The organism is Microbacterium sp. Ru50 (genome assembly GCF_002920555.1).
GTDB lineage: Bacteria > Actinomycetota > Actinomycetes > Actinomycetales > Microbacteriaceae > Microbacterium > Microbacterium arborescens.
Window position 1 is genome coordinate 1,931,172 of the sequence record NZ_PQSV01000001.1, and the last position, 112,635, is coordinate 2,043,806.

The window sequence follows — 112,635 nt, forward strand, 5'->3', positions numbered from 1 at the left end:
CGAACTGCTTCGTCCTGCTCGCGGCGATCGCGGTGGCGCTCGCGATCTCGCGCCTCGCCCTACCGGTCTTCGACCAGCTCGGCTGGCTGCTCATAGCGATGATGGCCGTGCAGCTGCTCATCGAACCGTGGGCAGGCGTTCTCTACTCCTACCGGAAGATCGCGCTGTCGACGGCGGCCGGGCTGCCCGCCCTCGGGATCGCTTACGGGGCGGTGGCCGGCCCCGGGTTGACGCTGCTCGCCGTCACGCGTTCCGGCTCGGCGGAGGCCATCTGGTCGGTCCTACTCGCGACGCGCGTCGTCTTCGCCGTGCTTTTGGCCTGGACTCCTCGCATATCGATGCCCGCAGGTTCAGACTGGCGTCGCGGCGTCATCCGCCGCAGGCGGGATGCGACATGAGACCTCTCCGGTATTCGATCAACGTGACGCTCGACGGCTGCTGCCACCACGAGGCGGGCCTGCCGCCCGACGAGGAATCGATGGATTTCTGGACAGCGCAGATGGCCGGCGTCGACGCGCTGCTGCTCGGGCGGGTGACGTACGCGATGATGGCGGCGGCCTGGCGGCGGCCGCCTTCGGGCGAGTGGCCCGCCTGGATGGATGACGCCGAGGTCAGGTTCGCCGAGGCCATCGACGGCGCGCGGAAGTTCGTCGTGTCGTCGACTCTCGCGGACCCCGACTGGAACGCCGAGCTGATCTCGGGCGACCTCGAGACAGCCGTCCGCGCGTTGAAGGCCGAGCCGGGCACCGGGCTGTGGGTCGGCGGCGTGACCCTGCCGACCGCCCTGGCGAACCTCGGCCTCATCGACGAGTTCGAGTTCCTCGTGCATCCCGTCGTCGCGGGGCGCGGACCGACCCTGCTCGCCGGCTTGGACCGGCAGATCGAACTCGACCCCGTGGACCGCACGGCGTTCCGCTCCGGGGCCGTGGCGACGCGATATCGGCTCCGCAGCGCCTGACCCGGGCTCCCGCCGCGAACTCCGGTTACGACAGGTGTCGCCGGATGACGCGCGCCCTTGGCAGCGCCGAGGGTGAGGTCGACAGTGGGCTCATGTCTCACCGCATCCTTCTCGCCGTCGCTCTCGAGCGGGCCGGCTGGCACCCCGCCGCGTGGCGCGCCGCGGGCCTCTCGCCACGCGAGCTCACCACACCGCGTCACTGGACCGAGCAGGTACGCGTCCTCGACCGGGCGGGCGTCACCTTCGCGACCATCGAAGACGCGCTCACCCTGACCGATCGCTCCGAGAACGCCGACGCCCCCGACCCGCAGCGCCTGCACGGCCGCGTCGATGCGGTTCTGCTGGCCGCTGCGCTCGCGCCGCTCACCCACCGGATCGGCCTGATCCCGACGGTCACGACGACGCACACCGAGCCGTTCCATGTGGCCACCGGCATCCAGACGCTCGACTTCGCCAGCCGCGGCCGCGCGGGCGTCCGCCTCGTCGTCGGGGGGTCGGCAGCCGAGCGGGCGAACTTCGGGCGCCGCGACGAGATCGACCTCGAGACCGGGTTCCGCGAGGCGGGCGAGGTCGCCGACGCGATCGGACGCCTGTGGGACTCGTGGCAGGACGACGCGATCATCCGGGATGCCGCGAGCGGCCGATTCGTCGACGCCGACCGCATCCACAACATCGACTTCGCCGGTGAGTTCTTCTCGATCACCGGCGCGTCGATCGTGCCCCGCTCGCCCCAGGGCCGCCCGATCATCTCGGTGCTCGCGCACCAGACTGTGCCCTTCCGACTGGCTGCCGAGCACGCCGATGTCGTGTTCGTCACGCCCCACGACGAGGCCGCGGCCACCGGGATCCTCGCCGAGCTCGACGGCGCCGCCGCCGAGCTGCGCCGCTCTCCCGAGCGACTGCGCGTCTTCGCCGACGTGATCGTGCTGATCGAGGAGACATCGTCCGCCGCACGCGAAGCGCTCGCGCGGCTCGACGACCTCGCCGGAGCCGAGTTCCGCTCCGACGCGCGGATCATCGCCGGAACGCCGACCGAGGTCGCCGAGCACATCCGCGCCCTCGCCGAGACCGGGATCGACGGCGTGCGGCTGCGTCCCGCACGTCAGCCCGACGACGTCGTCGCGATCGCCGAGCGGCTCACCCCGCTGCTGCGCGCGACTCGCGTGCTGCAAGACGACGACGCGGGCACCCTGCGCGGCCGACTCGGCCTGCCGCGTCCCGCGAGCAGGTACGCCGCTCCCGCGCAAGACTCCGCGCCGGCACGAGAGAAGGTCGCCCTGTGAGCCGTTCACCCCGCCAGATCCACCTGGCCGCACACTTCCCCGGCGTGAACAGCACGACCGTCTGGACCGATCCCACGTCGGGCAGCCAGATCGACTTCGCGGCCTTCGAGTACTTCGCCCGCACCGCCGAGCGCGGCTTCTTCGACTACGTGTTCCTCGCCGAGGGCCTGCGGCTGCGCGAACACAAGGGCCGCGTGCACGAGCTCGACGTGCTCGGCCGCCCCAACACCCTCGCCGTCCTCGCGGCGCTCACGGCGGTCACCGACCACGTGGGTCTCGTCGGCACCCTGAGCACGACGTTCAACGAGCCGTACGAGCTCGCGCGTCAGCTCGCGACGCTCGACCACCTGTCCGGCGGCCGCGCCGGGTGGAACGCCGTGACGAGCTCCGACGCGTTCCACGGCGCGAACTTCCGCCGCGGCGGGTTCCTCGACCACGCCGACCGCTACGAGCGCGCGAAGGAGTTCGCCGCCCTGTCGAAAAAGCTCTGGGACTCATGGGACGAGGACGAGGCGCTGCCCCGCCGCATCCGCCACGCGGGTCCGCAGTTCGACGTCGACGCCCTCTTCGATGTTCCCCGCTCGCCGCAGGGGCGCCCGGTGATCGTGCAGGCCGGCGACTCCGCCGACGGGCGCGACTTCGGAGCCGAGCACGCCGAGGTGATCTTCTCGCTGCATCAGGACTTCGACGCGGCCCGCGTGTTCTACGACGACGTCAAGGGCCGCCTGGCCGCCTGGGGTCGTGACGAGGACTCGCTGAAGATCCTGCCCGCCGCGACGTTCGTCATCGGCGACACGGATGCCGAGGCGCGCGAGCGGTCGCGCGAGATCGCGCTTCAGCAGGTGCGGCCCGAGCAGGCACTGACCTACCTCGAGCAGGTCTGGGGTCGCGACCTCAGCGGCTACGACCCCGACGGCCCGCTGCCCGACGTCGAACCCGACACCGGGTCGGAGACGGCACGCGGCTGGGCCAACCGCCACAAGGCCGTGCAAGCGCGCATCGCCTCGTTGCGCGACCTGTCCGCGGCGGAGGGTCTGAGCGTGCGCGAGCTCGTCATCCGGCTGACGGCGAAGCACACGTTCGTCGGCACGCCCGAGCACATCGCGGGCGAGATCGACCGCTACGTGCAGGAGCGGGCGACCGACGGCTTCACCGTCGTCGGCCATCTGACGCCGAACGGGCTCGACGAGTTCGCCACCCGCATCGTCCCCCTCCTGCAGGAGCGCGGGTCGTACCGCGACTCGTACGGCGAGAGTGCGACGCTGCGCGACCTGCTCGGGCTGCCGGCCGCGGTTCCGGCCCCCGCATCCGTACCGGCGTGAGCGTCCACCGGCTCGTCTTCGTGGGCGCCGGCCCGCGCGCGATCATGCTCCTCGAGCGGATCATCGCGCAGTTCGGCGTCGCGGCGGGCACGGTGGACGCGCGCGCGGTCGGCGCTCCGCGCCTGCACGTCGAGCTGATCGACCCGCATCCGCCGGGCGGTGGCCGGATCTGGCGGCGAGCGCAGTCGCCGCTGCTGAAGCTCAATTCGATGGCGCGCGACGTGACGGTCTTCACCGACGACAGCTGCACGATCGACGGGCCGATCCGCCCGGGGCCCTCGCTCATCGACTGGGCCGAGCGCTGGCGCAGCGGCGAGCTGGCCGCGGCCGGCCTGGGCATCGAGATCGACGACGAGGTGGTGGCGGCCGAGGCGCGGGGGCTGCGCGGCGACAGCTTTCCCACGCGGCGCCTGCACAGCTACTACCTCGAATGGTTCTACCGACGCACGGTCACCGAGGCGCCCCCGGGCGTCACGGTGCGCTGGCGCCGCGACACGGTGGTGCAGGTGAGCGAGACGAACCGGGTCACGCTGGCGAACGGGCTCGAGCTCGACGCCGACGCGGTCGTCTACGCGGTCGGTCACAACGGACGTGAACCGGATGCCGCGACCGCCGGCCTCGTCGCCGAAGCGCGGCGCGAGCGGCTGCGGTACGTGCCGCCCGCCTTCACCGCCGACGCCGACCTGTCGGGTCTTGCTCCCGGAGAGGACGTAATCGTGCGCGGCATGGGGCTGGCTGCGGTCGACCTCGTCGTGCTGCTCACCCAGGGACGCGGCGGACAGTTCATCGACGACGGCGACGGGCTGCGGTACGTGCCGTCGGGAAGCGAGCCGCGCCTGCATCTCGGCTCGCGGCGCGGCGTGCCCTACCGCTCCAAGGTGTCGTCGACGCTGCGCGGCGATGCGCCCCAGCGCGAGGTGCTGACGCCCGAGGCCATCGATGCGCTGCTCGCGCGGCCCGGCGAGGTCGACTTCGAGGCGGACGTCTGGCCGCTCATCGCGGGCGAGCTGTTGCACGGCCACTACCGCGAGCTGTTCACCGGGCATCCCGATCGTGTCGTGGGCGACTGGCCGACCTTCCGCACGGTGCTGCAGTCCCACGCGTGGGACGACCCCGCCCTCCTCGCCGCGATCGCGGCGGCGGTCCCCGACCCCCTCGACCGTTTCGACGTCGCATCGCTGGATCGGCCGTTCGCCGACGCGACCTTCGACGACCGCGACGACGCGCACGAGCAGGTGCGCGCGCACATCGCCACCGACCTGCACCTGCGCACAACCCCGGAACGCAGCGCCGCACAGGGCGTCTTCCTCGCTGCGCTGCTGTCGTTCCTCGCGCTTGCCGAGATCCCCGCCGAGCGCTGGAACGAGCGGTCGCGCACGGACGCGTTGCCGGTGCGGTGGCACACCTTCTTCAGCTACGTCGCCAGCGGCCCGCCCCCGCATCGCCTCCGCGAGCTCCTGGCCCTCGCGGATGCGGGAGTCGTGCGGTTCCTCGGGCCGGGAGTCGACGTGCACATCGAACCGGGGCGCGGGTTCGTCGCCTCGAGCCCGCAGGTGCCGGACAGCGTCGTCGCTCGCAGTCTCGTCGACGCGTGGTTGCCGGGGCCGGGGGCCGCCGTCAGCGACAACCCGGTTCTCCGCGCACTCGCGGAACGGCAGGGCTCCGGACTGCGGGTCCTGACCGACGCGGACGGCCGGGTGCTGACGGCGGACGGGGCGCCGACGGCATCCGTGTTCGCGCTCGGCGCCTTCACGTCGCTTCCCGAGGGCGGCGCGTTCACCCGCCCGAACTCGAATGCCCTGTCGATCCGTCAGACCGACCGCACGGCCGGAGCGGTGCTCGCGGCACTGCTACCCCTGGTCCACCTCCCCTAACCCCCTATTCCGGGGGTCGAGTCGCCACATATTGCGGATGCGGGGGCGTCAGCATGCGCCTTTTCTGGCGAGTCGACGGCGTGTGGGAGGGCGGGGGCCTGGGACGCATGCCTCTCCTCCGCATCCCTTCCCCACGCGCGCCCCGCGCCGACCTGAAAGGCCCCGTCGAGTCGCCATCAACTGCGGATGCGGCGGGGCCAGGATCCGCAGTTGATGGCGAGTCGACGGCAGGGTGGGGAGACCTGGCCGGGGGTCAGGCTGAGACGGTGACCAGGACGCGCTGCCAGCCGCTCGAGCCGTCGGGGGCGATGGGGGCGCGCTCCTCGATCTGCGTGTCGCCGTTCTTGTTGACCGCGCGCACCTCGACGTAGTGGGTGCCCGCTTCGGCCTGCCACTCGAGCATCCACTGCACCCAGGTGTCGGCATTGATCGGGGTCGAGAGCGTCGCGGCCTGCCAGTCGCCGTCGTCGATGCGCACTTCGACGCGCTCGATGCCGACGGTCTGCGCCCACGCCATCCCGGCGATCGCGACGGTTCCCGCCGCCACCGGGGTACCCGTGCGCGGAGTGTCGATGCGGGAGGAGAACTTGATCGGAGCTTCGGCCGCGTATCCGCGCGGAGTCCAGTACGCCTCGTCGGCCTCGAACGTCGTGACCTTGAGCTCGGTGACCCACTTCGTCGCCGAGACGTAGCCGTACAGCCCGGGAACGACCATGCGCACCGGGAAACCGTGCTCGAGCGGAAGCGGCTCGCCGTTCATCTTCACGGCGAAGATCGCGTCGCGCGCATCGTCGGTCAGAGCTTCGAGCGGGGTGGACGCCGTGTAGCCGTCGACGCTCTTCGAGAGCACCATGTCGGCGCCGGACTGCGGGCCGGCCATGCGGAGGATGTCGCGGATCGGGACGCCCTGCCAGATCGCGTTACCCACCAGCCCGCCACCGACCTCGTTCGAGACGCAGGTGAGCGTCACGGCGTACTCGTCGAGGCCCATGCCGACGAGGTCGTCGAAGCTCAGCTCGACGCGTTGGTCGACCATGCCGTCGATGACGAGACGCCACGTGGTGGGGTCGACCGAGGGCACGGTGAGCGCCGTGTCGACGCGGTAGAAATCGGCGTTCGGGGTGATGAGCGGCGAGATGCCCTCGACCTCGAGCTCGGCGCCGTCGGGAATCGTGACGGTCGACCGCGGCTCGGGGATGCGCAGCTCGCGGCGCAGGGCGTCGACCGACGCGGACGTCGCGTTGAGCAGACGTGCGCCGACGCCGACGATGACCGCAGCGATGCCGACGCCTCCCGTCGCGACGAGGAACGAACGGCGACCGAGGCCGCGCTGCTCGGCGGCCGGTGCCGCGGGAGTGTCGGCATCAGCGGCATCCGCGGCGCCCGCCCAGCGCCGGAGGCGCGTGATGAGGAACACGAGGACGAGCACTCCGACGAGCGTCCCGACCACGGGCGGCACGAACGCGAGAGGACTGGCGCCGGTTCGGGTGATGATCGCCGCGGTCGAGATCACCCCGGCGAGGGCGATGACGATGACTCCGAAGGGCCGGACGAAGAACTGCAGGATGCCGGCGATCGCCGCGGCGATGACGACGGCGAGCGCGAGGCTGCCCAGCAGGACGATCTTGTCGGCCGAGCCGAAGGTCGCGATCGCGAACTCCTTGAGGGGTTGCGGCACGATGTCGATGACGAAGGCGCCCACCGCGAGGATCGGGCTGCTCTCGCGCGCGACGAGCAGCGCGATCAGCTCGGCGACCGCGAGGAAGGCGGCCGCGCTGACGACGCCGGCGAGTGCGCTCCAGAGGCCCCAGACCCAGCGACGGGTCTTCGCCTCGTTCGCGGATGCGGTCGATTTCGCCATCGCTGTCGCCTCTCGATCGGCAGATCACTCCTACCGTGCATAGTGTCTTCGTCGCCGAGCCCGCAACGGATGGAAATTCGGCGGTGTCGATGCCGCGAGAACGCACCGCCATCACGAGGACGCACCCTGCACCGTGCGTCTTCGCCGGGAGGGTGCGTTCTCGGCGATCGTGCCAGGGGGCTCGGGGCTACAGGGGCTTGGCGAAGCAGCGGGAGAACGCGTACTCGGTGTACGGGGCGTAGATCGGGATCGGGGTGTAGCCGAGGCGCTCGTACAGGACGACGGCGTCGTGCTGGCGGTCGCCGGTCTGCAGGATGACGCGTTCCGCGCCCCGGTCGCGGGCGATGCGTTCGAGCTCGGCGAGCAGTGCCCGGCTCGCGCCGAGACCGCGGGCCCGAGGGTGGACGTACACGCGCTTGATCTCGAGATCGCGGATGCCGTCGTGCTCGAGGTCGCGCAGCGCGCCGTGGCCGATTGCTTCGCCCGCGGCATCCGTCACGAGCACCGTCGCCACGATCGTCGCGGGATCGAGGGCGAACGCTCGTGCCGACCGAGCGGCGGCCTCGGGGTCGGTCTCGTCGAAGCGGTCGGCGTAGCGCGGGCCGACCTCGCGGTCCATCTCGGCGCGCAGGGCCTCGGCACGCGGGTCGTCGTAGTCGATGTGCTCGAACAGCCACGTCGTGGCCGAGGCGCCTGCAGGAGCGCGGGTTGCGGCGGCAGGCTCGGGCGCGAGGTCGTATCCGAACGCGAGCAGGTCGATGAAACGGCCCGGCTCGACCTCGATCCGACCCTCGCGCTCGGGCAGACGTGCGAAGCCGAGCTTGGCGTACAGGGCATGCGCCGCGGTCATCTCGGGTCCGCTGTTCATGACGACGCGGTGCGAACCGCGCTCGCGGGCCAGCTCGATCACGTGCCGCGTGAGCGCCTCGCCGACGCCCCGCCCCCGCGCCTCGGGTGCGACGGCGAGCTGACGGAAGTCGGTCTCGCCGGGCTGCGCGACCCCGGCGAGCGGGCGGTTGGGCCGAGCGACCCACACGGTCCCGAGGATCTCGGGCTCGGCAGCGGCATCCTCACTCCCGCCGGCGTCCACCGCCACCCACACATCTCCGCTCCGGACGCGCGCGGCGACGTCGCGCAACGAGGCGAGGTAGTGCTCCGAGAGTTCGCCGTAGCTGTGCTGGTAGGCGCGAGCGGTCAGCTCGCCCGCCCGAGCGAACTCCTCGGTGCGGACGAGCCGGATGGTGAGCGCTGTCGCGGTCGATGTCACGAGGTGACGCTACCTCTCACCGAGACCCGATCGCGACGCGGGCCCATTCATGACGCGGGGAGTCCGGGCGGGTTGATCTCGCTCGTCTCGACGCGCTCCGACTCGAGGCCCCAGGTCTCGAGGACCTCGTCGTACTGACCGCCCTCGATGATGGCGTTCAGTGCGATCGACACGGGCTCGATCAGGCCGTTGCCCTTCGCGGTCGCGGCGGCGATGTTGGCGGTCTGCGGCCAGCCGCCCGGCACCAGGCCGACGAGCTTCGTGTCGCCCGTCTCGCGGGCGGACCACGCCGCCGTGGCGTTGGGGCCGAAGGTGGCGTCGACGCGTCCCGACTGCAGCGCGAGCACCGCGGCTGCGTTGTCGTCGTAGTACTGCAGCTCGGCGGGAGCCTCGCCGGCGGCCTCGAGCTCCTCGTTCCAGGCGAGCAGCACCTGCTCCTGGTTCGTGCCCGAGCCGACGACGATCTTCAGACCGGAGATGTCGGCGGCCTGCTCGATCGTGTCGATGTCGCTGTCGGAGCGGACGTAGAAGCCGAGCAGGTCTTCGCGGTAGCTCGCGAAGTCGTAGAGCTCCTTGCGCTCCTCCGTGACCGTGACGTTCGAGGTGATGAGGTCGTACTTGCCCGACTGGATGCCGAGGGGCCAGTCGGCCCATGCGACGACCACGGGGTTGTACTCGAGGCCGAGCGCTTCGGCGATGAGCGATCCGATGTTGGGCTCGGTTCCGGCGGCCTCGGTCTCTCCCTCGGGGATGTAGCCGAGCGGCGGCAGGTAAGCGGAGTGGGCGACGGTCAGCTTCCCCTCTTCGACCGGCTCGAAACCGCTCGCTTCGAGGGCAGCGACGGCCTCGGCGACGGGCTCGTCGAGGTGCACCCAGTGGATGTCGTCGGTCGCGACGTTCGCCGTCGTCGGTGCGGGCGCGGCGGCCTCGGCCTCGGCAGGCCGGTTGAGGTTCACGGCGGTGACGATGCCGCCGACGATCGCCGCGACCGCGACGACGCCGAGTCCGGCGGCGATGCCCTGCTTCTTACTGATGGCCATGCTGTTGGGTCTCTCTCGAAAAGTGGGGTGCGGGTGGAGGGGTGGGATGGGATGTCAGGCGAGGACCTTCGCGAGGAACTCCTGCACGCGGGGGTGCTTCGGCGCGACGAGTACCTCGGCGGGCGGGCCCTGCTCGATGATCCGGCCGCCATCGAGGAAGACGACGCGGTCGGCGACCTCGCGGGCGAAGCCGATCTCGTGGGTGACGATGATGAGCGTCGTGCCGAGCTGTGCGAGGTCGCGGATGACGTCGAGCACCTCGCCGACGAGCTCGGGGTCGAGCGCGCTCGTCGGCTCGTCGAACAGGATCACCTTGGGCTTCAGAGCCAGCGCTCGCGCGATCGCGACGCGCTGCTGCTGCCCGCCGGAGAGCTGGCGCGGGTAGTGACCGGCCTTGTCGCCGAGTCCTACGCGGTCGAGCAGCCCGAGGGCGAGTTCGCGGGCGTCGTCCTTCGAGAGGCGCCCGAGCGCGATGGGCGCCTCGGTGACGTTCTCGAGGGCGGTCAGGTGGGGGAAGAGGTTGAAGTTCTGGAACACGATCCCGATCTGGGTGCGGCGTTCGAGCACGGCCTTCTCGCGCAGCTCGTAGAGCTTGCCGTTGCGCTGCTCGTACCCGATGAACTCGCCGTCGACCGTGACCGATCCGCGATCGACCGTCTCGAGGTGGTTGATGGTGCGCAGCAGCGTCGACTTGCCCGAGCCGCTCGCGCCGAGGATCGCGACGACCTCGCCCGGCTCGATTGTGAGGTCGATACCGCCGAGCACCTCGACCCCGGCGTAGCTCTTGTGCACATTGTGGATCTCGACGAGACCGCGGGTCATGACTCTCCTCCGGAAGTGGCGCGGCTGGTCGCGAGTGGGCGGGGTGCCGGCGCGTCGTCGCCGAGGCGGGCCCACTGCACGGCGATCCAGTGACGCGCACGCTGAACGGGCGTGGGCGGCAGAACCCGCACGGATCCCCGCGCGTAGTGACGCTCGATGTAGTACTGCAGGATGCTGAGCACCGTGGTGATGATCGTGTACCAGACCACCGCGACGAGCAGGAGCGGGATGACGCGGCTGTTGCGGTTGTAGATCACCTGCACCGCGTAGAACAGCTCGGGGATCGCGATCACGAACAGGACCGAGGTGCCCTTGACGAGCCCGATCACCTCGTTCGTGGCGTTGGGGATGATCGATCGCATGGCCTGCGGCAGCACGATGCGGCTGAGCCGCCGACGCGGCGGGATGCCGAGGGCGGCGGCCGCCTCGAGCTGGCCTTGGTCGACCGAGAGCAGGCCGCCGCGGATGATCTCGGCGGAGTAGGCCGCCTGGTGCAGGCTCAGGCCGAGCACGCCGGCCGCGAACGCGCTGATCAGCTGCACCGTCGGGAACTCGACGATCCAGAAGTCGGTTGTGAAGGGGGTGCCCAGTCCGAGCGTCGGATACAGGTAGCCGAGGTTGTACCAGACGACCAGCTGCACGACGAGGGGGACCGAGCGGAAGAACCAGATGAAGCCCCACGCCGCGGCGTTGAGCAGCGGCGACTTGGCGAGCCGAGCCAGCGCGAGCACCGTCCCGAGCAGGAATCCGATCGTCGCCGACACCGCCGTGTAGACGAGGGTGAGGCCGAGTCCCTGCAGCACCGGGTCGGAGAAGAAGTACTGCGCGAAGTAGTCCCACTCGTAGTTCTCGTTCGTCACGAGCGACCACAGGAACTGCGCGACGACGAACACGACGATCGCCGCGATCGCCCAGCGGAACCAGTGCCGTGTGCGGACGACGGGGATGTCGCCGAGGTCGACGCGCGGCGCGGTCGGCGTGGGGTCGCCGACGGCGCGCTCGACGCGCGAGACGGTGTCGGTCATGCGGATCTCCTCGGAACGGCGTGGATGCTGCGAATGCAGCGGATGCAGCGGATCGCACGACAGTAGAGCGGTGCGGGCGCCGGCGTCGCGGCATCCGCTCACACGGCGACACGCACGGAGACATGGCGTAATACGGGCGACTCGTCGGGGCGATAGCGTTCGCTCGTGATCCCGCTCGAGAACCTGCTGGCGTTCCTCCTCGCGGCCGTCGTCATCATCGTGATTCCGGGGCCGGGCGTGCTGTTCGTCATCGGCCGGTCGATCGCCCTCGGGCGTCGTGCCGGGGTGTTGAGCGTTCTCGGTAACGCGCTCGGGAACGTCCCTGCGCTGCTCGCAGTGGCGTTCGGGGTGGGCGCGATCGTCGCGTCGTCGGTCGTCGCGTTCACGGTCATCAAGCTCGCTGGGGCGGCGTATCTCGTGTGGCTCGGGGTGCAGGCGATCCGCCACCGTCGCGCGCCCGTTCGCGCGGCGTCGGATGCGCGTACCTCGCCCATTCGCCTGCTTGCTCAGGGTTTCGTCGTCGGCGTGACGAACCCGAAGACGATCGCGTTCTTCGTTGCGGCACTTCCGCAGTTCGTCGACCCGGCCGCCGGCCCGATCTGGATGCAGCTCCTCACGCTCGGCCTGATCTTCCAGGTGCTCGCCGTGGTGAGCGACAGCCTCTGGGCGCTCGCAGCAGGAACGGCACGCGCGTGGTTCGCGACCTCGCCGCGCCGCATGGCGACGCTCGCTGGCGCGGGCGGCGTGATGATGATCGGGCTCGGCGGAACCCTCGCGTTCGCGGGCGCGAAGAGCTGACGAAGTCGCGGGGCTCGCTCGTGCAGGCTGGGGCGCGCCCGTGGGCCTGCACGCACGCAGGGACATCATCCCGCATGCTGCGGGACGGTCCCGGATCGGCTGGCGCGGCTGGCGTCAGAAGGGTGCTGCTTCACCCGGCGGTGGCCCGCCGGTTGCGGCATCCGGTGGCGGATCGGCGGTGTCGATCGTGAAGCACACGGCCGGTATGGGTACGTCTTCGCGGTAGACCCGCCCGAGGGGTGAGGTCCATTCCAAGACCCCGCCGCCGACCTGCCGGACTTCCCACTTCGTGAACTGCTTCATCGAATGGTGTCGTTGGCAGAGGTGGGCGAGGTTGAAGATGTGGGTGTGCCCACCCAGGGCGTGATCGATCGTGTGGTCGAGTTCGCAGCGGATCGCGGCCCGCCGGCATCCGGGGAACCGGCAGTGCTGATCCCGCGCCATCAGGAGTTTCTTCATCGACACGGTGGGCCGGTAGGTGTCGATCTCGACCGGCGTGCGGGTGACGGGGTCGATGAAGAGTCGGTCCCACTCGGACACCTGCCCGGCGAGCTCGCGCGCCGTATCGGCATCGATCAGCGCACCCCCGACCGCTTCGGCGGGGTTCTCGTCACGCCCCATCAACGTCTCGGCGGTGACGGCGACTTGCACCCGTGCCCGGATCGCGCCGAGCCCACCAGCCCGGTCGGTCCCGTAGGTGGGGTCGACCACGGGTGCTCCGCCGAGGACGAGGTCGCCGAGGATGTCGGCGCGCAGTTGGTCCATCGTCCGCGTGTCGGCGAGCTCGTCCGCCCCGACGGCATCCGCCCCGGCACCCGCATCCGCACCCGCAGCCCGGGCGTCCTTCACGGACTGCCCCATCTGGGTGAGCCGGTCGAGCATGCCCACCGCGATCACGGTCGGGACCGTCGCGATGAGATCCGACATCCCGTCCGCCCCGTGTGAGACGCGCACGCACCGTCCTGCCGTGGCGTCGCGGTGCCGGTCGGTGAACGTGCGCTCGTGCAGCCTCTCAGCCAGGGCCCGCAGGGCCGGTTTCACCCGGGTCGCGATGTCACGCTCGCACACCGCGATCGCGGCGACCTCGAACTCGCCCCGCACCTCATCGGGCAGCCCGGTTCCCGCTTGAACGACCACGTCGACGTGGTCGCGGGTGATCCGCCGCCCCTCCCACGCCGCGAACACGGCCGGGTACTCGTCGACGACCGTCAGCGCATGATCGATGTCGGCCTGCAGGCGCCGGTCGGTCCGCCGGGCCAGGCCCGCCGCTTCGGCCGCGACCGACCGCAGCTCCATGTCCGACGCCATCCCGCGAACCCCATCACGCTGGGCCTCACGAAGCGCCGACCGCCCGAGCTCGGCCAGCGCGCGCACCGACGCGACCTCCGCGTAATGCACCAGCGCCAACGTCTCGCCGTAAGCGGCGATCGCGTGGGCGTGCGGCGAGACCTCCACCCCGTCCGAGCCACCACCCGTGTTCGCTGCCATGTTCCCATTGTGGCAGCAGGGTCAGACATTAGTATCGAACATAGCGACGAACTAAGAAGCCCGTCAGAGCGCGCCCCCTGGGGAGGAATCGCCGCTGGAGAATCGCGCAGCGAACGCCCTCGTCAGGGAACTCGCACGCCGGTGAAGTTCGTCCGCTGCCGCAGCTCGAATCCGAGCTTCTCGTACCCGGCGATCGCATTCACGTTCGACGCCGCGGCGTGCATCATCGCGCGGCCGCCCCGCTGCCGGATGTGGAAAGCGACATCCAGCACCAGCCGAGACGCCAGCCCCTGCCGCCGGTACGCCTCGTCGGTAGCGACAGCGCTGATCTCGGTCCACTCGCCCGGCTGCAGCCGCTCCCCGGCCATCGCGATCAGCCGGCCGTCACGCCGGATGCCGATGTACCGGCCGAGCAGGTAGGTGCGCGGGCGGAAGGGGCCGGGCCGATTGCGCTCGACGAGCGCGAGCATGTCGGCGACATCCGCCTCACCGAGCTCGACCGCCTCGTCGTCCGGCCTCGGGCGGAGGCGATCCGTCTCGACGAGCTGCACGCCTGCGCCGCCGAACGTACGGACCCAGCCCTCCGGCAGTTCCGGCGCAGAGGCAGCGACGCCCGCGGCATCCGCACGGTCGGGCGTGCTGATGCTGAACTCGTTGCCCGACCCCACCACGGTCGCGAGCGAGTCCCACACCGCGGGGTCGTCCCACGTGCGCACGCCCACGAAGCCGGCCACGTCGTCGGGGTACCGGCGGACGAGGTCGTCGCCGATGGCGAGGTGCGCATGCACCCCGGTCAGCGAGTGCCACGCGGCGTTATCGCGGACGTCGGAGACTCCCAGAGCAGGAGGGGTGGTGATGGTCATCGGATTCGTCCTCTCGCGCGCGCCGCGTGGTGCCTTCGTCGCGGTCGCCGAGGAACGCAACGCACGGGAGCGCAGATCCATGCCCGCGGATGCCGCACCGCGACGCTAGCCGTGACCGGACGCGACATCCCGGACCGCCGCCACATACGTTCACGAACGGCGGGCGAGCGATAGTGTGCCCTCGTGCAGAGCTCGAGGCAGGCGACGGTGTGGTCCGTTCTGCGGCTGGCGATGGCCGTCGTCATCCTGGCCGCCGTCATCACCCAGCTGACCGTGTCACTGACCCGAACCGCCGAGACCGGCGGCGACGTCGCGACAGTGTTCGCGAACTTCTTCAGCTTCTTCACGATCCTCTCGAACGTCATCGCGGCGGTGGTCCTTGCGACGGCGGGCGCCCGAGCGCTGATGCGGCCCGCCGAAGCCGCCGGCTCACTCGGGCTCTCCGCCGCGCTCACCTGCGCCACGGCGTACATGGTCATCACCGGAATCGTCTACAACGCACTCCTGCGCGGGATCACGCTCCCGCAGGGATCCGAGCCGGTGCCGTGGTCGAACGAGGTGCTGCACCTGATCGGCCCGATCTTCCTCGTGCTCGACCTGCTGATCGGCACCCGGCGCCGCGCCCTCCGCTGGCAGGTCGTCTGGGTCGTAGTCGCGTTCCCGCTGCTGTGGGTGGCCTACACGCTCGTCCGAGGCCCGCTCGTCACGAACCCCACGACGGGCGAGCCGTACTGGTACCCGTACCCGTTCCTGAATCCGAATGGCCCCGGCGGATGGGGGTCGGTCACGGCGTACGTCGTCGTCATCGCGATCGGCTTCGTCGCCGTCGGCTTCGGAGCGGTGTGGGTCACCCGCCGCCGCGGCCGCGCCGTGCCGACGAAGGCCACCAAGGCAGAGGCCGCCGCGACGGAAATCACCGCGGCAGAGTGAGGATCTCGGCCGCTCCGTCGGTGATGGCGATCGTGTGCTCGGTGTGAGCGGTGAGGCATCCGGTGGAGCTGCGGAGCGTCCACCCGTCCGCGTCGGTCACGAGGACGTTCGTGTCGGCCATGACCCACGGCTCGATCGCGATGAGGAGCCCCGGCCGCAGGATGTAGCCGCGCCCCGGCCGCCCGGTATTCGGGATGTGGAGGTCGCCGTGCATCACCGTCCCGATGCTGTGACCACCGAACTCGGTGTTGATGGAGTATCCGGCACCGGAGAGCACATTGCCGATCGCGCGCGAGATATCGCCCACCCGGTTGCCCGCGCGTGCGACCTCGATGCCCGCCGCCAGGGCGCGCTCGGTCGCGTCGATGAGGGCCGCCGCCCCCTCGGGACGTTTGCGCCCGACGATGAAGCTGATCGCGGCGTCGGCAGCGAGGCCGTCTTTGATGACCGCGAGATCGAGCGTCAGGAGGTCGCCATCGGCGAGACGGTAGTCATGCGGCATCCCGTGCAGCACCGCGTCATTGACGGCGGTGCAGATGTAGTGCCCGAAGGGTCCCCGCCCGAACGACGGCGCATAGTCGACGTAACAGGACGTCGCTCCGTTGTCGGCGATGAGCTCGCGCGTCCACTCGTCGATCTCGAGCAGGTTCGTGCCCACCTGCACCCGCGAGCGCAGGTCGCGAAGGATGCCGCCGACGATGGCTCCCGTCTCGCGGGCGCGGTCGACCTCGGGCGGTGTGAAGATCTCGATCATGATGCGCTCCTCCGGTATAAAAATACCGGTCAAACTATACCGATACGATGAGCGCATGATGGTTCGTCGCGCTCTCACCCCCGAAGCCGTCGAGCGCGGCCGGCGCCTGGGCGCCCACCTCCGGCGAGCGCGCGGCGACCGGTCGATCGCCGAGGTCGCGGCAGCCGCGGGGGTGTCTCCCGAGACGCTGCGCAAGATCGAGACGGGGCGGCTGGCGACCCCGTCGTTCGCGACCGTCGCCACCGTCGCCGCGAGCCTCGGCCTATCGCTCGACGCACTGGCCGCCGAGGCGCTGCTCGCAGACACCGCCCCTGCCACGATCTGATTGGTGACCGCCGGGCGTCCGGCCCCGCCTCGTCGAGGAGAAGCCGGACGCACGGGCGGGGTTGGCTCAGGCGCCGTCGCGCAGGTCGCGGAAGAAGGCGTCGACGTTGTTCCGGAGCGTCGCGATGCGACGATCGCGCGCCGCTGCGGCGTCGAACCCGAGGTAGGGCGGCGGGTCGAGCCGCCGGACGTTCCGCGAGCACTCGAATCCCGAGCACAGGAGCGTCCCGACGGTGTTTCCGGCACGACCGGCCTTGCCCGCCCGCTTCGCGGCGAAGAAGACGACCTCGTTGGGGAGGGTGACGTCGCAGCACCACGAGCACTGCGGACGCGTACGCGTGGCCTGGTCAGCCTGACGAAGCTGCAGGCCGACGGCCTCGCCGTCGATCTCGGCAACCACGAAACCGAGCAGCGGGGTCTTCGGGTCGCGCCATCCGTAATAGTCACGCGTCGACCAGTCGACATCGCCGAGATCGGCGGGGACGACGAGGGAGTTGCGCTCGCGGAGCGAGACGTTGATGAACGAGAAGCGGATAGCTTTGGCCGTGAGGGCGAACATGGAAGGGTCCTGTCTGAGTACGCGTTCGCGCACCACCGCCGCGTCGACGCCCGGAACGGGCAGCGAGCCGACGATCGTGAGCGGATCATCCCGGAACGACGGAGCCGTCGCCCGGGACCGGGAGAGCGCATCGCGGACGAGAGTCGACGCGACGCGCGCCGGATCAACCGGCGAGGAGGACGAAGGATGCCGCGCCTGTGCCACCGGCGCTGAGCGCGCCGGAGACCCCCTCACGCCCAGAGGGCATCGGCAGGCGGGCGGTACTCACGCGTCCAGGCTACTCCCTGCCCGCCCGGCCGTCACCGGCGATAGCATCCCCCCGTGACGACGAACGATCGGGGACGGCGCCTCGTCGAACGAGCCGGGGCCCGCCTGGAGGAGCATCATCCGTCGTTCGTGACCTCCCACCCCACGGCCCTCGGCCTGCTGTGGATGGTCGCCGTGGTCGCCCTGCTCGTCATCTGCGATCTGCTGGGCGGCCCGCACTGGCTGCGCGCGACCCTGACCCTCACCGCAGCACTGCCCCCGCTCGTGGCGACGCTCATCGTCCTGTCGCAGACACCGAGGTCGCACCTGGAGTACGAGCCGTCGATCCTGACCCACTTCTTCGCGCGGTTCCTCGCGCTCTTCAGCGCCTTCGTGTTCTGGCTGGGCTCGGTCGTGATCGGCGGAGCGATCGCCGTGCAGCTCGCCGACGAGAGCGGCACGAACATCGAGACCGCCTGGCTCGTCGCCGGCGACCTCTTCGCCCGCATCGTGCCTCCGGTGACCGTGCTGCTCTACTGCGTGCTGATCATCCGCTACGCGAGCTACCTCGTGCGTTTGCGCGGCTGGTCGGCTGTGCCCACGCGTCACCGCATCCCGGAGCATTTCCTGGCCGAGGCGCCGCGCACCCGGCAGATCGTGATCGGTCTCGCCCATCCGGGCCTCCTGCTGGCCTCGGGCCTGCTGTCGACGATCGTCGCGACCGCGCTCACGCTGCGTGCGGAGGCGCTGCTCTCCTGAGGCGGGAATACACCGCACGGACGATGCGACTCAGCCTGCGAGCGGATGCCGCGCCGCGGCGCGCTTCCTAGCGTTGCTGAAGTGAGCACCGTCATCCCTCGGTCGTCGATACTCCCCCTGTCCGCTGTCGCGGTCATCGCCGCGGCAGCGTTGCTCATCCCGTGGTGGGGCGTGAGCCTGAGTGTCCAGGTCACGCGCCGGGCGATGAACGCGGGACTCGCGCTTCCGGCGACCGCGTACCTGTCGGACGTGTTCCTGTCTCTTCTCGCCGTCGGAACGGTCGTCGCGTTGGCCGTCACGCTCCGCGGCGGCCCGCGGCGCCGCATCCTCTCGATCGCCGCAGCGGGCGGAGTGGTCATCGCCTACGCGACGAGCGAGATGGTCAAGGTGGCTCTGATGCAGGCCCGTCCGTGCACCCGCTGGACCGCGCTGACCGCGTGTGACGCGACGGGCTACTCCTTTCCCTCGAACCACTCGGTTCTGGCGATGGGCGCGGTCTGGGTCATCGCCGTCGCGGTGCACCGGGCGTGGGCGACCTGGACGGCGGTCGCAGCGGCGCTCATCGTGCTGTCGGGCCGGCTGTTCGAAGGTGCGCACTACCTGCACGATGTCGCGGCCGGGACTCTGCTCGGTCTCGCCGTGCCCGCGCTGCTGACGGCCATCGCGGTCGCCGCGACGCGAGAACCGCGGTCGGCGGGGGTCTCGCCGGCGTCGGCGCTCAGTCGATCGCCGCGCGGACCAGAGCCCGCACGCGACGCTCGACCTCGGGAGTGACCTCGACGATCGCGAACGACGTCGGCCACATCGACCCGTCGTCGAGCGTCGCCGTCTCGTCGAAGTTGAGGGTCGGGTAGCGGGTGTCGAACTTCGACTTGGGCTGGACGAAGATGACGACCTTGCCCGCCCGCGCGTATGCGGGGAACCCGTAGAACGTCTTCGGATCGAGGTCGGATGCCTCCTCCGACACGATCCGGTGGACCATGCGGGCGACCTCGCCGTCGATCCCCTCGAGCGCGTCGATCGCCTCCATGCAGGCCTCGAGCTCCTTCGCGAGCTTCGCGGCGCCCTTGAGACCTTTCGTCGAGCGGAGCTCTTCGGCCCGCTGCTTCATCGCGGCCTTCTCCTCGTCGGAGAACCCGGCCCCGCCCGCCGCGCTGTCAGCCATCGCCACCCCTTCCGCGGCCCGCGGCGCGGGCGTCACGGTCCGATCGTGCCACTCGCGCCGCGTGCGGGAAAGATCCGACATCCGGTCGTCTGCCGCGGAGACCGAACGACGTCACGAGGACTACCCGCGAGGCGGCATCCGAGACCGTAGGCTCGGACCATGCGTGCTCGCCTCGGTTCCGCCCTCCTCGTCCTGTCGGCTCTCGCTCTCGCCGGATGCTCGTCGTCGCCGGCGCCGGCCGAACCCGACACGATGCCGACGGCGGAGACCGTCCCGGAGGGCTCGTGCGCCTACGTCGAGGCAGCCGGCGGCGTGCGCGATGTGACGCCGCCTCCCGCTGAGGCCGAGGTGTCGGGGCAGGTCTCGGCCGTCCTGCAGACGTCGGCGGGCGACATTCCGATGACCCTCGACGCCGACGGCACGCCGTGCACGGTGGGAAGCTTCGTCTCACTCGCCGAGCAGGGCTACTACAACGACTCGCCGTGCCACCGCCTCACGACCTCGGGCATCTTCGTGCTCCAGTGCGGCGACCCGTCGGGCACCGGACGCGGCGGCCCCGGCTACAACTACGCCGACGAGCTCGACGGCAGCGAGACCTACCCGGCCGGAACGGTCGCTATGGCCAACGCCGGCCCGAACACCAACGGCTCGCAGTTCTTCCTCGTGTACGAGGACACCCCGCTGCCCGCGAAGTACACCGTCTTCGGCACGCTCGACGAAGCGGGCCTTGCCGTCGTGCGCGAGGTCGCCGCAGCCGGCGCCGAGGGCGGCGCCGGCGACGGCGCCCCCGCAACCCCCGTGACGATCACCGGCGTCTCACTGGGCTGAGCCGCCCGCGGCTGGGACGAGCCCGCCGAGAACGCACCCTTGCCGCGAGCACGCACCGAACGGGGTGCGTGCTCGCCCCGACGGTACGTTCTCGCGTGGGCGTAGGCGTGCGCGGCGGAATGAGCCCGCTCGGCGCGGCGTTGGGGACAGCGTGATCGCGCTCGAACAGGCTCTGGCATCCCTCGAGATCCGGCCGCGTATGGCCCATCGGGCAGACCTCGCCCCGGGCGGATCGCTGCCGCTCGGCACAGGCGACGCAACGCTGGTGTACGTGCGATCGGGCGAGATCACCGGCGATCCGGCATCCGGCACCAGCTGCACGGTCGTCGGACCCTCCGGCGACGCCGCGACCCCGACAGGCGCGCGCACGCTCCTCGCCGGTGACGCCTTCCTGAGCCTGGGATGCCGTCCGATCTCCCTGACCTCGCAGTCGGGCGCAGAGCTGACGGTCGTCCCCGCCGACGTCTCCCTCGCCGCGGTGACCCCGCTGCCGCCGTTCGTCTTCGTCGACGGCTTCGTCGAGCTCGAGCCCGCGGCCGCCGCCCTCGTCTCCCACCTCGGAACCGGCACCGCGTCAGGGCGGTCGGGAGACGCGGTCATCTGCCAGATGATGGTCAAGACCGTGCTGCTCTCGGCCATCCGCGCGTGGGCCGCGCACACCGCCGGCGCCTCCGCGTGGCCCGCGCCGGCCGTCGACCCCTTCCTCAGCCGCGCCGCGGAGGCCGTCGCCGCCGACCCCGGTCGCGACTGGACCATCGACCAGCTGGCGAGCCTCAGCGCCATGTCGCGGACGGTCTTCGCCGCACGCTTCCGGCGCGCGTACGGGCGTTCGCCCGCGAGCTACGTCACCGAGATCCGGATGCAGCACGCCAAGGACATGCTCGAGTCGGGAGCATCCGTCTCGGAGACCTCCCGCACCCTGGGCTACGGATCCGACGAAGGCTTCAGCCGGGCGTTCCGCCGCCATACCGGGATGCCGCCCTCGCTGTGGCGTGCGCGGGCGGCGGCGCCGTCGATGCACTGACGGTACCGCCGCCCGAGAGCCGCCCTCGGCGGCGGGGCGGTCGTCCGGGCGCCTCGTCAGGGGCGCGGCATCCGGTCGACCTCGTGCGTCCGCACGACCCAACCGAACAGCACCGCGCCGGCCGCGAGGAGGGTAACGGCGACGACGTCGATCGCGACGACGCCGACGAGATCGACCAGCAGCCCGCCGAGTCCGGCCGCGAGCACGATCGCGAGCTGGAACCCGACGACCGTCAGGCTTCCACCGGCCTCGAGCCGGTCCGGCATCCGGTGTCCCACCCACGTGTTGACGATGATGAGCCACGAGGCGAAGAAGAAGCCCCAGGCGAAGACCGCCAGGACGACGACGGGGATCGATCCGGGCAGCAGCACGAGAAGCGCGAGCGCCGCGGCGATGACGACCGGCGCCGTGACGGCGAGGATGCGGAACGCCCGGTCGACGAGAAGCCCGATGACGAGGTTTCCGACGAGCCCGCCCGCCCCGAACACCGCGAGCAGCAGCACGATCGTCTCGGCCCCGACATCCGGTACCCGCTCCAGCGCCAGCCGAATGTAGGTGTACGCGAGGAAGTGCCCGAGCACGACGAGCACATGGCCGATCATGCCCGCCGCGACGCCGGTGCGCCGGAGCGAGTCGACGAGCAGCCGCAGACTGGATGCCGCCGCGGCCGGCACCGTGGGCAGGGTGAGGCGCACGGCGAGCGCGACGGCAGCGGTCGCGGCTCCGACGACGGCGAACGCGATGCGCCAGTCGAGCATCTCGCTGAGAAGGACGCCGAGGGGCACGCCGGCCACGGTTGCGAGCGACACCCCGGCCGAGGTGAACATCATCGCCCGGCCGATGCGTTCCGGCCCGGCGAGCCGGGCGGCCACCGTGATCGACATCGACCAGAACGCGCTGATCGAGGCGCCGAGGAAGAAGCGGGCGATGAGGATCGCGACCAGGTGCGGTGAGAGCGCGACGACGATGCTCGAGACGGATGCCGCCGCCGCGGCCCCCACGAGCAGCGCGCGCCGATCGAGGCGCGGGAAGATGAGGCCGATCGTCGGGGCCGCGATGAGTCCGGCGAGCGCCGTGATCGTCACCGTCTGGCCCGCCTGACCGGGTGTCACCCCGAGGCCCGCGGCCATCTCGGTCAGCACGCCGTTGGGCAGGAACTCCGCGGTGACCACGAGGAACCCCATGAGCATGACGACGATGAGTCCGCTGTATCTCATGGGCGCGGCGTTCTCGTGTGCGAGGGGGATGGCTGCGGTCGAGGTCATGCTTCCGATGTTGTCGCCTCGGCCGAACGTGCGCCCGACCGAACGTCCGCGGCATCCGACCGTCTGGCCGCGGCCCGGGCACGCGGCATCCGCCGAGAACGCACCCTCTCGGCGAGAACGCACCCTGCGGGGTACGCGCTCGCGGCGACGGTGCGTGCTCGCGCGTCGGCAAGCGACGGCGACATTTGGGGTAACGAGAATTCGGCGCGGCGCGTGAACACCGGGAAACTCGGGGTGACGCCGGCGACCCGACGGCGCACACCTCCGAAAGGCCCGACCGTGATCGCGCTCGAGCACGTATCGAAGACCTACGGCGGCTTGACCGCCGTCGACGACGTCTCGCTGCAGATCCCCTCCGGGGAGATCTACGGCATCGTCGGCCAGTCCGGCGCCGGCAAGAGCACGCTCGCCCGTATGGTCAACCTCATCGAACGGCCGGATACAGGCCGAGTGGTCGTCGACGGGGTGGATCTGACCGCCCTCGACGCGAACAGCCTGCGCGCGGCACGGCGCCGCATCGGCATGGTGTTCCAGCGGTTCAACCTCCTCGGCAGCCGCTCCGTGCGCGGCAACGTCGAGCTCGCCCTCGAACTCGACGGCAGCCCCCGGACCCGGCGGCGCGACCGCGCGCAGGAGATGCTCGACCTCGTCGGCCTCGGTCACCGCGGCGACGCCGCCGTGCACGAGCTGTCGGGCGGGCAGCAGCAGCGCGTCGGCATCGCCCGCGCCCTCGCGAGCGGCCCGAGCGTGCTGCTCTCCGACGAGGCGACGAGCGCCCTCGACCCCGAGACCACGACCTCGATCCTCGACCTCTACCGGCGCATCAACGCCGAGCTCGGACTCACCGTGCTCCTCATCACGCACGAGATGGATGTCGTGAAGTCGACGTGCGACTCGGCGGCGCTCATCGAGCACGGCCGCGTCATCGAGAGCGGGCGCCTGACCGACGTCATCCGCACGCCGGGTTCGCGCCTCACGTCGCAGCTCTTCCCGCTGGGGCCGATTCCTGCGGGAGCCGATCCGAGCGCGACGGTCATCGACATCACGTTCGCGGGCGGCACAGCCGACCGTCCCGTCATCGCACGCATCGCCCGCGACCACGACGTCGACGTGTCGCTGCTCGGCGCTCTCGTCGAGCAGATCGCAGGGACGCAGGCCGGCCGCACCCGTCTCGAGGTGCCCGCGTCCGCGGCATCCGCCGTCATCGCCGACCTGCGCAGTCAGGGTCTCATCGTCGATGTCCTGCGAGGAGGGGATGCCGCGTGAACGAGCAACTGCTCAATCTGCTGCTGGTCGCCACGGGCCAGACGCTCTACATGGTGGGCGTCGCGTTGCTGGCGACGATCGTCATCGGCCTGCCGCTCGGCGTCGTGCTCGTCGGCACGGAGCAGGGGCGTTTTCTCGCGACGCCCTTCGGCTCGCGCCGCGTCGGCATCGTCATCAACCGCGTGCTCGACTTCATCGTCAACCTCGGCCGCTCGGTGCCGTTCATCATCCTGATGGTCGCGCTGATCCCCTTCACCCGGCTCATCGTCGGCACCTTCATCGGACCGACCGCGGCGATCGTGCCCCTGTCGGTCGTCGCCATCCCGTTCTTCGCCCGCATGGTCGAGATCGCGATCAAGGAAGTGGATGACGGCCTGCTCGAGGTCGCCGCATCGCTGGGAGCGAGCCGCTGGCAGCTCGTGACGAAGGTGCTGCTGCCCGAGGCCGCGCCCGCGATGCTGCTCGGCCTCTCGACGACCGTCACCTCGATCATCAACTTCTCGGCGATGGTCGGCACCGTCGCCGGCGGCGGTCTCGGCGACGTCGCGATCCGGTACGGCTACCAGCAGTACAGCTGGATCCACATCGTCAGCGTCATCGTCGTGATCTTCGCGATCGTCATGGTGCTGCAAGGCCTCGCGAGCTGGGGCGCCCGGCGCCTCGCCCGCCGCTCGCCCCGCGGCCGCACCGCCGCCCCGAGCGCACGGATGCAGCGGGCCGATGCCCGCGGCGCCGCCTGAACACCCGTCCGTCCCCGACCCGCACCCCACGCACCGCACCGCACCGCACCGCACCGCACCGCACCGTCATCCCGAGAGGAACCCTTCATGTCCCGCACGGCTCGCACCGCCCGCACCCCGCTCCTCATCGCCGCCGTCGCCTCGGCCGCGCTCCTGCTCGCCGGGTGCGCCGGCTCGCCGGCGTCCGAGTCGGGTGACGCCGACGGAGACGGCCTCGGCACGCTCAAGGTCGGCGCCCTGCAGACCCCGGCCGGCGACATCCTCAACCACATCGCCGAGAACGGCGCGGCCGAACTCGGGCTGACGATCGAGTTCGTCCCCTTCACCGACTACAACACCCCCAACACGGCGCTCGTCGACGGCTCGATCGACGCGAACCTGTTCCAGAACTCGACCTTCCTCGAGAACTTCAACACCAACACCGGGTCGGACCTCATCAGCGTCGGCGAGGCCTACCTGCCCTCGGCCGCGTTCTACTCGAGCAAGGTCGACAGCCTCGACGACCTGGACGACGGCGCGACGATCGCCATCCCGAACGACCCGACGAACGAGGGACGAGCACTGAAGCTGCTCGCGCAGGAGGGCCTGATCGAGGTCTCCGACGACGTCGCCGACCTCACCGGCATCACCGACAACCCGCGCGACTTCCGGTTCCAGGAGATCGAGAACGCGACGCTGCCGCAGGCCGTGCCCGACGTCGACGCGGCGTTCGTGACGATCAGCTTCGCGCTGCCCGCCGGCCTCACCGCCGACCAGGCGATCCTCACCGAGGGCGAGGGCAGCCCGTACTACAACGTTCTCGCGACGCGCCCCGACCTGAAGGACGACCCCCGCATCGTCGCTCTCTACGACCTGCTGACCTCCCCGGAGGTCGCCGACTTCGAGAACGAGACCTGGGGCGGCCTCGTCGTCCCCGTCACGAAGGACTGACGCCTGCTCAGTAGGATTGTCCCCATGTCGAAGGTCCTCCAGTCCCTGCCCGTCGGCGAACGCGTCGGCATCGCCTTCTCGGGGGGTCTCGACACCTCCGTCGCGGTCGCGTGGATGCGCGACAAGGGCGCCGTCCCCTTCACCTACACCGGCGACCTCGGTCAGTACGACGAGGATGACATCGCGTCGATCCCCGGTCGCGCGCTGCAGTACGGCGCCGAGGGCTCGCGCCTGATCGACTGCAAGCCGATGATGGTCGAGGAGGGCCTCGTCGCCCTGTCGTGCGGTGCCTTCCACATCCGCTCGGCCGGACGCACCTACTTCAACACCACGCCGATCGGCCGCGCCGTCACCGGAACGATGCTCGTGCGCGCCATGAAGGAGGACGGCGTCGACATCTGGGGCGACGGCTCCACCTACAAGGGCAACGACATCGAGCGGTTCTACCGCTACGGCCTGCTCGCCAACCCCGCGCTGCGCATCTACAAGCCGTGGCTCGATGCCGACTTCGTCACCGAGCTGGGCGGCCGAACCGAGATGAGCGAGTGGCTCGTCGCGCACGGCTTCCCCTACCGCGACTCGGTCGAGAAGGCCTACTCGACCGACGCCAACATCTGGGGCGCGACGCACGAGGCGAAGACCCTCGAGCACCTCGACGTCTCGCTCGAGATCGTCGAGCCGATCATGGGTGTGCGCTTCTGGGATCCGGCCGTCGAGATCGAGACCGAGGACGTCTCGGTCACGTTCGAGGCCGGCCGTCCCGTCGCCGTCAACGGCGTCGAGTACTCCGACATCGTGCAGCTCGTGATGGAGGCGAACGCGATCGGTGGCCGCCACGGCCTCGGCATGAGCGACCAGATCGAGAACCGCATCATCGAGGCCAAGAGCCGCGGCATCTACGAGGCCCCGGGCATGGCGCTGCTGTTCATCGCGTACGAGCGCCTGGTGAACGGCATCCTGAACGAAGACACCCTCGCGACCTACCACGAGCAGGGTCGCCGCCTCGGCCGCCTGATGTACGAGGGTCGTTGGCTCGAGCCGCAGTCGTTCATGCTGCGCGAGTCGATCCAGCGCTGGGTGGGCTCCGCCATCAGCGGCACCGTGACGCTGCGCCTGCGCCGCGGCGAGGACTATACGATCCTGAACACCGAGAGCCGCAACCTGTCGTACTCGCCCGAGAAGCTCTCGATGGAGCGCGTCGGCGACTCGGCCTTCGGTCCGACCGACCGCATCGGTCAGCTCACCATGCGCAATCTCGACATCGCCGACTCGCGCTCGCGGCTCGAGCACTACGCCGGCATCGGCCTCATCGGCGGCCCGACGGCCGAGCTCGTCGGCGACCTCGAGCGGGGCGGTGCGGCCGAGATCACCGGCAACGTCGAGCCGACCGACCAGGATCTCGCCGAGCGAGTGGATGCCGCGGGCGAGTCCGCGTCGTTCGACTTCGGCGCCGACTGACCCGCAGCACGCGCTGCAGCGAGGTAACTTGCACACGCATGTGCAGGTTCGTATCATCGACGGGTGACCGACACCGTCTCCCCCCGTCGTCCGCGGAAGGATGCCGCCGCGAACCGCGCCGGCCTGCTCTCCGCCGCCGCGCGCACGCTCGCGCTCGACCCGAGCGCTTCCGTCGACGCGATCGCCCGCGCCGCCGGGCTCAGCCGCCGCGCGCTCTACGGCCACTTCGACGACCGTGACGCCCTCGTGCGCGAGCTCGTGGCCTCGGGCGCGCAGCGGTTCAACGCCATCGCGACCGACCCCGCGCTGCGACTCGACACCGAGCCCGTCCCCGTCGCCCTCGCCCGGTTGACGGGCCGGCTCTGGGGCGAGGCGTCCCACGTGCAGGTCGCGGCGGCCGTCGCCCTCGACGAGCGCCACGTCGAAGACTCCGCCGCGGCCCTCGCCCCGCTCCGTCGAGCGCTGATGGCGCTCGTGCGCCGCGGTCAGGACGAGGGCACGCTCCGCACGGACGTCGCGGCGCCGACGCTCGCCCGCCTCATCGAAGAGACCGCCCGAACGGTCATCGTGCGCCTCGACGCCTCGTCGCCCGAGGCGCGTTCGCTCGTCGTCCGAGCGGTGCTGTCGATCGCGGGGCTCTCGTGGCGCGACGCCGCCGCCATCATCGACGCACACGCCGACGTGGTCGGAACGGTGTCCTGATGCGCGTCGAACTGCGCGAGGTGGCGAAGGGCCGCAAAGATCTCGCTCTGCCGCCCACGAGCCTGTCGTTCCGCACCGGCCGCGCCACCCTCGCGATCGCCGAGACCGAGCAGCGCCCGACGGTCCTCGGCCTCATCGCGAGCGGACGCATGCGGCCCGACGGCGGCACCGTTCTGCTCGACGGCGCCCGGGCGGCGCGTACCCTTCGGCACAAGACCGCACTGATCGACGCTCCCGACGTCAGCGATCCGCCACCGAACATCTCCACGGTCGGCATGGTCGGCGAGGAGCTGATGTTCGCGGGCCGGCTCGCCGACCCGATCTCCGCTCGGCGCTGGCTCGACGAGCACGACCTGCGCTCGTATTCGCGCGTTCCCATCGGCGACGTTCCCGCGACCGATCGCATCCGGATGCTGCTCGAGCTCGCGGTCCTGCGCCCGGGCGTCGAGGGCATCGTGCTCGTCTCGCCCGACCGCCACGGCGGCGATCCCCATGCCTGGTGGACGCTCGCGCGCGAATTCGCCGGACGTGGCCTCGCGGTGCTCGTCATCGCCGGCGAGGCCGCCGCGACGCTCCTCACTGAAACCGATCCCCTCGCGCCGCATCGACGCCTGGTGCCCAGCGGCATCCGGTTGCGCGGCACCCGTCCGAAGGCCTCCCGATGAAGATCCCCGCCCTGATCAGCGCCGAGCTGCGACGGCTGACGGCCACCCGGATGTCGGTGGTGGCCCTCATCGCGCTCATGCTCGTTCCCGTCCTCTATGGCGGCCTGTACCTGTGGGCCAACCAGGACCCGTACGGCAAGTTCGCCGACATCCCGGTGGCCCTGGTCGACCTCGACGCGGGTGCGCCCGCGAGCGAGGGCGACGGCACGGTCAACTACGGGTCGGAGGTCGCCGACAAGCTCGTCGAGGGCAAGGATTTCGGCTGGAAGCAGATGGATGCCGCAGAGGCGCAGGAGGCGCTGCGCACCGGCGAGGTCGACTTCTCCGTCACCCTTCCCGAGGACTTCTCGCTCGCTCTGACGAGCGCCGCCGGCGACACGCCCCGGCAGGCGACGCTGCTCCTCGCCACCAACGACGCGAACAACTACCTCGCTTCATCGATCGGCTCGCAGGCGGTCGAACGCATCCGCTCGTCCGTCGCCGAGCTCGTCGGCCGCGAGGCCGCGTCGCGTCTGCTCACCGGCATCGCCGACATCCGCGTGCAGCTGCAGAACGCCACCGACGGTGCGAACCAGCTCGTCGACGGTGCCGGTCAGGCCCTCGACGGCGCGAACCAGCTCGCCGACGGCACCGGGCGGCTCTCGAGCGGCGCCGTGCAGCTGCGCGACGGCGCGAACCAGCTCGCCGGCGGTGCGTCGCAGCTCGCCGACGGCACCCGCACCCTGGCTCAGGGCTCGTCCGATCTGGCGTCGGGCGCGGCCCAGGTCTCCGACGGCACGGCCGAGCTCGCCGGCTACGCCGACCGCGTTCGCGCGGCCGTCGATGACGCTGCGGGGCAGCTCCCGCAGGTGCGGACGGACATCGCCGCCCTGCTCGCCGACGGGGGACTCGACGAGGGGCAGATCGCGGCGGTCCTCGCGCGCCTCGATCTGATCGGCGAGCGCCTGCAGTCGGGCGCGACGCGCGTCGACGAGGCGACGGGGCAGATCGACCGTCTCGCCGCGGGGGCCGCTCAGGTCAGTTCGGGTGCCGCCCAGCTCGCGAGCGGCGCCGCACAGGCCGCCGACGGTGCGGCATCCGTGTCGTCGGGTGCCGGCCAGCTCGCGTCGGCGACGGACGAGGCCGCGACCGGCGCCGCTCAGCTCGACGAGGGCGCGCGGCAGCTGGCGTCGGGTCTCGGAACCCTCGACGGCGGGCTCGTCACCCTGCGTGACGGGCTGAGCTCGGGCGTGGCCCAGCTGCCCGATTCGACTCCCGAGCTGCGCGACCAGCAGGCGCAGACGATCGCCGACCCGGTGGCTGTCGACTCCGGCAACCTCGCGAAGGCCGGCGATTACGGCGCGGGCCTCGCGCCCTTCTTCGCCGCCCTGGCCGGATGGATCGGCATCTACGCCCTGTTCCTCATCGTCAAGCCGGTCTCGCGCCGCGCCGTGACCGCGCTGCGCTCACCCCTGCGCGTGACCCTCGCCGGCTGGCTGACACCCGCGATGCTGGGCGGGATCGGCATGATCGTCCTCTTCGGGGTGCTCTCTATCGCGCTCGGGTTCAACTTCTCGAGCCCCGTCGGCACGCTCGGGATGCTGATCACGGCGTCGTTCACGTACGCCGCGATCATCCTCGCGCTCAACGTGTGGCTGGGGTCGGTCGGTCAGTTCATCGGCCTCGTGCTGATGGTCCTCCAGCTCGTCACGGCGGGCGGAACCTTCCCCTGGCAGACCCTGCCGGCACCGCTCGCCGCCCTGCACCATGTTCTGCCGATGGGTTACGTCGTCGACGGCATGCGCCAGTGGATGTACGGGGGCGACCTCAGTCGGGTCAGTCTCGATCTCGCGGTGCTCTTCGCGTGGATGGCCGGCGCTCTCGTGCTCGCCGCGGTCGGCGTGGCCCGGATGACGCACGGTCGCACGCTGCGCGACCTGCAGCCGAGCCTCATCGGCTGATTCACTCCGGGCCAGTCCCGCTAGAATGTCGACAATCGACACGAGAGCGAGGAGTGGCGGAATGGTGGACGTGGACGCCGACGGAGCACGTGACCCGATGGCCCCCGAGCGGACCCGCGTCGACGACGTCGGCACTGCCGTGATCGATCTCGTCCGACGGCAGGACATCGACGCGGTGATGTTCGACTGCGACGGCACCCTCGTCGACTCCGAGCCCATCGGCCACCGCGTCTGGGGCGCTCTCGCCGGCGACCTGGGCGTGGTGGCAGCCCCGGGAGCCGACGCGGAGGGCCTCAGCTTCGAGCAGCGCCTCGAGGCGCTGCGGACCACGAATCCCGCGCTTCCCCCGACCGAGGTCGTCTATGCCGAGTACTGGCGGCGCCTGCGCACAGCCTTCGACGAGAGCCTGCAGCCCATCGAGGCGACCTACCGCCTCGCCCGCGAGCTCGTCCGCGCGAGCATTCCCGTCGCGATCGTCAGCAACAGCGCGCAGGAACGGCTGCAGTACACCGTCTCCGGCGCGCTGCCCCTGCTGGCGGGAGTGACGCTGGTGGGATGGACGCCACGCGACCGCCCCAAGCCTCACCCCGACCTCTACCGTCGAGCCGCGTCGCTCGTCGCGGCTCCAGCCGACCGGTGTCTCGCGATCGAAGACAGCGCCGTCGGCGCGCTGGCCGCCTCGCGCGCGGGCATGCGCACTCTCATCCTCGACACGGTCGTTCACTGACCCGCGGCGCTCACCGGCTCACGCTCGGCCGAAGCAGATCGGGCCGCGTGCCCCATCGGTCGAGGGCTTCCTGCGAGAGCCGGATGCCGAGGCCCGGCCCCTCGGGCACGGCGAGCATGCCGTCGGCGTCGAGCTCGGGAGGCGTCTCCAGCAGCCCGTCGATGTAGGCCGAGCCCGTGCGGTACTCCACGAGGTCGGTGCCGGCGACAGCGGACGCGAGATGCAGATCCGCGCTCAGCCCGACCGCCGTGTTCCACCCGTGCGGGATGAGCTGCACCCCGAACTCCTCGGCCAGCCAGGCCACACGGCGTGATTCGCTGAGCCCGCCGCTCTTCGTCGTGTCGGGCTGCACGATGTCGAAGGCCCCGGCGCGCATGCATCTCGCGAAGTCCTGGCGCCGCGTCAGCACCTCGCCGCCGGCGATGGGCACGCCGGCTCGAGCACGCAGAGCCGTGTAGCCCTCGATGTCATCGGGCGCCAACGCCTCCTCGAACCATGCGACGTCGTAGTCGGCGAGCATCGCCGAGGTGCGGATCGCCCACGCCGATCGGCCCGCCCAGAATCCATCCGACCCGCCGGCGTCGACGGCGAGCAGGGCATCCGGCCCGATCGCGTCGCGCGCCGTGGCGACGACATCCTCGTCGTATCGGCTGTCGCGGCGTCCGAAACCGCCCCACCCGATTTTGAACGCGTGGAAACCGTCGGCCGCGATCTCGTGGAGCGTGTCGCGCAGCGGGGCGGGGTCGTCGACCAGCAGCGACGCATACGGTCGTACACGCGACCGGTAGACGCCCCCGAGCAGCATCCCCACGGAAAGTCCCGCCGTCTGCCCCAGGATGTCCCACAGGGCGATGTCGATCCCGCTGATGGCGTGCGCGACCGCGCCCCCTCTTCCCATCCAGAAGGTATGGGCTGCCAGCGTCTGACTCACCCGCTCGGGCTCGCGCGGGTCTGCCCCGACGACCAGCGGTGTCAAGAGCTCGAGCGCGGCGCGGACGAGCGCCTCGCTCGAGTAGCAGCTGCCGACGCCGATGACGCCCTCGTCGGTGTGCACCGCGATCAGGGTGTGGATGACGTCGTCGGGGCCGTGCTCGTGCGTCCATCCGCCCTCCGGGGTCGCGCCGCGCAGCCCGCACGTCTTGATCTCGGTGATCTTCATCTGATCCGCCTTCCTCACCACGGGATCCGTGCTGTCGATTGTCGACAATAACCGTACCGGCCTCTTCCGGTCATTGTCGACAACGACCACCGGATTGCTACGGTGGCGGAGTGAGCTCCTCTCCGCTTCCGCCGATCCCGACCGCTTCTCGCCGCCAGCAGGTCGCCGACGTGCTGCGAGAGGCCATCACGTCCGGGGACCTCGAACCCGGACACAAGCTCACCGAGCTCGAGCTCGCGAGTCAGCTCGGGACCAGTCGTGCGCCGATCCGCGAGGCGCTCCGACAGCTGGAGCAGGAGGGGCTCGTGGTCTCCTACCCGTACCGCGGCACCGAGGTGCTCGGCGTCTCGCAGGAGGAGATCGAGAACGTCCTCGTTCCCGTCCGCCTCGCCCTCGAGCGCTTCGCCTTCGCGAAGGCGATGGAGGCGTGCACGGATGAGGATGCCGCAGGACTGGCAGCCATCATCGAGCGCATGGACGATGCGGCGTCGGCCGGCGACCTGGGTCGGCTCGCCGACGAGGACGCCCGGTTCCACGAGGCCATCGTGATCCTCTCCGGCCAGCAGCACTGCCTGCAGATCTGGCGGACGATCCAGCCCCGCGTACGCGCGTACTTCCGGCGCGATGCGTCGTTCTACAGCGACCCGCACGCCGTGGGGGCGCAGCACCGAACACTGCTCGACGCCCTGCGCGCGGGCGACCAGGACGAGGGCCGGCGCGTCATCAGCGAGCACATCCGCACGCACTTCGGCGACCCCGCGGACTCACTCCGTTCGTGATCCGCCAACGGGCCGCGCGTGCTCCGGCGGCCGCCCGACCTCGGCGACGGTGTGCCCCTCGCACTCCGCCGCCGTCACGTGCGCCCGCTCGACGCGATCCATCGCGAACCAACGTATCCCGTCGCGCAGGCGACACCATCCGATGAGGTACCAGCGGCCGCCATTCGACGCGAAAAGCACCGGCTCGACGTCGCGCGTCGTGGTGGCGCCGCTGTCGGCGGTGTAGCGGATGCGGACGACGCGCTGCTCGGCCATCGCCTGTTCGAGGGCTGATCTGACCGCACGCGAGGCGCCGGGCGCGCCGTCGACCCAGACCCGTCCGGCGAGGTCGGCCGCGTGCTTCCGGGTGCGAGGGTCGAGCACGTCCACGATCTTGCGCACGGCAGCCGATGCGAGGTCGGCGTACGGCGCGTCCGTCGCGGCCGCGACCGCGGCCATGAGCGCCACCGCCTGAGACGGCGACAGGCTGATCGGCGGGAGGGAGGATCCGGCGGCGAGCCCGTAGCCACCGCCCGGGCCGGGCCGCGACCAGATCGGCGCACCGCTGCGTTCGAGTGCATCGAGATCACGCTTGACCGTCCGAGCCGACACCTCGAACTCCTGCGCCAGACGCTCGGCCGACACACCGCGCGCCCCGCTGCGGCGCAGCGTCTCGGACAGGGCGTGCAAGCGCTCCGCGCGCTTCATCGTCGGAACCGCGTTGAATTCATGACATAGATGATGACACACTGCTGTCCAACACCCGGCGGATGCTGGTGTCATGACCGATCAGCTCACCTCTCCCCCGCTCCTCCTCGTCCCCGGCCACTGGCTGGGCGGATGGGCCTGGGACGACGTCCTGGCCCACCTCTCCCCCGCCGATGCTCGAACGAAGGCGCTCACCCTGCCGGGCCTCGACGGCGACGACCCCGCGCACGCGACGCGCACACTCGAAGACCAGGTCGACGCGATTCTCGAGACGCTGGACTCGCTCGGTGCGTCACCCGCCGACCCGGCGGTCGTCGTCGCCCACAGCGGCGCCAACGGGCCGGTGAGCATCGTCGTCGACCGGCATCCCGAACTCGTCCGGCGCATCGTATGGGTCGATTCCGGCCCGATGGCGAGCGGCTCCGCGTTCGCGCCAGGACTGCCCGAGACCGTCTCCGAACTTCCCCTGCCCCCCTTCGACGAACTCGGGCAGCAGGCGAGCCTCGCAGGGCTCGACGCCGACCACCTCGACCGCTTCCGCGACCGCGCCATGGCCGAGCCCGCGCCGGTGGTGCGCGAACCGGTGCGCCTCACGAACGATGCGCGCCATGCCGTGCCGACCACGCTGGTGTGCTGCTCGATCTCGGGCGCGCAGGTCATTCGGATGGCCGAGAGCGGTCATCCCATGTTCGCCGAGGTCACGCGGCTTCGGCACGTCGACGTCGTCGACCTGCCCACGGGCCACTGGCCGATGTGGAGCAGGCCGCGCGAGCTCGCCGACATCATCCGGGCGGAGGTCGCGCGGGGCCGCTGACGAGCGCGCGGCATCCCGATAGTCTCGGGACATCGTTCTTGGAGGGTGGTCGATCATGCGAAGCGTTCTGCGGATCTTCTCGGCCATCACGGCGGTGCTCGCTCTCGCGGTGACCGTCGGGATCGCCCACGCCGCGCCGGCGAGCGCACACGAGCAGACCCGGCGGGGCGCGGGCCCGTCGGCCGGCGCGAGCTCCGGCCCGAACCCACTCGCGCGCGGAGCCGCGCTGCCGACGTATTCGGCCGCGGCCCAAGCGGTGTCGGACGCGCGAGCTCAGGGCCGGACGGCCGAGGCCGACGCTTTCGAGGTGATCGCGAGCCGACCCACCGCGACCTGGCTCGGGGAGTGGTACAGCGACGCCGAGCTCGTACGGGTGCTCCAGGCGGAGACCGCGGCGGCGGCGGCGCAGAACAAGGTCGCGACGTTCGTCATGTACGCGATCCCCGCCCGCGACTGCTCCGCCTACTCGCAGGGCGGGCTCCCGGTCGACCGCTACGGCGCGTGGGCACGGCTCATCGCGCAGACGCTGCGCGGCACGGCATCCGCCGTCATCGTCGAGCCCGACGCCCTGGCGATGCTCGGCGACTGCGAGGGCCAGGGTCCGCGGGCGACGCTGATCGGCGACGCCGTCCGTGCCCTCACCGCGGCCGGCGTCGCCGCGTACGTCGACGCGGGAAACGCGAACTGGGTGCCGCCCGAGACGATGGCCCAGCGGTTGCGCGACGCCGGGGTGCTCGAGGGCCGGGGGTTCTCCACCAACGTGTCGAACTTCTCGCCGACGGCCGACGAGCAGCGGTACGCCGAGCGCCTGCGCGCCCTTCTGGGCGGTGCCCCGCGGTACGTCATCGACACCTCGCGCAACGGCCGCGGATGGCAGGGAACGTGGTGCAACCCGACCGGGGTGGGCCTCGGTACCCCGCCGAGCATCGGCACGGACGGCTCCGGGCTCGACGCCCTGCTCTGGGTCAAGCGTCCCGGAGAGAGCGACGGGACCTGCAACGGCGGGCCCGCCGCGGGCAGCTGGTACGAGAAAGCCGCCCTTGAGCTGGTGCGCAACCGCGCGTTCTGAGCGCCGTCGGCGACCTCAGGCGACGCCCCAGGTGACCGCGATCACCGTGACGTCGTCCTCCTGCTCGCTCTGTGCGGCACGAGCGGCGAGTTCGCTGACGACGGCGTCGATGTCGTCCCGGCCGGTGACGAAGTCGCGGTAGCGGTCGATCGAGTCCAGCGATCCGCCGAAGAGGTCGAGGACGCCGTCGCTGACGCTGATGACACTGTCACCGGGCCGCAGTGCGACCTCGTCACTGGTCCAGCCGGTGCCGACACCGATGGGGAGCTGACCCGAACGCAGGAAGAAGCTCGTGCCGTCGGCGCTCCGGACGATCGTGAGGCCATGCCCGGCATCGGCCCAGCGCAGCATCCCATCCGGGCTGATCCGCGCGTGGAAGCACGTCGTGAACTGGGTGCCGATCGTGTCGGTGGGACCCGTGTTCAGGCCGACGGCGGCGCGCCGCAGAGCCGCGGCGGGGTCGGGATCGTCGACATTGCTGCGGATGACCGTGCGGACGGCTGCGGCGATCATCCCGGGGCCGACACCCTTGCCCATGACGTCGCCGAGAGTGAAGGCTGTGCCGCCGTCGGGCGTGGCGTACCAGTCGTAGAAATCGCCGCCGACCGTCCGGGCCGGCACGCAGACCCCCGCGACGCGGAAGCGCGGCGGGAGGTCCGAGCCGTCGACCGGCTGCAACGACCGCTGCACCACGGCGGCCTGCGAAACCTCGGCCTCGGCCAGGCGCCGGTGCCATTGCGACGCCGTGAGCTTCTGCAGCGAGCGGCGCGACAGCTCGTTGACGACGGCGCCCGCTGCCGCGTAGACGAGCACAGCGATGATCAGCCGGACGAACTCGCTCACCGTGAGTACCTGGCCGGGCGCCAGCACGAGCGGCAGCAGCAGCGTGACGCAGACGCCGACGAGGGGGACGAGGATGCGCCAGCGCCCGGGCCCGGCGGCGATCCAGATCACCGGGAGCACGACGATCGCAAGGAACACGGACTGCGTGTCGCCCGTGCCGAAGCGCAGCAAGCCGATCGCGACGAAGTCGCCGATCGGGATGATCAGCTCCGCGCGCCGCAGCACCGGCCACCGCGCCATCAGAGCGCCCAGGACCAGCAGCACCACCGCGAGAGCGGCTCCCTGCCACATCCTCGTCGCGTCCGTCACGGGGAGCCAGGGCACGGCCGCACTCGCGATGGCCGCTCCGACGACGACGGTGGCGACGATCGCCTGCCGCGCGAGGTTCTCCCATGATCGGTGTCCTGTCGCCACGACCACGGGCGTCGTCTCCGCCGGGGAGACCCGGGTGTCAGGCGGGGCGTGCGTCATGCCTCCAGTCAATACGACTCCCGCCCGCTTCGGGTCGCGGAGCCATGCCTTTTGATAGCACACGCGTGCTAACATCGGCGCATTCGTCGACTCGAGAGGACTCGATCATGATTCTGGCCGCGATCATCGCCTGCGAGGTGGGGTTCTGGGTCGCGATCGTCGCCGGCCTCGTCGCCCGCTACGCCCTCAACCGCCCCCGACTCGGTGCGATGCTGCTCCTCGCAGCGCCGCTGATCGACCTGCTCCTGCTCCTGCTCGTCGCAGCGGACCTGATCGGCGGCGGGACGGCCTCCTGGCACCACGGCCTCGCCGCGCTCTACATCGGCATCTCCGTCGCGTACGGGCACCGGATGATCGCCTGGGCCGACGCGAAGGTCGCCACACATTTCCGGGGCGCGGCCCCACGCCCCGCGCTGTACGGCGCGGCGTATGCCGTCGCCTGCTGGAAGGACGTCCCGCGCACACTGCTCGCGGCGGCGATCGCTGCCTCGATCCTGGGCGGGCTCATCGTCGTCGTCGGCGACGCGGACCGCACCTCGGAGCTGCTCGGGTTCTTCCCCATTCTCGGGGTGATCGTCGGGATCGACCTGCTCTGGGCGATCAGCTACTCCCTCTGGCCCAAGCGGGCTCCCGTCGCTGCGGGATGATGTTGGCATGCCCCGCCTGATCGACCACGACCACCGCAACGACGAGATCGCTGCGGCCGCGTTCCGAGTGCTCGCCCGCGACGGGGTCGCGGCACTGTCGGTACGGCGGGTGGCGGACGAGGCGGGGATCGCGACCGCATCCCTTCGTCGCGCGTTCTCCACGCAGGATGAGCTGCGCCAATTCTGCTTGGAGCGACTGCAACAGGACGTCACGACCCGCCTGCTCGCCGTGACCGGCCAGGGCCGCGAACGCGCGATGCGCTGGATGCGTGAGCTGCTGCCGCTCGACGATTCCCGGCGTACCGAGCTGCTGGTTCAGCTCCAACTGACCCGGCTCGCACTCACCGATGACGGCTTACGAGGCCACGCCCGCGACCTGCACGACGGCGTCCATCGGGTCTGTGCCGCCGCCGTGGAGGAGCTCGCGGCCGCGGGAGAGCTCGCGTCTCACCTCGACCCGGTCCTCGAGACGGAGCGGCTGCACGCGCTCCTCGACGGGCTGGCGCTGCACCTCATCTGGACCTCGTCGATCGACACTGTCGTCAACGCCGATGAGGTGCTCGCGCGCCACCTCGACTCGCTCGCCGGGTAGCGCGTCGTCGCGCCTCAGTCGCGGGTGTCGCTCGGCGCCGGAGCGTCGGCGAACTCGTCGACGAAGAGCGAATCGCGGTCGAGGGTCTTGTTCCGGTATGCCTGCCGCCCCACCATGTGCGCCGACAGAGGAGCCGTCGCCAGCTGGATGAGCGCGACGGGGACGAGGAAGGCGACGACCGGCCACGAGTGCAGCGAGACGCCGACCGCGATGCAGATCAGGATGAAGCCGAGCACCTGCGGCTTCGTGGCGGCGTGAAGGCGGGTCGGCACGTCGCGGAAACGCAGCAAGCCGATCGCCGCCGTGAGGCACAGCAGCGCCCCGATGAGGACGAGCACGAGGGCGATGACGTCGGTGATGGTCATGATGCGTCCGTGTTGTCCTTCCGCGCGACGAAGCGCGCGATCGAGATCGAACCGAACACGCCGACCGCGGCGACGATCAGCAGCACGGGCAAGGTGCGGGTGTGATGGTTGATCGCCATCTCGGCGCCGAGCGCGCAGATGACGAGGGTCAGCAGCACGTCGGAGGCGACGGCGCGGTCGAGGATCGACGGGCCGACGATGATGCGCCACAGCGTGAGCAGCGCCGAGACGGCGAAGACGACCGAGATGACGACGATGAGCCAGGTCATGAGCGCTCCCTCCGCAGGTCCGCGAGCTGGTGCGCCTGCTCCTTCGAGCCGACTGCACGCACGATGCGCTCCTCCCAGTGCTGGATCTCGCGCCGCTGGTGCTCGAGCTGCTCCTGCGTGCGGATGCCGATGGCGTGCACGTACAGGATGCGGCGATCGCGGTCGATGTCGATGATCAGCGAGCCAGGGATGAGGGATGCCGTCACCGCGACGTGCGTCATGATCAGGTCGTCGTCGGTACGCAGCGGCACAGCGATGATCGCAGCGCCCGGCTGACGGCGCGGATCGATGACCTGCCAGGCGACCAGCAGCGATCCCTTGACGAGCGAGAGGAGGAACTCGAGGAAGAAGACGACGCCCCACCAGATGTTGACCCGACCCGACAGCTCGACCGGCGGCAGCCGGAATACACGCGTCACGAAGAGGGCCACCACGATCCCCGTCAGCGCCGCGAGCACGGTGAACTGACCCCACAGCAGCATCCACAGCGCGACCAGCCAGACGAAGAACGGCAGCTGTCGCCAGAGCGCGGTCGCGGCATTGCGCTTCGCCTCGCCCATCATCACTGCACCTCCTGCTCGAGCTGACTGATCGTGACCGGCTGCAGGAGCGATTCTCCGATGGCGGCGCACAGGTCGTACAGGGGCCCGGCGAAGACGGTCAGCGCCACGGTCACCGCGACCATTCCGGCCGTCGCGGTCGTCATGATGCGCGGGATGACGCGCTTCTCGGTCTGGACGTCGGCCCCCTCGGCATCCCCGAGGTAGGCGATGCGCGAGTCGGTCTCGCTCTCACCCTCGCCGACCTCGTCCTTCTCCCGCCAGAACGAGAGGTTCCACGCGCGCATCAGGGCGTAGAGGGTGAGGAGCGAGGTGATGATGCCCGCGACGATCAGCACGTACATCAGCGGGGTGCCCTCGTCGGCGGCCGCGTCGAAGAGCGCGTATTTGCCGATGAAGCCCGAGAAGGGCGGGAGCCCCCCGAGGTTGATCGCCGGGATGAAGTAGAGCACGGCCAGCAGCGGTGCGGCCCGCATGAGGCCCTTGACCTTCAGGATGGAGGTCGACCCCGCGCGTCGCTCCACGAGCCCCACCGCGAGGAAGAGGGTCGTCTGAACGACGATGTGGTGGACGATGTAGTAGATCGTGGCCCCGACGGCCGCCGGCGTCGCGATCGCGAGGCCGAAGATCATGTAGCCGATATGACTCACCAGCGTGAACGACAGGATGCGTTTGAGCTCGGCCTGCGCCACGGCGCCGAGCACCCCGACGATCATCGTCGCCAGCGCCACGATCAGCAGCAGCGTATTGACATCGTTGTCCTGGAAGATCTCCGTCTCGGTGCGGATGATCGCGTACACGCCGACCTTCGTCAGCAGACCCGCGAACACCGCGGTGACAGGAGCGGGGGCCGTCGGATACGAATCGGGCAGCCAGAACGACAGCGGGAAGACGGCGGCCTTGATGCTGAACGCGAGCAGCAGCAGCAGGTGCAGGACGAGCTGCGTCTCCTGGGGCAGCTCCGTCATCCGCTGCGAGAGCTGCACCATGTTGACGGTGCCGAGCGCGCCGTAGATCGCCGCGATCGCCGACAGGAACAGAATCGACGACACGAGCGAGACGACGATGTAGACGACGCCCGTGCGGATGCGCGACTCGGTCGAGCCGAGGGTGATGAGCACGTACGACGCAACGAGCAGGATCTCGAACCCGACGTACAGGTTGAACAGGTCGCCCGCGATGAAGGCGTTGAAGATGCCCGCCGAGAGGATGAGGTACGACGGGTGGAAGATCGAGACCGGCGTCTCGTCGTCACCGTCGGCGGCGCCCTGGCCGACCGAGAAGAGCAGAACCGCGAGCAGGACGACGCTCGAGACGACGACCAGCAGCGCGGCCAGCCGGTCGACGTAGAGCACGATGCCGAAGGGGATCGGCCAGCCGCCGACCGAGACCGCGATCGGCACGCCGGTGGCGTTGATGGCGTTCAGGAGCACCGCCGCGATCACGAGCGTCGCGGTGAGCGTGACGATCGAGACCCCGACCTGGATGCGGCGGCGGCGACCGAAGATGAGGGCGATCGCGGCCCCCAGCAGGGGCAGCGTCACGAGGAGGGGAACCAGGGCGCTCATCGGTCTCCTCCGGGGCGATCGGTGGGCGCGTCGTCGCGCAGCGCGTCGAAGTCGCGCGAGTGCAGCACGGTGATGGGCGAGGTCTGATCGCCGACGAAGTCGGTCGTGGCGTCGTCGTCCTCGTCGGTGATCTCCTGCTCCATCGCCTCGTCGTCTTCGGCGACACGATCACGCACGGCGAGGTCGGCCTCGTCGTCCTCGACCGTGTCGGCCTGACCGAGCTGCCAGGAACGGTAGATCAGGGCCAGCAGGAACGCCGACACCGCGAAGGTGATGACGATCGCCGTGAGCGTCAGGGCCTGCGGCAGCGGGTCGCTGAACTCCGAAGGGTCGTCGGCGGAGCCGTAGAACGGCGCGACGCCGGGCGCCCCCATGACGACGAGGAGGAACAGGTTGGCCGCGTTGCCGAGCAGCAGGAACCCGATGAGCACGCGCGTCAGGCTGCGCTCGAGCATCGCGTAGACGCCGGCGGCGAACAGGACACCCATGACGATGATGAGGATCAGCGAGACGTTCATCGGGCGAGCTCCTCTCGCTCCTTGCGCTGGCGGTCGACTTCAGCGCCCAGCGAGCGGAGCACGTCGAGGACGAGACCGATCACCACGAGATACACGCCGACGTCGAAGATCGTCGAGGTGACGAACTCGACATGGCCGAGGACCGGCAGTTCCGCTTCCCAGAACGTGCTGGTGAGAGCTGGTGCCCCGAAGAAGAGGGGGACGACCGCCGTGCCGACGGCGAGCGCCATCCCGACGCCCAGCAGCCGCCCGGCATCCGCGGGAGCCGCCGCACCGAGCTCGTACGGGCCGCCCGCGACGTAGCGCATGACGAGCGCCATGCCCGCGACGAGTCCGCCGGCGAAGCCGCCGCCCGGCAGGTTGTGGCCGGCGAACAGCAGGTAGAGCGAGACGACGATGATCGTGTGGAACAGGATGCGGACGATCACCTCGAGCATGATCGAGCGCGTCTCGGGCCGGAGCTTCTGCCCGCCCACGAGCCAGGCCTGCCGAGACGAGCCCGAGCCGGCACGCGGACGCGGGCCCTCCGCCGTCTCGACGAGCGGGCGCCGGGTGCGGAGCGCGCCGGTCGGCAGCGACGAGATCGCCCGCGAGAGCGTGTCGGAACGGTGGGTGACGAAGACGAGCGAGGCCACGCCCGTCGCCGCGAGGATGAGCACCGACAGCTCGCCCATCGTGTCCCAGCCGCGCAGGTCGACGAGGGTCACGTTGACGACGTTCTTGCCGTGGCCGATCTCGTAGGCGAGGTCGGGGAACGCGGTCGAGATCGGCTCGGCGACGCGGGCGCTGGTCGCGACGATCGCCACGAGCGCCATCGTCGCGCCGACGCCGATTCCGAGCAGCGCGCGCCCGATCGGCCAGACCGAGGCATTGTGGTCGCCCATCCGCGACGGGATGCGGCGCAGCACCAGCGCGAAGGCGATGAGCGTCACGGTCTCGACGAGGATCTGCGTCAGGGCGAGATCGGGCGCACCGGCCGAGGCGAAGAGCGCGACCATGCCGAGCCCGGTCACCGACACGAGCACGACGCCCGTGTAACGCTTCCGCGCGCGCACCGCGATGATGCCCGCGATGATCATGATCGGTGCGACGAAGACCTGCATCGGCGAGTGCCACGCGGCCAGGTCTGCCTGCCAGCCTCCGTGCGCGATGAGTGCAGTGCCCTCGGCCGCGACGAAGACGACGAAGATCGTTCCGACGTAGACCGGGAGCGACCCGCGCTGGGTCAGCGACGTCGTCCAGACCGAGGTCCGCACGATCGCACGGACCGTGCCGTTGTAGGCGTCGACCGCTGTGAAGGGAAGCCAGCGACGCTGCGTGCCGTCGCGCCGGCCGACGAACCAGAACAGCACCAGACCGGCGAGGATGCTGCCGATCGAGAGGAACAGCGCCGGCTCGAGACCGTGCCACAGAGCCAGGTGGTACTCGTAGCCGTCGGCGCCGGCCACCTCGGGCATCGTGTCGGCGTAACCCGAGAATGCGACGTCGAGCAGGGGTGCCGCGACACCGCCGACGATGGTCAGGCCGCTCAGCAGCACCGGGGCCGCGAGGAAACCGATGGGCGGGTCGGGCCACTCGGTACGGGGCAGAGTCTCGCCCGCGGCATCCTTCTTCGTGAAGAACGCCCCCCACACGAAGCGGGCGCCGTAGGCGGTGGTCAGGAGCGACCCGAGCACGATTCCGATGAGAGGCGCGAGGGCTTCGGGATCGGTGCCTCCCTCGAGCAACGACGAGAGCGCCGCCTCTTTCGCGACGAAGCCGACGGTGGGCGCGAGGCCCACCATCGAACCGATCGCGATGATCGAGAAGACCGCGAGCGTCGGCGCCTGCCGGCCCACCCCGGAGAGCTCACGGATGTCGCGAGTGGACAGCTGCCGGTCGATGACGCCGACCACGAGGAAGAGCGACGACTTGAAGAGCGCGTGACCGACGAGCAGGGCCAGACCCGCGAGAGCGGAGTTGCGCTCTCCGTAGCCCAGCACGACCGTCAGCATGCCGAGCTGGCTGACGGTGCCGAAGGCGAGGATGCGCTTGAGGTCGGATTCGCGCAGCGCCTGCAATCCGCCGAGCAGCATCGTGAAGACGCCGAGTCCGATGACCATCGGGCGCCACGGATCCTCGTGGGCGAAAGCGGGGGCGAGGCGGGCGATCAAGTAGATGCCCGCCTTCACCATCGCGGCCGCGTGCAGGTACGCGCTCACCGGCGTGGGTGCGGCCATCGCGCCCGGAAGCCAGAAGTGGAAGGGGAAGATCGCCGACTTGCTCAGGGCGCCGACGAGGGTCAGCGCGATGGCGACGTTCAGCAGCGCGCCGTCGGGGGCCGGTGACGCGACGATCGTGCTCAGGCTCGTCGTGCCGTACAGCACGACCAGCATGACGACGCCGATGAGCATCACGAGCCCGCCGAGGGTCGTGACGAGCAGAGCCTGCAGAGCCGCGCGCCGGCTCGCACCGCGGGCGTTGTAGAACCCGATCAGGAGATACGACAGGACGCTCGTGATCTCCCAGAACATCACCAGCACGACGATGTCGTCGGTCAGGACGAGGCCGTACATGGCACCGGCGAAGGCCAGCAGCACGGCGGCGAACTGCCCGACGCCGACCTTCTTGCCGTCGAAGTACCAGCGGCAGTAGATCATCACGAGCGCACCGACGCCCGTGACGATGAGCGTCATGATCCACGCGAGGGTGTCCATCCGCATCGACAGCGCGATGTCGAGCTGGGGGATCCAGGCGTATGACTCGAACGGAATGCCACCGCTCAGAACCTCAGGAGCGCGGCGGGCCGCATCGACGAACGCGGCGATGGGCAGCAGGGCTGCGACGAAGAATGCGCGGGCGCCGATCCGCTTGATCAACCACGGCAGAACCAACGGAAGAACCGCGAACGCACCGAGGAAGATCAGCAACAGGCCTCCTCTGGGCGTGGGGGGTCGTGTCATCCATCTTACCGACAGGATGACGGTCCTGCGCCCCGGGATCTAAGATTCGGCGGCGACGGGCCCCGTCGTGTTCCCGATGCGGAACGTACTGGTGAACCACTGCGAGTCGGGAGTGTCGCCGCCGAGCAGCGCAGCGACCGCCTCGCCGGCGGCGCGCCCCTTCTGCCACGCGGGCTGCACCAGAGTGGTCAGCTCGTAGGGCGCCAGGCCGTCGACGACGATGCCGTCGAAGCCGGTGATGCTCACATCGTCGGGCACCCGCAGTCCGGCTTCCTCCGCCGCGCGCAGCACGCCGACGGCGAGCAGGTCGCTCTGCGCGACGATCGCGGTCGGCCGAGGGCCGCCACCCGCGAACAGGGCGCGGCCGACCGCGGCGCCGGCGTCGATCGAGCTGTCGACGGCGGCGTAGGCCGCGGCATCCGGGAACACGTCGCGGAATCCGGCGAGCCGGTCGGCCACCACGTCGACCGAGGTGGTGCTCTCGTCGTCACGCGACAGCCAGCCCGACTCCGACCCCCACCGCACCGGCATCGTCACCGCGACGACGTTCGCGTGCCCGAGATCGCGGACGTGCTCGGCAGCCAGACGCTGCGCCTCGCGGTTGTCGAGCGCGATGCGGGGCACCCCCTCTCCCCCGTCGCCCTCGATGACGACGACCGGGATGCCGCGGGCGCGCACGCTCGCGAGGTGATCGCGCAGCAGCGCGCTGCATCCGATCAGCACGGCGGCGTCGATCGGAGCCGTCATGAGGGTCGGTTCGCCCGCGACGACGCTGCCTTCGCGCAGCAGCAGCAGGCCCGCACCGATGGGAGCGACCGCATCGGCGAGCGCATCCATCGTCGTGCGCATGACGGGGTCGCCGAAGACGCTGCCGAGTCGCCCTCCGCTGACGACGCCGATGATGCCGCTGCGTCCGCGTCGGAGCGACGCCGCGCGCGGGTCCGGCCCGAGGTATCCGAGCTCGGCTGCGGCCGCGAGGACCTTCGCCCGGGTCGCCTCGCTCACGGGCGTCTTGCCACTGAAGACGACGGATGCCGTCGACGGCGAGACCCCGGCTGCGTGTGCGACATCCGAGATGGTGGGCCGACGAGCGTTCACGCCCCGATCGTACCTGGCTGTCGTGCCACGTCGAATCGATTCGGTACGCTGACCCGGTGACCGATGTGCTCTCCCGTTCCGTCTACCTGCGCTGGCGCAACGCCGTCTTCGCGATCTTCGCCGCGAGCGGCCTGAGCATCGCCACCTGGGCGGCGCGCGTTCCCACGATCAAAGAAGACCTCGGCATCGAGAACCGCGAGATCGGACTGGCGCTGCTCGCGATGGGGATCGCCTCGATCCTCGGGCTCTCCGCGAGCTCCGTCATCATCGCCCGGCTCGGCACCCGCACCGGCATGTTCGGGGTGCTGATCACGCTGTCGATCGGCCTCGCGATCCTCGGGCTCGGCAGCGGTTTCTTCCACTCGTACGCGATGCTCATCGTCGGGCTCGCGCTGTTCGGATTCGGCAACGGATGCCTCGACGTCATGATGAACGTCGACGGTGCCGCCATCGAGACGCAGTCGGGTAAGACGATCCTGCCCCTGTTCCACGCCTTCTTCAGCTTCGGAACCGTGATCGGCGCGGGGCTCGGCGCCATCGCCGCGGGCCTGCGGATCGGCGTCGCGATCCACGCCGTCACCATCGCCGCCCTCATCGTGGTGCTTGCGATCGTCGCGATCGCGAACGTCCCCCGCCGGGCGGTCACCGACGCCGTCGCCGCCGATTCCGCGGCACCCGAAACGGCGCCCGCCGACGGTCCCGCGCCCGGCTGGCGTCAGCGCCTCGCCGTGTCGCTTTCGGCCTGGCGCGAGCCGCGGACCTACACGCTCGGCATCATCATGCTCGGCATGGCCTTCGCCGAAGGCGGTGCGAACGACTGGCTCGCGCTCGGCGTGGTCGAGCACGAGGGCGGAACCGCCGCCATCGGCGCTGCGGCCCTCACCGTCTTCAGCGTGTCGATGACCGTGGTGCGCGTCTTCGGCGGACCCCTCGTCGACCGCTTCGGCCGCGTCGCGACGCTGCGCGTGCTCGCCGTCGCCGCGACAGCCGGCATCCTGCTGTTCATCCTCGCCCCGAACCTGCCGCTCGTCTTCGTCGGCGCGGCGCTGTGGGGCATCGGGGCGTCGCTCGGCTTCCCGCTCGGGATGTCGGCCGCCGCCGACGACCCCGCCCGCGCGGCCGCGCGCGTGAGTGCCGCCGCGACGATCGGCTACGTCGCGTTCCTGTGCGGGCCGCCGATCCTCGGGTTCATCAGCGACCACATCGGCCTGCTGCCGACGCTGTTCATCCTGGTGGTGCTCGTTGCGGCATCCGGTCTCGCCTCGTCCGCCGCGAAGCCGCTGCCCGGGGCCAAGGTCGGCGCCGGGCGCCACTGACCCGTCGCGCGAGGTCCGCGCCGCTTCACCGCGCCGCGAGGTCCCAGTTTGGCGGGGTATCCCGCCGCCATTCCCCGCCCAACTGGGACCTCGGCGGAGCGGTGAAGCGGGCGGGGGCAGATGGCCTGGCGGACGCGTCGGGGTCGTGTGAGCCGAGCCGGTCCCGTCCGGTCAACAGGCTCAACCGTGCTCGCTGACGGCCCGCGGGGCTTCAACGGCAGGTGAGCCTGACGACGGGACAACCGGCAGATGCCGGCGCGGTAGCTCAGAACCGCGGCAGCGGCACCCCCATGCCGCGCAGCAGGCCGTACACCGCGTCGACGAGAGATCCGGCCGGGACCGGCGCTGCGACCGCGTCGGCTGCGGCTCCGTCGAGAACCCAGCGGATCGCGCGAGCCTGGCCGGCGCACGACGTCGGGTCTGCATCGAGAGCCTGCGCGAGGTGCTGCGTGAGGAAGTCGTCGATCGCCGCGGTCTCGGCGGCGAGCGCTTCGCGGACGGGCTCGAGCCGTTCGACGTCGCCGATCGCCCGGACGAGACCGGGGTACAGCTCGTCGGCGAGCTCGGTCTCGACGTGGGCGGCATAGGCCAGAACGGCATCCATACCCGCTGCCCGCTCAGTGATCTCGGCCAGCGCCCGTTCCGTCTCGGAGCGCCCGGCCTCGAGCACTCCGACCAGGAGGTCGAGCTTCGTCGGGAAGTAGTGGAACAGCGTGCCCGACGACACGCCCGCGCGACGGTGGATCGACGCAGTGGTGGCGGCCGCGTATCCGGATGCGGCGAACTCGGCCGCCGCGGCATCCAAGATCGCCGAACGTCGCTCTTCGAAGCGTTCTGGATCGCGTCGGCGTGGCACGGGAGCCACGATAACCCGCCGATCGTTACTAGAGTGCCCACTCTAGAGCAGCTAATCTGCTTTCGTGGAACCTGAATCGAACCCCGTCGCGGCACCGCAATCGCAGCGCCCGCGCACCCGGGCACGCGCGTGGGTCACCGCGCTCGTGGGCATCGGTCTCGCGTGGTCACCGATGTGGCTACCGGAGGTGCTTCGCGCCGTCGGAGCCGACCCGCGCCCCCCGCTCGCGGCGATCGGGCTCGCGGGACCGGCGGCCTCGATCTTCTGGAACTGGCTCGCGACGGCGCTCGTCCTCGCGTGGGTGTTCGGTGTCGAGCGGCGCGGGCTGTCGTCTCTGCGCATCGTGCGGCCGACCGGCAAAGACCTCGAGTGGGCGCTCATCCTCTTCGGTGGCGCCATGGCCTGGAGCTGGCTCGCGCAGCTCATCCGTCCGCAGAACGCACCCGACACCGGCTCCGCCACCATCGCGGCGCTCCCGATCCTGACCGTCGTCGCGATGATCCTGAGCGCCGCGATCTGCGAAGAGATCCTGTTCCGCGGCTACCCGCTCGAACGGCTCACCCAGCTCACCCGGCGACGCTGGGTCGCGGTCGCCACGACGCTTCCGTTCTTCGTCGTGCCACATCTGTTCACCTTCGGACCCGAGTGGCTGCTCTACCACGCGAGCGGAACCGTGGCGATCTACGTGCTGTACCTCTGGCGCCGCAACCTCGTCGCCTGCATGGTGCTCCACGCAGCCGTGAACGCACCCATCCTCATCCCGACCGTCGCCGCGCATATCGGCTGAACACGCGGGCGCGCGCCCGCGCCGGCACTCTGCCAGGATCATCCGCGATGACGATCTCCACACAGCCCTGGCATCTCCCGGCATCCGACACCGGCGTCCACCTCGACATGATCCCCGAGCAGGTTCTCCATGCCCTCGGGGCAGGTGACACGGCGAACCTCGACCCGATCTACGCCAACCCGTTCCTCACAGGCCCGGAATGTGACTGGCTCTGGCGGCACCGCAGCGCACAGGTCGGGAACGCGCCTGGTGACGCTGCGTGGATCACCCGGCTCATCATCGATCCCCAGCGCGACGCCGCCGTCGGCGTGGCCGGCTTCCACGGCCCGCCTGATGAGGGCGGAATGGTCGAGGTCGGCTACCGCGTAGACCCCGAGCTGCGACGCCGCGGATATGCGCGGCAGGCTCTCGAGATCTTGCTGGACGTCGCCCGCACCCACCCCGACGTGCGCACGGTGCGCGCGACGATCAGCCCTGACAACGTCCCGTCACGAGCGCTCATCGACGGTTACGGGTTCGTCGAGCGCGGCGAGCAGTGGGATGACGAGGACGGCCGGGAGATCATCTACGAGCTCTCCGTCGCCGATGCCGACACCGACGCCGATGCCGACACCGACACCGACGCCGCCCAGCGATAGCGCTTAGGCTCGACGGGTGCGTCTGGTCATCGCCCGCTGCTCCGTCCAGTACACGGGGCGCCTCAATGCTCACCTTCCGCTGGCTACTCGGCTGCTGGTGCACAAAGGCGACGGAAGTTTGCTCGTGCACTCCGACGGCGGATCGTACAAGCCGCTCAACTGGATGAGCCCGCCGTGCACCCTCACGGTCGAGACTCCCGAGGACGACCCGGATGTCGAGGAGCAGGTCGTCGAGCAGTGGCGGGTGACCCACGCGAAGTCGGGCGACACCCTCGTCGTGCGCATCTACGAGATGATCCACGACTCGTCGCACGAGCTCGGCGTCGACCCCGGTCTCATCAAGGACGGCGTCGAAGCCGACCTGCAGCGGCTGCTCGCCGAGCAGGTCGAGGTCATCGGCGAGGACCTGACGCTCGTCCGACGCGAGTTCCCGACCGCGATCGGCCCGGTCGACCTGCTGCTGCGCGATCCCGCGGGCGGCACGATCGCCGTCGAGGTCAAGCGCCGCGGCGACATCGACGGCGTCGAGCAGCTCACGCGCTACCTCGAGCTGCTCGGCCGTGACCCGCACCTCGCGCCCGTGTCGGGTGTGTTCGCCGCACAGGAGATCAAGCCGCAGGCGAAAGTGCTCGCTACGGACCGCGGCATCCGCTGTGTCACGCTCGACTACGACGCCATGAAGGGCATCGAGTCGGGCGCACCGCGCCTGTTCTGACGCGGCGCGCCCGCGACCACGAACCCGTCAGGAACCGAGCTTCGACAGCTCCTCGAACTCGTCGTCGGTCAGCTCGATCTCGGCGCCGCGGAGGTTGTCCTCCAGGTGCGCGACGCTCGAGGTGCCCGGGATCGGCAGCATGACCGGCGAGCGCTTGAGCAGCCACGCGAGGGCGATCTGGGCGGGGGATGCCTGCTTGCGCTCAGCGAGCTCGCTGAGCGGCGAGTCGGCACCGGTCAGGCCGCCGGTCGCGAGCGGGAACCACGGGATGAAGCCGATGCCCTGCTCCGTCGACCAGTCGAGCAGCTCCTCGGCATCCCGCTTCTGCAGGTTGTAGAGGTTCTGCACCGACACGATCGTGGCGATCTGCTGGGCGGCCTCCACCTGATCGACGGTGACCTCGGAGAGTCCGATGTGGCGGATCTTGCCCTCGTCCTGCAGCTTCTTCAGCTCGCCGACCTGGTCCTCGAGGGGAACCTGCGGGTCGATGCGGTGCAGCTGGAAGAGGTCGATGCGGTCGAGACCGAGGCGGCGGAGGCTCATCTCGGCCTCCTGGCGCAGGTACTCGGGGCGCCCGACCGGCGGCCACTCGTTGGGCCCAGTGCGCGTGAGGCCGGCCTTCGTCGCGATCACGACGTCGTCGCCGTAGGGGTGCAGCGCCTCCTTGAGGAGCTCCTCGGCGACGTAGGGGCCGTACGAGTCGGCGGTGTCGAAGAAGTTCACGCCGAGCTCGACGGCGCGCTTGAGCACGCGGATCGCCTCGTCGTGATCCTTCGGCGGACCCCAGACGCCGGGGCCGGTGAGCTGCATCGTGCCGTAGCCGAGGCGGTTGACCTCGAGGTCGCCGCCGATGCGGAAGGTGCCGGAAGCGTGGGCTGAGGACGTGCTGGATGTCGTCATGAGGATGTCAGCGCGCGGGAGCCGCGAGACATTCCCGCCACCCGCATAGCCACCCCGCCGAGCCTCATGAGCGAGACCCATAATGGGGCGGTGCCGAAGATCACCGCTGCGACCGTCGCAGAACACCGCGTCGCTCAACACGGAGCCCTCCTCGCCTCGGCGAAGGCGATCATCGCCGAGGCCGGCGTCGCCGCCATCACTCCGCGTTCGGTGTGCGAAAGGGCGGGCCTGTCCCGGTCGAGCTTCTACGAGTACTTCCCGTCGAAGGACGACCTCCTCGCCGCGATCGCGATGCAGGCGTTCGAGGAGTGGGGCGCGGAACTCAAGGCCGCGATGGATGCCGCCGGGCCGGGGCGTGATCGCTTGCACGCCTACGTCACCGCGACGATCCGGATGACGGCCGACGGCAAGCACACGCTCGCAACGGGGCTCCAGCAGACCGACATCTCGCCGAAGAACGTCGAGGCGATCATGGCGATGCACGACGCACTCACGGCGCCGTTGCGTCACCTCCTCGAGGAGCTCGGAATCCCGGATGCCGCAACCCGCGCGGCCCTCGTGCAGGGCGTCATCACCGCCGGCATGCAGCTCGTGGAGCACGGGGTCGACGCCGACGACGTGATCGCCAGCGTCATCGGGGTCCTCGATGGGGGCGTGCACGGCGCATGTGAACTTGTCCCTCGTAGGTGACAGTCTGTCGGCAAGACACTGCGACCGCGTGCTGGAGATGGCCGACGGCGCCCTCACGCCGTACTCCGCGTCATCGCGCACATAGGGTGGGACCTATGACCCGATCGCCGTTCTCCTGCGTGCTGTGGGACATCGACGGCACAGTCGTCGATGCGTCCGAAGGCATCCTCCGCCGCCTCACCATCACGCTCGAGCACTTCGGCCACCCCGCGCCGACGCGTGAGGAGCTCATCCACTGGATCGGTCCGCCGATGCACGAGTCGTTCCAGACGAACCTCGGGATGACGCCCGAGAAGGCGACCGAGGCGGTGTCGTTCTACCGCGTGCTCGGCAAGGCCGACGGTTACACGACCGGTGCTCGCCTCTATCCCGGCGTCGCCGACCTCATGGTCGAGCTGGATGAGGCCGGCGTGCCGCAGTCGACGGCGAGCTCGAAGCCCGAGATCCAGGTGCGGGCGCTCATGGAGCACTTCGGCCTCGCTCCGCGGCTGCGCGAGATCGTCGGGGCCACGAGTGACGAGAAGACGCTCAGCTCGAAGTCCGACATCGTGGCCGAGGCTCTCCGACGCCTGGCGGCCGACGGCATCGACGTGTCGCGACCCATTCTCATCGGAGATCGCCACCACGACGTCGAGGGCGGCGCCGCGAACGACGTGCCCGTCATCTTCGTGTCGTGGGGCTTCAGCACCCCCGACGAGGCGAACGGCGCGATCGCCGTGGCGGCCGACATCGACGAGCTGCGTACGCAGCTGCTCCCTGCCGGCTGAACGTCGGGGCACTCCCCCATTCGACGCCCGGGCTGCGTGCCAGAAATGCAGCGCCCGGGCGTCGACGGATCCCCCCGGATACGTCACGCGATGCGTGACGGGATAAGCGTACTGATCTTCGCCGCGCACCGATACCCATAAATGAGACGGATTTCATCCGCGTAGCGTGCCGGTGTGACTCACGTGGATCTCCGCCCCTTCGACGATGATGACGCGGATGCCGTCTTCGAGATGATGCGCGACCCGGATGCCGTCGCTCGGGCCGCGTTCACCGCCGACGACCCCTCCGACCGGGCAGCGTTCGACGCCTGGCTCGAGCGCCACCGCGCCGACGACCGGGTCTCGATGTTCGTCGTGACCGACGACGGCGGCTTCGCCGGCACCGCCGCGGCCTTCACGGTGGACGGCGACCGCGAGGTCACCTTCTGGATCACCCGAAACGCGCGGGGCCGCGGTGTCGCGTCCGCCGCCCTGCGCCTGCTTGTCGCCCGTGAGGCCGAGCGTCCGCTCTACGCGCGGGTCGCCGCGGACAACGCGGCATCCATCGCCGTCCTCACCAAGAACGGATTCAGCGAGATCCGGCGGCAGCGCGCCTTCGCCCCCGCCCGCGGCGAGGAGATCGACGAGCTCGTGTTCGCCCTCCCGCCCACGCTCGACGGGATCTGACCGGCGCCCTGAGAGTCAGGCCTCATCCAGAGCACTGACTGTACCGGCGTCAGCAGCCGCGAACCAGCGGCAATCCTCCTCACGGCACCTGACACCGAAAGAAGGAGTTCTCATGGGAACCGTTCACCGCTCCGCCAAGACCGGCCGATTCGTGTCGAAGGCAACCACCGCCCGCTGGCCCGATAAGACCACCACCGAGCGGGTGGGCTCCGGCACCAGCAACTCGACGACGGTGCACCGTTCGGCCTCATCTGGCCGGTTCGTGACCGAGTCGACTGCCAAGCGCAACCCGGATGGAACGATCAGCCAGCGCGTCTGATCCCCGCTCGGAGGCCCGCACGCTCAGGCGTGCGGGCCTCCGTCATGCGTGAGGTGCTGCCATGTCAGACGAGCTCGCTCACGAGCTGCTCGATACGCGCACGGATGTCGTCGCGGATGGGGCGGACAGCGTCGATGCCCTGCCCGGCGGGGTCGTCGAGCTTCCAGTCCTCATAACGCTTGCCGGGGAAGAAGGGGCACGCGTCGCCGCAGCCCATGGTGATGACGACGTCGGAGGCCTGCACGGCTTCGGTGGTGAGAACCTTCGGCTGTTCCGCGGTGATGTCGATGCCAAGTTCGGCCATCGCCTGAACAGCGATGGGGTTGATCTGGTCGGCTGGCATAGACCCGGCGGAGCGGACTTCGATGCGGTCGCCGGCGATGTCGCGGAGGAATCCGGCGGCCATCTGTGAGCGGCCGGCGTTGTGGACGCAGACGAAGAGGACGGAAGGCTTGGTGTCGGTCATGGTGGCTCCGGTCAGCGGGTGGAGGTGAGTGTGGCAAGCAGGGCGTCGACGCGTTGGGCGATGTCGTCGCGGATAGCGGCGACGCCTTCCGCGGAGGCGAGGGCGGGGTCACCGACGGTCCAGTCCTCGTAGCGGACGCCGGGGATGATGGGGCAGACATCGCCGCAGCCCATGGTGATGACGACGTCAGCTGCGCGGACTGCGTCATCGGTCAGCGGTTTCGGGAACCGCGGCTCGTCGTAGCCCACGGTCAGCTCATCGATGAGGGGCTGCACGTGGGGGTGGATCTCGGCGGCCGGGGTCGATCCGGCTGAGCGCGCCACGACGGCGCCGCCCGAGCGCTGATTCACCAGCGCCGCAGCAAGCTGGGAGCGGCCCGCGTTTGCGACGCAGACGAACAGCACTTGCGGCCGTCCATGCGCGCGGTCACGGGTGATGTCGATGAGGCGCTGGCGCGCGAACCGCTCGGTGAGAGATAGCAAATGGTTCTTCACCCGGGCGCTCTTGGCCAGGCCCGTGTAGGACTCGCGGACGATGGTTGCCACCAGGCTGCCGTTGAGCTGAGGGTAGTCCTGACTGAGCGCTTCGGCCAGGTGGGTGAGGGCGTCGTCAACATTCTCGAGGCCCGCATACTCTGCGCGGGCGGGGGCGATGGCGGCGGGCGCGAACGAGTCCAGCAGTGTTGTCACGGCCGGGCGGAGCGCCGGGTCGATTCGGTACCAGACCCACGTGCCACGTCGCTCGGAGGTGAGCACGCCGGTGTCGCGGAGAACTTTGAGGTGGTGCGACACGGTGGGCTGGGACACCTCGGCCAGTTCCGCGAGGTCACACACACACGATTCGCCGCGCGCGTCGGTCGCGATCGCGGACAGCATCCGCAACCGCAGCGGATCGGACAGCGCCTTCAGTGTTGTGGCGATCGCCGCGGCCGCGTCGTCTCCGATCGCGTGCGTTGGGGATGGGGCACAGGTGTCGTCTGTGGCGGTCGTGGGGGCGCTCATCATCGAGTCCTTTCCAGGGCGGGTTCGGGAATCGCATAGGGGTCGGCGTGGAACCATGCTCGCGCGGCCCACAGGGAGACGTAGACCAAGCCGACGAGCACAGGAACCTCGATCAGCGGTCCAACCACACCGGCGAGGGCCTGCCCAGACGTGGCACCGAAGGTGCCGATCGCGACGGCAATGGCGAGTTCAAAGTTGTTGCCCGCCGCAGTGAATGCAAGCGTCGATGAACGGGCGTAGCCCAGCCCGAGGGTCTTTCCGGTGATGAGGCCGGCGAACCACATGACGGCGAAGTACACCAGCAGCGGGACTGCGATCCGCACGACGTCGAGCGGCCGGGAGGTTACCTGTTCCCCCTGGAGGGCGAACAGCAGCACGATTGTGAACAGCAGCCCGTACAGCGCCCACGGCCCGATCGTGGGCAGGAACGAGCCCTCGTACCAGGCGCGGCCCTTGCGGCGTTCCCCGATAAGACGGGACGCGAACCCGGCGACCAGTGGCACGCCGAGGAAGATCAGCACGTTGAGTGCGATCTGCCACACGGACACGTCCAGGCCTTGGCTGTCGAGGCCGAGCCAGCCGGGGAGAACGGTGAGGTAGAACCAGCCGAGGATCGAGAAAGCGATGACCTGGAACACCGAGTTGATCGCGACGAGCAGGGCGGCCGCTTCCCGGTCGCCGCAGGCGAGGTCGTTCCAGATCACGACCATGGCGATGCAGCGGGCGAGGCCGACGATGATCAGCCCCGTCCGGTACTCGGGCAGGTCCGGCAGGAACACCCACGCCAGGGCGAACATCAACGCCGGCCCAGCGATCCAGTTCAGGGCCAGCGACGAAACGAGGAGCTTCTTATCGCCGGTGACGGCGGCGACCTTGTCGTAGCGGACCTTCGCGAGCACCGGGTACATCATGATCAGCAGCCCGAGGGCGATCGGGATCGAAATCCCGCCGAGCTCGAGATGTGACAGCAGCTCGGACAGCCCCGGGACAAACCGGCCGAGGAGAATGCCGCCGGCCATCGCCAAGCCGATCCACAGCGGCAACCAACGGTCGAGGGTCGAGAGGCGGCGAGTTGCGGGCACTGCGTTGCTCACGCGAAAGCCTCCGCCGAAGCGAGCGCGGGGATGTCGAGCGCGGCGAGGTAGTGCTGTGCGTCCTGTGCGGCCGCGCATCCAGTGCCGGCGGCCGTGATCGCCTGCCGGTAGGTGTGGTCAACGAGGTCGCCGGCCGCGAACACCCCGGTGAGCGTGGTGCGCGTGGAGGGGTGCTCGACCAGCACGTACCCATCGGCGTCCGTCGCGACCTGTCCAGCGACCAGCTCGGAACGGGGATCGTGGCCGATCGCAACGAACACGCCCGCCACAGGAAGGTCACGCTCGGCCCCGGTGATGGTGTCGCGGAGACGGACTCCCTGCACCTTCTCGTCGCCCTGCAAGGCTGCGACCTCGCTGTTCCACGCGACGTCGATCTTCGGGTCCTCGAGCACACGCTGCGCCATGATCTTCGATGCCCGGAACGAGTCCCGGCGGTGAACAACGGTCACCTTCCGCGCGAACCGCGTGAGGAACAGAGCTTCCTCCATGGCCGAGTCACCGCCACCGACCACGAGGATGTCCTGGTCCCGGAAGAAGAACCCATCGCACGTCGCACACCACGACACGCCATGACCCGACAGGCGCTCCTCGTCGGGAAGCCCCAGCTTCCGGTACGCCGACCCCATGGTGAGGATCACCGCGCGGGCGTGGAACGTGTGCCCGGCGCCGGTCTCGATGACTTTCGTGTCGGATTCGAGATCGACGCGGATCGCGTCGTCGAGGAGGATGCGGGCGCCGAAGCGTTCGGCCTGCCGGCGCATCGTGTCCATCAGCTCAGGGCCCTGGATGCCATCGACGAACCCGGGGAAGTTCTCCACCTCCGTAGTCGTCATGAGCGCACCGCCCGCGGTGACAGAACCCGCAATGACAACGGGGGCGAGCCCGGCCCGCGCCGCGTACACCGCCGCCGTGTATCCCGAGGGGCCCGACCCGACGATGACTAGCTCAACCTCTTGAATCGACATGTATCTATATTGACAGACGCCTATGTAGGGCGCAATCCTGATCATCGACACCACAACGTACCGAGGAGAGCCGCATGAAACCGACCGTCCTGTTCATCTGTCAGCACAACGCCGGCCGCTCTCAGCTCGGCGCCGCTCTCCTCGAGCACCTCGCAGGGGAGCGCTTCACCGCAGCATCCGCCGGTCTCGCCCCGGCCGAGACGGTGAACCCTGCTATCGCCGCGACCGTTGCCGAGCTGGGGATGGACATAATGGGGCGCGTGCCCCGCGCGGTAACGCCTGCTGACTTGGAGGCTGCCGACGTCGTGGTCCTCATGAAGCCCGGGTTGGCGCTGCCCAGCGCTCCGCGCGGGGAGGTTCTGGAATGGTCGTTCCCCAACCCTGAGTCCTGGGATGCCGACGCTGTCCGTCCGCTGCGCGAAGCGGTGTCCAACAAGATCCAGTCGACTCTCCTTACCCACTGAGCTGACAGCAGAGGGGGGCAGGCCGCCGGCCTGCCCCCCCTGCGTTCTCATACCGATGCCGGTGCCCGCCCGATCTGCAATGCCGGAGGCGCGCAGCACGCCCCTCCTAGCGAAGCCCCGGACGCATCGAACAGCCCTGCGCCGCCGCAAACACCAGTGTCCGGGAGGACGAGCTCGACGCGGCGGGCGGCTGCGCGGTCACCCGCGATTTCAGCTGCAACGCTGCGGACTTGCTCGTACCCGGTGAGCGCGAGGAATGTCGGCGCACGGCCGTAGGACTTCGCCCCGACGAGGTAGAAGTCAGGTTCGGGGTGAGCGAGGTCGGCGGCTCCGGTCGCGCCGACGGAACCACAGGAGTGGACGTTCGGATCGACCTCCGCGGCGATCCGGACCGGCGCCTGCAACGTCGGGTCCAGCTCCAACCGCAGCTCGGAGAGGAACGACAGGTCGGGGCGGAAGCCAGTGAGCACCACCACCCGGTCGGCCGTGAGAGTGCGACCATCCTCGGCGACTAGGACGGGACGCTCACCGTCACGGGTCACATGTTCGATCCGGAACCCTGTGACGAGGGAGACCAGGCCGGCATCGACGTGCTCTTTCGCTTCAATCCCCAGCGCGCCTCGTGCGGGCAGCTCGTCAGCGTCACCCCCACCAAAGGTGTTCCCGACGGCCGCTCGGCGCAGCGCCCAGGTCACCGTCGTCGACGGGTCCCGGCGAGCCATGCGGGCAAGGGCCAGCACGGCCGTCACGGCGGAGTGCCCCGAACCGATGACTACGGTGTGCTTGCCCGCGAAACCAGCACGGTCACGAAAGTCGGGGATGCGGTACGAGAGCAGGTCCGCGGACGCCGCCTCGCCGATGGCGGGAAGCCCGTCAGCTCCCGCCGGGTTGGGGGTCGACCAGGTGCCGGACGCGTCAATCACAGCTCGGGCTTGCATCCGATACTCCTCCCCTCGAGCAGGCGAGACGTGAAGGGTAAACGGCTGATCCCCGCGGCCAGCATCGACAAGGCGGTCCCGGCCGAGCCGCGAAACTCCCGTCACCCGAGCACCGAAGCGAACGCGATCACCCAGGACAGCAGCCAGGGGCGCGAGGTATCTCTCGATCCACTGCACCCCAGTGGGGTACCCCGTCGTCGGGGCCTGCCACCCCGAGCCGTCGAGGAGACGAGCGCCCGCCGCGTCGATCAGCTCAGGCCACTCGGAGAACAGCCGCACATGCCCCCACTCCGCGACCGCAGCCGCCGGAGAAGCGCCAGCCTCGAGCACCACAACAGGCACCCCTCGCTCGACCAAGTGCGCAGCCGCGGCAAGACCCTGGGGGCCCGCACCGATCACAGCCACCGGCAAGACGTTCTTCACAGCACCCTCATCCATTCATTGACGAACATCGATTGATCGAGCATCATCTATACATCGATGATTGTCAATGTGTCATGAGAGGATTGCATGATGACTGCACAGCTCCCGCTTCTCTCCTCGGCGGAAGGCGAAACCTGCTGCTCTGCGGTGACCGGAGCCGTGATCTCGCTCGAAGATGCTGAGCGCACCGCCCGGACATTCAAAGCGCTCGGCGACCCCACGCGCGTGCGCCTGCTGTCTCTGATCGCCGCATCCGCCGATGGGGAGGCGTGCATCTGCGATCTCACCGAGCCCGTCGGCCTCTCGCAGCCGACCGTGTCGCACCATATGAAGCAGCTCGTCGACGCCGGTCTCGTCACCCGCGAGCAGCGCGGCCGATGGGCCTACTACCGCGTCATCACCGACGCTCTCGACGCCGCATCCCGCGCCCTCCGCGCATGAGCGACATCGCCGTACGAGCCCTGACCGAGAGGGACTGGCTCGAGGTTGAAACGATCTACCGTGAAGGCATCGTCGCCGGAAACGCGACGTTCCAAAGCGAACCCCCATCCTGGGCCGACTTCCACCAAGGAAAGCTCCAGGTTGGCCGGCTCGTCGCCACCGATCCCGCCGGCTCAGTCCTCGGCTGGGTTGCCGCGTCCCACGTCTCTGGACGCGAGGTCTACCGCGGAGTGGTAGAACACTCCGTCTATGTTGCCGATCGCGCCCACGGCCGCGGCGTCGGCACGGCACTTCTCACCTCCTTCCTACGCGCAGCTGACGCCGCTGACATTTGGACGGTGCAAGCAAGCATCTTCCCCGAGAACACCGCCAGCTTGGCCCTCCACGAGCGTGCCGGCTTCCGCCGTGTCGGCTACCGCGAACGCATCGCGTACATGACCTACGGCCCCTGGTCGGGCAAATGGCGCGACACGGTACTGGTGGAGCGCCGCCACCCCTGATCTCATCTGAATTCTGCGATCACTCGTTTCCTCAGGGCGAGACATCCCGCCTACCTGGGGTTCCTCTGCGAGGCGCTCTGCTGCCAGCCCGGCGACATACTCCGATACGACAACGCCCCAGCCGGCACGTAGGCTCGGGCACCCACCGGTGCTTTGCGTCCGGTCGCCGAACGCGCGGATGGCGAGATTCGCCGGCGCTCGACGGGATCTGACGCGACAGTTCGGTGTCGGCGCGCCGGATACTGTTGCATGGATGGGAAGTACTCGGGCTGAGGCCGCATATCTACGTGCGTTGTCGGCGTTCCGTACCCCCACGCTCGATCTGCTCCACGGCCGCTATGCGCCCTTCGTGGTCGCGACGCTCTCGCTCGTCTTCTCCGTCGACCGGCCGTCGGTCGAGATCTCGGACGCGCATGCCGAGGTCGCCGAGATCCTCGACGAGCTGCGGGGGGCCGGATACGACGAGGACGACCGCGCGCTCCCGGCCGGCACAGCCCGTGAGATCTGCCGCTACTGGGTGCGGGTGGGATGGCTCGTCCCCCAGATCGACGGCGACGTCGAGGTCTACCGGCTGACGGCCCACGCGGTGGGCGCGCTGGAGATCACCGGACGCACCACCGGCGGACGCACCCGGGTCTCCAACTCGCGTGTCCGCACCCTCCTCGAAGCGGTCGAACGACTCTCCGACCACGCCGAGACCGACCCGGAGGTGCGCCTCGCGCGCCTCATCCGCGAACGCGACGCGCTCGACGCCGAGATCGCGCGCCTCCAGGTCGGTGAGTCCGAGCCGATCGATGACGAGCACCTCCTCGAAGAGGCCGAGAACGTGCTGCACCTGGCGCGTGAGCTGCCCGCCGACTTCACGCGCGTCGCGGAGTCGATCAAGGCCATGCAGCGCGATGTCGTCGCCGACCTTCGGCGCGATGTTCGGCCCACCGGAGAGGTGCTGCGCGAGTACCTGCAGCGCGGGCAGCACGTCATGCAGTCGACCCCCGAGGGCCGGGCGTTCGCCGGCGCGCTGCGGCTGATCGGCGACCCCGAGCGGATCGACAGCCTCACCGATCAGCTGCACGCCCTGGTTGCGCAGCCCTTCGCGCGCCTGATGGACGCCGAGCAGCGCGCCGAGCTCGATGCGATCGGACGACGCGTCGAGCTGGGCGTCGAAGAGGTGCTGACCGCGCAGCGCCGTGCGTCGCGGGTCATCACCGCGCAGGTGCGCACGCACGACCCCATCCGCGATCGCCACGTCGACGATCTGCTGCGCGATGTCATGGCCGGCCTCCAGGCCTGGACGCACAGCACGTCATCCGAGGCAACCGTCGAGATGATCCGCAGCCTGCCGACGGCCGACATCCGCCACCTGCGGCAGTCGACGACCGACATCCGCCCGCCGCGTGCGCCGGCACCGCTGACGGCATCCGACGAAGACCCGGAGATGCTGGATGCCGATACGCGGGCCTGGGGCGGTCCGCGCTATGCGGAGCTCGAGGCTCTCGTCGCCGGACTCGGCGAGGAGTTCGACTTGGGTGAGGCCTTCCTCGCCGCGGACGACGATGTCCGCCGCCCGGTCGACCTGGTGGGCCTTCTCGAGATCGCCCACCGCAACGGCATGCGCGAGGGCGAAGACCTTTCGGTGGTCGAGGCGCGTCGCCCCGACGGAACCACCCGGCGCTTCGCCTTCGGATCCGTGACCGCCCGCACCTCGAAGGAGTCCGACGATGACTGACACCGCCACCCTCGGCGCAGCCCAAGACGAGGCCCCGGGCGACGGCGCATTCGTCGAGCCCGCCGCGATGGAGGACGATCTCGGCGAGCTCTTCCCCGGCGATCGCGGAGTTCTCGATCCCGCGGTGCGCCGCGTGCTCGTCCACCTGCTGCAGCGGCGGTTCGTGCTCGCCGACCGCAACCGCGAGGAGTGGACAGCCCTCCTCGACAATCAGCAGCTCGTCGAATCGCGCCTCAACGACCTTTTCGTGCGGCTCGTGATCGACCACGACCGCGGGGTCGCGTACAAGCAGCAGGTGCGCTCGGACGAGCTCGATGTTCCGATCCTGCTTCGGGATGCTGCATACACGCGCTCCGAGACCCTCGTCCTCGTGCACCTGCGCACGGTGTACCAGCGGGAATCGGCGGCCGGTGAGCCGGCTGCCCGGGTCGACATCGAAGACGTCGAGCAGACCGTGATGAGCTACTTCGCGGATGCCGACGGCGACACCGCGAAGCGGCAGCGCCTCATCCGCAAAGCGATGGACCGGCTCGCCCGCGACGGCATCGTCGACGAGGAGACGACAGGCCGCTTCCGCATCAGTCCGCTCGTCGAGATCGTCCTCAGCGCCGAGAAGCTGCGGGAACTGCGCGATTGGCTACGCGACCGGTCGGGGGCGGACGACACGGGTGGCATCGCGGCCGGCGAAGACGAAGACGAAGAAGGCGACGACGAGCCTCAGGAGGAGGAGCTGTGACGATGCTCGAGACGCTGTTCGGGCTCATCCCGGCGGCATCCCGCGGCCAGCAGTGGCTCGCCGAAGACCTTCAGCTCATCAACTGGGGCGGCTACGAGGGCGCCCATCGCGTGCGCTTCTCCCCCGGTGCCACTCTTCTGTGCGGCGGCTCGGGGTCGGGCAAGTCGACGCTGATGGACGCCTACATCGCGCTCATGATGCCCCACACCACTCCCTTCAACGGCGCCTCGAACGGTGGCGTCACCGGGCGTCCTCGAGGCTCCGAGCAGCGCAACATCCTCTCCTACGGTCGCGGCAAGATCGACGAGTCGCGCACCGAGGACGGCACGAAGATGACCGTCCTCCGAGGCGACGGCGAAGACACCTGGACCGCCGTCTCGATGACGTGGATCGATCACGACGGGTCGCAGTTCACAGCGGTGCGAGCCTGGTACATCCCGGCCAGCGCGCGCGTGCTCGAAGACACCGTGCGCGTGCGGGCGACGACCGATCGGGCCTTCGACCTCCGCTCGCTCGAACCGGCCGCCGCGCAGCGGCTTTCCGATTCCGCCGTGCGCGACGCCGGTCTGGAGCCCGTCGGAACGGACCGCGAGTTCTCGGCCCGCCTGCACGCCGTCCTGGGCATCGGGGCAGCAGGGGCCGGGGCCAAGGCGATGAGCCTGCTCGCGCGCATCCAGGCGGGCCAGCAGATCACGACCGTCGACGACCTCTACAAGCGTCTCGTGCTCGAAGAGCCCGAGACGATGGAGACCGCCGACGCCGTCGTCGCGCACTTCGACGGACTCGAGAGCACGCGCATGCGCATGCTGACGGCTCGGCAGCAGGTCACCGCGCTCACGCCTATCCCGCAGCTGCGCGCCAAGATGGCCGCCGCCGCCGAGCGGGTGAACCTGATCGACGAGGTCGGCTCCTTCTCGGATACCGGGTCGCTCGCCACGCTCTGGCGAGCGGACAGACGCCTCGGGATGCTGCGCGACGTCGAGACCGAGCTGCGCGAGCGCAAGACCGCGGCCGAGGTCACGCTGCGCGAGAAGCGTGCCCTCGCAGATGGCGCCGAGGCGGAGCGCGATGGCCTGATCGACGTGCTCCGGCTCTCCGGCGGGGATCGGCTGGCCACGGCGCAGCGCGAACTGCGCGAGGTGGAGCGGCGCCTCACCGACGTCCGGCGACACCGCGAGGTGCTCGACGCCGCCCTCCGCGGTCTGGGCGTCGAGATCTCGAACCGCGACGAGTTCACAGCGTTCATCTCCCGCGCGCGGGCCGAACTCGCCGACTCCGATGCGAAAGCGCGTGCTCGCTCCGCCTTCGCTGAAGCCGCGTCGGCGGCGAAAGCCGCGCGGATCGACGTCGCAGAACTGGAGGCGGAGGCTCAGCGCGTGGCCTCTCGCCACGGCAACATCCCACCCGCTCTGCACGAGTCGCGCGAGCGGCTCGCGGAGGCCGCCGGGCTCACGACAGCCGACCTTCCCTTCGTCGGCGAGCTCGTCGAAGTGCGCACCGAGTTCGAGCCGTGGCGAGAGGCGTTCAACCTCGCGCTCGGCGGCTTCGCGACCACGGTGCTGATCGACACCGCTCACCTGGGGCGCTTCCGGGCGGCGATCGAATCGGTCCACACCCCCGTGCGGTTGCGCTTCGAGGGCGTGCACGCAGGCATGGAGCCGGTCGCCAACCTCGACCCGCAGACCCTGCCCGGGCGTCTCGACTACCAGAGCTCGCCGTTCACCGGTTGGCTGCAGGAGCGGCTCGAGACCCGTCACGGATACGTCTGCGTCGATTCCAGCGCCGAGCTGCCGAAGCATCGCATGGCGCTCACGATCACGGGTCAGGTCGCGCAGGGCAACCGCGGCGCGCACGGTGGCCACGGTCGCGAGAACGTCCTCGGGTTCTCGAACGAGCGACGCCGGCACGACGTGGCGCGTCTCATCGACGACGCTCGCCGCCGTCTCGACGACGCCCTGCGGGAGCGGAAGGTCGCCGAGACCGAGCTCGACACGGTCGACTCGCGCCTTGCTGTGTACGCCAAGATCACTGACCTGACCTGGGAAGAGGTCGACGTCGAGGCGGTCACCGCGGAACGGGATCGCTGGATCGGCGTGCAGAGCGACGTCACGGCCGCCAACCCCGAGATCGCCGATGTGCAGCGACGGATCTCCGACATCAAGGACCGGATCTCACACCTGCGCGACGAGATCGCCCGCGTGTCGATCGAGCGTGATCAGATCGAGGCGCAGTGGGCCGAGGTGATCGACGACGTCGATTCGGATCAGTCCGTGCTCGACGACGCCGAGCGGGCGGAGCGCACTCTCACCGCCGCACAGTCCGCGTTCCTCGACGAGCGATTCCATCTCGATGGGCCGACCTCGGACGCCAGCCCGTCCGAGGCGCTGAACCGCTTCTCCGCCGCCCTCGCGACGGCTGCGCAGCGCCTCGCAGAGGACCGGCGGGCGGCCGTCGATGCCCTCGACGAGAGCCGTGAGGGCCTGCGACGCATCATGGCGAGCTTCCTCGAGCGGTGGCCGAATCCGAACCTGCTGCCCGACCCCGACACCTCGATCGACGACTTCGAACGCGCCCTCCAGGCCCTCGAGACCAGTGGGCTGCATGAGCTGGAGGCGGAGTGGCGCGACAGCCTGCTCAAGCTGTCGGGCAACGACCTCACGAACCTCGACTCGACGCTCAGCCGGTCGATCCGCGAGATCCGTGATCGCATCGACCCGATCAACCGCATCATGCAGGACCTCCCGTTCTACGACGACGACCACCGCCTGCAGATCACCACGCGCGAGAACCAGTCCGAGCCTCGCCGGCGCTTCCGGCGCGAGCTGCGCGAGGTGCGCGGGCTGATCGAGAACGCCACGACGGATGATGAGCGCGAGCACGCCTACCGCCGGATGTCGCGCCTCATCGGGCACATGCGGCGGTCGGCACCCGACTTCGGCGACCTCATCGACGTCCGCAACCACGTTCGCGTGAGCGCCGAGCGGGTGGATGCCGTGACGAAGAAGCACGTCGCGCTGTACGACCACATCGGCGAGAAGTCCGGCGGCGAGTCGCAGGAGCTCATCGCGTTCATCGTCGGCGCGGCCCTGCGCTACCAGCTCGGCGACGCCAGCGCCGAGCGCCCCCGCTACGCCCCCGTCTTCATGGACGAGGCCCTCATCAAGGCCGACGCGCATTTCACCAAGCGTGCGATCGGAGCGTGGCGCGGACTCGGCTTCCAGCTCGTGATCGGCGCCCCGAACGACAAGTACAGCGCCATCGAGCCGCACGTCGACGTCGAGTACGACATCCTCAAGGACACGCGCGGTCGATCGTGGGCCAAGCCGAAGGTCGGCCTGGAGGCCCCGGCGTCCTGACGGCGCGCAGTCCCGGGCATGCGGATCAGACGACCCGTGCCTATATGCGATCGCTCTCCCCCGTCGCTCGCCGAAAGCTCGGGATGACGTCGAAGTCTGACCAGAGGGCCTTCTCTACGACTGTGAACAGTCGCTCGCCCTGCTCCAGCCACTCGCTGCGGTGCTCGTCGGAACGCCACGCTGTCGGGAATACGTATCCCACCTCGAACCGTTCCTGCCAAAGCATGAGGTCTCGGACCACGTCCTCGGGGAGGCGACGAGCGATGTCTTCCACGGCACCGCTGCTCTCCGGCCAGAGCGACAAGATACAGCCGTAGTCGGGCTCCATTTGACCGCCGGTACCCCGCCAGCTTCTCGGCGACGCGAGCGATCGAGAGCTTCCTGATCGGTCGCGAAGTCGGGCACGATGACTTCCAGCCACGTCTGCGGATCGACGATCGTCCTCTGCATGCCCATGGGGTGATGCTACGAGCCCTCGGTCGCCCTCCCCCGCATCGAGCGGGCTCATCGACATCGAGTCCGGTCAAGCCCGCCAGACCCCCACGAACGCCGAAGGCCTCCGCCGGTTTCCCGGTCGGAGGCCTTCGTCTCACTGTGTGCGCGAGGGGGGACTTGAACCCCCACGCCCTTGCGGGCACTGGCACCTGAAGCCAGCGCGTCTACCTATTCCGCCACTCGCGCGAGAACGTGTTTCCACGAACTCAACTTCCCGAGGATATCACGCCGACGGCGGCTCTTGAGCCGCGATCCGAGGCCCAATGCATGGTCCGTTCAGCCTCGCTGACTACGATGAAGCAACCATCCGCCTGCCTGAGGAGCCCAGTGGGACTACTTGACAGCTTCGAGAAGGGTCTCGAGCGTGCCGTCAACGGCGCCTTCGCCAAGACCTTCCGCAGCGGCGTCCAGCCGGTGGAGATCGCCTCGGCCCTCCGCAGCGAACTCGACAAGAAGGCCGCGGTCGTCAGCCGCGACCGCATCCTCGTTCCGAACGCCTTCACGGTGCGCCTGTCCGACAACGACGCCGAGCGCATGAACGCGATCGGACCCGCTCTCCTCGACGAGCTGCGCGGAATGGTCGAGAAGCACGCGAAGGCGCAGGGCTACTCGTTCTCGGGCGCCGTGACCGTGACGCTCCAGGCTGACCCGCAGCTGTCGACCGGCACCGTCCGCGTCGACTCCACCTCTGACGCGGGCGCCCGCGTGTCGTGGCAGGCCGTGCTCGACATCGACGGGACGCGGCATCCGATCGTCGCGGCCCGCACCGTCATCGGGCGCGGCAGCGACGCCGACATCACGATCCCGGATGCCGGAACCAGCCGGAAGCACGTCGAGATCCTCTGGGACGGCGAGCGCGCCATGGTGCGCGACCTCGGTTCCACCAACGGCACCCAGCTCAACGGCTCGCGCGTCAGCGAGGCCGCTCTGCCGTCGGACGGCGTCGTGCGGATCGGTCGCACCGACATCGTCTTCCGCGTCGTCCCGCAGGCTCAGGCTCCCGCACGTCCGCGGATGTCGGCGGCCGACGCGACCCGCATGTACGACACCCGAGGTGACGTCCGATGAGTCCGCTGACCCTCCTGCTGCTGCAGATCGGCTTCCTGGTCCTGCTGTGGTTCTTCGTCTTCGCCGTCGTGTACTCGCTGCGCGCCGACCTGTTCGGCGTCAAGGTGCGCAAGCTCCCCGAGCCGGCCGCCGCCGGTGCCGCGCCCGCGGCGAGCCCCGCGGTCACCCGTCCGCCCACGTCGTCTCCGGATGCCGCGACCGCCGCAGTCGGCGCCGTCGGCACGCCCGCGCCGGCGGGCAAGGGCGGAAAGGCGACGACCGACGCCGTGTCGCGCATCGTCATCACGAGCGGCCCCAAGGCGGGCCTCGAGCTTCCGCTCGGCTCCGAGCCGCTGACCATCGGCCGCTCGAGCGAGTCGGGTCTCGTCATCCGCGACGACTACACGTCGAGCCACCACGCGCGCCTGGTGCTGTGGGGCAACCAGTGGATGATCCAGGACCTCGATTCGACCAACGGCACGTGGCACGACGGCGAGCGCGTCGCTTCTCCGGTTCCGGTCGTCGTGGGAGCGCCGATCAAGGTCGGCGCGACGACGTTCGAACTGCGGAAGTAGCCCGCACGCATGGTTTTCCAGGGCTCCAGCGCCGCCATCTCGCATACCGGGAAGGTGCGCTCGAACAACCAGGACTCGGGCTTCTGCGGCTCGAACCTGTTCGTCGTCGCCGACGGCATGGGCGGGCACGCGGGCGGTGACGTCGCGTCGAGCCTGGCGGTGCGACGGCTCGAGAGCCTCGACCACGCGTTCTCGTCGACCACCGAGGCAGAAGCTGCTCTCCGTGAGGCTCTGGCCGACACGGCAGCCGAACTGATCAGCACCGTCAAGGTGCGCCCCGAGCTCGCCGGCATGGGCACCACCGTCAGCGCGCTCGTCATGGTCGACGAGTACGCCGTGATCGCCCACATCGGCGATTCGCGCCTCTACCTCTTCCGCGACGGGACGCTCACCCAGATCACGACGGACCACACCTTCGTGCAGCGCCTGGTCGACTCGGGTCGCATCACCCCGGAGGAGGCCCGGTATCACCCGCGCCGTTCGGTGCTGATGCGCGTGCTCGGCGACATGGACCCCGATCCCGAGATCGACACGTTCATCATGCCCACGCAGCCCGGCGACCGGTGGCTGCTGTGCTCCGACGGACTGTCGGGCGTCGTCGACGACGCGCACACCGCGAAGGCGCTCGGGCAGGGCTGGGCCCCCGGTCGCACTGCCGACAGCCTCCTCAAGCAGGCCCTCGACGGCGGAGCGCCCGACAACGTCACGATCGTCATCGTCGACGTCGGAGGTCAGCACCCGCTGTTCAGCGGACCGCCGACGGTCGTGGGGTCGGCGTCGCACCCGCTCGGCATCGAGGTGCCCGCCGCTCGCCCGCAGCGCAGCAGCTGGCTGCATCCTGCTCGGCAGGCCGCGAACGAACCGACGCACTTCGAACCGGCCGCAGAGTTCCTCGAGGAACTGATCGAGGAGGACCGCCGCCGCGCACGCCGGCGCCGGCTCACCTGGTTCGCGGGCTTCATCGTCATCCTCGCGGCGATCGGCGTCGTGCTGTTCGGCGCCTACAGCTGGACGCAGACCCGCTTCTTCGTGGGCGTCGACGAGGACACGGTCGTGATCTACCGCGGCATCCCGCCGAGCATCGGACCGATCTCGCTCTCCTCGCCCGAAGAGGACACCGGGATCGCCCTCGCCGACCTGGCTCCGTACCAGTTGGACCTGGTCAAGCAGACGATCACGGCCGACTCGCTCGCCGAGGCGCGAGCCATCGTCGAGAACCTGCGCGTGGACGGAGGATCATCGTGACCGGCACCGCCGTCTCGGCCGACACCTCGGTCATCAAGGCGCTGCGCAAACTGCGGATGCCGCAGACGCAGCGCAACCGCGAGCTCGGCTTGCTGCTCTTCGCGTTCATCATCAACGCCGCCGCGCTCGCGCTCGTGCAGCTCGGCAAGAACGACGCGATCGACTCCTCGTTCCTGATCTACTGCGCCGTGCTCGACGCGCTCGCGCTGGCGATCCACGTGGTGCTGCGCCTGCGGGCACGCGACGCCGATCCCTTCGTCGTCCCGATCGCGACGCTGCTGTCGGGCATCGGCATCGCCATGATCTACCGGATCGACCTCGAGGGCACGTCCGAAGGCTGGGACATGCTGGCCGTGCGTCAGATCGTCTGGTGCGCGATCGCCCTCGTGGCAGCGCTCATCGTGGTCATCGCCCTGCGCAACTACCGGGTGCTGTTCCGGTACACCTACGTCTTCGGGTTCGCCGGCATCGCCCTGCTGCTCCTGCCGTTCATCCCCGGCCTGGGTGTCGAGGCCGGCGCCGACGTCTGGGTGTCCATCGGCGGAATCGTCTCGTTCCAGCCGGGAGAGCTGGCGAAGATCGCCCTGGCGATCTTCTTCGCGGGTTACCTCGTGCGCACGCGCGAATCGCTCACATCGGTCGGCACCCGTTTCCTCGGCATCACGTGGCCACGCGCCCGCGAGCTCGGCCCGGTGCTGGTCATCTGGGTGATCTCGCTCGGGATCATCGTGCTCCAGCGCGACCTCGGTACCGGAACCCTGATCTTCGGCATGTTCATCGCGATGCTGTACGTCGCGACCGGCAAGACGAGCTGGGTGATGATCGGCCTGAGCCTCGTGGTTGCCGGCGGTGCGATCGCCTCGCAGGTGCTCCCCTATGTCAAGGGACGATTCCAGAACTGGCTGAACCCGTTCGACCCGGCGAACATCGACGCCGCCGGAGGCAGCTTCCAGCTCGTCAACGGCCTCTACGGTCTCGCGAAGGGCGGCTTCATCGGCACGGGACTCGGCCAGGGCCGCCCGTGGATGACGCCACTCTCGCAGAGCGACTACATCTTCCCCAGCCTCGGTGAGGAGCTGGGCCTCATCGGCCTCTTCGCCCTGCTGTGCCTCTACATGGTCTTCACGAGCCGCGGCGTGCGCATCGGCCTGGCCGGTCAGGACGACTTCGGCAAGCTGCTCGCGACCGGCCTGTCGTTCACGATCGCGCTGCAGGTTTTCATCATGGTCGGCGGTGTGACGCGCGTCATCCCCCTCACGGGCCTGACCACGCCGTTCCTGGCTGCCGGCGGCTCGTCCCTCGTGGCCAACTGGATCATCGTGGCCCTCCTCCTCCGCATCTCGGATGCGGTTCGCTCTCGACCCCGGGTGGTGATCGGATGACCAAGGAACTGCGGCGACTCAGCTTCGTGATGCTGGCGATGTTCCTCGCGCTGTTCATCTCGACCAGCTGGATCCAGGTGATCCAGGCCCAGGCGCTGAACGAGAACCCGGGCAACCGGCGAACGCTGTACGACTCGTTCGAGGTTCAGCGCGGCTCGATCATCGCGGGCGGATCGGTCGTGGCGGCATCCGTGCCGAGCGGCGACCTCTACACATGGCAGCGGCAGTACACGGATGCCGCCATGTGGGCGCCCATCACGGGATGGATCAACCCGGTCCTGGGGTCTTCGTCGGGCATTGAGCAGATCATGAACCAGTCGCTCTCGGGCACCGATGACACGCAGTTCCTCGCCCGCCTCGAGCAGATCATCTCGGGTGCACCCGCGCGCGGGTCGAACGTGCTGCTCACGATCGACCCCCAGATCCAGCAGGCCGCGTTCGACGCCCTGCAGGGGTACGAAGGCGCCGTCATCGCGAGCGACCCGTCCACCGGACGCATCCTCGCGATGGTGACGAGCCCGAGCTTCGACACCAACCTTCTCGCGTCGCACGACTCGGCCGGCGTCAACGCCGCGTACGACGAGCTCGCGGCGGACCCGCTGAAGCCGCTGTTCAACCGCGCGATCGGCGGCGACCTCAATCCGCCGGGATCGACCTTCAAGCTGGTGGTGACCTCGGCTGCACTCTCTTCGGGCAAGTACACGCCCGAGTCGACGTTCCCGAATCCCGCGACCTGGACCATTCCGGGAACGAGCAACACGCTCCACAACTTCGACCTGGGCACGTGCGGTCCGGGCGAGACCGTGACGCTCGCAACCGCGCTGCGGCTCAGCTGCAACATCCCGATGGCCGAGCTCGCCGTCGAGCTCGGAGACGACGCCATCCGCGAAGAGGCCGAGAAGTTCGGCTTCAACAGCGAGATGGAGATCCCGCTCCCGGCCGCCGCATCCGAGTACCCCCGCGGACTGAACGACGCCCGCACGGCGCTCTCCGGCTTCGGGCAGGGCGACGTCACCGCGACACCGCTGCAAATCAACCAGGTCTCGGCAGGCATCGCGAACGGCGGGATGGTGATGAAACCGCAGTTGCTCGACTCCGTCGTCGCACCCGATCTGACCGTGCAGGAGAAGTTCGAGCCGAGCGAGTTCCAACGCGCTCTCAGCACGGATGTCGCTGAGCAGATGCGCACGCTCATGGTCGCCAATGTCCGTGACGGTGCGGCGAGCGGTGCAAGAATAGACGGCGTCGATGTCGCCGGAAAAACGGGCACTGCGGAGCACGGTCCAGGCGATCCGTACACGTTGTGGTTCACCGGCTTCGCGCCGGCGGACAACCCCCAGGTGGCCGTCACAGTGATGGTCGAGAACGGGGGCGGCCAGGGGCAGGCCGGGACGAGCAGCGGGATCGCAGCCCCCATTGCGAAGAAGGTTATCGAGGCGGTGCTGAACAGATGAGACCCATGCAAGGCGTGAGCTTCGGCGGGCGTTACGAACTGGATTCGCGGATCGCGATCGGCGGTATGGGCGAGGTGTGGGAAGCCACTGACCACGTCATCGGCCGCACCGTCGCGATCAAGATCCTCAAAGACGAGTACATGGGCGACCCCGGGTTCCTCGAGCGCTTCCGCGCCGAGGCCCGCCACGCCGCACTCGTGAACCACGAGGGCATCGCGAGCGTCTTCGACTACGGCGAGGAGAACGGCAGCGCGTTCCTCGTGATGGAGCTCGTTCCCGGTGAGGCACTGTCCACGATCCTCGAGCGTGAAGGCTCGCTGTCGTCGGACAAGACGCTCGACATCGTCGCCCAGACCGCGTCGGCCCTGCAGGCCGCTCACGCGGCGGGCCTCGTGCACCGCGACATCAAGCCGGGCAACCTGCTCATCACGCCCGACGGTCGCGTGAAGATCACCGACTTCGGCATCGCGCGCATCGCCGACCAGGTGCCGCTGACTGCGACCGGTCAGGTCATGGGCACGGTGCAGTACCTCTCCCCCGAGCAGGCCTCGGGGCACCCGGCATCCCCGGCGACCGACATCTACTCGCTCGGCATCGTCGCGTACGAGTCCGTCGCGGGCAAGCGCCCGTTCACGGGCGAGTCGCAGGTCGCGATCGCCATGGCGCAGATCAACGAGCAGCCCCCGCCGCTTCCCGCCACCGTCTCCGACCCGGTGCAGAGGCTCATCCTCGCGATGATCGCCAAGAAGCCCGACGACCGTCCGGCCTCCGCGTCGGCCGTCGCGCGCGCGGCATCCGCTCTCCGCCGCGGCGATCTGGCGGCCGCCCACGCCGCCGTCCCGGCGATCGTGGCCGGTGCCGGCACGAGCGACGTGACGCAGCTGCTCCCCGCCGAAGGAGGCGACACCGCGACGCTGCTGCTCCCGGCCGGGGCCGCCGCGGCCGGTGCCGGGCTCGCGGCCGCGGGTGCGGCGGGCGCCGCGTCCGAAGCGGCCGCCGTGGACGACAACCTGACCGAGACCCCCAAGCGCAAGCGCAGCCGGTGGACGTGGCCCCTCGTCGCTCTCATCGCCCTGCTCGTCATCGTGCTCGGCGGCACCCTGTTCGCCCTGCTGACCGGCAACGGCGACCCCGAGCCCGCTCCCACGACGCCGACCGAGTCGGCGCCCTCGACCCCGGCCAACACGCCGTCGACCCCGGCGAGTCCGAGCGCGGCAACGACGATCAACGTCGACGGGCTGGGGCTGACGGGGCGTTCGTGCGAGGACGCCCTCGCGGTCGCCGCTCGCGCGGGCCTCGAGAACGTCACCTGCGCACCCGGGAACCCCGCTCCGAGCGAGGACCAGGTCGGACAGGTCTACGACGTCGTCCCGCTCGGCAACGTCAAGGCCACCGATTCGGTGACCCTGACCTCGTACGCGGAGCAGAGCCCGCTCGGCGCACCCTCCGCTCCGACGATCCAGTCCAACGGTCAGACCGCCACCAGCGTCACCGCCGGCTCCACCGTGCAGGTGATGTGGTCGAGCTACTCCTGCCCGGCAGGTCTCACGCCTTCGGAGTACCGCTTCACGGTCTCGGGCGGCACGTTCGGCAACGGCCAGACCACCTCGAGCTTCAGCCTGAACCAGCGTCCCGCGCCGGTCACGGTCGGAGACTCCGGCGCGCTCTCCGTCACCTACACCGTGACCTGTGCGGGTGAGAGCGGCGACCGCACGTCGCCCGCCTCCCCCGAGGCGGCCGCCACGATTCAAACGGCGCCTTCTCCGACCCCCAGCCAGAACGGCAACGGCGGCAACAACGGTGGCGGAAACGGCAACGGCGGAAACGACGACTGACCCGGTTCGACCATGAGTCCCACATCCGAGTACGAGTCGAACGCAGGGAGTGACGTGTCGGCAGAGCAACGTGTGCTGTCAGGACGCTACCGCATCGACGAGCCCATCGGGCGCGGCGGAATGGCGAGCGTGTTTCGGGGATACGACGTGACCCTCGGGCGCGACGTGGCCATCAAGGTGCTCAAGCGCGAGCTGGCGGACGACCCCGGTTTCCGCATGCGGTTCCGTCTGGAGGCCCAGGCGGCATCGCGGATGGCCCACCCGTCGATCGTGCGCGTGTTCGACGCCGGGGAGGATACCGAGATCGACCCAGACGGCAGCGAGCACTCCGTGCCGTACATCGTCATGGAGCTCGTGACGGGCCGCCTGCTCAAGGACATGGTCGAAGCCGGACCGCTCTCCGAGGAGGACGCCGTGCGCTACGTCGACGGCATCCTCGAGGCCCTCGAGTACTCGCACCGCGCCGGGGTCGTGCACCGCGACATCAAGCCCGGGAACGTCATGATCACCGACGCCGGGAACGTCAAGGTGATGGACTTCGGCATCGCCCGTGCAGTTTCGGACTCGTCGTCCACGGTTGCCGAGACGACCGCGATCATCGGCACGGCCGCCTACTTCTCCCCCGAGCAGGCCAAGGGCGAGCCCGTCGACGCGCGCGCCGACCTCTACTCGACGGGTGTCGTGCTCTACGAGCTGCTCACCGGCCGCGCGCCCTTCCGGGGCGAGACGCCGGTGGCGGTCGCCTACCAGCACGTCAGCGAGGCGCCGCTGCCGCCGTCGGAGATCGTCGACGAGGTACCGCGGGCGCTCGATGCGGTCGTGCTGCGTGCCCTCGCGAAGAGTCCGTTCCAGCGATTCCAGGACGCCACGGAGTTCCGGGCCGCGCTCGACCAGGCGGTCGGCGGCAAGCAGCCGACGAAGCGTCAGATGGGCGCTCTTGCGAGCGAGCTGTACGGACCGGATCCGCGTCACGCGGCCGAGACGGCGCGGTCGCTGCGTCAGCTCAGCACCGACAACACCATGCGCCGTACGCAGTCCGGCCCGCCCGTGAGCTGGATCTGGGCCGGCGTTGCAGTACTGGCGGCGCTGCTGATCGCGGTGCTCATCTGGGTGCTCGCCTTCCGCGACACCGGGACGACCGTTCCCAGCACCTCGCGCACCGTCCCCGAGGTCTCCGGGAAGTCCTGGGACCTCGCGGAGAACCTGATCGAAGAGGCGGAGCTCGATCCCGTCCGCTCCGACCGCAGCGACGACGCGGTGCCGGCAGGCGACGTCATCGGCACCGAACCGGCCGCGGGTATCACCCTGTCCCCCGGACAGCGCGTCACCGTCTACGTCTCGACCGGCCAGGAGATGGCCACCGTCCCGACGCTGCAGAACCTCTCACGCACCGAAGCGACCGAGGCGCTGCAGCGCGCCGGACTGCAACTGGGAACCGTGCGATCCCGCAACGATCCGACCCTGCCCGCCGGCACGGTCATCGAGGCCTCCGCTCCCGAGGGCTCAGCGCTCGCGATGGGATCGTCGGTGAACCTCGTGGTCGCGAGCGGCACCGTGACCCTGGTCGACCTCACCGGGTACACCGTCGAGGCAGCCGAGCGCGAGCTCCAGCAGGAGTCGCGTCAGCTGATCCCCGAGGTGGTCGAGGATCCGGGCTGTGCCGCGGATGCCGGCGGACGCACGGTCTCGTCGCAGTCGCTTGCACCGGGCGAGGTGCCGATCGGATCGACGGTCACCCTCCGGGTCTGCACCGGCAGCTGAGAGCAGCGCCTCGTCCGATCAGGCAGCGCCGACATCCCGTCGATGCGGATGCAGCCGGGCGCCACGCTCCCGCGCGGTGATCAGCCCGAGCGAGCCCAGCCAGTTTCCCAGCATCCGGTATCCGCCCTGAGTCAGCACGGACTCAGGGTGGAACTGGACGCCGACGATGGGTGCGACTCGGTGGGCGATCGCCATGACGGTGCCGCCCGGGGCCAGCGCGGTCACCCGCAGCTCGGCCGGCAGCGTCGCTGGGTCGACGGCGAGGGAGTGGTACCTGCCCGCCGTGAAGGTGTCGGGCAGTCCGTCGAAGAGGAACGACCCGTCGTGCCGCACGTCCGAGGTCATCCCGTGCATGAGCTCCGGCGCCTCGCCCACGGTGGCACCGAAGGCGACGGCGATCGCCTGATGACCGAGACACACCCCGAGCATGGGAACCGCGGATGCCGCGGCCGCCCGTACGACGGCGATCGATGCACCCGCGTCCTCGGGAGTCCCGGGCCCGGGCGACACGAGGACGCCGTCGTAGCCTGTCAGGACGCGTGAGGGGTCGTGGACGGCATCCGACTCCACCATCTCGGTCTCGGCGCCGAGTTCACGCAGATAGCCGACGAGGGTGTGGATGAAGCTGTCGTGATTGTCGATCACGAGGACGGCGGTCACCCTACCGTCGACTCCTCGCCGGGGGCGAAGAACGGCGCGACGGCGGGGAACACCCAGAAGAAGAGTGCGTAGACGGCCGCGGCCGCGAGGATGAGCAGGAAGACCACCCGGAGCCACCACGGCCCGGGGAGAACTCGCCACAGCGCTCCGTACATCAGGCGGAGACTCCCTCTGTCAGCGACGCCGGCGGTCCCGCCGAGGTCGGGGTGAACTCTTCGAAGACCGCATACGAGATGATGCGCTCGAGCATGTTGAGCTTCGGCGCGCAGCTCGTGAGGGTGAGGTACTTGCCGTTGGCGCTGACATCCACCTGCTGCGGAACCGGGTTGAGCACCTCGATGGCGGTGTCCTGCACGTACTCGACGTTCCGGAAGCGGTAGGTGTACCAGCCGTCCTGGGTCTGAATGACGATCGCGTCGCCGACGACGAGCCGGTCGACCGGGTCGAAGGGCGCACCGGAAGTCCAGCGGTGCGCGGCGACCGCCATGTTGCCGTCGGCGCCCGGCATCGCCGATCCCTCGTAGTGACCGATGCGCCCCTGGTCGAGGATCGCCTTCTTGCCCGTGCCGTTGGCGATCGTGAACTGCCAGTCGGAACCGAAGCGCGGGACATACATGATGCCGAACTCGGCGCCCGGTTCGGGCTCGGCCATCACGGGAATCGCCGCAGGGTCTGCCGGCCCGGATTCTCCGGTGGGCGTCGGAGCCTCTTGCGCCTGCGTCTGCCACTGCTGCGCCAGCGCGGCGGCCTCGGCTTGCTTCTGCGATCCGATGATCATGTCGCCGAACCACATCTGCCAGCTCACGAAGAGCAGCATCACGACACCCGCGGTGAGGAGGAGCTCGCCGAACACGCTGATCACACTCGCGCGTCGCCGCGGACGCACCTGCGACCGACGTGAGCGTCGGGTCGGCGTACGGGTGCTCTGCACAGTCGCAGAGTTTATCCCTCGGCCCTGGAAGATCTCACTGTGGCGACGAGCCCACGGACCGAACCGGGCGTCGGCACGTCGATCCAGAGCCGGATGCTGCCGGTTCTGGCACCTGCGCCGTTCACGACGGCGGCTCCTCCGAGGTCATCGAGCAGCGGATGCATTTCGGCCGCGATCGACTGCGGCAGGTATCCGACGCCACGGCCGTTCGAGAAGGCGGCGACGTTGCCGCTGCCCCGAGATGCGTCCACCTCGGTACGCAGGACATAGGCACGCGGATGACGGCTCTGTCGCTCGCGGTCGTTGACCAGATAGTGGGTACGTTCCAGTCTCACCGCCCGTGACGGCAGTTGCCGAAGATCCGGCAGGTCATCGTGCCGGCTGACGCGACCGGTTACTGCGTGGACGATCTGTTCCCACCATGCGGGCATATCGGCCCCTCTCGATTCGGCATGCCGTCACCGAGGCGGAGCACTCCCCTACTTTCTCACGGCGGGCCTGTGGGAGTCCTGACGGGTGAGCCCGGGCGCTTCGAGGTCCGACGGCTAGGATTCTCCCATGGCATCTTCGAGCGACCACGACGACCCGACCGTGGAGCGACGCCCCGCAGATGACGCACCTAACCCGGTCTGGTTCAAGCCGATCATGCTGGGACTGATGCTCATCGGACTCGTGTGGGTGCTCGTCTTCTACCTGAGCAACTCCACCCTCCCCGTTCCCGGCATCGGCGGCTGGAACCTGGTGATCGGTTTCGGAATCGCCTTCGTGGGCTTCCTCATGACCACGCGGTGGCGCTGACCAGTTCTCCACATCGGGTGAATCACACCGGTGTGATTCCATCCCCACCTGGGGATAGACCTGTGGATAACTTTCGTCAGTACAGCGCGAGGGGCACGGCGAGCAGGGCGACCAAGGCCGCCGCGGTGGCGCCGAGCAACCAGATCTGGAGCTTCCGGCGCCGGATCGTCCGGGTGCGCGCGTAGATCAGTCCGACCAGAGCGCCCGCGGCCAGTCCGCCCACATGCGCCTGCCACGAGATCTGGACGCCGCCCCCGCCGCCGAGCCCGCTCGTGAGCAGGGGCAGGAACGTGATGACGAGGTTGATCCCGAGGACGACGGCGATGCCTGTGATGTTCGCGCCGATGTGACGGCCGATCACGAGCAAGGCGCCGAAGAGTCCGAAGATCGCGCCCGATGCTCCGACGACCGCGGACGTGAAGCCGAACAGGACGACCGCGACGGATCCCCCGAGGCCACTGAGCACGTAGAGCCACAGGAAACGACTGCGTCCGAGCATCGGTTCGAGGCTGCGCCCCAGCATCCACAGCGCGAGCATGTTGAGCCCGACGTGCCAGAAGCCGCTGTGCACGAACAGCACCGTGAACAGCCGCCATGGCTGGAAGGTCCCGCTGAACTGCGGGTAGAGCAGCGGCGGGTACAGCGCCAGAAGCGACTGCACCGCCGCGCCCGCGCCGGGAATGAGTCCCACGACGAAGGCGAAGAACGTCACGCCGATGATCCCGTACGTGACCAACGGCCGGGAATCGTCGGAGCGCACCGCACGCAGGATGCGCGGTGCACGGCGGGGACGCGGCGCGCCCGAGCTCTTCTGCTGATCACGCAGACATTCGGGGCAGATCACACCGACGGGCATCTGCGTCTGGCATTCCGCGCAGATGGTGCGCAGGCACCGCTGGCAGAGCACGAAGCTCTGTCGATCGGGATGCCGGTAACAGAAGTTGTCGGGGTTGCTCCGCAGCTCGGACGCGCTCACGTACCGCCTCAGACCGTGACGACGTCGATCGACGAGATGACCACCGGGTCGACCGGACGGTCCTGCGCGCCGGTCTTCACCGAGGCGATCGTGTCGACGACCTGACGCGACGCGTCATCCGCGACCTCGCCGAAGATGGTGTGCTTGCCCTGCAGCCAGGGGGTCGGGTCGGTGGTGATGAAGAACTGCGAGCCGTTCGTGCCCTCGGCCTTGCCGGTGATCGCGTTGCGGCGCAGTCCGGCGTTGGCCATGGCGAGGATGTAGGGCTTCTGGAAGTCCAGCTCGGGGCTGATCTCATCGTCGAAGTTGTAGCCGGGGCCGCCGATGCCCTGGCCGAGCGGGTCGCCGCCCTGGATCATGAAGTTCGGGATGATGCGGTGGAAGATGACGTCGGTGTAGAGCGCGCCCTCGCCGGGCTTGCCCGTGGCGGGGTCGGTCCACTCCTGCGAACCGTCGGCGAGGCCGATGAAGTTCTTCACCGTACGGGGGGCCTGGTCGCCGAAAAGGTTGACGACGATGTCGCCGTGGTTGGTGTGGATCGTCGCTACTGCGGTGTGCTGAGGCATGTGTGCCATTCTCGCACCTGTCAATGCCCTGCTGGCTGGAGCGCTCTCTGGCAAGATGAGGGAAAACGTCCCACGATGCAGGGAGGGCCCACGTGAGCCTCAGCCGCAAGCGCAAGAAGCAACTCCGCAAGCTCCAGAAGCAGGCGAACACCCTGTGGGAGTCGCAGCAGGTCCTGATGGGAGAGGCCGCCAAAGTCGCACGCGACGCCGGCCACCAGCTGGGCAACTACAACCGCGAGCACGTCAAGCCCGCCGTTCAGAACACCTACGAGCAGTACGCGGCGCCGTACGTCGACAAGAGCGTCCGCGCCACCCGCAAGGTGTACAACGGCGCCCTCATCCCCGCCGCTGGTGCCGTCGTGGGCGGCGCCCTCTCGGTGTGGGATGCCGCAAACGACACGCGTGAGCGCCTCGCCCACGGCCGCGGCGTCGACCTCGACCTGACGTCGGTCAAGAAGAAGGCCGCCAAGTACGGCAAGAAGGCGACGAAGAAGTTCCAGTCGCGTGCCGCACTGCCCGAGCCGAAGAAGAAGCGTGGCGCCGGTGGCGTCATCGCCCTGGTCCTCGGTGTCGCTGCCGCCGCCGGCGTGCTCTACGCCGCATGGCAGACGCTCCGCGCCGACGACGAGCTGTGGGTTGCCGACGACCCGCTGCGCGCTCCCGACGCCTGAATCGGATGACCGACGATCTCGAGCCCACGTCTCGGGTCCGCCTCGCTGCGGCCGAGCGTGGGCTCGATGTCGTCGTGCGACCGCGTCCGGACGCTTCCAGCCTCGATGAGGCCGCAGCGCTCCTCGGACTCGAGCCCGACGACATCGTGAAGACTCTCGTGGTCAAGCGCAGCGACGACACCTACTTGTTCGCGCTCGTCCCGGGCGACCGGGTGATCTCCTGGCCGAAGCTCCGGGCGCTCGTGGGAGTCAACAAGCTGCGCCTGCCCGAGCCTGAGCTCGCCCTGGCGGCCACCGGTTACGAACGCGGCACGATCGTGCCCATCGGCAGCACTCACGACTGGCCGGTCTTCGCCGATTCGTCCATCGCGGGCCGACGCATCGCGATGGGTGCCGGCGCGCACGGGTACAGCCTGTTCGTCGACGCCGATGCTCTCATCGCCGCCTACGGCGCGACTGTCGCCGACATCACCGAGCAGCGTTCGCTCTGACTGTGTCGGATCGCCCCGCCGCAGGTCGCAGTCTCCCCGACAGTGCGAGCGCGAGTGCCGCGAGCGCGGCGGTCACGGCGAAGACGGTCGCGATCGCTGAGTGAAGGCTCTCGGCCGCGCCGGCCGCTGACGCGACGATCGCTCCGCCCACGCCCGCGATGACGGCGGTGGCGAGCGTCTGAGCCAGTTGCAGCGCACTGCTGACCTGGCCCTGCTGTCCGTCGGGGGCCTGTTCCATCGTGTCCGTGGTCGACGCATTGAAGGCGATGCCCATGCCCAGTCCCCCGATGGCCCAGCCAGCGATCGCGCACCACCCGGGGACCGCCTCCACCAGAGCGGTGACGGCGATAGCGACTGTGCCGAGGAGGAGAACAGCCGCTCCCCCGGCAACCGCGCGCGAACGGCGACCGTGATGGCGACGGTCCCACCGGGCCTGGAGCAGCGAACCGGCCACCCAGGTCAGGGCGCCCGCTGAGAGCGCCAGGCCCGCCGCTGCCGGAGTCTGCCCGCGCAGTTCCTGGAACGCGAGCGGGAGGAACGCCTCGCTGCCGAAGTAGGCGCCACTGAGGAGCAGGCGAACGATCACGCCGGCTCCGAGACCGGCGCGGGCGGACAGCGTTCCCTCCGGCGTCACCCGGCGGAACGCGACGAGCGCGACGCCGAGCCCCAGGATCGCACCGACCGCCATCAGCACGAGGTCTGCGAGCAGCAGAGCCTGGAGCAGCAGCGCCGTTCCGAGGGTGAGCAGGAGCGAGCTGGCGAGGGGCCCACGCCACCACCGCGCTCCACGGGCGGTCGTCTTCTGCGCGTGAGCCGGGCCGGCGTCCGCCACCCGGCGCAGTCGCGGGAGGGTGAGCGCCATGGCCGCGATGATCAACGGGACCATCGCGACGAACACCCACCGCCAGCCCACGAGGTCGGCGGCTATCCCCGCCAGGAGCGGCCCGACGAGTGAGGGAATGGTCCACGCCGACGACAGCAACGCGAACATCTGCGCTCGGAGCGACTCCGGATATGCGCGCCCGATTGCGGTGTAGCTCGCAGCCATCACCGCCCCGACGCCGATTCCCTGGACCACCCGCCCGAGCAGGAAGAGCGACCACGAGCCCGAGACACCGGCGATCATGCACCCCGTGAGGAAGACCAGCATGCCGAGCGCCAGCGGACGCGCCGCTCCCCGCCGATCGGCCATGTGGCCCGCGGTCACGGTTCCCACGATGTTCGCGAGCATCAGCGCCGACAGCCCCCACCCGTAGGCGCCGAGCCCGTCGAGGTCGCGGGCGATCACGGGCAGCACGGTCGCGACACCGAGCGACTCGAAAGCGACCATTCCCACGGAGAGCAGGATGCCCGCGGTGAGCCCGCGGTGGCGGGCATCGAAGACCCCGCTCCGCGCAGTGGACGACGGCGACGACGCGCTCCCCCGATGTTCCGGCATCTCTGAAACCCTCCCCTGATTTACGTTTGATGTCAGAACACAATATAAACGACTATCGTGTGACCGTGGCTTCCTCCGCTTCCGATGCTCGCGACGCCCGCCCCAGCCGCGGCCGGCCTCGAGATCCGCGCATCGACGAGGCGATCCGGCGTGCGACGCTCGAGGTTCTCGCCGAGCGCGGTTACAGCGGCCTGACGCTCGAAGACGTCGCCGCGCGGGCGGGAACGAACACCCCGGCGCTTCGCCGCCGGTGGCGATCGCGACAGCACCTCATCGTCAGCGCGCTCTTGGACCGGCTGGGCGCGGCACCCACACCCGACACGGGATGCACCCGGTGCGACCTCATCGAGGGAATCGGCTCTCTCAGCCCGTCCTTCGACGCGGAGATGGGTCGCTCGGTCCTTCCGGCGCTCGTAGCGGACCTCGCGCACGACCCGGAGCTCGAGACGCAGTTCTTCGACCGGCTGTTCCATCCCCGCCGCGCCTCCAGCGAAGCGGCGCTACGGCGAGGCATCGAGCGCGGCGACATCCGCCCCGATGTCGACATCCCGCTGATCCTCGACACGCTCGCCGCGCCCGTCTATTACCGGATGCTGTTCGGGCACCTGCCGGTGACGCCGACGCTGGCCGAAGAGGTGGTGGCCGTGGTCATGGACGGGATCGCCATCAGCACGGGCGCGGAGAACCACGCGCACTCCTGACTTTCCGCAATTGTTGCGCGGGTTGTTACATTCCGTCCAAGTTTCCGAGCAGGCCCTTCGCAAAACGCTCTCAGGATGCTTTGATGCCAGTGGGTACCCACCATTCATTCCCCCCGATGGAAGGACATCCCGTGAAATCAACGACCCGTTCGGCTCTGGGCATCGCCGCCCTGGGCCTGGCATTCACGAGCATCATGACGGCTCCGGCGTCGGCTCAGACACCCGGGCCCGACGATGGTTCTGGTGGCGTCGATCCTGGCCTGCTCTCCGCGATGGCAGAAGAACTCGGCACGGACACCGCTGGCGCCCTCGACGTCCTCGCGTTTCAGGACACCGCGAACGCAACGACCGCCACACTCGCCGATGAGACGGGGGCCGCGTATGCGGGCTCGTGGCTCGACGAGTCGACCCGCACCGTCTATACGGCGGTGACGACCGCTGACGCGCGGCAGGCAGCCGAGAATGCGGGCGCCGTCCCCGTCGAGGTCACATACTCGATCGACGATCTCGAAGCGATCTCCGCCCGCCTGTCAGAAGGCGGACCCGTCGGCGACGTGACGTCGTGGTGGATCGACGTGACCACCAATCAGGTGGTCGTCGAGACTCTCGGGGATGCGGCGGCATCCGAGGTCGCGGCGCAGATCGGAGCCCCCGCGGACGCGGTGCGCGTGGAGACCACGGCCGAGGCGCCCGAGACGTTCGCGACCATCCAGGGCGGGATCGCCTACACGATCAACGGCACCTCGCGCTGCTCGGTCGGCTTCGCCGTCGAGGGCGGGTTCGTGACCGCCGGCCACTGCGGCCGGGCGGGGGCGTCGACGAACTACGGGACGTTCCGCGGCTCGAGCTTCCCGGGCGATGACTACGCCTGGGTCGCGACGCCGTCGCACACCCCCGTCGCGACCGTCTCCGACTACGCGGGCGGCGCCGTCGCCGTCGCCGGATCGACGCCCGCAGCCGTCGGCGCGACCGTATGCCGCTCCGGATCCACGACCGGCTGGCACTGCGGTCAGGTGCAGGCCTACAACAGCAGCGTCCGCTACGCGGAGGGCACCGTCTCGGGCCTCATCCGCACGTCGGTCTGCGCCGAGCGCGGAGACTCCGGCGGTTCGCTGCTCGCCGGGAACCAGGCGCAGGGCGTCACCTCCGGTGGATCGGGCAACTGCAGCACCGGCGGCACGACCTACTTCCAGCCGGTGAACGAGATCCTGCAGGCGTACGGTCTGAGGCTGCTCACGCGCTGACGTACGCGCCGGCGAAACAGTGACGCCGGGTATCCGTTGGAACGGATACCCGGCGTCTTATCTGTGGAGCCTAGGAGATTCGAACTCCTGACATCCTGCTTGCAAAGCAGGCGCTCTACCAGCTGAGCTAAGGCCCCGAGGGGGTTCGGGGTGGGGCTACCAGGACTTGAACCTGGGACCTCTTCATTATCAGTGAAGCGCTCTAACCGCCTGAGCTATAGCCCCGTACCGACGCGCTTCACGCGCCGGCAACCTCCAAGACTTTACCCGATGATCCGGGAATCTACTAATTGGAGGTGAAGCCGACGAGCAGGCCGCCGGTGACCTTGACCATCACGTTGTAGATGCCCGCGACGACAGCGCCGAGCACGGTGATGACGATGAGGTTGAGGATGGCCACGACCGCCGCGAACGCCATGACCTGCGGCAGGTTCAGGAACTGCTTGATCGAGAAGTCGCCGTTCGAGAACGCCACGAAGAGCTCGTCCACCCGGTCGATGAGACCGGTGGTGCTGAGCACCATGAAGACGAGGAAGGTCGCGACGACCGTGACGATCGCCAGGGCCACGGCCGCCAGGAACGACAGCTTCACGGCAGACCAGAAATCGACGTAGACGAGGCGCAGGCGGACCTGCTTGGCGCTGGTCTTGCTCGTGGATTTCTTGGCGAGTTTGTCGGCGACCGTGCTCATGCGTCAGAACCACTCTCTTCGGTATCCGCGGACGGGGGTGCATCCGGGGCGGTGGCATCCTCGGATGCCGCGTCTTCGGTCAGTCCACGCTCGCCGTTCCGGGCGATGGCGAGGATGCGGTCGTCGTCACCGAACCGGGCGAAGACGACGCCCATGGTGTCGCGACCCTTGGCCGGGACCTCGGCCACGGAGGAGCGTACCACCTTGCCGCTGGCAAGAACCACGAGGACCTCGTCGGTCTCCGACACGATGAGACCGCCCGCCAGCACGCCTCGATCGTCGTTCAGCTTGGCCACCTTGATACCCAGGCCGCCTCGGCTCTGGGTGCGGTACTGGTCGACCGAGGTGCGCTTGGCATAGCCACCGTCGGTGACGACGAACACGTAGCCCTCGTCGCGCACGACCGATGCCGACAGCAGGCTGTCGTCCTCGCGGAACGAGATGCCCTTCACACCCTCGGTCGATCGGCCCATTGGACGCAGCGCGTCGTCAGTGGCCGCGAAGCGCAGCGACATCCCCTTGCGTGTGATGAGCAGGATGTCGTCGCCTTCGTCGACGAGCAGAGCGCTGACGAGCTCGTCGCCGCCGGTCTCGTCGTCCTGACCGCGCAGGCGGATCGCGATGACACCGCCCTGGCGGTTGGTGTCGTACTCGGTCAGCGCGGTCTTCTTGACCTTGCCGTCACGGGTCGCGAGCACCAGGTACTGCGCAGCGGCGTAGTCGCGGATGTCGAGGATCTGCGCGATCTCCTCACCGGGCTGGAGGGCGAGGAGGTTCGCGACATGCTGGCCCTTCGCATCGCGACCGGCCTCGGGAAGCTCGTACGCCTTGGTGCGATAGACGCGGCCCTTCGTCGTGAAGAACAGCAGCCAGTGGTGCGTCGTCGTGACGAAGAAGTGCTCGACGACGTCATCCGCGCGCAGCTGGGCACCCTTGACGCCCTTGCCGCCGCGGTGCTGCGAACGGTAGTTGTCGCTCCGCGTGCGCTTGATGTAGCCGTCACGTGTCACCGTGACCACCATCTCCTCTTCGGGGATGAGGTCTTCCATCGACATGTCGCCGTCGAACCCGTGGAGGATGTGCGTGCGCCGCTCGTCGCCGTACTTGTCGACGATCGCGGTCAGCTCCTCGCCGATGATCGAGCGCTGGCGTGCGGGGGTGGCGAGGATGTCGTTGAGGTCGGCGATCTTCAGCTCGAGCTCGGTCGCCTCGTCGATGATCTTCTGACGCTCGAGCGCGGCGAGGCGGCGCAGCTGCATCGACAGGATCGCGTCGGCCTGCAGGTCGTCGATGTCGAGAAGGGTCTTCAGTCCCTCTCGCGCCTCCTCGACCGTGGGGGAGCGGCGGATGAGCGCGATGACCTCGTCGAGTGCGTCGAGCGCCTTGAGGTATCCGCGCAGGATGTGCATGCGCTTCTCGGCCTCGTTGAGGCGGTAGCGCGTGCGACGGACGATGACCTCGATCTGGTGGGTGATCCAGTGGGAGATGAAGCCGTCGAGCGGGAGGGTGCGGGGCACGCCGTCGACGATCGCCAGCATGTTGGCGCCGAAGTTCTCCTGCAGCTGCGTGTGCTTGTACAGGTTGTTGAGCACGACCTTCGCGACGGCGTCGCGCTTGAGCACGACCACGAGACGCTGGCCCGTGCGGTCGCTGGTCTCGTCGCGGATGTCGGCGATGCCGGTGATCTTCCCGTCACGCGCGAGGTCGCGGATCTTCAGCGCGACGTTGTCGGGGTTCACCTGGTACGGCAGCTCGGTGATCACGAGGCACGTGCGACCCTGGATCTCTTCGACCTCGATGACGGCGCGCATCGTGATCGAGCCTCGACCGGTCCGGTACGCCTCGCGGATCCCCTTCGTGCCGAGGATCTGTGCCCCGGTGGGGAAGTCGGGACCGTGGATCCGCGACATCAGCGCTTCGAGGAGCTCCTCACGCGACGCGTCCGGGTTCTCGAGCGACCACAGCGCGCCCTCGGCGACCTCGCGCAGGTTGTGGGGCGGGATGTTCGTGGCCATGCCGACGGCGATACCGACCGAACCGTTGACGAGCAGGTTCGGGAAGCGCGAGGGCAGGACGACAGGCTCCTGCGTCTTGCCGTCGTAGTTGTCCTCGAAGTCGACGGTGTCCTCGTCGATGTCGCGGACCATCTCCATGGCGAGAGCCGCCATCTTGGTCTCGGTGTACCGGGGGGCCGCGGCGCCCTGGTTGCCCGGCGACCCGAAGTTGCCCTGCCCGTCTGCAAGCGGGTAGCGCAGCGACCACGGCTGCACGAGGCGGACGAGCGCGTCGTAGATCGCGCTGTCGCCGTGCGGGTGGTACTGACCCATGACCTCGCCGACGACGCGGGCGCACTTCGAGTAGCTCTTGTCGGGGCGGTATCCGCCGTCGTACATGCCGTAGATGACACGTCGGTGCACGGGCTTGAGGCCGTCCTCGACGCGGGGGAGCGCTCGTCCCACGATGACGCTCATCGCGTAGTCGAGGTAGCTCCGCTGCATCTCGACCTGGAGGTCGACCTGGTCGATGTTGCCGTGGTTGTGGGCAGGAGTGAGGTCGGGACGTTCTTCGTCAGACATACGTTCTCAGTTTCTCGATGTCGCTCGGCTCGATCAGATGTCGAGGAAGCGGACGTCCTTGGCGTTGCGCTGGATGAAGGTGCGGCGGGACTCGACGTCCTCGCCCATGAGCACCGAGAAGATCTCGTCGGCGGCAGCCGCGTCGTCGATCGTCACCTGGCGCAGGGTGCGCGTGCTGTGGTCCATCGTGGTCTCCCACAGCTCCTTCGGGTTCATCTCGCCGAGACCCTTGTAGCGCTGGATGCCCGACTCCTTCGGGATGCGCTTGCCGTTGGCGAGCCCGTCGGCCAGGAGCGCGTCGCGCTCCTTGTCGCTGAACACGTACTCGTGATCGGCGTTGGTCCACTTGAGCCGGTACAGCGGCGGCATCGCGAGGTAGACGTAGCCCGCTTCGATGAGCCCGCGCATGTAACGGAACAGGAGCGTCAGGAGCAGCGTCGTGATGTGCTGCCCGTCGACGTCGGCATCGGCCATTAGCACGATCTTGTGATAGCGCGCCTTCTCGACGGCGAAGTCCTCGCCGATGCCGGTGCCGAACGCCGAGATGATCGCCTGGATCTCGTTGTTGCCGAGGGCGCGGTCGAGCCGCGCCTTCTCGACGTTGAGCACCTTGCCGCGGAGCGAGAGGATCGCCTGGGTCTCGGGATCGCGGCCGCGCACGGCCGAACCGCCGGCCGAGTCGCCCTCGACGAGGAAGATCTCGGAGATCGACGGGTCCTTGCTCGTGCAGTCCTTGAGCTTGTCGGGCATCGACGCCGACTCGAAGACGCTCTTGCGGCGGGCGGTCTCACGCGCCTTGCGAGCCGCGAGGCGCGCGGTCGCGGCATCCACGGCCTTCATGATGACGCGCTTGGCCTGAGCGGGGTTACGGTCGAGCCAGTCGGTGAGCTGGTCGCCGACGATCTTCTGGACGAATGCCTTCGCCTCGGTGTTGCCGAGCTTCGTCTTGGTCTGGCCCTCGAACTGCGGCTCGGAGAGCTTGACGGAGATGACGGCGGTCAGACCCTCGCGGATGTCGTCACCCGTGAGGTTGTCGTCCTTCTCCTTGAGCAGGCCCTTCTCGCGGGCGTAGGCGTTGACGCGCGTGGTCAGCGCGGCCCGGAAACCCTCTTCGTGCGTGCCGCCCTCGTGGGTGTTGATCGTGTTCGCGAAGGTGAACACGTTCTCGGTGTAGCTCGTGGTCCACTGCATCGCGAGCTCGAGCGAGATGTGACGCACCGTGTCCTCGGACTCGATCTCGATGATCTCGTCGTTGACGACCTCGCTCTTGCGCAGCTTGTTGAGGTACTCGACGTAGTCGACGAGGCCCCGCTCGTAGTGGAAGTCGTCGTGACGCTGCTGCGACTCGGATCCGCCTTCCTCGAGGTCGACGACGACGGCCGCCTCGGGGCGCTCGTCGGTCAGCGTGATGCGCAGCCCCTTGTTCAGGAACGCCGTCTGCTGGAAGCGCGTGCGAAGCGTGTCGTAGTCGAAGGCGATCGTCTCGAAGATGTCGCCGTCGGGCCAGAAGGTGACCGTCGTTCCGGTCTCTTCGCTGTCCTCGCCCTGGGCGAGGGGAGCCTGCGGCTTGCCGCCGTCGGCGAAGGTCTGACGCCACACCGAGCCCTGACGCTTGATCTCGACCTCGAAGCGCGTCGAAAGCGCGTTGACGACCGACGATCCGACGCCGTGGAGCCCACCGGAGACGGCGTACCCGCCGCCGCCGAACTTTCCACCGGCGTGCAGGACGGTCAGCACGACCTCGACGGTCGACTTCGTCGGGTCGGAGGCGTGCGGATCGACCGGGATGCCGCGGCCGTTGTCGACGACGCGAAGACCACCGTCTTCGAGGATCGTCACGTGGATCGTGTCGCAGTAGCCGGCCAGCGCCTCATCGACGGCGTTGTCGACGATCTCGTAGACGAGGTGGTGCAGGCCACGCTCACCGGTGGATCCGATGTACATTCCCGGACGCTTCCGGACCGCCTCGAGGCCCTCGAGCACCTGGATCGCGTCAGCGCCGTACTCGTTCGGGACCTTGGCCGAGGTCGCCTCGGCCGCGTCGGGGGTTTCGGGGTCTTCGGGAACGCTGTCGGGATTCTGAGACGTCATAGGTTTCGAGCGCTCCACATCGGTTCGGTCAGTCCCGTCCAGTCTACCCTTTCAGGCGCTCTCACGCGGCGCTCAGCGCCCGTATGGCGAACGAAAGTCGGATTCGACGACTGGGGACGTGGCTCAACCGTAGGTATCGCGAGGGCCACGGCCTGGAACGGCTCTGGGGCCCCATTTCCAGGAGGGGACGTCCGGGCCTACGAAACGCACCGACTGCACGCCCGACTGTGGGAACGCTTTCACGAGCTGCGTCGTGATGACGGTCCGCATGAGGTGAAGGTTCTTCGCCCACGCCGTCGAGTCGCACTGCACGGTCAGAACGCCGTCGGAGAGCGCAACCGGCGAGGCGTGCCGCGCGGTCTCCTCGCCGGCGACCTCCGCCCACCGCAGCACGAGGTCTTCGCGCGAGAGCTGCGCGTCCCATCCGGCCTGACGAGTGAGGTCGGCGATCACGTCACCGAGCCCCTTCGGATCGCGCCCGGAGGTGAAGGGCTGGTTCTCGTCGTCGTCGGTCCGCTGCCGCCTGCGTTTTTTCCACCGCCCCGACGGTTCGAGCCCGCGGAGGCGGAGATAGGTGGAGATGGTCTCGGGAGCCTCGTCAGACGGCAGCATCGGAATCCTCATGCAGCGTGCCCGCCTCGACCCGGACGGTGCGGGCCCGCAGACCGAGGGGAACGTCTTCGGCGACCGCCGCCGTGACGATGACCTGCTCGTAGTCGGCCACGATGCCCGCCAGCCGCGAGCGACGATCGGCGTCGAGCTCGGCGAAGACGTCGTCGAGGATGACGATCGGATCACCCAGCGTGGACTCGGCGCGCAGCAGCTCGGCCGATGCGAGCCGCAGCGACAGCGCGACGGACCACGATTCGCCGTGTGACGCGTAGCCCTTCACCGGCAGATCGCGGATGCGCAGGATCAGATCGTCGCGATGCGGGCCGACGAGCGTGATGCCGCGCTCGAGCTCGGTGCTGCGACGATCGGCGAGGGCGGCACGGAAGAGCTGCTCGATCGCCGCGGCGTCGGCGACACCGGATTCGGCGGGGGAGTCGTCCTCTTCCGGGTCGGCGCCGCCCACCGACAGTGCCCACTGCAGCTGGGGGCGGTGATCGGCACCGGCGATGGCGGCGTAGGCGCGGGCGACGGGGCCGGTGAGTTCGGCCGCCAGCCGCAGGCGGGCGCGGATGACGTCGGTGCCGAGGGTGACGAGCTTGTCGTCCCACACCTCGAGCGTCGAGAGGCCGTCGCCCCGGATGCCGCGCGCGCGGGCCGACTTCAGCAGTGCGTTGCGCTGTTTCAGGACCCGGTCGTAGTCGGCGAGCACACCGGCCAGACGCGGTGCGCGCTGGATGAGGAGCTGATCGGCGAAGCGACGACGAGCCGAGGGATCGCCTCGGACGATCTGCAGGTCTTCGGGCGCGAAGAGCACGACCTGCGCGTATCGGGGGAGCTCAGCGGTGCGCACCGGTGATCCGTTGACGCGGGCCTTGTTCGACCCGGCGCGATTGAGCTGGGCTTCGAGCTGCACCCGACGCTGTCCGTGGGCGAGCCGGGCCCGGACGAAGGCGGCATTCGCGCCGTCGCGCACCATCGGCGCGTCCTGCGAGACCCGGTGCGAACCGAGCGTCGCGAAATACCCGATCGCCTCGGCGAGGTTGGTCTTGCCCTGGCCGTTACGGCCGACGAACACGTTCGCCCCGGGAGCGAGAGAGAGCTCGGCGGCCGCGTAGTTGCGGAAGTCCACCAGGCTCAACTGCTCCACGATCATCAGATCACCCTAGTTCGCGTCTCCGACAGCCCACCGCGGTGGGCCCTGCCCCGGACGATCAGCGCAGGAGCAGGTTGGGCTGCAGGAGGTACTTGAACGACTCGACGCCGCCCGACGTCTGGGGCGTGATGAGGATCGGGCTGAGCTTGTTCGCGTTCTCGCTCGACGTGAACGTGACACGCGTGAACTCGCTCTTGACCGCCGCGAGCGCCTCGAGCAGGTACTGCGGGTTGAGGCCGATCACGACCTCCTCGCCGGTCAGCGTCGCGTCGACCGATTCGGTCGCGCGCGCCTGCTCGGTACCGGATGCGTCCATCGAGACCCCGTCGGCACCGAACGTGAAACGCAGCGGAGCGGAGCGATCGAGCACCAGGGCCACGCGGCGCACGGCTTCGATGAGCTCACCCGTGTTGACGACCGCGTGGTGATCGGTCGCCTCGGGGAACAGGCGCCGAACCGGCGGGAAGTTGCCCTTGATCAGCAGCGAGGTGACCGTCTTGTTGCCGGCCGTGAAGGCGATGATCTCGCGGTCTCCCGATCCCGAGAACGAGACGGTGATGTCACCCGAGTGGGCGAACGTCTTGCCCACCTCGGTCAGGGTGCGCGCCGGGACGAGAGCCGTGGTCGTGTTCTCGTCGGCGACGATCCCGCTGTCGAACGGGATGTCGCGGAGCGCGACGCGGTAGCGGTCGGTGGCGACGAGGCTGAGCTGCGTTCCGGTCACCTCGAGCTGGACACCGGTCAGAACGGGAGTCACGTCGTCGCGCGATGCCGCGAAGGCGACCTGCGAGATCGCCGTGGCGAAGTCCTCGGCGGGCACGACACCGGATTCGCCCGAGACCTCGGGGATCGCGGGATATTCCTGCACCGGCATCGACGCGAGCGTGAAGCGCGCCGAGCCGCATGTGAGCAGGATCCCGTCGTCGTCGACGGCGATCTGGATCGGCGCGTTCGGCAGACGGCTGGCGATCTCCGACAGCAGACGGCCGTGCACGAGGATCGTGCCGGGTTCGTCGACCGTGGCCTCGATGGTCGTGCGTGCGGACGCCTCGTAGTCGAAAGCCGACAGCGAGAGACCGGTGTCGGTGGCTTCGATGAGCACACCCGCGAGGATCGGCTGCGGGTTGCGCTGGGGGAGGAGCTTCACGACGAACGACACAGCCTCGCTGAAGACGTCGCGATTGACCTGGAACTTCACTGGCGCTCCCTTGTCGTGGATGAAAGCTCTCCCATGCTAGTGCCCATCCCGAGCGGTTCCTGAAGCACCGTTGCGACCGGCCTCACCGCCGTCGAGGTGATCGAATCGCAAAATCTCTAGATGTAACTGTCTTCTTCATCTCCGCTGTGGAAACTGTGGACAACTCGCTCGATCCCAGTCGAGAGAGGGGAACCACACGTTTGTAACTTGTGAGCCGGCTGCGGATGGGCGTGGGATGACGTCGAGCGCCGACGGATGCGGCTCGAGCGGCGATCCACAGGAGATGTGTGATTCGTTCACAACTCTTCGACGACGAATCGAAGTTATCCACAGGTTTTCCACACTGTGCAGAACCGCATGATGGGCCGTCGTGCGAACCCTGTCAAGCTGGGCTCAGCGACGGCCGAGCTGCGAGGTGATCTCGGAGACCTGGTTGTAGATCGAGCGGCGCTCCTTCATGAGCTCGCTGATCTTCTTGTAGGCGTACATCACGGTCGTGTGGTCGCGGTTGCCGAAGAGCTGACCGATCTTCGGCAGCGACAGGCTCGTGCGCTCGCGGCAGAGGTACATCGCGATCTGCCGGGCGGTCGCCACGGCCTGCGATCGGCTCGAGCCGTAGAGGTCGTCGACGGAAAGGCGGAAGTACTGCGCGGTCGCGTTGATGATGTCGGTGGGGGAGATGACGTTCGCGTCATCCTGATCCACGATGTCGCGCAGCACGGTCTGCGCGAGGGAGATGTCGAGGTTCGAGCGGTTGAGGCTCGCGAACGCCGACACCCGAATGAGGGCGCCCTCGAGCTCGCGGATGTTCGACGAGACCTTCGTGGCGATGTATTCCAGGACGTCGTCGGGAACGAGGAGACGCTCGGACTGCGCCTTCTTCCGCAGGATCGCGATACGGGTCTCGAGGTCGGGCGCCTGGACGTCGGTGATCAGGCCCCATTCGAAGCGGCTGCGCATGCGGTCTTCGAAGCCGGTCAGGTGGCGAGGGGGCACGTCGCTCGTGATCACGACCTGCTTGTCGTGGTCGTGGAGCGTGTTGAAGGTGTGGAAGAACGCTTCCTGGGTCTCGGCGCGACCCTGCAGGAACTGGATGTCGTCGATCAGCAGGATGTCGACCTCGCGGTAGCGCGCCTGGAAGGCCGATCCGCGGTTGTTGGCGATCGAGTTGATGAAGTCGTTGGTGAACTCTTCGCTCGAGACGTACCGGACGCGGATGCCGGTGTACAGGTTGAGCGCGTAGTCGCCGATCGCGTGGAGCAGGTGCGTCTTGCCGAGCCCCGAGTCGCCGTAGATGAACAGCGGGTTGTACGCCTTGGCCGGAGCCTCGGCGACGGCGACGGCGGCCGCGTGGGCGAAGCGGTTGGACTGGCCGATGACGAAGTTGTCGAACGTGTACTTCGGGTTGAGCCGGGTGTCGTGGCGGGAGGTCGAGACGGGGGCCTCGACGTACTCTTCGCCGGCCGGCCGCAGCGGCGCGGGCGCGGCCGCGGATTGGACCGGGACCGGGGCCGTCAGGTGGGCGTCGGCGAGCTCGGGATTCACGACGACGCGGTAGCTCGAGGCGCCCGGCTCGACGTGCACGTGCGCGAGGGCCTCCATGATGGGCTGACGCAGTCGCTTGTTGAGCTGAGCGGCGGTGAGGTCGTTCGGAACGTCGAGGTAGAGCGTTCCTCCCATGACACCCTGTGCGACGGCGAGACTCAGGAACCCCTGCATCTGGGGGGTCACCCGGTCATCGTCGGCGAGCAGGTCGAGGACCGCGTTCCACACCGGGACGTCCGGGAGATCGTGCTGAGCCAAGAGTTCCCCCGCGGATGATCGATGCTTGTCCACACAGCTACGCGCCAAACTGGGGATAGCTGTGGATAACTGCCCGTGACACGCTAGTCATGCGGTGTCGGGAGCGCCAAATCCACTGTAGTTCCGGCCCGCGTGTCGCCGCCAGGGCCTGTGCACAGCGGTGGATAATTGCGGGTTCTCATCGCTCCGGTTTGAGTTACAGGAGAACGCGACGTACCCTTAGTCGGTTGACTTATGCCCGCGAGGGCAGTCCTGTACCCCCGTGTCCCCGGTCTGAAGCGTTCCGGTGACCGCCGATCCGGAGTGATCCCTATGAGCAAGCGCACGTTCCAGCCCAACAACCGCCGCCGCGCCAAGAAGCACGGCTTCCGCGCCCGCATGCGCACCCGCGCCGGTCGCGCCATCCTGTCGGCTCGCCGCGGCAAGGGCCGCACCGAGCTGTCGGCCTGACACAGCCTCTTCTGTGCTGGCGCGCGGAAACCGGATCACGCGCGGGGCGGATTACAAGGCCGTCGTCCGCGGGGGTGCTCGCTGTGCCGGTGCGCACACCGTGACCTACGTGGTGTCCACCGGTGCGAGCCGAGCTCCCCGCTTCGGTTTCATCGTCAGCAAGCAAGTCGGATCAGCCGTCGTGCGCAATACAGTGCGCCGACGGCTGAAGGCCGTTTGCGCGCAGGCCCTTCCCGACGTCCGCGAGGGCGCCGACATCGTCATCCGAGCGCTCCCCTCTGCGGCGCGCTCGGATTTCGCGGATCTGAGAGACGAGGTGGAGCGGTGTCTGCGACGACGTGCGGCGGTATGAGCTGGTCGACGCTCCCGACGGCCTCCGTCGGCGATGGACACCTGACCGCGGCATCCGTTCTCCGCGCCATCCCCCTCGCTCCTCGCAACGCGGGGATCGCGCTGCTCCACGCATACCGGTCCGTCGTATCGCCGCTGTACGGCGACGTCTGCAAGTACTACCCGAGCTGTTCCGCGTATGCGGTGGGAGCCGTGCAGCAGCACGGTCTCGCGAAGGGCTCCGCCCTCGCCGCCGCTCGGCTCGCCCGATGCCACCCGTGGGCAGCGGGGGGCGTCGACGACGTTCCCGCCCACCGGGACTTCCGCCACACCCTGACCAGGCACGGCTTCGTCGTGCCGCCGAGAAAGGACTGATCCCGTGCTGGATCTCTTCCTCGCCACGCCGACTCCCGTCGTGCCGACCCCGACGACTCCTCCTCCCGGCGGTGCTGACTTCTTCAGCACGATCATGTGGCCGTTCAAGTTCCTGGTCGAGGCGATCCTGGTGTTCTGGCACTGGGTCCTGACGGCTCTCGGGATGCCGGCCGCGGCAGGCGCCACCTGGGTCATGTCGATCATCGGCCTGGTCATCGTCGTGCGCTCGGCGCTGATCCCGCTGTTCGTGCGGCAGATCAAGAGCCAGCGGAAGATGATGGAGCTCGCGCCCGAGATGCGCAAGATCCAGGAGAAGTACCGCGGCAAGCGCGACCAGCTGTCTCGAGAGGCCATGAGCCGCGAGACGATGGCGCTGTACAAGAAGCACGGAACGACGCCGGTGTCGAGCTGTCTGCCGCTCCTCGTGCAGATGCCCATCCTCCTCGGCATGTTCTACACGCTCAGCGACGTCAAGAAGCACGCGGAGTGGGGCGTGGGCGGCGTGGGTCTGCTCAACGTCGACCTGACCAAGCAGTTCTACGACGCGCAGCTGTTCGATGTGGCGCCGCTTCACACGAACATGATCGAGGCGATCAACCTCGGGCAGACGGCCACCGTGACGATCCTCGTGATCCTGGTCGTGCTGATGATCGCGTCGCAGTTCATCACCCAGCTGCAGATCATCTCGAAGAACCTGTCGCCCGAGGCCAAGACCGGTCAGGCGTACCAGATGCAGAAGATCATGCTCTACGTCCTTCCGCTGGCGTTCATCTTCTCGGGTGTCTTCTTCCCGCTCGGCGTCGTCATGTACTGGTTCACCTCGAACATCTGGACCATGGCCCAGCAGTTCATCGTCATCCGCAACCTTCCGACCCCCGGTTCGGAGGCGGCGAAGGCCCGCGAGGAGCGGCTGGCGCGGAAGGGCAAGGCCCTCGATTCCAAGGGCCGCGTCGTGTCGATGGAGAAGTACGAGGCCGAGCAGCAGCGCCTCCTCGAAGAGGCCGAGCGTGCCCGCGCGGCTCAGCCGAAGCGTCAGCAGCCGCTGAGCAAGCAGCGCGCGAAGAAGCAGTCGAACAAGGACGGCTCGCAGGGCTGACCCTGCCGGCAGCCGCATCGCACAGATCCAACCACGCGAGGAATCATGACAAACCCCACCGAGTCCCCGACGACCGAACGCCCCGACGCCACGGTCGAAGAGCTCGAGCGCGAAGGCGACATCGCTGCTGACTACCTCGAGGGTCTGCTCGACATCGCCGACATCGATGGTGACCTCGATCTCGATGTGCGAGCCGGCCGTGCCTACGTGTCGGTGGAAGCCGACGACCCGAACTCGCTCCGCGTGCTGTCGGATCCGGATGTCGTGCAAGCGGTGCAGGAGCTGACTCGGATCGCCGTTCAGACGAAGACAGGACGCTTCTCGCGCCTCATCCTCGATATCGGAGGGTCGCGCGACGCCCGCCGGCGCGAACTCGAGCGTCTGGTCGACCGTGCGGTCGAGCGTCTCAACGATGGCGCATCGCAGGCGTCGCTGCCCGCGATGTCGAGCTACGAGCGCAAGCTGGTGCACGACATCGCCTCCGAGCGTGGGGTCGTCTCCGAGTCGTACGGCGAGGGCGCGGATCGCCACACCGTCATCCGTCATGGCTGACGTTTCACGTGAAACACCCGTGATCGAGCAAGAGCCCACCGCTGCGGTCGAGGTGCTCTTCGGGTCGCACGCCGACCTCGCGCGGCGCTACGCCGCATCTCTTGCGGAGCACGGAGAGGAGCGCGGGCTCATCGGTCCACTTGAGCTCCCGCGACTCTGGACGCGGCACGTTCTGAACTGCGCGGCCGCAGCGCCCCTCTTCAGCGGACGCGTCGGAGATGTCGGCTCGGGCGCCGGTCTTCCGGGCCTCGTCCTGGCCATCGCAAGACCGGACGTCGAATGGGTTCTCATCGAGACCATGGAGCGTCGCGTCGCGTGGCTTACGGAGCAGGTTTCCGCCCTTGGACTGAATAACGTCGAGATCGTTCGCACACGAGCCGAGGAATGGAGCGGCGCCGGCACGCTGGACGCTGTGACCGCGCGCGCGGTCAGTGCGCTGCGCACGCTCGTTCCGATCACCGCTCCGCTTGTGCGCGACGGTGGCGAGCTCATCCTGTTGAAGGGTGCCAATGCCGAGGCGGAGATCGCTGCCGCCGAGAAGGCGATTCGTCGGTTCCGGCTCCAGGATGTTCGCGTCGAGACCGTGGGGGAGTCGGTACTCACGGAACCCACGCGCGTCATTCGCGCGACCGTGAGGTGATGTTTCACGTGAAACGTCGGCCAGACCGTCCCACGTTTCACGTGAAACATCACCACCCGCGTTTCACCTGAAACGTCGCAGCCCCCGTTTCACGTGAAACGTCGCAGGGCATCCGTAGAGTGAGATCAGGAACTGAGGAGTTGAACGAATGGCAGAACCGGAATCGGGCCGCGCGTCGCTGACGTTCGATTCTCCGCTGGCGCGTGAACTGGCCGATCTGTCGTCGCGCCGGCGCGCGTTGGATGCCGTGTCGATCGATTTTTCCGGCGATACGCGTGTGATCACCGTGTCGAATCAGAAGGGTGGCGTGGGCAAGACGACGACGGCAGTCAATCTCTCGGCTTCTCTCGCTTCGCTCGGCGCTCGCGTCCTCGTTATCGATCTCGATCCCCAGGGGAATGCTTCGACGGCACTCGGGGTCCCGCACAGTGCCGATATCCCCAGCGTGTATGACGTGTTGATCGATCAGTTCCCGCTGTCGGACATCGTCCAGGTGAGTCCGGAGTCACCCAATCTCCTCTGCGCGCCGAGCACGATCCATCTGGCCGGCGCCGAGATCGAACTGGTCTCGCAGGTTGCGCGGGAGCATCGTCTCCGCACGGCCGTCGAGGACTATCTTGCGTCGACCGAGGAGCGCGTCGACTTCGTCATCATCGACTGCCCGCCTTCTCTCGGGCTTCTGACCATAAACGCTTTCACCGCCGCGCACGAACTGCTGATCCCGATCCAGTGCGAGTACTACGCGCTGGAAGGCCTGAGCCAGCTCCTCGGCAGTGTCTCGATGATTCAGAAGCATCTGAACAGCCGGCTTCATCTCTCGACGATCCTCCTGACGATGTACGACGGGCGCACGCGTCTGGCGCAGCAGGTGGCGGAGGAGGTGCGCTCGCACTTCCCGAAGGAGGTGCTTCGTACGGTGATCCCGCGATCGGTGCGTGTCTCGGAAGCACCGAGCTTCGGGCAGACCGTGATCGCTTACGATGGGCAGTCGGCCGGCGCGGTGGCGTATCGCGAGGCAGCCGTCGAGATCGCTCAGCGAGCGACTGCCGCAGCACGAGGAAACAAGGGAGAAGCCTGATGGCCAAGCGCACCGGATTGGGCCGAGGAATCGGCGCACTCATCCCCACGTCGGAGGCGACGGAGGCGCGCCCCGTCGACGTCTTCTTCCCCGGTGCCAAGGGTGCGACGACCACCGTCGAGTCCCCGGCATCCCCTGACGCGACGAAAGACGATGCTCCCGAGCTCGTCTCAATCCCCGGAACCGCCCTCATCCAGGTCGATCCGAACGAGATCGTGCCCAACCCGCGGCAGCCGCGCACCCACTTCGACAGTGACGACCTCGCCGAACTGGTCCACAGTGTGCGAGAGTTCGGCGTGCTCCAGCCGGTCGTCGTCCGCACGAACGAGGACGGCAAGTACGAGCTGATCATGGGTGAGCGCCGCACCCGCGCCGCTCGCGAGGCCGGTCTGACGACGATCCCGGCCGTGTTGCGCGACACGTCGGACGAGAATCTCCTCCGCGACGCGCTGCTCGAGAACCTGCACCGCTCCCAGCTGAACCCGCTGGAAGAGGCATCCGCGTACCAGCAGCTGCTCGAGGACTTCGGGATCACGCAGGAGGAGCTCGCGACCCGGATCGGACGGTCGCGCCCGCAGATCAGCAACACCATACGCCTGTTGCGGCTGCCGGTGCCGGTTCAGCAACGTGTCGCGGCGGGTGTTCTCAGTGCGGGTCACGCCCGCGCGATCCTCTCTGTCGACGGCGCCGATGCGATGCAGCGCCTGGCGGACAAGATCGTCAACGAAGACCTCTCGGTTCGGGCCGCCGAGGCCGCCGCCAAGACCATCGAGGCAGCCGGCACCCGACGCCCCACCCCCAAGGCGGGGGGAGTTCGGGCGCACCTCGACGAAGTGGCGGGACGCCTCGGCGATCGTCTCGACACCAAGGTGAAGATCTCGCTCGGTGCGCGGAAGGGCCAGATCGTCGTCGACTTCGCGACGATCCAGGACCTGAACCGCATCCTCGCGGAGCTGGGCGAGGACGCGTACGGCGCACGCTGACGCCGGTGTCGGTGGCGCGACGTAGGCTTGTTCAGTGAACGACGAGCAGAACCCCAAGCGAGCCAGCGTCGAGCTGCTGCGCGCTGAGGCCGCCGACGAGTTGTCGGTGCTCGTCGAGGAGCGTCTTCGTGCGGGTGAAGACCCGTGGGAGTTCATGGAGGAGCTGCCGTCGGTCGACGAGCTCGTCGTCCTCATGCTGCGGGCCGAGAACATCGCCGCCTACGGCGGTGGGCGTCCCAGCGCGGCTCGCAACTACCGCGTGCTGCGACAGATCGCGATGGATCACCCCGAGCTGACCCGCGCCGTGTGGCGTCTGCTCGGCAGCGAACCGCACCGCCGGTGGGATGCTGCGACGACAGCCGACGCATCCTGAGCCGCACAGCGAACTTGCGCTGATAGAAAAAGCCCCGGTCAGATCGATGATCTGACCGGGGCTTTTTTCGTCTGGATGTCAGCCGATGTACGAAGCGAGGTCCTGCTCGAGAGCGAACTTCGGCTTGGCGCCGATGATCGTCTTCTCGACCTCGCCCTTGTTGAAGACCTTCATCGCGGGGATGGAGGTGATCTGATACTGCATGGCGAGGTTGGGGTTCTCGTCGACGTTCAGCTTGAGCACGGTGATCTTCTCGGGGTGCTCGGTAGCGATCTCGTCGAGGATGGGTCCGACCATGCGGCAGGGACCGCACCACGCGGCCCAGAAGTCGACGAGGACGGGTCCATCGGCGTCGAGGACGTCCTGCTGCCAGGTGCTCTCGGTCGTGGCCTTGGCGGTCATGGTGATCTCCTTCGAAAGGGTGTCGCCTACGTCAACGACGAGGGCGTGGGAATTGTTCCGTCAGGCCGTCTCGGTCTCGGCGACGAGCGACTCGAGTCCTTCGTCGGGGCGGCCGCGCAGCGGCGAGCTGTCGGCTGCGGGCTCGGATGCCTCACCCAGGGCGGCGAGGTAGTGCTCGACGTCGAGGGCTGCGACCGTGCCGCTTCCGGCAGCGGTGACCGCCTGACGGTAGGTCGGGTCGATGACGTCGCCGGCCGCGAAGACACCGGGGACCGACGTGCGCGACGAACGACCGTCGACCCACACGGTGCCGTGCTCGGTCAGGTCGAGCGAACCGTGCACGAGGTGCGTGCGCGGGTCGTACCCGATGGCGACGAAAATGCCATCGAGCGCGAGCTCGCGGGTCGAGCCGTCGACCGTGTCGCGGAGGACGACGCCCGTGACGGCATCCTCACCCAGGATGTCGGCGACCTCGCTGTTCCAGATGAACTCGATCTTGTCGTTGTTCATCGCGCGGTTCTGCATGATCTTCGAGGCGCGCAGCTCGTCCCGGCGGTGGATGACATACACCTTCGAGGCGAACTTCGTCAGGAAGGTCGCCTCCTCCATGGCCGAGTCGCCACCGCCGACGACGGCGATCGTGCGCTCGCGGAAGAAGAAGCCGTCGCAGGTGGCGCAGTACGACACCCCACGTCCGGAGAGGCGGCTCTCGCCCTCGATGCCGATCTTGCGCGGGGCCGAACCGGTCGCGAAGACGAGACTGTCGGCCTCGTGGGTGGCGCCGCTGCCGAGGGTGACCTTCTTGACGGGGCCGTCGATGTCGAGCTCGACGACGTCGTCGTAGAGCACTTCGGTGCCGAACTTCTCGGCCTGCTCCTGCATCTTGGTCATGAGGTCGGGCCCCATGATGCCCTCGGGGAAGCCGGGGAAGTTCTCGACCTCGGTGGTGTTCATCAGCTCGCCGCCCGCTTCGACCGAGCTCGCGATCAGCAGCGGCTTCAGGTTCGCGCGTGCCGCGTAGATCGCAGCCGTGTAGCCGGCCGGGCCGGATCCGATGATGATGACCTGTCGCACGTCGACATCCCTTTCTGGGGTCTGGAATCCGCGTCGCGGATACCCCGACACGTCCAACCCATGGTAGCCGCGGGGCATTCCCCGGCGGCGGTGTGGAGCCGCCGTCAGCGACCGATGATGCGACGCACCGTGCGAACGGCGGTGCCGAGCTCCGGCGCGCGCAGGAGGGCGAGGAGGATGACGTAGACGACGAGGGTCGCCAGGCCGATGACGGCACCGCCGACGAGCGCTGCGGCGACCGTCTCGATCGTCCACCCCCACACATGTGCCAGGAGCAGCGAGACGGCCCAGCCGACGGCGCAGGCGGGGATGCCGGCGGCGACGAAGCGCAGAACGCCGCGTACCGCACCGCCCAGGCCGAGCGGGCCGATCTTCCGGCGCAGGAGGATGACCGCGAGCACCAGCTGCACGATGTTGGCGAGCGACTGCCCCAGCGCGATGCCGACGGCGAGATACTCGACGGGCAGCAGGAGGTAGGCCGCGACGGCGGTCGCGGCGACGAGGATCGCCTGCACCAACGTGAACACGAATGGTGTCCGCGTGTCCTGGTGGGCGTAGAAGGTGCGCTGCAGCACGAACTGGAACGACAGCGGCAGCAGAGCGACAAGATACGCGGCGAGGACCCAGGCGAACGTCGCCGCCGTCTGCGGACCGGTCGTGAAGACGCGCGAGATGGGCAGAATCGCTGCCACGATTGCGGCCAGCGCACCGACCATGAAGATCCCGATGGTTCGGGTGGCGGCGTCCAGATCGGAGCGGAGCGCATCGGGTCGCCCCGTGGCGACATGCGCGCTCAGACGGGTGAAGTAGGGCGTTCCGATCGACAGTACGATCACCGAGAACGGCAGCATGAACACCAGCCACGCGTAGGACATCGCCGCCACCGAGGCACCGGCGTTGGATGCCGCGCTCACGAGAGTCGACTGGACGAGGCCGGCGAGCTGGCCGACCAGGACCATCAAGAATGTCCAGCCCGCGAGGCGGCCGATGTGCCGCAGCCCGATACCTCGCCACCGGAAGTCGGGACGGATGTGCAGGCCAGCGCGGCGCCAGAACAGCAGGAGCACGCCCGCCTGTGCGACGATGCCCGCCGTCGCGGTGCCGGCGATGACGGCCACCATCGTCGGAGTCCAGCCGACCACGTCCTCTTGGACGCCGAAGAGCCAGATGAAGACGAGGAAGCCGATGATCGACACGATGTTGTTGACGATCGGCGACCAGGCGAAGGGGCCGAACACTCCGCGCGCGTTGAGGATTTCGCCGAGAAGGGCGTAGATGCCGTAGAAGAGCAGCTGCGGCAGGCACCAGTAGGCGAATGCCAGCGTCAACGCCGAGGCCTCGGGACTCAGCCGGGAGCCGAACGCCACGACCAGCAGCGGCGCCGCGACGACGGCGATGACCGTCGTGATGAACAAGGCGGTGGTTCCGAGTGTCAGGAGCTTGGAGACGAAGGCGCTGCCGCCGTCGCGATGCTTCGCCGCCTGGATGATCTGCGGGACGATGACGCCGGCCAGAAGGCCGGACGAGATGATCGCATAGATGTTGTTCGGCAGCTGATTGGCGATCGCGAACGCATTGGCTGCCCCGCCGGTGGCGCTGGTGGCAATCACCGGCAGCGCTGCCGCGAGCACGATGTTGCGCACGAGGCCCGTGACCCGGGAGACGAGTGTTCCCGCGGCGACGACCGCTCCTGCCCGGCCGATTCCGCTCACTCGATGCTCTCCTGCTGTTCGGGGGTGTCTTGCTGCTGAACAGCGGCCTCATCGCGTCGACGTCGCAACTTCAGCACCGTTCGGATCACGCCGCCCGCGATGAGGACGACGACGATCACGATGATCGCTGTGATCCCGACCGACTCCCACTCCGCGCGCACCGTGAGGCCGATGGCCTCGGGTGCGCCGATCGGCACTGCCGAGGTGCTCCGCAGCTGCAGGCTGAGTGTCGTCTCGCCGCTTCCGACGCGTGCCTCGACCGGCACGTCGACACGCGTGTTCTGCTGCGCGCCCGCTTCGACGACCGTCGCCTTCTGCACGATCAGGCGGGGGTCCCCGGTCTCGGCGAACAGCACGAGGGAGACCGGCCAGGGCAGGTCGTTGCGGACCGTGACGGGAATCGGGGCGCTCGTGGCGAGGAAGTTGATGGTGCCGGGGTTCGCGATGCCGACGGCATCCAGCGTGCTCTCGGTGTTCTCCTCGTGCTGCGCGACGGCAGCTGCCCACGCGGTCGGCTCGGTCAGCCACGCGTCGCCGATCAGCTGCAGGATGGCGGTGCGTTCGCGTGCCGTCAGCTGGGTGGGTTCGACCAGGGCGGTCGCGAAGGTCGCCAGGCGCTCTTCGTCGGCGAGGAAACGCTGCAGGGCCGCGACGCGGTCGGCATCGGCGGGGATGTCGGCGATGGCGACCTGCCCGGGCGTGGCGGCACGCAGATCCTGCAGCGACGTCGGCGCGGCGCCCGCGGCGCTCGTGATCGCGGTGATGGCCGTCCTCACACCGGCGCGCGAGGTCGTCGCGGGACGATCGATCGTCGCGACGAGGGGGCCCTCGCCGCTCAGGGCGACCTGCGCCGTGGCGGCGGCGAGTTCCGCGCTGCGGACCGGCGCGTCGTCGGAGGCGGCCGCAACGCGTGCGAGCTCGGCGGAGACCAGGTGGTCGTACACGAGGAGATCCGCGTCGCCCGTGGCGGCGCGGACGCCGCCGTCACCGCCGGAGACGGTGTCGGACGGGACGAGGGTGAGCGCATCGGCGTCCGCCCCGGCCTGCGCGTCGATGGCCGCGACGACGTCGGGTCCCGCGGTGCCGCCGGCGGGCCAGAAGATGTCGCGGACGGTGTTCGTCGCCGTGCCCACGGCCAGCAGCTGCCGCAGATCGGGTACGCCCGCGGCAGTGGTGGAACCGGCGGCGCTGAAGTTCGCCGGATCGGCGTACGGGGCGAGGGTCGTGGGCTCGAGCGGCGCCGTCAGACCGGCGTGCACCTGCATCGCGAGGTCGGCGTCGCCGAACTGCAGGGCGAAGCGCTCATTGGGTAGAGCCATGAGGCTCGCGAGCCAGCCCGTGGCGGTGGCCGGTGCGCTCGAGCCCAGGACGCGGATCGAGGCGACGATCGCGGGGTCGACCGCGAGCACCGCCGGGGTGCCCGTGACAGCGTCGAGCGCCGCGCTGAGGGCTCCGTTCTCGGCCGTGAGCTCCGTGAGCTCCGTCGCCGTGAGCAGTCCCGAGGTGCGGGCTCCCGCGGTGATCGGGACGATGACGGTGGTCGAGCGCGGCGGGGCGTCGGTACGGGGCACCGTGATGACCGTCCGCGATGAACCACCCGGACCGGACACGGCGACCGGGTAGACCCCGGGGGCGAGGCCGACGAGGTCCTTCTCCGTCGCGGAGATCGACACGTTCGTGGCGCGTTCGTCACCTGCCGCGAGCTCGGCGACATCGGCGCGCGCGACCTCCTCGAAGACCGGAAGCGCCTCTTCCGCGTCGTCGCCGGGGCGGAGCCAGTCGACGACCGCCTGCTGCGACGCCAGGGCTGACCGTGACAGCGAGACCGAGACGGTGCCGGCGGGAAGGGGGCGCGGCGACCCGTTCCGCTGATCCACCGAGATGAGCGCGTCGGTGCCGGTCGCGACGGTTCCCCCGTTGGCCGGCGCGGCGATGAGCGAGGCGATCCCCGGGGTCCCCGGCGTCGGGCTGACGTCCGGCGTCGAGCTGGAGCTCGGCGGCGTATCGGCGAGAGCGGACGCGGGAGACACCAGCGGTGCCACGACGATCGCTGCGGCCGCGAGCCAGCTCAGCACGCGGGCACCGCGACGGCCGCGACGGGCGCGGGCGGTGGCAGGGGAAATGTCGGTCATGGCGGTTCTCGACCCGCTGCGATACCCGACCGCAGGGTCGCACAGAGTCTAGGGCGGGCCCGCTGTGCGTCATCCGAGGCGGGCCGGGCCATGCGGCTATTCGGTGGCCCGCACGGTTGAATGGGGGAGTGACCCTGCATCCCGACGCCGGCCGCTGCGCGGCGCTCCGTACCGATCTGGATGCCGCGGGCTACCGCGCCGACGCCGTGCGTGCGCTCTGGGGCGGGATGGTCGACACCGCGGTGGGTCACGGCCTCATCGAACCCGCGCGGCGCGTGCTGGCCGGACGCACCGACGCGCTGGCCGTGCTGGCGGGCCTGCTGTTCCTGGGAGGGCCGGCTCCCCGCGCCTCGGTGGACGCCGCGCTTCCCTCGCTCGGCGCTGCGGGCCTCACGGAGCTGGGGCTGGCCCACCTCGACGGCGACCTCGTCGTGCCCGACGCCCTCGTGCGACCGCAGGACATCTCGGATGCCGCAGGCGAGGGCCACTGGTGGATCGCGAGCGACCTCGACGAGGCCGCGGTGGGCGGACCACTGCCCACGGGGCATGTCCTGGGCGTCGGCGGCGCGTCGCTGACGCTCGCGGGGCTGCAGTTGACGTCGCGGGTGGGACGCGTTCTCGACATCGGCACGGGATGCGGCATCCAGGCTCTCCGTGCGCGGCGCGCGGGGGACCGCGTCGTGGCCACGGACGTCTCGGAACGCGCCCTCGCTTTCACGCGCTTGAACGCCCTCCTCAACGACGTCGATGGAATCGAGACACGGTTCGGCAGCCTGTTCGAGCCGGTCGCCGGCGAGCAGTTCGAGCGGGTCGTGTCCAACCCGCCGTTCGTGATCACTCCCCGGGTCCAGGGCGTACCGGCATACGAATACCGCGACGGTGGCATGTCGGGCGACGACCTCGTCGCCGCCTTCGTGCGCGAGGTCGGCTCGGTGCTGGCTCCGGGAGGCGTCGCCCAGCTGCTCGGCAACTGGGAGTACCGCGCCGGCGAGGACGGGCTGGACCGGGTGCGCTCGTGGGTATCGGAGTCGTCCGTCGCCCTCGATGCGTGGGTCGTGGAGCGCGAGCAGCTCGATCCGCTCGCCTACGCCGAGCTGTGGGTCCGCGACGGCGGCACCGCGCCCGGCTCGCCCGCCTACGCGCCGCTCGTGCAGGCGTGGCTCGACGACTTCGCCGCTCGCGGGGTCACCGCGGTCGGATTCGGCTACATCACGCTCCACCGCCCGGCCGTCATCCCGACGCTCGCCCGCTACGAACGCATCGTCGGAAGCATTCCCGGCGCCCTCGGCCCCCACATCGGCGAGTCGCTCGACGCCTGGCAGCGGCTCTCGAGCATGACCGACGCCGACCTGGATGCCGCGGTGCTGCGGGTCGCCCCCGATGTGACCGAGGCGCGCCATCACACTCCGGGCGTGGAGGACCCCCAGGTCATCGAGCTGCGTCAGGGCGCGGGATTCGGGCGCGTGCTCGATGTCGATCCGGCCCTCGCCGCGCTCGTCGGGGCCAGTGACGGCGACCTGCCCGTCGGCGTGCTCGTCGCCGCGATCGCCGACCTGCTCGAGGTGGATGCGGCAGCGCTCCGCGCCGACCTGCTGCCGCGCGTGCGCGAGCTGCTGTTCACGGGCTTCCTGCACTTCGCCGGCTGATCCCGCGCTGGGGGAGGGGCGGACGAGCCCGGTAGGCTCGGACGCATGCTGAACATGGCCGAGGGTGTCGCGCGCCTGGGCGCCCTGGCAGCATCTCCGGTCGTCTCGACACTCGCCGGCGCTTTCGAGCGTGCGGGCTTCGAGCTGGCGATCGTCGGCGGTCCCGTACGAGATGCGTTGCTGGGGCGCGCGACCAACGACCTCGACTTCACGACGAACGCCCGACCCGACGACATCCTGCGCATCGTCGAGCCCCTGGCGACCGCGACGTGGGACATCGGCCGCGCCTTCGGCACGATCGGTGCGAAGGTGCGCGGCGAGCAGATCGAGATCACGACCTACCGAGCGGACAGCTACGACGGCGTGACCCGAAAGCCGACCGTCGAGTTCGGTGACACGCTCGAGCAGGATCTCGCGCGCCGGGATTTCACCGTCAACGCCATGGCGCTGCGTGTTCCGGGACCCTCGCTCGTCGACCCGACGGGCGGGGTCGAGGATCTCGTCGCGACGACGCTGCGGACGCCCAGCGATCCCGCCGTGAGCTTCGGCGACGACCCGCTGCGGATGCTGCGTGCCGCCCGCTTCGCTTCTCAGCTCGGCTTCTCGCTCGATCCCGCCACAGAGCAGGCGATGACCGAGCTGCGTGAGACGCTCTCGATCGTGAGCCCCGAGCGGGTGCAGGGCGAGCTGGTGAAGCTGCTGCGCACCGACGACCCCGCACGCGGCATCCGGCTGCTCGTCGACACCGGCCTCATGCAGCTCGTGCTGCCCGAGGTGCCGGCGCTGCGCCTCGAGATCGACGAGCACCATCACCACAAGGACGTTTACGAGCACTCGCTGACGGTGCTGCGCCAGGCGATCGAGCTCGAGCACGAGCGTAACCCCGGCGCGGAGCCCGACGTGGTGCTGCGCCTCGCGGCGCTCCTCCACGACATCGGCAAGCCCGCGACGCGCAAGCTCGAGCCCGGCGGGGGAGTGAGCTTCCACCACCACGACATCAAGGGGTCCCGGATGGCGCGCAAGCGCCTGCAGGCCCTGCGCTTCGACTCCGACACGATCTCGTCGGTGAGTCGCCTCGTCGAACTGCACCTGCGGTTCTTCGGTTACTCGGAAGGCGCCTGGACGGATTCGGCCGTCAGGCGCTACGTCCGCGACGCGGGTGACGAACTCGAGCGACTGCACATCCTCACGCGCGCCGACGTCACGACGCGGAACAAGCGCAAGGCCGCTCGCCTGAAGTCGGCGTACGACGACATCGAGCGACGCATCGACGAGCTGGCGGCCGCGGAAGAGCTCGGCGCCATGCGCCCGGAGCTCGACGGCAACCGCATCCAGGCGATCCTCGGCATCGGCCCCGGCCGCGAGGTGGGCGAGGCGTACCGGTTCCTGCTCGACATCCGGCTCGACGAGGGCATGATCGGTGAGGATGCCGCGGAGCGTCGCCTGCGGGAGTGGTGGAGAGTGCGCTCCGACGCGTGACGAGTCGACGAGCCCTACCGCGACGAGCCCGTCCGGCTTAGGCTGAGGGCGCTCCTTCACCGCCGATCGGAGTCGCCCGTGTCCTCGTCGTGGTCCGCGCAGTGGGATGTCGCACCCGAGTCGTCCCGTCTGCTGATCGAGCGCGCGCACGACGAGCTGTTGGCCGGAACCGATGCCGAGCGCCGTCTGCAGGACGTGCGGTCGCTCGTCCGCGATTCGTGGCGCCGGTCGATGGCGAACCTCGTCGGTGCCGAGGCGCTGCCCCCGCTCGAGTTCGACGAGCGCGCCCTCGCCGCCTACCGCAGCGCCCACCCGCTCGCCGGTGTCATGGACATGGTCCGTGCGCTGCTCGTCCCGAGCCCGGACTCCGGGGTCGTCGTCGCCGTCGGGGATGCCGCCGGCCGGCTGCTCTGGGTCGAGGGCGACACGAGCGTCCGAACCCTGACGGGCGACATGGGCTTCGTCGCGGGGGCCAACTGGTCGGAGTCCGCCGTGGGCACCTCGGCACCGGGGACGGCCCTGCAGCTCGACCGATCGGTGCAGATCCGGGGCGCCGAGCACTTCAACCGTCTCGTGCAGCCCTGGTCCTGCACGGCCGCTCCCGTGCACGACCCGGAGACCCGCCGACTGCTCGGGGTCATCGACGTGACCGGCCGTGCAGAGGCCGCGAGTCCGCAGGCACGGCTGCTCGTCGACGCGACGGCACGTGCGATCGAGAGCGAGGTTCTCGTCGCCCGGCTGCGCTCTCGGACAGAGCGTCCGCGCGGCTTCACGCGATCCCGGAGTCGCGTGGGCTCGGTGCCGACGGCGTCGACTCTCCGCGTTCTCGGCAGGGACCGTGCGCTCCTCGAGATCGCCGGCGTCGGCGGTGAGCGGGTCGTCGAGGTGTCGGCCCGGCACGCCGACATCCTGCTGATGCTTGCGACGCACCGGCAGGGCCTGTCGGCGGAGCGGCTCGCGGAGCTCGTCTACGGTCCCGACGCCACCGACACCCTCCGCCCGGAGCTGGTGCGGCTGCGGCGGGTGCTCGAACGAGCCGCGCCGCATCTCGTACCGCTGTCGCGGCCCTACCGTCTGCCCGCTGACCTCGAGACCGATGCGCAGCAGGTGGCGTCGCTGCTCGACCGTGGTGCGCACCGCGTCGCGCTCGCGGCGTATCCGGGCCCCGTCCTGCCCGACTCGTGCGCTCCCGGAACCGAGGAGGTGCGCAACCGCCTCCGGGCGTCGCTCCGCGAAGCGCTGATGGCCGAAGCATCGGTGGACGTCCTCCTGGCATACCTCGAGACGGACGAGGCCACCGACGACGCGGAGATTCTCCAGCTATGCCTGCGACTGCTGCCGGCGCGGTCGCCGAAGCGGGCGGGCATCGTCGCACGGCTGACCGCGCTCGGCAACCCCGACGAGTGACCGTTCCGTCGCCGCCGAGCCGCTGACAGGATGGCGACGCGATGTTGCACGTGAAACATCGGGAGGAGGCACGCGTGAGAACGACACGGATCTCATGGACCGGCATCGGGTCCGTCGAGACGATCGAGCGATGCACCACGGAATATTCCGATGACGGCATCCGCATCGTCGGAGAGGTCGACGGCGGTGACGAGCCGTGTCGGTATGCCGTCAGTCTCGCGCCCGACGGCACCCTCCGCCACGCGACGATCGCATCGGGCGACCGCACGACGCAGATCGAGCATGTCGACGGCGCTTGGACGGTCGACGGTGAGGAGCGACCCGACCTCGCCGGCGCGACCGACGTCGACATCACCGCGACCCCCGCCACCAATGCGCTCCCGATCCGGCGCCTCGGACTCGCCGTCGGGAGCCGCGCCGACATCGAGGTGGCCTGGGTGCAGGTTCCGTCGCTCGAGGTGCGGCTCGGGCGGCAGCGCTACACCCGCGTCGGCCCGCGCGCATACTGCTTCGAGTCTCGCGACCGCGAGTTCCGACGCACGCTCACTGTCGACGCGGACGGATTCGTGCTCAGCTACCCCGGCCTGTTCGAGCGGGTGACGGGTTCGTGAGAGCCGCACAGAGCGAGGAGACGAGGACATGACGATGAGCGACGCGCCCACTGCCGACGACGCCCCCGGCGAGGCGCTCGTCTCACTGGCCGAGGCCTACGGGATCGCGACGGAGTACTGGTCGTTCTCCGGCGAGCAGGTCCACGTGCCCGGCACGACCCTGCGCGCGGTGCTCGCCGCGATGGGCGTCGTGGCGGACGACGACGAGGCCGTCGAGCGCGCCCTCGCCGAGCGCGCGGCGGAACCATGGCGACGACTCGTGGCGGCGTCGACGGTCGTGCGTCAGGGCACCGGGTCGATCGAGCTGCACGTCGCCGACGGCTCCGACGTCGAGGTCGTGCTCGTGCTGGAGGACGGTTCGATCCGTCCCCTGCCGATAGCCGAGCAGCAACCGGTCGCCCGCAGCGTCGACGGCCGGACGCGCTGGCGGGTGCGGGTCGCCGTGCCCGCCGACGTCCCGCTGGGGTGGCACACGGTGCAGGCGCGGCAGTATGGCGGAGCAGATGAGCTCCTCGCGAGCGGCACGCTCATCGTCACGCCACCGCGATTGACACCGCCCCCGGCCGACTCGGGACGCCGCTCGTGGGGCCTGATGGCTCAGCTCTACTCGGTGCGTTCGCATCGGTCGTGGGGGATGGGGGACTTCGCCGACCTGGCCGACCTCGCCGCTATCGCGGGGGAATCCGGTGCCGACTACCTCCTGATCAACCCGGTGCACGCTGCGGAGGTGACCACACCGATCGAGCCGTCACCGTACCTGCCGTCGTCGCGGCGGTTCCTCGCTCCGCTCTACATCCGCCCCGAGCTCATTCCCGAATCGGCATACCTCTCGAATCGGGCACGGGAACGGTTCATGCAGCTGAACCGGAGCGCCAGCTCGACCGACGGAGATCCCGAGCGCATCGACCGCGACCTCGTCTGGACCGCCAAGCGCGAGGCGCTCGGGCTCATCCATGACGTACCCCTCTCGCCGGCGCGACGCGCTCGACACGATGCTTTCGCTCGCTCCCAGGGCGCCGCCCTCGCCGACTTCGCGCTGTGGTGCGCGGTCCGCGAGCACGAGGCGGCGACCGGCGACCGGCTGCCGGAGGGCATCGCGATCGACGATCCCGCGGTGCTGGAGCTGCGTGACAGACTGTCGGACCGCATCGCGTTCCACGTGTGGCTGCAATGGGTCGTCGACGAGCAGCTCTCGGATGCCGCCGCGGCGGCATCAGCATCCGGAATGCGGATCGGGATCATGCACGACCTCGCGGTGGGCGTCTCGACGGCCGGGTCCGACGCATGGTCGCTGCGCGACCTCTACGCCCCGGGCGTCGTCGTGGGCGCACCCCCCGACATGTACAACCAGCAGGGTCAGAACTGGAATCAGCCGCCGTGGCTGCCGCAAGCCCTCGCCGAGCACGCCTACGCGCCCCTGCGCGACATGCTCCGGTCGCTTCTGCGCCATGCGGGCGCCCTGCGCATCGACCACATCCTCGGCTTCTTCCGCCTGTGGTGGATCCCCGAGGGGCTCGGCCCGGGGGAGGGCACCTACGTCCGATACGACCACGAGGCGATGATCGGCGTTCTCGCTCTCGAAGCGCACCGGGCCGGAGCACTCGTCATCGGCGAGGACCTCGGTCTCGTGGAGCCGTGGGTGCGCGACTATCTCGCGGAGCGCGGCATCCTCGGAACGTCGGTCCTGTGGTTCGAGACCGATGACGACGGCGGGCCACTCGCTCCCGAGCGGTACCGCACCGACGTGCTCGCCACCGTCAACACGCATGATCTGCCGCCCACGGCCGGATATCTCGACGGCGAACATGTCGCGCTGCGCGCACGGCTCGGTCTGCTCACGCGGTCGGTCGACGACGAGCTCGCGGATTTCGAGCGCGAGCGCGACCGGATGCTGGCGGAGCTGCGCTCGCGCGGACTGATCTCCGATGGCGCGAGCGAGCAGGAGGTCGTCGAGGCGCTTCACGTCTTCCTCGCCGCATCGCCCTCGCGGCTGCTCGGCGTCTCGCTCGTCGACGCCGTCGGCGAGAAGCGCGTGCAGAATCAGCCGGGAACCGACGACGAGTATCCCAACTGGCAGGTGCCATTGGCGGATGCTGCCGGGCGGGCGGTGATGCTCGACGAGCTCGCGTCGCTTCCGCGATATCGCTCGTTGGTCGACGCCGTGGAGCGGGCGCTGCGCTCCGTCTCGTAGAGGTCGTGCGCCGGGCTTGTCAACCCGGTACGTGCGACACCGGGCCTCGCCCGTACGGTCAGGGCGTCGAACGAGAGGAGACGCCATGGTCGACACCGCACCCCTCACGCGGGCGAAGTACCCGCGGTCGCTCATCGCGGGGCCCTACGGGCACCCGTTCCATGCGATCGCGATCATCCTGCCGATCGGCGCCTGGGTGTCGGCATCCGTCTTCGACGTCATCGCCGTCGCGAGTCCCGATGCCGCCGTCTTCGCCCTCGGCGCCCGCATCCTCATCGCGATCGGTCTTCTGGGTGCCGTCGTGGCCGCTGTGCTGGGGCTGATCGACTGGAGCAGCATCCCCAGAGCCACCCCCGCGCGGGCCACGGGGCTGACCCACATGATCCTGAACCTCATCGCGATGGCGGTGTTCGCCGGCAGCCTCGCCCTGCGCGTCGACGAAGAGACGGTGCCGACCCTCGCGATGATCGCGAGCTTCGTCGGGCTGGCCCTGCTGTCGGTGTCGGGGTGGCTCGGCGGCAAGCTCGCCCACACCTTCGGCGTCCGCGTCGCGACCGAGACGACCCAGGCCGAGGGCCTGGAACCGCTGCCCTGACCGAGGAGAGATGATGACCGACCTGGACACCCGTCCCGACAAGCGGCCTGCGAACCCCCTGGCAGGTCCCTACGGACACCCGTTCCA

The 112,635-nt window shown here is 69.4% G+C and carries 114 protein-coding genes and 3 tRNA genes (2 of these 117 running past the window's edge); 67 read left to right on the forward strand and 50 right to left on the reverse strand.

Going from position 1 to position 112,635, the window contains the following annotated elements; genetic code table 11:
- The 5 genes from C3481_RS09040 to C3481_RS09060 all read left to right on the forward strand — a co-directional run.
- Positions 1-398 carry the 3' end of a hypothetical protein gene (locus C3481_RS09040; protein WP_071918777.1) on the forward strand. It extends 904 nt beyond the left edge of the window, so the window shows 398 of its 1,302 coding nt (coding positions 905-1,302); its start codon lies beyond the left edge, outside the window; its stop codon occupies positions 396-398.
- Positions 395-958, forward strand: a complete 564-nt coding sequence (locus tag C3481_RS09045) for a dihydrofolate reductase family protein (RefSeq protein ID WP_103841734.1) — start codon at positions 395-397, stop codon at positions 956-958. The genes C3481_RS09040 and C3481_RS09045 overlap by 4 nt, the downstream gene beginning before the upstream one ends.
- A 92-nt stretch (positions 959-1,050) precedes the next feature.
- Positions 1,051-2,241, forward strand: coding sequence for an LLM class flavin-dependent oxidoreductase (locus tag C3481_RS09050; protein ID WP_103842115.1), 1,191 nt, complete (start codon positions 1,051-1,053; stop codon positions 2,239-2,241).
- Positions 2,238-3,563, forward strand: coding sequence for an NtaA/DmoA family FMN-dependent monooxygenase (locus tag C3481_RS09055; RefSeq protein WP_103841737.1), 1,326 nt, complete (start codon positions 2,238-2,240; stop codon positions 3,561-3,563). Before C3481_RS09050 ends, C3481_RS09055 begins: the two co-directional genes overlap by 4 nt.
- Positions 3,560-5,437: an FAD/NAD(P)-binding domain-containing protein gene (locus C3481_RS09060; protein ID WP_219817646.1), complete on the forward strand. Its 1,878-nt coding sequence runs from the start codon at positions 3,560-3,562 to the stop codon at positions 5,435-5,437. The genes C3481_RS09055 and C3481_RS09060 overlap by 4 nt, the downstream gene beginning before the upstream one ends.
- Positions 5,438-5,690: 253 nt before the next feature.
- Here the strand turns inward: C3481_RS09060 and C3481_RS09065 are convergent, their stop codons facing one another.
- From C3481_RS09065 to C3481_RS09090, 5 genes are all read right to left on the reverse strand, one after another.
- The gene (locus C3481_RS09065) at positions 5,691-7,298 is read right to left on the reverse strand and encodes a molybdopterin-dependent oxidoreductase (protein WP_071918787.1); all 1,608 of its coding nucleotides are present in this window, start codon (positions 7,296-7,298) and stop codon (positions 5,691-5,693) included.
- A gap of 187 nt (positions 7,299-7,485) precedes the next feature.
- The gene (locus tag C3481_RS16630; RefSeq protein ID WP_219817647.1) at positions 7,486-8,565 is read right to left on the reverse strand and encodes a GNAT family N-acetyltransferase; all 1,080 of its coding nucleotides are present in this window, start codon (positions 8,563-8,565) and stop codon (positions 7,486-7,488) included.
- A gap of 47 nt (positions 8,566-8,612) precedes the next feature.
- A complete protein-coding gene (locus C3481_RS09080) occupies positions 8,613-9,605 on the reverse strand; it encodes an ABC transporter substrate-binding protein (RefSeq protein ID WP_103841739.1) in 993 nt (330 codons plus the stop codon).
- Between the two features lie 54 nt (positions 9,606-9,659).
- Positions 9,660-10,427, reverse strand: a complete 768-nt coding sequence (locus C3481_RS09085) for an amino acid ABC transporter ATP-binding protein (protein WP_103841741.1) — start codon at positions 10,425-10,427, stop codon at positions 9,660-9,662.
- On the reverse strand, positions 10,424-11,452 hold the full coding sequence (locus tag C3481_RS09090) for an amino acid ABC transporter permease (RefSeq protein ID WP_103841743.1): 1,029 nt from the start codon (positions 11,450-11,452) through the stop codon (positions 10,424-10,426). The genes C3481_RS09085 and C3481_RS09090 overlap by 4 nt, the downstream gene beginning before the upstream one ends.
- A 165-nt stretch (positions 11,453-11,617) precedes the next feature.
- Here C3481_RS09090 and C3481_RS09095 point away from each other — a divergent pair, with 165 nt between their 5' ends.
- Positions 11,618-12,250: a LysE family translocator gene (locus C3481_RS09095; protein WP_103841745.1), complete on the forward strand. Its 633-nt coding sequence runs from the start codon at positions 11,618-11,620 to the stop codon at positions 12,248-12,250.
- A 114-nt stretch (positions 12,251-12,364) separates the two neighbouring features.
- Here the strand turns inward: C3481_RS09095 and C3481_RS16525 are convergent, their stop codons facing one another.
- Together C3481_RS16525 and C3481_RS09105 are read right to left on the reverse strand one after the other, a co-directional pair.
- On the reverse strand, positions 12,365-13,738 hold the full coding sequence (locus C3481_RS16525; RefSeq protein WP_181021897.1) for an HNH endonuclease signature motif containing protein: 1,374 nt from the start codon (positions 13,736-13,738) through the stop codon (positions 12,365-12,367).
- Between the two features lie 122 nt (positions 13,739-13,860).
- Entirely contained in the window at positions 13,861-14,601 is a 741-nt protein-coding gene (locus C3481_RS09105) for a GNAT family N-acetyltransferase (protein WP_071918791.1), read from the reverse strand.
- 183 nt (positions 14,602-14,784) lie between these two features.
- Here C3481_RS09105 and C3481_RS09110 point away from each other — a divergent pair, with 183 nt between their 5' ends.
- Complete coding sequence (locus C3481_RS09110) at positions 14,785-15,531, forward strand: Pr6Pr family membrane protein (RefSeq protein ID WP_103841747.1); 747 nt, start codon at positions 14,785-14,787, stop codon at positions 15,529-15,531.
- On the opposite strand, the gene map is transcribed toward C3481_RS09110, so the two are convergent.
- A complete protein-coding gene (gene map, locus C3481_RS09115) occupies positions 15,515-16,285 on the reverse strand; it encodes a type I methionyl aminopeptidase (RefSeq protein WP_103841749.1) in 771 nt (256 codons plus the stop codon). The genes C3481_RS09110 and map overlap by 17 nt on opposite strands.
- A gap of 58 nt (positions 16,286-16,343) precedes the next feature.
- Here map and C3481_RS09120 point away from each other — a divergent pair, with 58 nt between their 5' ends.
- The gene (locus C3481_RS09120; RefSeq protein ID WP_103842121.1) at positions 16,344-16,610 is read left to right on the forward strand and encodes a helix-turn-helix domain-containing protein; all 267 of its coding nucleotides are present in this window, start codon (positions 16,344-16,346) and stop codon (positions 16,608-16,610) included.
- 66 nt (positions 16,611-16,676) lie between these two features.
- Here C3481_RS09120 and C3481_RS09125 read toward each other — a convergent pair whose 3' ends face one another.
- A complete protein-coding gene (locus C3481_RS09125; RefSeq protein ID WP_103842124.1) occupies positions 16,677-17,168 on the reverse strand; it encodes an FBP domain-containing protein in 492 nt (163 codons plus the stop codon).
- 321 nt (positions 17,169-17,489) lie between these two features.
- On the opposite strand from C3481_RS09125, the gene C3481_RS09130 reads away from it, so the two are divergent.
- Together C3481_RS09130 and C3481_RS09135 are read left to right on the forward strand one after the other, a co-directional pair.
- Complete coding sequence (locus C3481_RS09130) at positions 17,490-18,173, forward strand: hypothetical protein (protein WP_088379717.1); 684 nt, start codon at positions 17,490-17,492, stop codon at positions 18,171-18,173.
- 81 nt (positions 18,174-18,254) lie between these two features.
- Entirely contained in the window at positions 18,255-18,947 is a 693-nt protein-coding gene (locus C3481_RS09135; protein WP_181021898.1) for a phosphatase PAP2 family protein, read from the forward strand.
- On the opposite strand, the gene C3481_RS09140 is transcribed toward C3481_RS09135, so the two are convergent.
- Positions 18,892-19,338, reverse strand: coding sequence for a hypothetical protein (locus tag C3481_RS09140; RefSeq protein ID WP_103841753.1), 447 nt, complete (start codon positions 19,336-19,338; stop codon positions 18,892-18,894). The two genes, C3481_RS09135 and C3481_RS09140, sit on opposite strands and share 56 nt — an antisense overlap.
- Before the next feature lie 159 nt (positions 19,339-19,497).
- On the opposite strand from C3481_RS09140, the gene C3481_RS09145 reads away from it, so the two are divergent.
- Both C3481_RS09145 and C3481_RS09150 read left to right on the forward strand, forming a co-directional pair.
- A complete protein-coding gene (locus tag C3481_RS09145; protein ID WP_103841755.1) occupies positions 19,498-20,166 on the forward strand; it encodes a peptidylprolyl isomerase in 669 nt (222 codons plus the stop codon).
- Between the two features lie 151 nt (positions 20,167-20,317).
- On the forward strand, positions 20,318-21,190 hold the full coding sequence (locus tag C3481_RS09150) for a helix-turn-helix transcriptional regulator (RefSeq protein ID WP_258039073.1): 873 nt from the start codon (positions 20,318-20,320) through the stop codon (positions 21,188-21,190).
- Between the two features lie 56 nt (positions 21,191-21,246).
- Here C3481_RS09150 and C3481_RS09155 read toward each other — a convergent pair whose 3' ends face one another.
- A complete protein-coding gene (locus C3481_RS09155) occupies positions 21,247-22,455 on the reverse strand; it encodes an MFS transporter (RefSeq protein ID WP_103842130.1) in 1,209 nt (402 codons plus the stop codon).
- Between the two features lie 279 nt (positions 22,456-22,734).
- On the opposite strand from C3481_RS09155, the gene C3481_RS09160 reads away from it, so the two are divergent.
- The 8 genes from C3481_RS09160 (at position 22,735) to C3481_RS09195 (ending at position 30,883) form a co-directional block, all read left to right on the forward strand.
- Positions 22,735-23,721: a methionine ABC transporter ATP-binding protein gene (locus C3481_RS09160; protein WP_023953335.1), complete on the forward strand. Its 987-nt coding sequence runs from the start codon at positions 22,735-22,737 to the stop codon at positions 23,719-23,721.
- On the forward strand, positions 23,718-24,461 hold the full coding sequence (locus C3481_RS09165; RefSeq protein ID WP_064955258.1) for a methionine ABC transporter permease: 744 nt from the start codon (positions 23,718-23,720) through the stop codon (positions 24,459-24,461). The genes C3481_RS09160 and C3481_RS09165 overlap by 4 nt, the downstream gene beginning before the upstream one ends.
- Positions 24,462-24,548: 87 nt before the next feature.
- A complete protein-coding gene (locus tag C3481_RS09170) occupies positions 24,549-25,391 on the forward strand; it encodes a MetQ/NlpA family ABC transporter substrate-binding protein (protein WP_103841757.1) in 843 nt (280 codons plus the stop codon).
- Between the two features lie 24 nt (positions 25,392-25,415).
- Positions 25,416-26,849: an argininosuccinate synthase gene (argG, locus tag C3481_RS09175; RefSeq protein ID WP_023953341.1), complete on the forward strand. Its 1,434-nt coding sequence runs from the start codon at positions 25,416-25,418 to the stop codon at positions 26,847-26,849.
- Positions 26,850-26,912: 63 nt separating this feature from the next.
- The gene (locus C3481_RS09180; protein WP_023953343.1) at positions 26,913-27,551 is read left to right on the forward strand and encodes a TetR/AcrR family transcriptional regulator; all 639 of its coding nucleotides are present in this window, start codon (positions 26,913-26,915) and stop codon (positions 27,549-27,551) included.
- Complete coding sequence (locus C3481_RS09185) at positions 27,551-28,216, forward strand: hypothetical protein (protein ID WP_103841759.1); 666 nt, start codon at positions 27,551-27,553, stop codon at positions 28,214-28,216. Before C3481_RS09180 ends, C3481_RS09185 begins: the two co-directional genes overlap by 1 nt.
- Positions 28,213-30,156: a YhgE/Pip domain-containing protein gene (locus C3481_RS09190; RefSeq protein WP_103841761.1), complete on the forward strand. Its 1,944-nt coding sequence runs from the start codon at positions 28,213-28,215 to the stop codon at positions 30,154-30,156. Before C3481_RS09185 ends, C3481_RS09190 begins: the two co-directional genes overlap by 4 nt.
- A gap of 61 nt (positions 30,157-30,217) precedes the next feature.
- Positions 30,218-30,883, forward strand: a complete 666-nt coding sequence (locus C3481_RS09195) for an HAD family phosphatase (RefSeq protein WP_181021899.1) — start codon at positions 30,218-30,220, stop codon at positions 30,881-30,883.
- Positions 30,884-30,893: 10 nt separating this feature from the next.
- Here C3481_RS09195 and C3481_RS09200 read toward each other — a convergent pair whose 3' ends face one another.
- Entirely contained in the window at positions 30,894-32,042 is a 1,149-nt protein-coding gene (locus C3481_RS09200; RefSeq protein ID WP_103841765.1) for a mandelate racemase/muconate lactonizing enzyme family protein, read from the reverse strand.
- Between the two features lie 110 nt (positions 32,043-32,152).
- Here C3481_RS09200 and C3481_RS09205 point away from each other — a divergent pair, with 110 nt between their 5' ends.
- Positions 32,153-32,821, forward strand: coding sequence for a GntR family transcriptional regulator (locus tag C3481_RS09205; protein WP_052007649.1), 669 nt, complete (start codon positions 32,153-32,155; stop codon positions 32,819-32,821).
- Here the strand turns inward: C3481_RS09205 and C3481_RS09210 are convergent.
- On the reverse strand, positions 32,807-33,508 hold the full coding sequence (locus C3481_RS09210) for a YafY family protein (protein ID WP_103841767.1): 702 nt from the start codon (positions 33,506-33,508) through the stop codon (positions 32,807-32,809). The two genes, C3481_RS09205 and C3481_RS09210, sit on opposite strands and share 15 nt — an antisense overlap.
- 73 nt (positions 33,509-33,581) lie before the next feature.
- Here C3481_RS09210 and C3481_RS09215 point away from each other — a divergent pair, with 73 nt between their 5' ends.
- Both C3481_RS09215 and C3481_RS09220 read left to right on the forward strand, forming a co-directional pair.
- Positions 33,582-34,322, forward strand: a complete 741-nt coding sequence (locus tag C3481_RS09215) for an alpha/beta fold hydrolase (protein ID WP_064955264.1) — start codon at positions 33,582-33,584, stop codon at positions 34,320-34,322.
- 55 nt (positions 34,323-34,377) lie between these two features.
- Positions 34,378-35,391: a glycoside hydrolase family 6 protein gene (locus C3481_RS09220; RefSeq protein ID WP_103841769.1), complete on the forward strand. Its 1,014-nt coding sequence runs from the start codon at positions 34,378-34,380 to the stop codon at positions 35,389-35,391.
- Between the two features lie 15 nt (positions 35,392-35,406).
- On the opposite strand, the gene C3481_RS09225 is transcribed toward C3481_RS09220, so the two are convergent.
- Positions 35,407-36,705, reverse strand: a complete 1,299-nt coding sequence (locus tag C3481_RS09225) for a PP2C family protein-serine/threonine phosphatase (RefSeq protein ID WP_181021900.1) — start codon at positions 36,703-36,705, stop codon at positions 35,407-35,409.
- A gap of 107 nt (positions 36,706-36,812) precedes the next feature.
- On the opposite strand from C3481_RS09225, the gene C3481_RS09230 reads away from it, so the two are divergent.
- Positions 36,813-37,352, forward strand: a complete 540-nt coding sequence (locus C3481_RS09230; protein ID WP_023953362.1) for a hypothetical protein — start codon at positions 36,813-36,815, stop codon at positions 37,350-37,352.
- Positions 37,353-37,359: 7 nt separating this feature from the next.
- A complete protein-coding gene (locus C3481_RS09235; RefSeq protein WP_103841773.1) occupies positions 37,360-37,944 on the forward strand; it encodes a TetR/AcrR family transcriptional regulator in 585 nt (194 codons plus the stop codon).
- Between the two features lie 14 nt (positions 37,945-37,958).
- Here the strand turns inward: C3481_RS09235 and mnhG are convergent, their stop codons facing one another.
- The 7 genes from mnhG to C3481_RS09270 form a co-directional block, all read right to left on the reverse strand.
- Positions 37,959-38,309 (reverse strand): monovalent cation/H(+) antiporter subunit G, encoded by a 351-nt coding sequence (mnhG, locus tag C3481_RS09240; RefSeq protein WP_023953366.1) that lies wholly within the window; start codon positions 38,307-38,309, stop codon positions 37,959-37,961.
- Positions 38,306-38,578, reverse strand: coding sequence for a monovalent cation/H+ antiporter complex subunit F (locus tag C3481_RS09245; RefSeq protein WP_023953368.1), 273 nt, complete (start codon positions 38,576-38,578; stop codon positions 38,306-38,308). Before C3481_RS09245 ends, mnhG begins: the two co-directional genes overlap by 4 nt.
- The gene (locus C3481_RS09250) at positions 38,575-39,141 is read right to left on the reverse strand and encodes a Na+/H+ antiporter subunit E (protein WP_103841775.1); all 567 of its coding nucleotides are present in this window, start codon (positions 39,139-39,141) and stop codon (positions 38,575-38,577) included. The genes C3481_RS09245 and C3481_RS09250 overlap by 4 nt, the downstream gene beginning before the upstream one ends.
- Positions 39,141-40,706, reverse strand: a complete 1,566-nt coding sequence (locus C3481_RS09255; RefSeq protein ID WP_023953372.1) for a Na+/H+ antiporter subunit D — start codon at positions 40,704-40,706, stop codon at positions 39,141-39,143. The genes C3481_RS09250 and C3481_RS09255 overlap by 1 nt, the downstream gene beginning before the upstream one ends.
- Positions 40,703-41,224: a Na(+)/H(+) antiporter subunit C gene (locus C3481_RS09260; protein ID WP_023953374.1), complete on the reverse strand. Its 522-nt coding sequence runs from the start codon at positions 41,222-41,224 to the stop codon at positions 40,703-40,705. Before C3481_RS09260 ends, C3481_RS09255 begins: the two co-directional genes overlap by 4 nt.
- On the reverse strand, positions 41,221-44,133 hold the full coding sequence (locus C3481_RS09265; RefSeq protein ID WP_023953376.1) for a Na+/H+ antiporter subunit A: 2,913 nt from the start codon (positions 44,131-44,133) through the stop codon (positions 41,221-41,223). The genes C3481_RS09260 and C3481_RS09265 overlap by 4 nt, the downstream gene beginning before the upstream one ends.
- A 72-nt stretch (positions 44,134-44,205) precedes the next feature.
- Positions 44,206-45,264, reverse strand: a complete 1,059-nt coding sequence (locus C3481_RS09270; RefSeq protein ID WP_103841777.1) for a LacI family DNA-binding transcriptional regulator — start codon at positions 45,262-45,264, stop codon at positions 44,206-44,208.
- A 56-nt stretch (positions 45,265-45,320) separates the two neighbouring features.
- Here C3481_RS09270 and C3481_RS09275 point away from each other — a divergent pair, with 56 nt between their 5' ends.
- A complete protein-coding gene (locus C3481_RS09275; RefSeq protein WP_258039074.1) occupies positions 45,321-46,580 on the forward strand; it encodes an MFS transporter in 1,260 nt (419 codons plus the stop codon).
- Between the two features lie 265 nt (positions 46,581-46,845).
- On the opposite strand, the gene C3481_RS09280 is transcribed toward C3481_RS09275, so the two are convergent.
- Positions 46,846-47,436: a TetR/AcrR family transcriptional regulator gene (locus C3481_RS09280; protein ID WP_103842132.1), complete on the reverse strand. Its 591-nt coding sequence runs from the start codon at positions 47,434-47,436 to the stop codon at positions 46,846-46,848.
- A gap of 64 nt (positions 47,437-47,500) precedes the next feature.
- Here C3481_RS09280 and C3481_RS09285 point away from each other — a divergent pair, with 64 nt between their 5' ends.
- Genes C3481_RS09285 through nucS form a run of 3 tightly spaced genes read left to right on the forward strand, consistent with a single transcriptional unit; the run spans position 47,501 to position 49,576 of the window.
- Positions 47,501-48,223: a CPBP family intramembrane glutamic endopeptidase gene (locus C3481_RS09285; protein WP_103841781.1), complete on the forward strand. Its 723-nt coding sequence runs from the start codon at positions 47,501-47,503 to the stop codon at positions 48,221-48,223.
- A 47-nt stretch (positions 48,224-48,270) separates the two neighbouring features.
- On the forward strand, positions 48,271-48,861 hold the full coding sequence (locus C3481_RS09290) for a GNAT family N-acetyltransferase (RefSeq protein ID WP_103841783.1): 591 nt from the start codon (positions 48,271-48,273) through the stop codon (positions 48,859-48,861).
- Between the two features lie 16 nt (positions 48,862-48,877).
- Positions 48,878-49,576: an endonuclease NucS gene (nucS, locus tag C3481_RS09295; protein WP_064955272.1), complete on the forward strand. Its 699-nt coding sequence runs from the start codon at positions 48,878-48,880 to the stop codon at positions 49,574-49,576.
- 27 nt (positions 49,577-49,603) lie between these two features.
- On the opposite strand, the gene C3481_RS09300 is transcribed toward nucS, so the two are convergent.
- Positions 49,604-50,476 (reverse strand): aldo/keto reductase, encoded by an 873-nt coding sequence (locus C3481_RS09300; protein WP_103841785.1) that lies wholly within the window; start codon positions 50,474-50,476, stop codon positions 49,604-49,606.
- Between the two features lie 90 nt (positions 50,477-50,566).
- On the opposite strand from C3481_RS09300, the gene C3481_RS09305 reads away from it, so the two are divergent.
- The 4 genes from C3481_RS09305 (at position 50,567) to C3481_RS09320 (ending at position 52,918) form a co-directional block, all read left to right on the forward strand.
- The gene (locus C3481_RS09305; RefSeq protein WP_181021901.1) at positions 50,567-51,166 is read left to right on the forward strand and encodes a TetR/AcrR family transcriptional regulator; all 600 of its coding nucleotides are present in this window, start codon (positions 50,567-50,569) and stop codon (positions 51,164-51,166) included.
- 95 nt (positions 51,167-51,261) lie between these two features.
- Complete coding sequence (locus tag C3481_RS09310; RefSeq protein WP_103841789.1) at positions 51,262-51,933, forward strand: HAD hydrolase-like protein; 672 nt, start codon at positions 51,262-51,264, stop codon at positions 51,931-51,933.
- Between the two features lie 174 nt (positions 51,934-52,107).
- On the forward strand, positions 52,108-52,599 hold the full coding sequence (locus C3481_RS09315) for a GNAT family N-acetyltransferase (RefSeq protein WP_103841791.1): 492 nt from the start codon (positions 52,108-52,110) through the stop codon (positions 52,597-52,599).
- Positions 52,600-52,711: 112 nt separating this feature from the next.
- Positions 52,712-52,918 (forward strand): ABC transporter ATP-binding protein, encoded by a 207-nt coding sequence (locus tag C3481_RS09320; protein WP_179223256.1) that lies wholly within the window; start codon positions 52,712-52,714, stop codon positions 52,916-52,918.
- Between the two features lie 64 nt (positions 52,919-52,982).
- On the opposite strand, the gene C3481_RS09325 is transcribed toward C3481_RS09320, so the two are convergent.
- From C3481_RS09325 to trxB (C3481_RS09340), 4 genes are read right to left on the reverse strand one after another with little or no spacing between them, the layout of a single operon-like run.
- Complete coding sequence (locus C3481_RS09325; RefSeq protein ID WP_103841794.1) at positions 52,983-53,384, reverse strand: arsenate reductase ArsC; 402 nt, start codon at positions 53,382-53,384, stop codon at positions 52,983-52,985.
- 11 nt (positions 53,385-53,395) lie between these two features.
- Positions 53,396-54,388 (reverse strand): metalloregulator ArsR/SmtB family transcription factor, encoded by a 993-nt coding sequence (locus C3481_RS09330; RefSeq protein ID WP_373441582.1) that lies wholly within the window; start codon positions 54,386-54,388, stop codon positions 53,396-53,398.
- Positions 54,385-55,479 (reverse strand): ACR3 family arsenite efflux transporter, encoded by a 1,095-nt coding sequence (arsB, locus tag C3481_RS09335; protein ID WP_256977594.1) that lies wholly within the window; start codon positions 55,477-55,479, stop codon positions 54,385-54,387. Before arsB ends, C3481_RS09330 begins: the two co-directional genes overlap by 4 nt.
- Positions 55,476-56,444: a thioredoxin-disulfide reductase gene (gene trxB / locus C3481_RS09340; RefSeq protein WP_103841797.1), complete on the reverse strand. Its 969-nt coding sequence runs from the start codon at positions 56,442-56,444 to the stop codon at positions 55,476-55,478. The genes arsB and trxB (C3481_RS09340) overlap by 4 nt, the downstream gene beginning before the upstream one ends.
- A 74-nt stretch (positions 56,445-56,518) precedes the next feature.
- On the opposite strand from trxB (C3481_RS09340), the gene C3481_RS09345 reads away from it, so the two are divergent.
- On the forward strand, positions 56,519-56,908 hold the full coding sequence (locus C3481_RS09345) for a low molecular weight phosphatase family protein (protein WP_094260796.1): 390 nt from the start codon (positions 56,519-56,521) through the stop codon (positions 56,906-56,908).
- Between the two features lie 47 nt (positions 56,909-56,955).
- Here the strand turns inward: C3481_RS09345 and C3481_RS09350 are convergent, their stop codons facing one another.
- Positions 56,956-58,269 (reverse strand): NAD(P)-binding domain-containing protein, encoded by a 1,314-nt coding sequence (locus C3481_RS09350; RefSeq protein ID WP_103842135.1) that lies wholly within the window; start codon positions 58,267-58,269, stop codon positions 56,956-56,958.
- A gap of 90 nt (positions 58,270-58,359) precedes the next feature.
- Here C3481_RS09350 and C3481_RS09355 point away from each other — a divergent pair, with 90 nt between their 5' ends.
- The 5 genes from C3481_RS09355 (at position 58,360) to C3481_RS09375 (ending at position 65,028) form a co-directional block, all read left to right on the forward strand.
- On the forward strand, positions 58,360-58,710 hold the full coding sequence (locus C3481_RS09355; protein ID WP_179223255.1) for a helix-turn-helix transcriptional regulator: 351 nt from the start codon (positions 58,360-58,362) through the stop codon (positions 58,708-58,710).
- On the forward strand, positions 58,707-59,210 hold the full coding sequence (locus C3481_RS09360; RefSeq protein ID WP_103841799.1) for a GNAT family N-acetyltransferase: 504 nt from the start codon (positions 58,707-58,709) through the stop codon (positions 59,208-59,210). The genes C3481_RS09355 and C3481_RS09360 overlap by 4 nt, the downstream gene beginning before the upstream one ends.
- A 253-nt stretch (positions 59,211-59,463) precedes the next feature.
- On the forward strand, positions 59,464-60,936 hold the full coding sequence (locus tag C3481_RS09365) for a DUF3375 domain-containing protein (protein ID WP_071918819.1): 1,473 nt from the start codon (positions 59,464-59,466) through the stop codon (positions 60,934-60,936).
- Positions 60,929-61,672, forward strand: a complete 744-nt coding sequence (locus C3481_RS09370; protein WP_023953396.1) for a DUF4194 domain-containing protein — start codon at positions 60,929-60,931, stop codon at positions 61,670-61,672. The genes C3481_RS09365 and C3481_RS09370 overlap by 8 nt, the downstream gene beginning before the upstream one ends.
- Positions 61,669-65,028 (forward strand): ATP-binding protein, encoded by a 3,360-nt coding sequence (locus tag C3481_RS09375; RefSeq protein ID WP_103841801.1) that lies wholly within the window; start codon positions 61,669-61,671, stop codon positions 65,026-65,028. Before C3481_RS09370 ends, C3481_RS09375 begins: the two co-directional genes overlap by 4 nt.
- A 40-nt stretch (positions 65,029-65,068) precedes the next feature.
- Here the strand turns inward: C3481_RS09375 and C3481_RS09380 are convergent, their stop codons facing one another.
- Both C3481_RS09380 and C3481_RS09385 read right to left on the reverse strand, forming a co-directional pair.
- Positions 65,069-65,356 carry a hypothetical protein gene (locus tag C3481_RS09380; protein WP_088379733.1) on the reverse strand — a complete coding sequence of 96 codons (288 nt, stop codon included), beginning with the start codon at positions 65,354-65,356 and terminating at the stop codon, positions 65,069-65,071.
- A 269-nt stretch (positions 65,357-65,625) separates the two neighbouring features.
- Positions 65,626-65,709: transfer RNA gene (locus C3481_RS09385), tRNA-Leu, on the reverse strand.
- 141 nt (positions 65,710-65,850) lie between these two features.
- Between C3481_RS09385 and C3481_RS09390 the strand changes: the two genes are divergently transcribed.
- From C3481_RS09390 to pknB, 7 genes are all read left to right on the forward strand, one after another.
- Positions 65,851-66,591 (forward strand): DUF3662 and FHA domain-containing protein, encoded by a 741-nt coding sequence (locus C3481_RS09390; protein ID WP_023953398.1) that lies wholly within the window; start codon positions 65,851-65,853, stop codon positions 66,589-66,591.
- Positions 66,588-67,145, forward strand: a complete 558-nt coding sequence (locus C3481_RS09395) for an FHA domain-containing protein (RefSeq protein ID WP_064955281.1) — start codon at positions 66,588-66,590, stop codon at positions 67,143-67,145. The genes C3481_RS09390 and C3481_RS09395 overlap by 4 nt, the downstream gene beginning before the upstream one ends.
- A gap of 9 nt (positions 67,146-67,154) precedes the next feature.
- Positions 67,155-68,390 (forward strand): PP2C family serine/threonine-protein phosphatase, encoded by a 1,236-nt coding sequence (locus C3481_RS09400; RefSeq protein ID WP_023953400.1) that lies wholly within the window; start codon positions 67,155-67,157, stop codon positions 68,388-68,390.
- 56 nt (positions 68,391-68,446) lie between these two features.
- Positions 68,447-69,772, forward strand: coding sequence for an FtsW/RodA/SpoVE family cell cycle protein (locus tag C3481_RS09405; RefSeq protein ID WP_081731842.1), 1,326 nt, complete (start codon positions 68,447-68,449; stop codon positions 69,770-69,772).
- Complete coding sequence (locus tag C3481_RS09410) at positions 69,769-71,226, forward strand: penicillin-binding protein 2 (protein ID WP_103841803.1); 1,458 nt, start codon at positions 69,769-69,771, stop codon at positions 71,224-71,226. Before C3481_RS09405 ends, C3481_RS09410 begins: the two co-directional genes overlap by 4 nt.
- Positions 71,223-73,061 carry a serine/threonine-protein kinase gene (locus C3481_RS09415; RefSeq protein WP_103841805.1) on the forward strand — a complete coding sequence of 613 codons (1,839 nt, stop codon included), beginning with the start codon at positions 71,223-71,225 and terminating at the stop codon, positions 73,059-73,061. The genes C3481_RS09410 and C3481_RS09415 overlap by 4 nt, the downstream gene beginning before the upstream one ends.
- Before the next feature lie 120 nt (positions 73,062-73,181).
- Entirely contained in the window at positions 73,182-74,822 is a 1,641-nt protein-coding gene (gene pknB / locus C3481_RS09420; RefSeq protein ID WP_374754855.1) for a Stk1 family PASTA domain-containing Ser/Thr kinase, read from the forward strand.
- A gap of 18 nt (positions 74,823-74,840) precedes the next feature.
- Here the strand turns inward: pknB and C3481_RS09425 are convergent, their stop codons facing one another.
- The 4 genes from C3481_RS09425 to C3481_RS09435 all read right to left on the reverse strand — a co-directional run bounded on the left by C3481_RS09425 (position 74,841) and on the right by C3481_RS09435 (position 76,844).
- The gene (locus C3481_RS09425) at positions 74,841-75,482 is read right to left on the reverse strand and encodes an aminodeoxychorismate/anthranilate synthase component II (protein WP_103841807.1); all 642 of its coding nucleotides are present in this window, start codon (positions 75,480-75,482) and stop codon (positions 74,841-74,843) included.
- Positions 75,479-75,637, reverse strand: coding sequence for a hypothetical protein (locus C3481_RS16425; RefSeq protein WP_023953408.1), 159 nt, complete (start codon positions 75,635-75,637; stop codon positions 75,479-75,481). The genes C3481_RS09425 and C3481_RS16425 overlap by 4 nt, the downstream gene beginning before the upstream one ends.
- The gene (locus C3481_RS09430) at positions 75,637-76,344 is read right to left on the reverse strand and encodes a class E sortase (RefSeq protein ID WP_308457281.1); all 708 of its coding nucleotides are present in this window, start codon (positions 76,342-76,344) and stop codon (positions 75,637-75,639) included. The genes C3481_RS16425 and C3481_RS09430 overlap by 1 nt, the downstream gene beginning before the upstream one ends.
- Before the next feature lie 80 nt (positions 76,345-76,424).
- Positions 76,425-76,844 carry a hypothetical protein gene (locus C3481_RS09435; protein WP_088379737.1) on the reverse strand — a complete coding sequence of 140 codons (420 nt, stop codon included), beginning with the start codon at positions 76,842-76,844 and terminating at the stop codon, positions 76,425-76,427.
- Between the two features lie 127 nt (positions 76,845-76,971).
- Between C3481_RS09435 and C3481_RS09440 the strand changes: the two genes are divergently transcribed.
- Positions 76,972-77,211, forward strand: a complete 240-nt coding sequence (locus C3481_RS09440) for a cell division protein CrgA (RefSeq protein ID WP_023953414.1) — start codon at positions 76,972-76,974, stop codon at positions 77,209-77,211.
- A gap of 76 nt (positions 77,212-77,287) precedes the next feature.
- On the opposite strand, the gene C3481_RS09445 is transcribed toward C3481_RS09440, so the two are convergent.
- Together C3481_RS09445 and C3481_RS09450 are read right to left on the reverse strand one after the other, a co-directional pair.
- Positions 77,288-78,187: a rhomboid family intramembrane serine protease gene (locus C3481_RS09445; protein WP_023953416.1), complete on the reverse strand. Its 900-nt coding sequence runs from the start codon at positions 78,185-78,187 to the stop codon at positions 77,288-77,290.
- Positions 78,188-78,195: 8 nt separating this feature from the next.
- Positions 78,196-78,753 carry a peptidylprolyl isomerase gene (locus C3481_RS09450; RefSeq protein WP_036304728.1) on the reverse strand — a complete coding sequence of 186 codons (558 nt, stop codon included), beginning with the start codon at positions 78,751-78,753 and terminating at the stop codon, positions 78,196-78,198.
- Between the two features lie 92 nt (positions 78,754-78,845).
- Here C3481_RS09450 and C3481_RS09455 point away from each other — a divergent pair, with 92 nt between their 5' ends.
- Both C3481_RS09455 and C3481_RS09460 read left to right on the forward strand, forming a co-directional pair.
- Complete coding sequence (locus C3481_RS09455) at positions 78,846-79,424, forward strand: hypothetical protein (RefSeq protein WP_023953420.1); 579 nt, start codon at positions 78,846-78,848, stop codon at positions 79,422-79,424.
- 5 nt (positions 79,425-79,429) lie between these two features.
- Entirely contained in the window at positions 79,430-79,915 is a 486-nt protein-coding gene (locus tag C3481_RS09460; RefSeq protein WP_064955286.1) for an aminoacyl-tRNA deacylase, read from the forward strand.
- Here C3481_RS09460 and C3481_RS09465 read toward each other — a convergent pair.
- Positions 79,893-81,353 carry an MFS transporter gene (locus C3481_RS09465; protein WP_103841809.1) on the reverse strand — a complete coding sequence of 487 codons (1,461 nt, stop codon included), beginning with the start codon at positions 81,351-81,353 and terminating at the stop codon, positions 79,893-79,895. The two genes, C3481_RS09460 and C3481_RS09465, sit on opposite strands and share 23 nt — an antisense overlap.
- 65 nt (positions 81,354-81,418) lie before the next feature.
- Here C3481_RS09465 and C3481_RS09470 point away from each other — a divergent pair, with 65 nt between their 5' ends.
- Both C3481_RS09470 and C3481_RS09475 read left to right on the forward strand, forming a co-directional pair.
- The gene (locus C3481_RS09470) at positions 81,419-82,054 is read left to right on the forward strand and encodes a TetR/AcrR family transcriptional regulator (RefSeq protein WP_219817648.1); all 636 of its coding nucleotides are present in this window, start codon (positions 81,419-81,421) and stop codon (positions 82,052-82,054) included.
- 131 nt (positions 82,055-82,185) lie between these two features.
- Positions 82,186-83,298, forward strand: a complete 1,113-nt coding sequence (locus C3481_RS09475; RefSeq protein ID WP_258039075.1) for a S1 family peptidase — start codon at positions 82,186-82,188, stop codon at positions 83,296-83,298.
- 64 nt (positions 83,299-83,362) lie between these two features.
- On the opposite strand, the gene C3481_RS09480 is transcribed toward C3481_RS09475, so the two are convergent.
- The 9 genes from C3481_RS09480 to dnaA form a co-directional block, all read right to left on the reverse strand.
- A tRNA-Ala gene (locus C3481_RS09480) sits at positions 83,363-83,435 on the reverse strand.
- A 14-nt stretch (positions 83,436-83,449) separates the two neighbouring features.
- A tRNA-Ile gene (locus C3481_RS09485) sits at positions 83,450-83,523 on the reverse strand.
- A gap of 61 nt (positions 83,524-83,584) precedes the next feature.
- The gene (locus tag C3481_RS09490; protein WP_023953427.1) at positions 83,585-83,989 is read right to left on the reverse strand and encodes a DUF3566 domain-containing protein; all 405 of its coding nucleotides are present in this window, start codon (positions 83,987-83,989) and stop codon (positions 83,585-83,587) included.
- Complete coding sequence (gyrA, locus tag C3481_RS09495; RefSeq protein WP_023953428.1) at positions 83,986-86,565, reverse strand: DNA gyrase subunit A; 2,580 nt, start codon at positions 86,563-86,565, stop codon at positions 83,986-83,988. Before gyrA ends, C3481_RS09490 begins: the two co-directional genes overlap by 4 nt.
- Before the next feature lie 33 nt (positions 86,566-86,598).
- On the reverse strand, positions 86,599-88,656 hold the full coding sequence (gyrB, locus tag C3481_RS09500) for a DNA topoisomerase (ATP-hydrolyzing) subunit B (protein ID WP_103841814.1): 2,058 nt from the start codon (positions 88,654-88,656) through the stop codon (positions 86,599-86,601).
- Between the two features lie 123 nt (positions 88,657-88,779).
- Positions 88,780-89,268 carry a DUF721 domain-containing protein gene (locus C3481_RS09505; RefSeq protein WP_023953430.1) on the reverse strand — a complete coding sequence of 163 codons (489 nt, stop codon included), beginning with the start codon at positions 89,266-89,268 and terminating at the stop codon, positions 88,780-88,782.
- Entirely contained in the window at positions 89,255-90,421 is a 1,167-nt protein-coding gene (gene recF, locus C3481_RS09510) for a DNA replication/repair protein RecF (RefSeq protein ID WP_103841818.1), read from the reverse strand. The genes C3481_RS09505 and recF overlap by 14 nt, the downstream gene beginning before the upstream one ends.
- Positions 90,422-90,479: 58 nt before the next feature.
- Positions 90,480-91,619 carry a DNA polymerase III subunit beta gene (gene dnaN, locus C3481_RS09515; protein ID WP_023953432.1) on the reverse strand — a complete coding sequence of 380 codons (1,140 nt, stop codon included), beginning with the start codon at positions 91,617-91,619 and terminating at the stop codon, positions 90,480-90,482.
- 393 nt (positions 91,620-92,012) lie between these two features.
- Positions 92,013-93,338 carry a chromosomal replication initiator protein DnaA gene (dnaA, locus tag C3481_RS09520; RefSeq protein ID WP_374754856.1) on the reverse strand — a complete coding sequence of 442 codons (1,326 nt, stop codon included), beginning with the start codon at positions 93,336-93,338 and terminating at the stop codon, positions 92,013-92,015.
- A gap of 396 nt (positions 93,339-93,734) precedes the next feature.
- Here dnaA and rpmH point away from each other — a divergent pair, with 396 nt between their 5' ends.
- The 9 genes from rpmH (at position 93,735) to C3481_RS09565 (ending at position 99,299) form a co-directional block, all read left to right on the forward strand.
- Positions 93,735-93,872, forward strand: coding sequence for a 50S ribosomal protein L34 (rpmH, locus tag C3481_RS09525; protein WP_036304730.1), 138 nt, complete (start codon positions 93,735-93,737; stop codon positions 93,870-93,872).
- A gap of 13 nt (positions 93,873-93,885) precedes the next feature.
- Positions 93,886-94,224, forward strand: coding sequence for a ribonuclease P protein component (gene rnpA / locus C3481_RS09530; RefSeq protein ID WP_023953438.1), 339 nt, complete (start codon positions 93,886-93,888; stop codon positions 94,222-94,224).
- The gene (gene yidD, locus C3481_RS09535) at positions 94,221-94,577 is read left to right on the forward strand and encodes a membrane protein insertion efficiency factor YidD (RefSeq protein WP_064955288.1); all 357 of its coding nucleotides are present in this window, start codon (positions 94,221-94,223) and stop codon (positions 94,575-94,577) included. Before rnpA ends, yidD begins: the two co-directional genes overlap by 4 nt.
- A gap of 7 nt (positions 94,578-94,584) precedes the next feature.
- The gene (gene yidC / locus C3481_RS09540; RefSeq protein WP_036305434.1) at positions 94,585-95,673 is read left to right on the forward strand and encodes a membrane protein insertase YidC; all 1,089 of its coding nucleotides are present in this window, start codon (positions 94,585-94,587) and stop codon (positions 95,671-95,673) included.
- Between the two features lie 45 nt (positions 95,674-95,718).
- Positions 95,719-96,225: a R3H domain-containing nucleic acid-binding protein gene (locus C3481_RS09545; protein ID WP_023953444.1), complete on the forward strand. Its 507-nt coding sequence runs from the start codon at positions 95,719-95,721 to the stop codon at positions 96,223-96,225.
- A complete protein-coding gene (gene rsmG, locus C3481_RS09550) occupies positions 96,218-96,865 on the forward strand; it encodes a 16S rRNA (guanine(527)-N(7))-methyltransferase RsmG (protein WP_103841823.1) in 648 nt (215 codons plus the stop codon). The genes C3481_RS09545 and rsmG overlap by 8 nt, the downstream gene beginning before the upstream one ends.
- 148 nt (positions 96,866-97,013) lie before the next feature.
- Positions 97,014-97,943, forward strand: coding sequence for a ParA family protein (locus C3481_RS09555; protein ID WP_103841825.1), 930 nt, complete (start codon positions 97,014-97,016; stop codon positions 97,941-97,943).
- The gene (locus C3481_RS09560) at positions 97,943-98,926 is read left to right on the forward strand and encodes a ParB/RepB/Spo0J family partition protein (RefSeq protein ID WP_103841827.1); all 984 of its coding nucleotides are present in this window, start codon (positions 97,943-97,945) and stop codon (positions 98,924-98,926) included. The genes C3481_RS09555 and C3481_RS09560 overlap by 1 nt, the downstream gene beginning before the upstream one ends.
- 34 nt (positions 98,927-98,960) lie before the next feature.
- On the forward strand, positions 98,961-99,299 hold the full coding sequence (locus tag C3481_RS09565; protein WP_023953449.1) for a hypothetical protein: 339 nt from the start codon (positions 98,961-98,963) through the stop codon (positions 99,297-99,299).
- A gap of 78 nt (positions 99,300-99,377) precedes the next feature.
- Here C3481_RS09565 and trxA read toward each other — a convergent pair whose 3' ends face one another.
- The 4 genes from trxA to C3481_RS09585 form a co-directional block, all read right to left on the reverse strand.
- Entirely contained in the window at positions 99,378-99,701 is a 324-nt protein-coding gene (gene trxA / locus C3481_RS09570) for a thioredoxin (RefSeq protein ID WP_023953450.1), read from the reverse strand.
- Positions 99,702-99,761: 60 nt separating this feature from the next.
- Positions 99,762-100,775, reverse strand: coding sequence for a thioredoxin-disulfide reductase (gene trxB, locus C3481_RS09575; RefSeq protein WP_064955292.1), 1,014 nt, complete (start codon positions 100,773-100,775; stop codon positions 99,762-99,764).
- A gap of 104 nt (positions 100,776-100,879) precedes the next feature.
- The gene (murJ, locus tag C3481_RS09580) at positions 100,880-102,487 is read right to left on the reverse strand and encodes a murein biosynthesis integral membrane protein MurJ (protein ID WP_103841829.1); all 1,608 of its coding nucleotides are present in this window, start codon (positions 102,485-102,487) and stop codon (positions 100,880-100,882) included.
- Positions 102,484-104,619 carry a DUF6049 family protein gene (locus tag C3481_RS09585; RefSeq protein WP_103841831.1) on the reverse strand — a complete coding sequence of 712 codons (2,136 nt, stop codon included), beginning with the start codon at positions 104,617-104,619 and terminating at the stop codon, positions 102,484-102,486. The genes murJ and C3481_RS09585 overlap by 4 nt, the downstream gene beginning before the upstream one ends.
- 128 nt (positions 104,620-104,747) lie before the next feature.
- On the opposite strand from C3481_RS09585, the gene C3481_RS09590 reads away from it, so the two are divergent.
- From C3481_RS09590 to C3481_RS09620, 7 genes are all read left to right on the forward strand, one after another.
- The gene (locus C3481_RS09590) at positions 104,748-106,265 is read left to right on the forward strand and encodes a methyltransferase (RefSeq protein ID WP_258039076.1); all 1,518 of its coding nucleotides are present in this window, start codon (positions 104,748-104,750) and stop codon (positions 106,263-106,265) included.
- 45 nt (positions 106,266-106,310) lie between these two features.
- A complete protein-coding gene (locus tag C3481_RS09595) occupies positions 106,311-107,744 on the forward strand; it encodes a CCA tRNA nucleotidyltransferase (RefSeq protein ID WP_103841833.1) in 1,434 nt (477 codons plus the stop codon).
- Positions 107,745-107,822: 78 nt separating this feature from the next.
- Entirely contained in the window at positions 107,823-109,151 is a 1,329-nt protein-coding gene (locus tag C3481_RS09600; RefSeq protein WP_103841835.1) for a GAF domain-containing protein, read from the forward strand.
- A 74-nt stretch (positions 109,152-109,225) separates the two neighbouring features.
- On the forward strand, positions 109,226-109,762 hold the full coding sequence (locus C3481_RS09605) for a putative glycolipid-binding domain-containing protein (protein WP_205630172.1): 537 nt from the start codon (positions 109,226-109,228) through the stop codon (positions 109,760-109,762).
- 28 nt (positions 109,763-109,790) lie between these two features.
- Positions 109,791-111,953: a 4-alpha-glucanotransferase gene (malQ, locus tag C3481_RS09610; RefSeq protein WP_219817649.1), complete on the forward strand. Its 2,163-nt coding sequence runs from the start codon at positions 109,791-109,793 to the stop codon at positions 111,951-111,953.
- An 85-nt stretch (positions 111,954-112,038) separates the two neighbouring features.
- Complete coding sequence (locus C3481_RS09615) at positions 112,039-112,548, forward strand: DUF2231 domain-containing protein (protein ID WP_103841837.1); 510 nt, start codon at positions 112,039-112,041, stop codon at positions 112,546-112,548.
- A gap of 13 nt (positions 112,549-112,561) precedes the next feature.
- Positions 112,562-112,635 carry the beginning of a DUF2231 domain-containing protein gene (locus C3481_RS09620; protein ID WP_023953464.1) on the forward strand. 442 nt of this gene lie beyond the right edge of the window, so the window shows 74 of its 516 coding nt (coding positions 1-74); it begins with the start codon at positions 112,562-112,564; its stop codon lies off the right edge, out of view.

Excerpts from the sequence above, each read along its gene's own strand:
- C3481_RS09215 (WP_064955264.1), top strand. The coding sequence starts at position 33,582 with ATGACCGATCAGCTCACCTCTCCCCCGCTCCTCCTCGTCCCCGGCCAC.
- C3481_RS09080 (WP_103841739.1), bottom strand. The coding sequence starts at position 9,605 with ATGGCCATCAGTAAGAAGCAGGGCATCGCCGCCGGACTCGGCGTCGTC.
- C3481_RS09140 (WP_103841753.1), bottom strand. The coding sequence starts at position 19,338 with ATGGCTGACAGCGCGGCGGGCGGGGCCGGGTTCTCCGACGAGGAGAAG.
- C3481_RS09250 (WP_103841775.1), bottom strand. The coding sequence starts at position 39,141 with ATGATGGGCGAGGCGAAGCGCAATGCCGCGACCGCGCTCTGGCGACAG.
- C3481_RS09365 (WP_071918819.1), top strand. The coding sequence starts at position 59,464 with ATGGGAAGTACTCGGGCTGAGGCCGCATATCTACGTGCGTTGTCGGCG.
- pknB (WP_374754855.1), top strand. The coding sequence starts at position 73,182 with ATGGCGAGCGTGTTTCGGGGATACGACGTGACCCTCGGGCGCGACGTG.
- C3481_RS09210 (WP_103841767.1), bottom strand. The coding sequence starts at position 33,508 with ATGAAGCGCGCGGAGCGCTTGCACGCCCTGTCCGAGACGCTGCGCCGC.
- C3481_RS09220 (WP_103841769.1), top strand. The coding sequence starts at position 34,378 with ATGCGAAGCGTTCTGCGGATCTTCTCGGCCATCACGGCGGTGCTCGCT.
- C3481_RS09050 (WP_103842115.1), top strand. The coding sequence starts at position 1,051 with ATGTCTCACCGCATCCTTCTCGCCGTCGCTCTCGAGCGGGCCGGCTGG.
- C3481_RS09435 (WP_088379737.1), bottom strand. The coding sequence starts at position 76,844 with ATGCCCGCATGGTGGGAACAGATCGTCCACGCAGTAACCGGTCGCGTC.
- C3481_RS09145 (WP_103841755.1), top strand. The coding sequence starts at position 19,498 with ATGCGTGCTCGCCTCGGTTCCGCCCTCCTCGTCCTGTCGGCTCTCGCT.
- C3481_RS09320 (WP_179223256.1), top strand. The coding sequence starts at position 52,712 with ATGGGAACCGTTCACCGCTCCGCCAAGACCGGCCGATTCGTGTCGAAG.
- C3481_RS09345 (WP_094260796.1), top strand. The coding sequence starts at position 56,519 with ATGAAACCGACCGTCCTGTTCATCTGTCAGCACAACGCCGGCCGCTCT.
- C3481_RS09360 (WP_103841799.1), top strand. The coding sequence starts at position 58,707 with ATGAGCGACATCGCCGTACGAGCCCTGACCGAGAGGGACTGGCTCGAG.
- C3481_RS09440 (WP_023953414.1), top strand. The coding sequence starts at position 76,972 with ATGGCATCTTCGAGCGACCACGACGACCCGACCGTGGAGCGACGCCCC.
- recF (WP_103841818.1), bottom strand. The coding sequence starts at position 90,421 with ATGATCGTGGAGCAGTTGAGCCTGGTGGACTTCCGCAACTACGCGGCC.
- map (WP_103841749.1), bottom strand. The coding sequence starts at position 16,285 with ATGATCGAGATCTTCACACCGCCCGAGGTCGACCGCGCCCGCGAGACG.
- C3481_RS09155 (WP_103842130.1), bottom strand. The coding sequence starts at position 22,455 with ATGACCTCGACCGCAGCCATCCCCCTCGCACACGAGAACGCCGCGCCC.
- C3481_RS09460 (WP_064955286.1), top strand. The coding sequence starts at position 79,430 with ATGACCGACGATCTCGAGCCCACGTCTCGGGTCCGCCTCGCTGCGGCC.
- C3481_RS09230 (WP_023953362.1), top strand. The coding sequence starts at position 36,813 with ATGATTCTGGCCGCGATCATCGCCTGCGAGGTGGGGTTCTGGGTCGCG.
- C3481_RS09310 (WP_103841789.1), top strand. The coding sequence starts at position 51,262 with ATGACCCGATCGCCGTTCTCCTGCGTGCTGTGGGACATCGACGGCACA.
- C3481_RS09085 (WP_103841741.1), bottom strand. The coding sequence starts at position 10,427 with ATGACCCGCGGTCTCGTCGAGATCCACAATGTGCACAAGAGCTACGCC.
- C3481_RS09330 (WP_373441582.1), bottom strand. The coding sequence starts at position 54,388 with ATGATGAGCGCCCCCACGACCGCCACAGACGACACCTGTGCCCCATCC.
- C3481_RS09555 (WP_103841825.1), top strand. The coding sequence starts at position 97,014 with ATGGCAGAACCGGAATCGGGCCGCGCGTCGCTGACGTTCGATTCTCCG.
- C3481_RS09255 (WP_023953372.1), bottom strand. The coding sequence starts at position 40,706 with ATGAGCGCCCTGGTTCCCCTCCTCGTGACGCTGCCCCTGCTGGGGGCC.
- C3481_RS09120 (WP_103842121.1), top strand. The coding sequence starts at position 16,344 with ATGGTTCGTCGCGCTCTCACCCCCGAAGCCGTCGAGCGCGGCCGGCGC.
- C3481_RS09170 (WP_103841757.1), top strand. The coding sequence starts at position 24,549 with ATGTCCCGCACGGCTCGCACCGCCCGCACCCCGCTCCTCATCGCCGCC.
- dnaA (WP_374754856.1), bottom strand. The coding sequence starts at position 93,338 with ATGCAGGGGTTCCTGAGTCTCGCCGTCGCACAGGGTGTCATGGGAGGA.
- C3481_RS09065 (WP_071918787.1), bottom strand. The coding sequence starts at position 7,298 with ATGGCGAAATCGACCGCATCCGCGAACGAGGCGAAGACCCGTCGCTGG.
- C3481_RS09300 (WP_103841785.1), bottom strand. The coding sequence starts at position 50,476 with ATGACGACATCCAGCACGTCCTCAGCCCACGCTTCCGGCACCTTCCGC.
- C3481_RS09290 (WP_103841783.1), top strand. The coding sequence starts at position 48,271 with ATGACGATCTCCACACAGCCCTGGCATCTCCCGGCATCCGACACCGGC.
- C3481_RS16425 (WP_023953408.1), bottom strand. The coding sequence starts at position 75,637 with ATGTACGGAGCGCTGTGGCGAGTTCTCCCCGGGCCGTGGTGGCTCCGG.
- C3481_RS09490 (WP_023953427.1), bottom strand. The coding sequence starts at position 83,989 with ATGAGCACGGTCGCCGACAAACTCGCCAAGAAATCCACGAGCAAGACC.
- gyrA (WP_023953428.1), bottom strand. The coding sequence starts at position 86,565 with ATGTCTGACGAAGAACGTCCCGACCTCACTCCTGCCCACAACCACGGC.
- C3481_RS09090 (WP_103841743.1), bottom strand. The coding sequence starts at position 11,452 with ATGACCGACACCGTCTCGCGCGTCGAGCGCGCCGTCGGCGACCCCACG.
- C3481_RS09505 (WP_023953430.1), bottom strand. The coding sequence starts at position 89,268 with ATGCTGCCGTCTGACGAGGCTCCCGAGACCATCTCCACCTATCTCCGC.
- C3481_RS09585 (WP_103841831.1), bottom strand. The coding sequence starts at position 104,619 with ATGACCGACATTTCCCCTGCCACCGCCCGCGCCCGTCGCGGCCGTCGC.
- gyrB (WP_103841814.1), bottom strand. The coding sequence starts at position 88,656 with ATGACGTCTCAGAATCCCGACAGCGTTCCCGAAGACCCCGAAACCCCC.
- rpmH (WP_036304730.1), top strand. The coding sequence starts at position 93,735 with ATGAGCAAGCGCACGTTCCAGCCCAACAACCGCCGCCGCGCCAAGAAG.
- trxB (WP_103841797.1), bottom strand. The coding sequence starts at position 56,444 with ATGTCGATTCAAGAGGTTGAGCTAGTCATCGTCGGGTCGGGCCCCTCG.
- trxA (WP_023953450.1), bottom strand. The coding sequence starts at position 99,701 with ATGACCGCCAAGGCCACGACCGAGAGCACCTGGCAGCAGGACGTCCTC.
- rsmG (WP_103841823.1), top strand. The coding sequence starts at position 96,218 with ATGGCTGACGTTTCACGTGAAACACCCGTGATCGAGCAAGAGCCCACC.
- mnhG (WP_023953366.1), bottom strand. The coding sequence starts at position 38,309 with ATGACCATCACCGACGTCATCGCCCTCGTGCTCGTCCTCATCGGGGCG.
- C3481_RS09260 (WP_023953374.1), bottom strand. The coding sequence starts at position 41,224 with ATGAACGTCTCGCTGATCCTCATCATCGTCATGGGTGTCCTGTTCGCC.
- C3481_RS09245 (WP_023953368.1), bottom strand. The coding sequence starts at position 38,578 with ATGACCTGGCTCATCGTCGTCATCTCGGTCGTCTTCGCCGTCTCGGCG.
- C3481_RS09415 (WP_103841805.1), top strand. The coding sequence starts at position 71,223 with ATGAGACCCATGCAAGGCGTGAGCTTCGGCGGGCGTTACGAACTGGAT.
- malQ (WP_219817649.1), top strand. The coding sequence starts at position 109,791 with ATGACGATGAGCGACGCGCCCACTGCCGACGACGCCCCCGGCGAGGCG.
- C3481_RS09225 (WP_181021900.1), bottom strand. The coding sequence starts at position 36,705 with ATGACGCACGCCCCGCCTGACACCCGGGTCTCCCCGGCGGAGACGACG.
- C3481_RS09195 (WP_181021899.1), top strand. The coding sequence starts at position 30,218 with ATGGTGGACGTGGACGCCGACGGAGCACGTGACCCGATGGCCCCCGAG.
- argG (WP_023953341.1), top strand. The coding sequence starts at position 25,416 with ATGTCGAAGGTCCTCCAGTCCCTGCCCGTCGGCGAACGCGTCGGCATC.
- C3481_RS09105 (WP_071918791.1), bottom strand. The coding sequence starts at position 14,601 with ATGACCATCACCACCCCTCCTGCTCTGGGAGTCTCCGACGTCCGCGAT.
- C3481_RS09125 (WP_103842124.1), bottom strand. The coding sequence starts at position 17,168 with ATGTTCGCCCTCACGGCCAAAGCTATCCGCTTCTCGTTCATCAACGTC.
- C3481_RS09355 (WP_179223255.1), top strand. The coding sequence starts at position 58,360 with ATGACTGCACAGCTCCCGCTTCTCTCCTCGGCGGAAGGCGAAACCTGC.
- C3481_RS09185 (WP_103841759.1), top strand. The coding sequence starts at position 27,551 with ATGCGCGTCGAACTGCGCGAGGTGGCGAAGGGCCGCAAAGATCTCGCT.
- C3481_RS09200 (WP_103841765.1), bottom strand. The coding sequence starts at position 32,042 with ATGAAGATCACCGAGATCAAGACGTGCGGGCTGCGCGGCGCGACCCCG.
- C3481_RS09045 (WP_103841734.1), top strand. The coding sequence starts at position 395 with ATGAGACCTCTCCGGTATTCGATCAACGTGACGCTCGACGGCTGCTGC.
- C3481_RS09380 (WP_088379733.1), bottom strand. The coding sequence starts at position 65,356 with ATGGAGCCCGACTACGGCTGTATCTTGTCGCTCTGGCCGGAGAGCAGC.
- C3481_RS09405 (WP_081731842.1), top strand. The coding sequence starts at position 68,447 with ATGCCGCAGACGCAGCGCAACCGCGAGCTCGGCTTGCTGCTCTTCGCG.
- C3481_RS16525 (WP_181021897.1), bottom strand. The coding sequence starts at position 13,738 with ATGGCAGCGAACACGGGTGGTGGCTCGGACGGGGTGGAGGTCTCGCCG.
- C3481_RS09450 (WP_036304728.1), bottom strand. The coding sequence starts at position 78,753 with ATGCCTCAGCACACCGCAGTAGCGACGATCCACACCAACCACGGCGAC.
- C3481_RS09395 (WP_064955281.1), top strand. The coding sequence starts at position 66,588 with ATGAGTCCGCTGACCCTCCTGCTGCTGCAGATCGGCTTCCTGGTCCTG.
- C3481_RS09615 (WP_103841837.1), top strand. The coding sequence starts at position 112,039 with ATGGTCGACACCGCACCCCTCACGCGGGCGAAGTACCCGCGGTCGCTC.
- C3481_RS09545 (WP_023953444.1), top strand. The coding sequence starts at position 95,719 with ATGACAAACCCCACCGAGTCCCCGACGACCGAACGCCCCGACGCCACG.
- C3481_RS09400 (WP_023953400.1), top strand. The coding sequence starts at position 67,155 with ATGGTTTTCCAGGGCTCCAGCGCCGCCATCTCGCATACCGGGAAGGTG.
- C3481_RS09325 (WP_103841794.1), bottom strand. The coding sequence starts at position 53,384 with ATGACCGACACCAAGCCTTCCGTCCTCTTCGTCTGCGTCCACAACGCC.
- C3481_RS09595 (WP_103841833.1), top strand. The coding sequence starts at position 106,311 with ATGCTGAACATGGCCGAGGGTGTCGCGCGCCTGGGCGCCCTGGCAGCA.
- C3481_RS09190 (WP_103841761.1), top strand. The coding sequence starts at position 28,213 with ATGAAGATCCCCGCCCTGATCAGCGCCGAGCTGCGACGGCTGACGGCC.
- C3481_RS09560 (WP_103841827.1), top strand. The coding sequence starts at position 97,943 with ATGGCCAAGCGCACCGGATTGGGCCGAGGAATCGGCGCACTCATCCCC.
- yidD (WP_064955288.1), top strand. The coding sequence starts at position 94,221 with ATGAGCTGGTCGACGCTCCCGACGGCCTCCGTCGGCGATGGACACCTG.
- C3481_RS09370 (WP_023953396.1), top strand. The coding sequence starts at position 60,929 with ATGACTGACACCGCCACCCTCGGCGCAGCCCAAGACGAGGCCCCGGGC.
- C3481_RS09410 (WP_103841803.1), top strand. The coding sequence starts at position 69,769 with ATGACCAAGGAACTGCGGCGACTCAGCTTCGTGATGCTGGCGATGTTC.
- C3481_RS09235 (WP_103841773.1), top strand. The coding sequence starts at position 37,360 with ATGCCCCGCCTGATCGACCACGACCACCGCAACGACGAGATCGCTGCG.
- C3481_RS09465 (WP_103841809.1), bottom strand. The coding sequence starts at position 81,353 with ATGCCGGAACATCGGGGGAGCGCGTCGTCGCCGTCGTCCACTGCGCGG.